Here is a 115,343-nt window from a genome sequence, read left to right as displayed (position 1 = left end):
CACGGGCGAGTGACCCTGATCGACTTCGAAGCCTTCTGCTACGACCATCCGGAGTGGGACCTGATGGTCACGGCGGTGGAGCATCACAGCCTTGGCTGGCAGACCGATGAACAGTACGCCGAGTTTGTGGCTGCCTATGGACGCGACCTGTACGACTGGCAGGGATACGAGACGTTGCGCGGCATCCAAGAGTTCGGCATGACCACGTGGCTGATGCAGAACGTTCAGGAAGACGAGGCAACGTCAGCCGAGTATCGCCGGCGCATTTCTGGGCTTCGCAACGAAGGTGCCCCACGCGACTGGCGTCCTTGGTAGCTTCCGCAGCATTGCGGATCCTTGGTCCAGCTCTGTCACACCTTTGAGCCGGATGAAGGAGGACCCTTGAACGAGATCCCGGGTTGCTTGCTTCCTGGAGCTGCGATTTAGTCAAGCGTACGAAGATTTGCTCACCAAGACCTTATCTTCAGTATCGTTCCAGACCTTCGCTTCTTACCGGGTTCGGTGTGGCCGTATCCGCATCTCAGACCCGCCCGGTATGTGGTGTCCCCGCAGAGCAAGACATGAGGCGGCGCGACTTGGAAAATCCCATAGAAGACCAGGGCTGCTCCGATAGGGATGGTTCTCTTCGGCGTCATCGGGTCTGGGGCGATTCTCTTTACGCTCTATACCGAGCGGAGAGTTCCGGCGGGTTCCCGGATAGGGCCAGGCTCCCTCTGCGGTGAGTTGTGCACGCGTCACACCAACGTCCTACCGCGCCGGCATTCCGTCCGTGGCCTGAAAGTCGGCTTTGATCACGACCGAAAACAGCCCCTAACGGATCGAACCTCAGAGGAAGCTCAGGTGAATCCCATGAAATAGTCAAATGATCTTTACTGGGGATTCGGCATGTGATCGGGTGATCACAAGACCTTCACCCAGCACCGCCTCTCCGTGCAGCGGCGAGGTTGACATGTGCATTACATAGGGGATCCCATGCGTCGCAGAATTGCCAACGTCACTCTCACCGCCCTTGTTATAGCAGCAGGATCTGTCATGGTCAGCGCGCCGACCGCCTCGGCCATCACCTACTGTGACAGTTCTGGCTACGCCGCCAGCAACGAGCCCATGCATCGGTGCAGCACGCTCGACAACGGCATCCTGGCCGTTAAGCAGGGTTCGAGCGGCATCGTCGGCACCGAGTACTACAAGTCCGGTGGATCTGCTATCTCCATCAAGCTTGGTTACTCGCGCTCGGGGACCAGCCACTACACCAGCGTCGGCTCCATCAGCTCAGGCCAGACGAGGCTCCGCACGTGGGCGCTGGGGGAAAACGCCTACTGCTCGAACATAATCGGCCTGATGAGCGCTGGCAGCACGTACCAGACGCCTACCTCGCACTGCTGAACCAGAGCCCCATAGGCCCCGCCCGTCAGGGCGGGGCCTTGCCCCCAGTCCCGCTCGCCTCGACCTGACCACGCAAGGAACCGCGCCGTGTTTTCCGCGACCTTCCAGCACCACATCGGCTATCTGGCCGTGTGTACATTCATCGGCCTTATTTGCGGCGGCACAGCGTGGACGCTCGCCCATAAACGGAGCAACCCTCACGGAGTATGGTGGTCCGGACTCGCCTTTGTTCTCACCGGCGTCCTCGGTGTCACTTTTATGGGCGGTGGCTCGGCCAGCGGCGCATGCGTCCTTAACCATGAGATCGCCGAGCCTTTCCGCACCACGCAAGGGTTGTGGGACCTTGCCATGATGGTGCCCGTCGGCGTATGTGCTCTCTTGGCCATACGTCGCCCGCTGCCAGTCCTATTCGGCGTCATCGCGCTGCCCCTGGCCATCGAGTTCACCCAGGCCACCGTCAATGGCCTAGGGCGCGTATGCGACAGTTCGGACGCCGAGATGAATATCATCGGAGGTTTGGTAGGGCTCGCAATCGTTGCGATTGTTCTCGCGAACCGCCACTCGCTCGCCTGGCAGGCGGGCATGAAGGGGACGTTGATCGCCTTCGCGGCGCTGCTCCTCCTCGGATCCGGATTCGCGCGCCCGATGCTCGACCTCACGAACGATGACGGCAGCAGCCTCGCCGACGCAGACTCCGGACAGAAGCGGGCCGTTGAGGCCGCCGTGAAAGAGGCATTCGGAGACCGTTACAAGATCGGGCAGCTGCATGAGCAGCCGTGTGGGGACTCCTCATGCACCAACATCATCTTCAACGTGCACAGCCGTGAAGAGGGACACGCCGAAGACTTCGGCACCGGCAGCCTTTCCTGGCCGGACAAGAAGCACCTGAACGTACAGCTGGAGAACAGCGATCGGCCTACCATCATGGGATACCCGGTGGAAGGCGTGAAAGCCCCGTCCAGCGATGCAGCAGCCTCTCGTATCACGAAGTCGTACGCCCAGCGAAAGTATCCGTGGGCGATGGACGCCACCATGATACAAACGGTCCCCGTAGGCGAGAACGCCGAACTTGGCTGGATCACGGCCTGGAGATGGGTTCACAACAACGTTCTGATGCCCAGGATGTTGGACGTCCAGATAGACAGGGTCGGGCGTGTATCTCAGGTTGACGTCACCCTTGGGCCGACCCGGGCAAGCTTTCCCAAGGTCAAACTCGACGCCGGTCAGGCCGAAAAGGCGGTAAACAAGGCGGTAGCGGTACAAATTCGCAACAATGGAAACACTGATGCAGAATTTCACGCTAAAGCAGTCACGGTAAAAGCGGTCGAGCGAGACGGAAACTGGCAGCCGAATTGGCTGGTGAACGTGGCGTGGCTCAGCACTGGAAAGGGTGAAGCTTCGCAGGAGGCGGCAGTGGTTGACATGTACCGCGTGAACGCTGTCACCGGCCAGGTATATGACAGCGGCGGGCACCTTCTGAAGACCAGCTGACCCCTAAGTCAAGGGACATCCCGGTTCGGAAAGAGGACGGGCGTAGTGCAGATGCGGCCTCAGTGATCATGTGAGTTCGAGCTGCAATTTTGCTAGTTGGTATCATTCTTCGTCTAGTCGCGAAAGTGCCTCGCGAACTTTCTCGTTGAAAGATGAGACGGCCGGGTTAGAGGCGTGAATGCTGACTTCCTTCTGAAAGTCATTTACGTAGCGCTGAAAGCGGGAGGACTGGAGAGATTCGCCGCCGTCGACTGCCAGACTCGCGGCGGTGACGGCGGCCTCCAGTTCTCCGTTCAGCAGCTGGCTCTGGGCCAGCACCATGCGGCAGAAACCGAGGGTGCGGGCGTATTTCGGATCAGTGCTGGCCACCGCTCGCTGGGCTTGCTCGACGGCCTCCCGGCGCATCTTGAGGTCGCGGTAGCAGTGGCAGAGTCGCAGTCACTCGTGAAGTGCGAGTACGTGTGGAAGCGCACGGACGACTGGATCAACTTCCCGTGGAGTGTTCTGCCGGTGGTGCGTAGGGCGGGGGAGCCGGTCGTTCCATCCGGGGAAGCGCTCTGAGCCGCGGGTTTCGCGCACTCTGTGGGTGAGGGCGGAGAGTGCGGGGGAGTCGGCCACAGATCGCCGGCGGCGACACGCTCTTCAGCCGTGGTGGAGGGGTCTCCGGAAATGCGCAGGGGGGCACCTGCGCAAGTCGCCGAGCAGCGAACCGCGTTGCACCTCGTCGCGCTGGTGCGAGCCGGGGTGAAGATCGAGAATGGCGTCCCGATGGAACGCCAGGGGGTTACCGCCTGCTGGTGCGTCGCCCGGACGTCGATCTTGCTGATTGCACGACGACAACCACTGTGGAGGCACAGCAGTGATAACCGTTGCCCTGGCCTACAACCCGGTCATGCTCGGTCTCCGGTTCATGCTCGAACTGGCTGCCCTGGGTTCGTTCGCGTTGTGGGCCTGGCGGACGACGGCGTCCCCGTGGCGCTGGATCCTGGTCGTCGCCGTACCCGTCGTCATCGGCTGGGCATGGGGGGCCTTCGCCGTCTCGGGCGACGAGGCGCGTTCCGGGGACACCGAGGTCGAGACTCCTGGACCGGTGCGGTTGGTGCTCGAACTCGCCGTCTTCCTCGGTGCCGTGGCTGCATTGCACACGGCTCACATGCGGCGCACCGCGATCTGGGGCCTGGCGATTCTGGTCCTCTTCCACGTCGCCTCGTACGACCGGATCTGGTGGCTCCTCACCCACTGAACGCGGGCTGAGCGTCCGGCGTCCCGTGATGTGGATGCCAGACCGGCCGAGGCACGCCTTCACTGCCCGGTAGTCGTAGCCGTCCCGCTTGAAGCCGGGGGCTTCCCCTACGCCCTCGATGTCGTCAGCGCAGTCGGCGGGCCCGGAGCACCACGTCGTCGTGGTGGTGCGCGCCGGCGCCGCCCTCGGGGGCCACCCGTGGCCGCCGCTCGTCCGCCTCCACGCACCAGTCGTCGTCGAGCAGAGCGGCGACCATCGAGGGCCAGACGTAGTCGGCGGGGTCGAAGCCGCTGTCGTGGGGCTGCTGCTCGTCCATCCCCGCGTGGTGGACGAGCAGCAGCACGCCGCCCGGCGCGACGGCCGCGAGCAGCGCCCGCTCGGCTGCGGCGCCGGGGGTGCGCAGCAGGGCCGGGTACTGCGCGGAGACCAGGTCGAAGGAGGCCGGCGGGAGCGCCGCTTCGGTGAGTTCGGCGTGCACCCAGCGAACGGTGACGCCGGCGTCCCGCGCGTGCCCCGCCGCCCGCTCCAGCGCGACGCCCGAGACCTCGAGCGCGGTCACGTCCCAGCCGCCGCGCGCGAGCCAGACGGCGTCCGCGCCCTCGCCGCAGCCGACGTCGAGCACCCGCCCGGGTGTGAGCCCGGCGACCTCGGCGACGAGGGCGCCGTTGGGCCGGCCGCTCCACAACTGGTGCCGGTCGGCGTACCGGTCGTCCCACTCCGCCCGCACGGCGGGGTCTCCGAGGTAGCCGTCGGCGGCCGCAAGGATGCCGGAGGGGATGTCGGACGCGGGGGGTCCTGCGATGTCGTCGGTCACGCGCCCACCGTCACTCATGGTGTCCCGGTCACGCGACTCCTGTTGCCGTTCCGGCAAAACGGCGTCCATGGGGAGCGGGGAACAGCACCCGGTGTCGTCGACGGCCGTCGGACGGGGTTCGACGGCGCGCGGCACATGGCACATGGCACATGGCACACGGCACACGGATGCTGCCCCCGGACCGCGGCGGCAGCGCGGGTCGTCCGGGCGGGCCGGGGGACGGTCAGAGGACGGTGTCGAACCTGGCGCCCTCGCCCGTGTAGAGGTCGGTCGTCAGCCGGCCGAGCGGCGCTGTGGCCGAGCCGGTCGAGCGGTAGACGTACGTGCCGTTCGGGCCGTGGGCGATCAGGTCGGGGCGGCCGTCGGCGTCGACGTCGCCGGCGGCGACGAGGTGCGCGAAGGCCTTCCAGCCGGAACCGATCCTGACCCGGGCGGTGAAGCCGCCCTTGCCGTTGCCCTGGTACATCCACAGGACGCCGGCGGTGTCACGGGCCACGAGGTCGCCGGCCGTGCTGCCCGCGATGTCGCCGACGGCGGTGATCCGGTCGTAGATCTGCCAGCCGCCGCCGAGCCGGACGCGGGCGGCGAAGGGGGCGGACGAGCTGCCGGTGTTCTTGTGGAGCCACAGGACGCCGGAGGCGTCGGCGGCGAGGAGGTCCGGTCGGCCGTCCCCGGTGAGGTCGCTGCCACCGGTGATCTTCTTGTAGGACTGCCAGCCGGCGCTGACCTTGACGCGCGTGGCGAAGCCGCCCCTGCCGTTGCCCTGGTACATCCACAGGACGCCGGCGGCGTCGCGCGCGACGAGGTCGCCCGTCGGGGTGCCGGCGATGTTCCCCACGGCCGCGATCTGGTTGTAGGCCTGCCAACCGCTGCCGACCCTCGTCCGCCTGGCCACGGTCACCCGGCCGTCCGACGACCAGTCGAAGAGGTCGTCCCGCCACAGCACGCCCGAGGCGTCCCGGGCGAGGACGTCCGTGGAGCCGTTGTCGGTGAAGTCGTGCGGGTCGGCCCGGCGCGAGACCTGGATGCTCCCCCGGGCGGTCGCCGGGGCGCCGACGCCGTCGGCCGGGGTGGCGGTGATCTGCCAGGTGTAGGCGCCGTTCGGGGCGCTGACGCCGTCCAGGAGGCCGTTCCAGACGAAGCCGAAGCGGCCGTCGGAGGCCGGCCGGGACAGGCGCTCGGTGAGCTTCCCGCCGGTGGCCGTGTGGGTGAGCGTGAGGTCCACGGTGGCGTTCGCGCGGGACAGCGTCCACTCCAGCGGGACCGTGGTGCCCGGCTTCTCCAGGCTCACCGCGGTGGGCACCGTCGACCCGGTCACCTCGACGGCCTTGAGCCGGCCCGTGTCCGCCACGAGGGTGAGGCCCGGCAGGCCGCCGTCGCCCTCCCGGACGCGGAACAGTCCGTCGGTGTCGGCCGTGGCGCCGCGCACGAGCAGGCTGCCGTCCGGCGCGTGGGCCACGCTGGAGAAGTGCTCCAGCAGGGTGTACGGCGCGGCCGTGGAGTCGGTGACGCTCCGGGCGTACAGCGGGCTCGGCGTCCCGTCGGCCGCCCTGCCCGGGGCCCCGTAGAGCAGGGTGTCCCTGGTGATGCCGGCGATGACGGCGCCGCTCAGGGAGCTGTCCAGGGCGAACCTGCGGTGGACGCGCGTTCCCTCCACGACGAGTTCGGTGGCGCCGGCCCGGTACTCGACCCATGCCTCGTAGTCGGCGGTGCGGGCGCCCGTGGAGGCCTGGGTCCACGGGGCGATGTTCGCCCTGCTGCCCGACTCGATCACCGCGTCGCCGTCGAGGGTCGTGCGCGTCTTCCAGTACTCGGTCCGGAAGGTCGACGAGCTGGGGAAGACCCGGTTGCTGCTCAGGACGATCAGCACGTCGCTCGTGGACGCGACGACCTTGAAGTCCGTGCTGTAGGGGTTGGCCGAGCGTTTCGTCTTCCGGGAGACGCCGTCGACGTGGGAGAGCTGCCACAGCTCCTGGTAGCCCCCGCTGCCGGTCGGAACCTTCACGAAGAGGCTGTCCCCGACCACTCCGACGAGTGTCGCGCCGGGGGCGAACTCGGTCGCGAGGTCGTAGGACGCGGACCAGGCCGCGCCTTCGCGCATGTCCCGCAGATGGACCGTGCCGCCGCCGTCGCCGGTCACGACGACGTCGGAGGCGCTGTCGTGACCCACGGCGCCCGTGCTGATCGGCAGCACCGAGCCGTCGGCGTACCTGTGCCACTCCAGAACCCTGCCTCCGGAGTCGTCCACCCGGGAGGTGAGGTAGCCGGTGTCGCCGGTGCTGACGACGTCGGCCCCGAGGGGCAGATCCGCCTCGCCGGCGGTGGTGGCGACGGCCCCGGTCGACGCGACGGGAGCGGTCGTCGCGGCGGGATCGGCCACGGCCGCGGGAGCGGCCGGCAGTCCGGCGCCGACCGTCACGGCGAGAACGGTGGCGACGCAGGCGCCGAGTCGGCGTCGGGCGGTGTGTACGGAAGCCAAGGAGGTCCCTCGTGACGAGCGGAGAGGTGCGCGCGGGTGCGCGTGCCGCTCGATCGGACCCGTGAAGAGGGAGAGGGGTTGTACGAGTTGCTCGTGGGTTCTCCGAGCCGTCTGCGGACTCGGGCCGTTCCGGGGGGCTTTGGGGGGAAGATCCTCCAAGCCCCCTGCGGACGGCCCTCAGGAGGCTCTCGGTGAGAGCCCGGTGACTCTCACCTCTTGTGCAGCGCCTTCACACCGTCCGGCTCGAAGTCGTAGACGTAGTCGTTGAGTCGCAGGCCGTCGACCGCGCCGGTCCACATGAAGTCACGTCCCTTGCCCACCGAGACCGTCAGGACGGTCGGCCTGGCGTTGCGCGACGTGAACGCGGCCTTGAGCGCGCTGAAGGTGCACGGGGTGGCGAGCGCGCAACCCGTCACGGCGCCCGCGTTGCCCGTGAGGAACCAGCCCCCGGTCGTCGTCGCGTCGAGGAACGGGCTCCAGCTGTTCACGGTCGGCGACGCCGCCGGCAGCCACACCAGAGAGGAGTAGTCGGAGGTGCTGTTCAGGTTCGGGTCGATCTCGATCCTGATGTTCGGCATGTTCGTCACTCCGCCGTACGAGATGTTCTCGCCGGTCTGGAAGACGTGGAATCCCGCTCGACGCAGGCTCAGCAGCGACTTTCCGTAGAAGTCCACCTCGTTGCCGAAGTCGACCTTCTCGACGACCGGCGGGTTCACTCCCGGAGCGGCGCCCACCACCTCGATGCCGAGACTGCCCCGGCCGTACGGCGGCCGTGCGGACGTGCCGGTCACGCCGAACGAGCCGTACGGCCCGTTGCGCAGCGCGGCGACGGGGGAGCCGATCGTGTTGCGGGTGATCACGCCCCAGTGGTCGGCGAGGGCGCGGCCGCCGTCGGTGCCGGCGACGGCGGTACCCGGAAGGATCATGGCGATGACGGCGACCAGCAGGGCGGCCATGAGCACCGGTCCCCGCCTCAGGCCAAAGCGAGCTTTCACGCGCACTCCCAGTAAGAGGTGGTAGGGAGCCGTCACGCTAACTGACTCTCTGTAGTCATTCTGGTGCGACATGCGGTTGATGTGACATTTGCACCCGTCCGGGATGCGTGGTCCGTCGCTCTCGGCTACGGTGCCGGGCGTGAAGCCGGGGGCGGGAAGCCGGGCGCGTGAAGCCGGGCGCGTGAAAGGGCCCCCGCCTTCTCGTCGGCGGGGGCCCTTTCACGTGACTGCCGGAGGCGTCGGGGTCCGTCCTAGAACGTGCCCAGCTTCACGATCGACAGCAGCGCGATCAGCTGGATCGACGACGCGCCGAGCGCCTTCGGCCACGGCAGGTCGTGGGAGCGGCTGACCATCATGGTCAGCAGGGCGCCGGCGGCCACCCACGTCGCCCAGCCGAGCAGCTGCACGAACGACGCGTCGCCGCCGAAGAACATCGCGACGACCAGCCGCGGTGCGTCAGTCAGGGACATGATCAGCATGGAGAGGCCGACGGTGGGCTGCCATGCGCCGTCACCGCCGAGCTGACGGGCCAGCGTGTGGGTGACCACGCCCAGCACGAACGAGCTCAGCACCATCGCGACGGCCGTCGTCAGGACGATCGGGATCGCGTTGGAGAGCGTCGCGTTTATGGCGTCCGAGCGGGCGCCGTCGAAGCCGAAGACCGCGAGCAGGCCGTAGAGGAACGTGACGACGAGGGCGGGGCCCCACATCGTGTAGTCCCGCATCTGGTGGAAGGTCTGCTGGGGGGCGAGGACGATGCCCTTCAGCAGCGCCTTCCAGTGCAGGCGCGGACCGACCGGGCCGGCGGGCGCCGCCCCGGCGTGGTAGGTGCCGCCCTGGTTGTACTGGTCGTACTGCTGGTGGTCGTCGATCGAGAAGGCCTGGGTGTGGCCCGGGTTGTTCGCGGCGTACGGGTCGTGCGGGACGCCGCCGTGTCCGCCGTGTCCGCCGTGTCCGCCCGGGGCGCCGTACGGCGCGTCACCGCCGAAGTACTCCGGCTCGTCGCCGCTCCGGCCGCCGTGGCCGCCGCCGTTCGCCTGCGGCCACTGGCCGCCGCCCGCGCCGCCGTACTGCGGGCGCTGCGGGTACGGCTGCTGGGCCGACGGGTAGCCGTAGGACGGCCCGGGGGGACCCGACGGCCCCGCGGGACCCGACGGCCCCGCGGGACCCGACGGCCCCGCGGGACCCGACGGTCCTGAGGGCCGCGACGGTCCCTGGGGCGCCTGCTGCCCGTACGGAGGGTGTTGCGGTCGCGTTTGCGGGGCTCGGTTGTCCCGGCCGCCGCGTCCGATCCTGAATCCAGCCACGTCTTCGAACGTACCTGCTCCCGCGGGGTGACGTGCCGGGGCCGCCGTTCGCGCACGGCTTTGCTGCCGACCTGTGACATCCCCTAAGGGGAGTAACGGGGCTGGAGTCGGTGGTTCTTCAGGGAGTGTCACGGGGTGTCGTAGGGGTGTGGACGCACGGCGGAGGGGAACGGCGACGCCCCCGCGTCCGGGTGGGACACGGGGGCGTCGGCAGGGCCGTCCGGGTTGCTCACCGGCCGGTTCACGGGCCGGTGCGCGGGTCACTTCACCGGCTGGGGCTCCGGCTCGCTCTCGGTCTCCGACTCGCCCGCCGGGGGCTCGTCGTCGACCGGCGTCTTGACCGACTCCAGGAGGAGCTGGGAGACGTCCACGACCTGGATGGACTCCTTGGCCTTGCCCTCGTTCTTCTTGCCGTTGACCGAGTCGGTCAGCATGACGAGGCAGAACGGGCAGGCGGTGGAGACGATGTCGGGGTTGAGGGAGAGGGCTTCGTCGACGCGCTCGTTGTTGATGCGCTTGCCGATCCGCTCCTCCATCCACATCCGTGCGCCGCCCGCGCCGCAGCAGAAGCCGCGCTCCTTGTGGCGGTGCATCTCCTCGTTGCGCAGACCCGGGACGCTCGCGATGATGTCGCGCGGCGGCGTGTAGATCTTGTTGTGCCGGCCCAGGTAGCAGGGGTCGTGGTACGTGATGATGCCCTCGACCGGGGTCACCGGGATCAGCTTGCCCTCGTCCACCAGGTGCTGGAGCAGCTGGGTGTGGTGGATGACCTCGTAGTCGCCGCCGAGCTGCGGGTACTCGTTGCCGATCGTGTTGAGGCAGTGCGGGCAGGTGGCGACGATCTTCTTCGCCGACTTCGGCTTGGCGGACTCCGGGACGACCTTGCCGTCGTCGTCCAGCTCCTCGCCGAACGCCATGTTCAGCGCCATGACGTTCTCCATGCCGAGCTCCTGGAAGAGGGGCTCGTTGCCGAGGCGGCGGGCGGAGTCACCGGTGCACTTCTCGTCGCCGCCCATGATCGCGAACTTGACGCCCGCGATGTGCAGCAGTTCGGCGAAGGCCTTCGTCGTCTTCTTGGCGCGGTCCTCGAGGGCGCCGGCGCAGCCGACCCAGTACAGGTACTCGACCTCGGTCAGGTCCTCGATGTCCTGGCCGACGACCGGCACCTCGAAGTCGACCTCCTTCAGCCACTCCAGGCGCTGCTTCTTGGCCAGGCCCCAGGGGTTGCCCTTCTTCTCCAGGTTCTTGAGCATCGTGCCCGCCTCGGACGGGAACGCGGACTCGATCATCACCTGGTAGCGGCGCATGTCGACGATGTGGTCGACGTGCTCGATGTCGACGGGGCACTGCTCGACGCAGGCGCCGCAGGTGGTGCAGGACCACAGGACGTCCGGGTCGATGACGCCGTTCTCCTCGGCGGTGCCGATGAGGGGCCGCTCGGCCTCGGCGAGAGCGGTCGCGGGGACGTCCTTGAGCTGCTCCTCGGAGGCCTTCTCCTCGCCCTCCATCGTCTTGCCGCCGCCGGCCAGCAGGTACGGGGCCTTGGCGTGCGCGTGGTCGCGCAGCGACATGATGAGGAGCTTGGGGGAGAGCGGCTTGCCGGTGTTCCAGGCGGGGCACTGCGACTGACAGCGGCCGCACTCGGTGCAGGTGGAGAAGTCCAGCAGGCCCTTCCAGGAGAACTGCTCGACCTGGGAGACGCCGAAGACGTCGTCGTCGCCGGGGTCGGTGAAGTCGATCGGCTTGCCGCCGGACGTCATCGGCTGCAGACCGCCGAGGGCCGTCCCGCCGGTCGCCTCGCGCTTGAACCAGATGTTCGGGAACGCCAGGAAGCGGTGCCAGGCCACGCCCATGTTGGTGTTGAGCGAGACCACGATCATCCAGATGAACGAGGTGCCGATCTTCACCATCGCGGTGAAGTAGACCAGCGTCTGGAGGGTGGGGACGCTCAGTCCCTTGAAGGCCAGCACCAGGGGGTACGAGGCGAAGTACGCGGCCTCGTAGTGGTCCACGTGGTGGATCGCGCCCTCGAGGCCGCGCAGGGTGTAGATGGCGAGGCCGATGGTGAGGATGACGTACTCGACGAAGTACGCCTGGCCCGCCTTGGAGCCCGCGAAGCGGGACTTGCGGCCCGGACGCGACGGCAGGTTCAGCAGGCGGATCACGATGAGCACGGCGATGCCGAGGATCGTCATCACGCCGATGAACTCGATGTACAGCTCGAACGGCAGGAACTCGCCGATCCAGGGGAGTGTCCAGTCGGCCTGGAACAGCTGGCCGAACGCCTGCGCCAGGGTCGGCGGCAGTGTCAGGAAGCCGATGGCGACGAACCAGTGGGCGAAGCCGACGATGCCCCAGCGGTTCATCCGCGTGTGGCCGAGGAACTCCCGTACCAGGGTCACGCTGCGCGCGTAGGGGTTGTCGGTCCGGGCGCCGGCCGGGACCGGCTGGCCCAGTTTGAAGTACCGGACGAACTGACCGATGGCGCGTGCGAGCAGCGCGACGCCGACCACGGTCAGGACCAGCGACACGATGATCGCGGCGAGTTGCATTCGGGGGCTCCTCGGGCCTGCGAGGGGACTTCGATCAGAGATTACTAAGCGGTAACTTATGCAGTCCGTCTGAGAGTACCCCTTATTCTGCGTCGCACTGTAGCGGGGGGCGGAGTGATCTGAGTCGCTGAGGGTTGCCTCAGAAACAAGGCGCAATCCGGCCGTGTTATTCGTACCAAATTGGTACATTTATGACTAATTTATATCCGTGCTCTACGGGATCGCTGCCGCCACCGCCGCCCTGCTCCTCGCCGCCGTCCTCGCCGCGCTGCTGCGCGTGCCCGCCCTGCGTCTCGGTCTGACCGACCGACGGCAGCGACAGCGGCGCGTGCCCCTGTCCGGCGGCGCCGCCGTCGTGCTCACCACCTGTGCCGTCGCGGCCGCCGGCGACCGGACGGGCGTCGCGCCCCTCGGGGACGGCATCGAGGTCCTGCTCGTCGCGGCCGGCGCCGTCGCCGCGCTCGGGCTGGTCGCGGACGTGTGCCGGCTCAAGACCCGCTTCCTGGTCGTCGGCACGGCCGTCGCGGCGACCTTCGTGGTGCCGTACGGGGAGATGTACGGGGACGCCGGGACGGTCGCCGGGGTGGTCTCCGCGGCGGTGGGCGTCGGCTGGATCACCTTCGTCGCCCTCGCCTTCCGGGCGCTCGACCACGCCGACGGCGTCGCCGGGACGGTCGGCGTGCTCACCGCGTTCGGGGTCGCCGCGTGTGTCGCCGTCGAGGTCATGGACGGTCTGGTGGTGCTGCTCAGCGTGCTCGCCGCCGCGCTGACCGGCTTCCTGATGCACAACTGGCCCCCCGCGCGTGTCGCCCTGGGGGCCTGCGGCTCGCTCTTCGCGGGCTTCCTGCTCGCCTCGGCCGCCGTCTTCGCCCGCGCGGGGCACGATCCGGTCGTCGGCGCCGGGGTGCTGTTCGCGCTCACCGCGGTCGGCGGAGCGGACGTCCTGCTGGTGGCGGTGTCGCGGCGGCTGGCCGGACGGCCCCTGCTGCGCGGCGCGCCGGACCATCTCGCCCACCGGCTGCGGCGGCTCGGGCTCACCGCCCAGGGCGCGGCCGTGCTCCTCGGTCTCGCGGCCTTCGGCGCGGTGCTCACGGGGGTGCTGGTGCACGCCGCGGTGGTCGACGTGCAGGCGGTGTCATGGGTCGCGGGCGGGGCACTCGTCGTCGTGCTCGGGCTGCTGCGGGTCCCGGTGTACGGGCCGCCACGCGCGCGTGGACGCCGGCTCCGGGGCGCCGGCCGCGCCCGGCGGACGCCGCAGGCCCGCGCCTCCCGGGAGGCGCGGCGCGCGCCCGTGTATGCGCCGCGGCGTCAATCCGAGGGCCGCGCACATCACCCGGAATCCGGTGAACGACGGGCGGGACGCGCTGTGTCGACGCAGGTCAACGGATCCTTGCGTGTAAGGAACGGATAAGAGTTGAGTGCGTTCGACTCAGGTCTGTTGACCGGGCGGTGAGCTTCGTGCACACTTGAGTCCGTTCCACTCAAGTCAGCTGGAGGAAGATCACCATGGCACGTGCGGTCGGCATCGACCTGGGCACAACCAACTCCGTCGTCAGCGTTCTGGAGGGCGGCGAGCCCACCGTCATCACCAACGCCGAGGGTGCCAGGACCACGCCGTCCGTCGTCGCCTTCGCGAAGAACGGTGAAGTCCTCGTCGGCGAGGTCGCGAAGCGGCAGGCGGTCACGAACGTGGACCGGACCATCCGCTCCGTGAAGCGCCACATGGGCACGGACTGGACGATCGAGCTCGACGGGAAGAACTTCAACCCGCAGCAGATGAGCGCCTTCATCCTGCAGAAGCTCAAGCGCGACGCGGAGGCCTACCTGGGCGAGAAGGTGGCCGACGCGGTCATCACCGTCCCGGCGTACTTCAACGACTCCGAGCGCCAGGCGACGAAGGAAGCCGGCGAGATCGCCGGTCTCAACGTCCTGCGCATCGTCAACGAGCCCACCGCGGCCGCGCTCGCGTACGGCCTCGACAAGGACGACCAGACGATCCTCGTCTTCGACCTCGGCGGCGGCACCTTCGACGTGTCCCTCCTGGAGATCGGTGACGGCGTCGTCGAGGTGAAGGCCACCAACGGCGACAACCACCTCGGCGGCGACGACTGGGACCAGCGTGTCGTCGACTACCTGGTGCAGCAGTTCAAGGCCGGCCACGGCGTGGACCTCGCCAAGGACAAGATGGCGCTGCAGCGTCTGCGCGAGGCCGCCGAGAAGGCGAAGATCGAGCTGTCCTCGTCCACCGAGACCTCGATCAACCTGCCCTACATCACGGCGTCCGCCGAGGGTCCGCTGCACCTGGACGAGAAGCTCACCCGCGCCCAGTTCCAGCAGCTGACGGCCGACCTTCTGGAGCGCTGCAAGACGCCGTTCCACAACGTCATCAAGGACGCCGGCATCAACCTCTCCGAGATCGACCACGTCGTTCTCGTCGGCGGTTCGACCCGGATGCCCGCCGTCGCCGAGCTCGTCAAGGAGCTGACCGGCGGTCAGGACGCCAACAAGGGCGTGAACCCGGACGAGGTCGTCGCCATCGGCGCCGCGCTCCAGGCCGGTGTCCTCAAGGGCGAGGTCAAGGACGTCCTGCTCCTCGACGTCACCCCGCTGTCCCTCGGCATCGAGACCAAGGGCGGCATCATGACCAAGCTGATCGAGCGCAACACCACGATCCCGACGAAGCGTTCGGAGATCTTCACCACGGCCGAGGACAACCAGCCGTCGGTGCAGATCCAGGTCTACCAGGGTGAGCGCGAGATCGCGGCCTACAACAAGAAGCTCGGCATGTTCGAGCTGACCGGTCTGCCGCCGGCGCCCCGCGGCGTCCCGCAGATCGAGGTCGCCTTCGACATCGACGCCAACGGCATCATGCACGTGACCGCGAAGGACCTCGGCACGGGCAAGGAGCAGAAGATGACGGTCACCGGCGGCTCCTCGCTGCCGAAGGACGAGGTCGACCGCATGCGCCAGGAGGCCGAGCAGTACGCGGACGAGGACCACCGCCGCCGCGAGGCCGCCGAGGCCCGCAACCAGGGCGAGCAGCTCGTCTACCAGACGGAGAAGTTCCTCAAGGACAACGAGGACAAGGTCCCCGGCGAGGTCAAGACCGAGGTCGAGGCCGCCGTCGAGGAGCTGAAGGCCGCGCTCAAGGGCGAGGACACCGCCGAGATCCGCACGGCCACCGAGAAGGTCGCCGCGGTCTCGCAGAAGGTCGGCCAGGCCATGTACGCCGACGCCCAGGCCGCGCCCGGCGCCGACGCCCCGCAGGGTGACGCCCCGAAGGCCGACGACGACGTCGTGGACGCCGAGATCGTGGACGACGAGCGCAAGGACGGTGCCGCGTGACGGAGGAGACCCCGGGCTTCGAGGAGAAGCCCGACGTCCCCTCCGGCGCCACCCCTGAAGACGCCGAGCCGAAGGCCGCCTCCTCGTCCGCTCCGGCGGACGGGGCGGCCCCGGCCGGGGACGCGAACCAGACAGCCGGTCTGGTGGCCCAGCTGGACCAGGTGCGCACCGCCCTCGGCGAGCGCACCGCCGATCTCCAGCGCCTCCAGGCCGAGTACCAGAACTACCGCCGCCGGGTCGAGCGCGACCGGATCGCGGTCAAGGAGATCGCCGTCGCGAACCTCCTGACCGAGCTCCTGCCCGTGCTCGACGACATCGGCCGCGCGCGGGAACACGGCGAGTTCGTCGGCGGCTTCAAGTCCGTGGGCGAATCGCTGGAGACCGTCGCGGCGAAGATGGGCCTGCAGCAGTTCGGCAAGGAGGGCGAGCCCTTCGACCCGACGATCCACGAAGCCCTGATGCACAGTTACGCACCCGACGTCACCGAGACGACGTGCGTGGCGATTCTGCAGCCGGGGTATCGGATCGGCGAGCGCACCATCCGCCCCGCGCGGGTGGCCGTCGCCGAACCGCAGCCCGGCGCGCAGGCGGCGAAGGGCGACGAGGCGGAGGCGGGCGACGACAAGGAGAGCGGTGGCCCGGACGAGGGCTGAGCTTGAACGGATGAGCAGGCGGAAGGAGGGACGTCGAGGATGAGCACCAAGGACTTCATCGAGAAGGACTTCTACAAGGTCCTCGGCGTCCCCAAGGACGCCACCGAGGCCGAGATCAAGAAGGCGTACCGGAAGCTCGCCCGCGAGTACCACCCGGACGCCAACAAGGGCAACGTCAAGGCGGAGGAGCGCTTCAAGGAGATCTCCGAGGCGAACGACGTCCTCGGCGACCCCAAGAAGCGCAAGGAGTACGACGAGGCACGCGCCCTCTTCGGCAACGGCGGCTTCCGTCCGGGCCCGGGCGCGGGCGGCTCCTTCAACTTCGACCTGGGCGACCTCTTCGGAGGCGGCGCCCAGGGCGGAGGCGCCCAGGGCGGCTTCGGCGGCGGCATCGGGGACGTGTTCGGCGGCCTGTTCAACCGCGGCGGCGCGGGCACGACCCGTACCCAGCCCCGGCGCGGCCAGGACATCGACACCGAGGTCACGCTCACGTTCACGGAGGCGATCGAGGGCGCGACCGTCCCGCTGCGGATGTCCTCGCAGTCCCCGTGCAAGGCGTGCTCGGGAACCGGCGACAAGAACGGCACACCGCGCGTGTGCCCGACCTGCGTCGGCACCGGCCAGGTGGCCCGGGGCTCGGGCGGCGGCTTCTCGCTGACCGACCCCTGCCCCGACTGCAAGGGCCGCGGCCTGATCGCCGAGCACCCCTGCCTGGACTGCAAGGGCAGCGGCCGTGCCAAGTCGTCGCGGACCATGCAGGTCCGCATCCCCGCGGGAGTGACGGACAACCAGCGCATCCGGCTGCGCGGCAAGGGCGCCCCGGGCGAGCGCGGCGGCCCGGCGGGCGACCTCTACGTGGTCGTCCACGTCGGCGCCCACCCGGTGTTCGGCCGCAAGGACGACAACCTGACGGTGACCGTGCCGGTGACGTTCACCGAGGCGGCCCTCGGCGGCGAGGTCAAGGTGCCCACGCTCGGCGGCCCGTCGCTGACCCTGAAACTCCCGCCCGGCACGCCCAACGGCCGCACCATGCGGGCGCGCGGCAAGGGCGCTGTCCGCAAGGACGGCACCCGCGGCGACCTGCTGGTCACCGTCGAGGTGAGTGTCCCGAAGGACCTGTCGGGGAAGGCTCGTGACGCACTGGAGGCGTATCGCGAGGCGACCGCGGGCGAGGATCCGCGGGCGGAGCTGTTCGAGGCCGCGAAGGGAGCTTGAGAGTGATGGACGGCCGTCGGCGTAACCCGTATGAACTGACTCAGGAGACCCCGGTCTACGTCATCTCGGTGGCGGCCCAGCTCTCCGGCCTGCACCCGCAGACCCTGCGTCAGTACGACCGTCTGGGCCTGGTCTCCCCCGACCGCACCGCCGGCCGGGGCCGCCGTTACTCGGCCCGCGACATCGAACTGCTGCGCACCGTCCAGCAGTTGTCGCAGGACGAGGGGATCAACCTCGCCGGCATCAAGCGGATCATCGAGCTGGAGAACCAGGTGGCCGCGCTCCAGGCCAGGGCCGCGGAGCTGGAGGCCGCGCTCGACGGCGCGGCGGCGGCCATGCAGCAGCGGGAGGCGGCGGTGCACGCCTCCTACCGGCGGGACCTGGTGCCGTACCAGGAGGTGCAGCAGACCAGCGCGCTGGTGGTCTGGCGTCCGAAGCGGCAGCATTCGACGCCCGACTGAGACGCACCGCCCGAACGAGGCACGGAACGGGGCCCGGAGGTTTTCCTCCGGGCCCCGTTCCGTGCGGCGGTCGGACCGCGGGGGTGTACGAGTCAGCCGGTCGCCGTCGGCCGGGCGGTCCGGGTCACCGGTGGGTTCCCGGCTGCTGTCCGGGCCAGTTCGCGGGCGGCCCCTGGGTCCAGTCGCCGCCACCGCCGGGCTGGTGCGGGTGCCCGTACGACGGCCACTGCGGCTGCTCGGGCTGCTGGGGCGCCGCGGGCTGGAAGCCGGGGGTGTAGGGCTGCGCGGGCGCGGCCGGATACGGCTGCTGCCCGGCGGGCGCGTACGGCTGCGGCGGCGCCGCGGGGTGGGCGGTGGGTGCATACGGGTGCTGCGGCGCGGCGGGGTAGGGGTGCTGCGGCGCGGGGTGGTGCGCCGGGATCTGCGTCGCGGGCGCCGGGTCGAACTGCGGGAGGGGCGCCGTGCTGACCCGGTCCAGCAGGACGATGTTGGGGTTGCAGTCGGCGGGGTGCACGAGCACGGCGCCGCCGGCCCGACGCTCCACCACCAGCAGACTGAACTCGGCGAGCGCCTGCAGCTGCGTCGGCTCCAGCACGTACTCGTAGACGCGCTGCCGTCCGGTCGCGAGGCTGGTGCTGTCGCTGTCGCCGGTGGTGCGGGTCGTGGACTCGTTGCTGGTGTGGGTGACGCTGGTGGAGGTGCCCGTCGTCGTGCTGTGGCTGCCGCCCGAGCTGGTGGAGGACGACGACGAGAACGGGTTGGATCCGCCCTGGTAGCTGGTGGAGCTGCTGCTGCCCCAGTTGCGTCCGCGGGTGACGGACTCGCTGTGGGTCGTCCCCCTGCTGACGGAGGAGCCGACCGTCTCGGCGACGGAGGTGTTGACGGTCCTGCCCTCGGTGTCGGTCAGCGAGTGCAGGACGAAGGAGTGCTCGCGGCCGATGAAGTCCGCAGCGACGTTGGCCTCCTGGTGGTTGCCGAGCTTCATGAAGGCGACGGTGCCGCCGCCGATCATCTGCTCGGCGGCGTCCCTCAGGTGCGGCTGCAGCAGGACGAGTGGGGACCCGCGGCGCTCGCAGACCTGCGCCAGCTGTTCCAGGTGGCGTCGCTGCAGGCCCTGCTCGCCCAGCGCCACGAGCACGGCCGGAGCGGTCTCCTGGAAGGAGGCCAGCCGCCGCGTCACGCTCTGCACGGCCAGGTCGGCCAGCAGTTCCGTGCTCGCCGAGCCCGCGCCGAAGTCCAGGGCGAGACAGGTGAGATAGCCGGGGCCGCGCCCCTCGCGGGCGGTGCCCAGCCGCTCCAGCGGGTGCACGAAGGAGACCAGGCGGAAGAGGCTGTCCCGCACCTGGTCCTTGTTCTTGTCGTTGAGCAGGTCGTCCGCGATCCGGTTGCGTTCGTCCCGGCCGAGGCAGGCGGTGTCGTCTGCCTCGCCCATCAGGACGCGCAGTCCCGCGCCCAGCCGGGCCACCGAGACGTCGTCGCCGAGGGCGCCGCACAGTTGGGTGAGGATGCGGGTGTCGACGGCGCGATCGGCGCGGCCCGCCTCGGGGCTGTCGCCGTGGACCGCCTCGACCAGCGCGTGCACCAGCTCGTGGGGGCCCAGCCCGCCGACGATGCTGCTCTCGGCCATCCGGCTGGGCAGCAGCTGGACGTCGACGGGCACTCCGGCGGCCTCGGCGAGGACGGACAGCTCCCGGCACACCAGGGCCTGCGTCAGATCGACGACGATCACCGGCCGGTCCTGGAGCGTGGAGGCCCCGAAGACGGTGAGGAAGCCCTCGCGGCCGCGCTGGCTGCCGCCGAAGACGTCCAGGCGCCGGATGTCGGCGCCGAGGGGCAGCGAACCCCACGCGTCCAGGCCGCGGACCCACTCCTCCTGCCCGCTCTCGTGGTGGTGCCGGCGCTGCTGCCACATCTGCCAGGAGGACTGGAAGTGCTGCTCCAGGGCGGCCTGTTGGGTGGTGAGGTGACCGGTGGCCGAGCTGAGCCGCTGGGCGGCGAGGGCCATCCGGGCGAGGGCGACGACGATCGCGACGACGCCGAGGACCGCCATGACGGGTCCGGCGAAGTAGCTCAGCACGAAGCAGGCCGCAGCGACACCGCCGCCGACCTTCAGGGCGGATCCGCGTCGTTCCTCGTGGTCGAGCCGTGCGGCGGTGGCCCGGTTCTCGTATCCGACCTCCACCTGCTGACGCCGGGGTTCCGGCTCGACGAACGGCCGGCGCAGCGACTCGGGGTCGCGGTGGACCCAGCCGAGACGCGGACCCGCGTCGAAGAGGCGCAGGTAGCGGCCGAGCTGTCCGGTCTCGGTGCTTTCGACAGTCATGCGTGAGGCTCCCGGCCTGTCAGGCGACGAAGGTCTCGAGCGCGCGGATGCGCTGGTGGAGCGGCGGATGCGAGGACATGAGCCGGGCGACGGGGCTCTCCTTGCGGGCGGCGTCGTCATGGCCCTCGGCCTGCCAGCCCGCGAACACGGAGATCAACAGGGGTCCGTACCCGAGCTGACCGGCGAACCGGTCCGCCCGCAGTTCGCCCTGCCGGCCGGCCCAGGCGAGCAGGAACGGGATCGCGTAGAGGACGACGGCGGGCGGGAAGGCGAGGAAGGTCGCGACGGCGAAGGCGCCGAAGACGACGACGAAGACGCCGGCCGCCAGGCAGGAGAGTTCGGCGGTGAAGAAGAACAGGAAGCGCGTCACGAACTTGACGACGGTCATGAACATCCGGACCGGCACGGCGTACCAGATGCCGAGCAGCAGGGCCCAGGAATGACCGCCGACGTGATGCCCCAGCTCGTGGGCGAGGACGGCCGCCAACTGCTGGGGCGGCTGCCGCATCGCGCCGCGCGTCACACCGACGATGTGCCCCGCGGCGGCGGAGGCGTTGAGCTCGTCCGTGTCCTCCAGCCACAGTGTGTACTGGCTGCCGTCGATCCCGGCGCGGCGCGTGACGTCGTCCCAGATCGGCTGGAGCGCGGCCAGTTCGGCGCCGGTGGGCGGCCGCATCTTGAACAGCAGCCTCGCGAGGCCGCGTTCGGTGGGCCGGTGGAACACCAGGGCGCCGGAGGCCAGCCAGGCGACCACGAGGACGACGTCCAGACCGCTGGGCAGAGCCTGGGAGATCAGCCACACCACCAGGAGACTGCCCAGGAAGAGCGGCACGTTGAGCAGCAGCCTGGCCACCGAGGTGGCGTCGGCGCTGCGGCGCACCTGCGGAACGCCGGGAGCGTTCGGCACCGGCGCGTACGGCTGCTGGGGATACGCCAACGGCGGTGCCTGGGACGGCGCCTGCTGCGGATGCTGCTGCGGCGCGAATGACTGCTGGGGTGCGAAGGGCTGCTGGGGTGCGAACGGATGCTGCTGCGACGCCGCGTGCGGGGGGTGCTGACCGTACGCGGGCGGCTGGGGCGTGAACTGGGGCGGCTGAGCCGTCGTGTGGTGCGGAGCCTGCTGGTACGGCGGCTGCTGGTACGGGGGTTGCTGCGGTGGCGCGGCCTGGTAGGGAGGCTGCTGGTACGGGGGTTGCTGCGGTGGCGCGGCCTGGTACGGCGGTTGCTGGTACGGCGGTTGCGGGTACGGCGGTTGCGGGTACGGAGGCTGCTGGTGGGGCGGCGCGGCCTGGTACGGCGCCTGCTGCGGCGGGACGGGAGGCGCGGGGGGACCCGGTGGGTAGGCCGGATCCTGCGGCGGACCGGACGGGGCGTCGGGATGCCCGGGGCCCCCGTACCCGTACGGGTTCTGGGGTTGGCGAGGGTCAACGGGATGGGTCATATGGGTTCGCCCTGAGGGAGATGGGCACCATGAAGGCGCTCACTTGTGGACAGGTGAGAAATGACCGTCCCGCGGACGGCAGAAGACATGCCTCTGATGATTGAACTCGCCCCCGTGGCCGCCGAAGCGGATGTCAGTCATTGATCAGCAGCCGACACATGGTGCACGAATCGACTTCCCAAGTCCACCTGGAATGAGGGGAAGTGACGTCACAGTTGCAAGGCTTGGCCGCGTTCACCGCTGCCTCTAGGGTGGTGCCGCAAGATCGACAACGGGGGAGACGTTGCCCAGAAGACCGCTCGCGCACGAGCCCGTCACCATTCCCCGGAGCGAACCCGCCGAGCAGCGGCGAGAACGCGCCGGACGCGCCGAACACCCCGCACCTGCCGGACGCGCGGGAAGTGCCGGACGGACCGAGCGGATATGACGGACCACGCACCGGGCGGCGGCACATGGCAGCGGTTCGCGAGCCTGGAGACCGCGCTGCTGCGCGAGGTCCCGCGGCAGCGGCCCTCCGAGGACCGGCCGTCCGGCGGTGAGGACGAGCTGCGCGCGCAGCGCCTCGCCGCCCTGGTCTCCGCCCATCACGCCCCGCACCCGCACGACCCGACGGGCGGCGCGGTGCTGGTCGGCTGGGCGCGGACGGCGGCCGACGGTCCGCTGGACGTCCTCGTCGGCGGCGCCGACCTGCTGGGCGGCCGCACGGACCCGGCCGACGGGACGGCGTCCCTGCTGAGGCTGCCCGCGGGCGCGCGTGGCGTGCGCCGGCCGGCGGGCACGGCGGCCGCCCTGATGACCGCCTTCCCCTGCTGGAGCGCGGTCGCCGGCGTGTCCGACGGACTGCTCGTCGACGACGAGCCGAGGCCGGTGGACACCGCGTCCGCCCGCCGGCGGCCCACCCTGGAGGACTGTCTCCTCGGGGTGTGGCAGGAGCCCTTCGCCTGGCTGGTGTTCGCCGAGCCGGTGCCGCCCGCGGAGCTCGGCGAACTCACCGGTGACGTGGCCGACGAACGGCGCAGGGCACAGGCCAAGGCGGAGAGCTCGCCCGAATACGCCATCGCCGCGGCCCGACTCGAGCGCCGCCACAAGGAGCTGGCCAAGGCGTCGGCCACCGGACTGTGGCGCATACGGCTGCTGGCCGGCGGCCGGACGCCCGAGGAGGCGACCCGGGTGGCGGCGCTGCTGTGCGCTTCGGCGGACCTGGAGGGTTTGCCGTACGCGCTGCGTCCGACCGGGCGGGTCGGCGACCTGGCCACCGCCCTCGGCGGGGCCCTCCCGGCCCCGGAGGAGTACCCCTGCCTCGCCGGTTCGGACCTGCTGGCGGCCCTGGCCCGGCCGCCGGCCCAGGAGATTCCCGGCGTACGGTTCGCCCTGCGCCCGGAGTTCGACGTCACCCCCGAGACCTCGGACCGTCCCGCGCCGCCCGGGGCGGCGCCCGTCCGGCTCGGCTCCGTGCTGGACCGCAACCGCAGTCCCGTCGGCGCCCTCGAACTGACCCGCTCCACCCTCAACCGGCACACGTTCGTGTGCGGGGCGACCGGCGGCGGCAAGTCGCAGACCGTACGCGGCCTCCTCGAGTCGGCGACGCACGCGGGCATCCCCTGGCTGGTGGTGGAACCGGCCAAGGCCGAGTACCGCTTCATGTCGGCGCGGCTCGGGGACGCCGCCGAGGTCGTGGTGGTCAAGCCGGGCGATCCGGAGTCCCTCCCGGCCGGTCTGAACCCCCTGGAGCCGTCCGCGTACACGAACGGCGAGCGCTTCCCGCTCCAGACGCACCTGGACATGGTGCGCTCCCTCTTCCTGGCCTCCTTCGACCCGCAGGAACCGTTCCCGCAGGTCCTGAGCGCCGCGCTGACCCGCTGCTACGAGGATCTGGGCTGGGACCTGACGCTCGGCGAGCCGACGTTCCCCGGCGCCGAACCGCGCTACCCGACCCTCGAGGACCTGGAGCACACGGCGCTGCGGGTCGTCGCGGACATCGGCTACGGCAAGGAGGTCGCCGACAACGTCCAGGGCTTCATCAGGATCCGCCTGGCGGGTCTGCGCCTCGGCACGACCGGCCGCTTCCTCGAGGGCGGCCGACCGCTCGACTTCGGCGAGCTGCTGAAGCGCAACGTGGTCTTCGAGATCGAGGACGTCGGCGACGACAAGGACAAGGCGTTCCTGATGGGCACGATCCTCATCAGGCTCGTCGAGTATCTGCGCATGGAACAGCGGGTCACCCGTCGGCTGAGCTTCCCGCTGCGCCACCTGACGGTCTTCGAGGAGGCGCACCGCCTGCTGCGCCGCGCCGAGGAGGGCGGCGCGAGCGCCCACGCCGTCGAGATGTTCGCGGGCCTGCTGGCGGAGATCCGGGCGTACGGCGAGGGGCTGGTCGTTGCCGACCAGATCCCGAGCAAGCTGCTGCCCGACGTCATCAAGAACACGGCGGCGAAGATCGTCCACCGGCTGCCCGCACAGGACGACCGGGAGGCGGTCGGCGCGACGATGAACATCACGCGGGCCCAGTCCGAGTACCTGGTCACGTTGCGGCCGGGCGAGGCGGCCGTCTTCACGGACGGCATGGACTATCCGCTGCTCGTGCGGATGCTGGACGGGACGGACCGCGAGGACGCGGGGGCGATCAGGCCGGCGTCGGCGGCGGGCATGACGGGTCCGCGCAGTCGCGCGTGCGCGCCCGACTGCTCGACGGCCCCGTGCACACTGCGCGACCTGCGCCGGGCCCAGCGGCTGACGGAACAGGCCGAACTGCGGGTCACGCTGTGGGCCGAGATGACGGTGGCGGCCCATCTGCTGGGCTGGACGACGCCGTTGCCGGGCGAGGCGATGCGGCGCGAACTGGAGCCGTACCGGGGCCGCCTGCTGGACTGCGCCATCGGCCAGGCCGTGGACGCGGCGGTGCACAGCCGGGCCGGCGCTCCTTCCCGCCCGGGCGCGCTCGCCGAGCATGTGGCGGCGGCGATGCGGGCCCAACTGGACGGGCTGGACCCGTGCCCGGTCGGCGAGCCCCGCTTCAAGGCGCGGAAGGGGACGCGGACGCGGGTGTACTACCACGGGCGTCACGAGCCGTCGGTGCTGGAGGGGATCGTGGGCTGCGCGGACACGTCGCAGGAGTGGCGCGGCCGGTTCGCGCGCACGCTGTCGTGCTTCGCACGCTCGATCCGACGGCCGGACACCGCCGAGAGCAGCACGGGGGACGGAAGTGAGTGAAATTCACGAAAGCGAACGTCCGGTGGCTCCGGATCTGCCTCCGGTTCTGCCTCCGGAGCAGACCGACGGCCCGCCGGGTTGGCGGGCGGAAGCGACGGGAGAGCCCGAGGAACCGAGGGGTGACGACTCCGCGGCGTCGCCGGACGCCCCCTCCCGAGACCTGAGCGACCGGCCGCAACAACCGGAACAACCCGAGCAGGCGGAGCAACCGGAGTCACCGGACGAGGCACCCGAAGCACTCGAAGCGCCGGAGGAACCCGAGGAGTCCGAGGCGCCGGAGGAACCGGGGGAACCGGGGGAACCGGGGGAACCGGGGGAACCGGGGGAACCGGGGGAACCGGGGGAACCGGGGGAACCGGGGGAGCCGGAGGAACTCGAAGCACCGGAGGAGCCGGAGGAGCCGGAGGAGCCCGAAGCGTCGGGGGCACCGGAGGAACTCGCGGAGTCCGAGGGCGCACGCGCTGAGAGTGCGGAGAGGGAACCGTCGGATGCCGACGGCGACGCGGAGGCGGACGGGCCCCGGACGACGGTGGACGAGGCCGGTCTCGCGGCTGCGGAGAGCAGCGCCCGCGACCGGGCCACCGGAGAACCCGATGAACTGTCCGGGGACGACGACGTCGACGTGCGGGCGGAGGAGCCGGCGGAAGAGCCGGCGGAGGCGAGCGAGACACCGGACGACGAGCCGGAGCAGCCGGAGCCGTTCGAGCCGGCGGACCCGGCAGACGCGGCGGAGCCGTCTGAGCAGCCGGAGCCATCTGACCCGGCGGACCCGGCGGAGCCCTCTGAGCTGCTGGAGTCGTCGGATTCGCCCGCGCCGGCGGACCCGGCAGACGCGGCGGAGCCGTCTGAGCAGCCGGAGCCATCTGACCCGGCGGACCCGGCGGACCCGGCGGACCCGGCGGACCCGGCGGACCCGGCGGAGCCCTCTGAGCTGCTGGAGTCGTCGGATTCGCCCGTGCCGGCGGACCCGGCGGAGCTGTCGGAGCCGTCGGACGAGGACGCCGCGCCGGACACGGTCGAGGAGGGCGAGGGGGCCGTCGGAGGCGAAGAGGCAGGCGAGGGATCGTCGGAAGAGCAGGCCGGTGAGGACGCAGAGGCCCAGGACGAGTCGGCCGGGGCGGCGGAGGGCGCGCCGGCGGACGAGGAGGCCGACCAGTCGTCGGGACGTGGCCTCATGGGGCGTTTCAAGGATGCCGTCGCCGCGGTGCGGGGCCCGGACAAGCCGACGGAGGTCCAGTCCGTCGTGGACCGGCCGGACTTCCACAACCCGCAGGCCCTGAACGCGCGTCCGGATCGGTACGGAAATCCGCTGGAACGCGAAGACGGCACGCGTGTCCCGCTGTTCGACGGTGCGCCGCGACGGGAGCAGACGCACCAGGGCAGTATCGGCGACTGCGGCATGATCTCCACCATGGGCGCCGTCGCCGGACATCTGCCGGACACCATTCGCGACGCCGTGCGGGAACGCGAGGACGGCGACTACGAGGTGACTCTTCACGAGACGAAATACGCGGCCTTGCGGGGTCGCTACGAGCCGACCGGGCGGCCCGTCCGGCTCACCGTCACCCCCGAACTGCCGGTGTTCTCGGAGGAACCCGGAAAGGCGGGGTTCGCGCGGACGGCCGAAGTGGGAGTGGCCTGGCCGGCGATTCTGGAGAAGGCGATCGCCGGCGTTGACCAGACATGGGACGACGAACGCCGGGCGAAGTGGGACCGGCAGCACTCCCAGGCGGATGCCGGCACCCGGGGGTATGTGCGACTGGACAACGGCAGTTACGGCAACGAGCGTGCCGAGGTGCTCACCCAGCTGACGGGCCGCCCCTCGTCCGTCGTGGAATTCCCCAGCGGATACGACATGCAGGGACGCAGCGCGGACCGTCAGCTGATCGAGGACATCCGGGGGAAACTCGCGGACAACTGCCCTGTTCTCGTGGGTACGGTGTCGACGAAGAGAAGCGAGGCGCCCCTGGCCAAGGACCTCATTTCGGGGCATGCCTACGAGGTGACCGAGGTGGACGACCGGGGCCACTTCCACCTGAGGAATCCACACAACATCAACCACCCCGAAGAACTGACGGTTTCCGAGTTCAAGAAATACATAAAGCCCAGCTATGTCACACTGGAGTGATGGTCATGTCCGAAGTCAGGCTCGTCCACGGAATTCCCGCGTTCGAGGACGGGATTCAATTCGGGGTCATTCATGTGGACGCCCGTCCCGGGGTGCCGCTGACGGTGCGGTTGGGAGTGGCTGCGGACGACGAGCGCAGGTACACCCTCGAAGTGGGTGACTCCTTCGCCGTCCGGGCCGAGAACTGGAAGGTCGACCGGGTGGAGAACCCCGGCAGCGACGACTGGTGCGTCGTCCTGAAGAAGACCGACTAGGCGGGTCGGGTCGCCGCGGGGGCCGGCGCCGACGCCGTCGAGGTCTCGGAGAGGTCCTCGTCGGCCCGCGGCCGCCCGCGTCGGCCCTGCGGTTCCTTGGCCCGCCCTTAGCCCGATTTGTCCGGTCAGACCTTTTCAGGGCCTCCGCTTCGTCTCCATGTGTCTTCACACCCTGAGCGGAGTGTGACGTTGCTCCTTCGTTAAGCGGTTCTGCTTGACGACGGCGGTCGCCGCCGCGTTGGCTTCTCAGATACCCGGGTCACCAATGCCGCACCCCGGTCCGCAACGCCCCGAACGCACCTGAAGTGAGCACCCGAAATGCGTCGTATCGCCATAGCCGTCGTCGCCTCCGCGATGTCCCTCTCACTTGCCGGGTGCGGGATGCTGGGGGCCTCGGAGAAGACCGGCAGTGCGACACCGACCCGGAGCAACGCGATCACGGTGGGCGTGCTGATGCCGGAGGAGACGAACACCCGGTACGCGGAGTTCGACTACCCGATCATCAAGAAGAAGGTCGCGGCTCTCACGGAGAACCAGGGCAGGACCGACTACGCGAACGCCGCCTCGGACGAGAAGACCCAGGACCGGCAGATGCAGAAGATGATTGACGACAAGGTCGACATCATTCTGCTGGACGCCGTCGACGCGAAGGCGATCGCGCCCATGGTGAAGAAGGCCAAGGAGGCGAACATCCCGGTCATCGCCTACGACCGCCTCGCCCAGGGCCCGATCGACGCGTACGTCTCCTTCGACAACGAGCTCGTCGGCGAGGTGCAGGGACGCAGCCTCGTCGAGGCCATCCCGAACGTCGACGTCTCCGACAAGATCGTCATGGTGAACGGCTCGCCCGCGGACCCGAACGCCGGCCAGTTCAAGGCGGGCGCGCTCAGCGAGATCAGCGGACGGGTCACGATCGCAAAGTCGTACGACACCGACAAGTGGAGCCCCGAGGTCGCCCAGGCCAGCATGACGAAGGCGATCGCGGCGATCGGCAAGTCCAACATCGCCGGCGTCTACTCCGCCAACGACGCCATGGCCGGCGGCATCATCAAGGCCCTGGAGGCGGCGGGCGTCAAGGACACCGACCTGCCCCCGATCACCGGTCAGGACGCCGAACTGCCCGCCGTGCAGCGGATCATCACCGGCGAGCAGTTCATGAGCGTCTACAAGCCCTACCCGGCGATGGCCGAGGCCGCCGCCGAGGCCGCCGTCGCCAAGGTCCAGGGACGTGACCTCCAGTTCGAGGCCCTCACCCGCGACACGGTCGACAGCCCGACCAACAAGGCCATTCCGGCCAAGCTGGTCACGGTGGTCGCGCTGACGAAGAAGAACATCCAGCAGACCGTCATCGCGGACGGCATCTACAAGGCATCCGACATCTGCACCGCCAAGTACAGGTCCGCCTGCGAGGCCCTCAACCTGATCTGAGCCTTCGGCCGACGCCCGCCCCTGCGGCTGCGGCGGGCCCTGGCGAAGACCCCGGCGAGAAGATCACCGGCCCGGCGCATACCGCGCCGGGCCGGTGCTCGCTTTCCCCCGTGGTTCCCCCGTGGTTCCCCCGTCCTCGCCCCCCTCGGGCTGCCCGGCCGGACTCCCCCGTGGCCCGGCCGGGTCGGTTGCGTCTCCCCCGTGTGCGGAGCACCCGGGGGGAAGCGGAATCAACGATGCACCGCAGCAGCCGTCCTGCACCACCGTCAGCTTGTTGCAACGTGAGGGGAGGAGGCTGGGAGAAAATCGCACAGACGGGTGGTTTTTCCAGCCTCGGACCGGAGGAGCCGTGTTGCGGACCTCGTCCGGGCCGCGCATAGTTGCGCTCCGGAAGCGGCGTACGGCGGGGGTGGGATGCGCGATGGCCAGGCACGGGGCGCAGGAGCATCCACACGGTGCCGACCGACTGTGCGAGGCCGGGGATCGCGTGTATTCCCGGGCCGTACGGCGCGGTCGGGTGGCACGCACCGACTCCGAGGCGGTTCCCTGCCTCCTGGAGCTGGCCCTCCTGCACCCGGACCCCGACGACATGGAGTGGCTGGTGCCGACCTCCCCGCAGGAGGTCATGACCCGTCTTCTGCGCGGAGTCTACGACGAGGTGAGCGCCAGTCAACGGCGGATGGGCTCGGCGGTCGCCGCCTTCGAGTGGTACGCCGGTCTGGGCGGTCCCGCGCGCGGCACGAGCGCCGGCGAGGGCACGGCCATCCGCGTCCTGGACGGAGCCTCACGCATCCAGGCCGCCCTCGACGCGGCGACCGAGGCGTGCACGACCGAGGTGCTCACCGTGCAGCCCGGCGGCATCCGGCGTGAGCACGAGCTGTCGGAGGGCCTGCACCGCGCGCTGGAGCTGCGTGGCCGCGGTGTGCGCATGCGGGACCTCTACAACCATGTCGCCCGGCACGGTCAGGGCCTGCTCAACTACCTGGAGCTGATGGGCGACACGGTCGAGGCGCGCACCCTGGACGAGGTCATCGACCGGCTGATCCTCTTCGACCGGACGGTCGCCTTCATCCCCGCCAACACCGACCGCACCATGGCCCTGGAGCTGCGCCACCCGGCCCTGATCTCCTACCTGGTGACGGTCTTCGAGCGGCTCTGGCGGCTGGGCGTCCCGCTGACCGCTCCGCTCCCCGACACCCGCATCGAGGGCATCTCGCACCGCGAGCAGTCCATCGCCGCGCTGCTGGCGGAGGGCCACCAGGACGCGGTGATCGCCGAGCGGCTCGGCATCAGCGTCCGCACCTGCCGGGCCCATATCGCCCGGCTCTCGGAGACCCTGGGCGCGGCGAGCCGGACCCAACTGGGCGTGCGCATAGCCCAGGTGGGCCTCGACCGTCCGTCGGGAGAGGGCGAAGGTGCGGCGGGGACGGGAGCGCCGGGCGGGGCGACGGAGAGCGCGAGCGCGCCGCACGGGCCGACGGAGACGGGCGGGCCGGGTGGAGGGGCGACGGAGAGCGCGAGCGCGCCGCACGGGCCGGCGGAGACGGGCGGGCCGGGTGGAGGGGCGACGGAGAGCGCGAGCGCGCCGCACGGGCCGACGGAGACGGGCGTGTCGGGCGGGGCGGCGGGGACGGGCGCCTCCGTCGGTGCTCCCGCGCCGGGATCCGGTTCTTCCGCGGCGCCCGCCCCGTCGTAGGCCACCGCTGCGGGCCGTCTCTTGAGCCGGCCACTGCTCCGGCCGCCTCACGGGCCGGCGCTCCGGCTATCGCTCCGGTTCCTCCTCCTGCTCGGGCGTCTGCGCGCGGCCGCGGCGCTGGTCCCGGTCGAGGATTCCCGACTGCCCGATGAGGTAGCCGAGTTGGGCGCGGCTCTCGCTGCCGAGGGTGGCGGCGAGCTTGGCGATGTGGACGCGCGCGGTGCGGATGTTCATGCCGAGGCGGTCGGCGATGACGGCGTCGGTGTGGCCCTCGACCAGAAGGGCCGCGATGGCCTGCTGCCGGGGTGTGACGCCGCCCCGGGACAGCCGGTGGACCGCCTGCGGGTACATCGGGAGGGCCAGCCGCCAGAGCCGGTCGAAGGTGGTGGTGAAGTAGGTCAGAAGGGCGGGGTGGCGGACTTCCATGGCCAGTCGGCCGTCCTCGCCGGCGGGGATGAAGGCGACCGTGCCGTCGATGACGATGAGGCGGTCGGTGACCTCGTCCAGGGTGCGCGCCTCCGCGTCCCCCCGGAGCTGCTCGTAGCGGGCCAGCACCAGCGGCTGGTGACGCTGGGTGTGCTGGTAGAGGGTGCGGATGCGGCAGCCCCGGTCGAGCAGGGCCTGGTCGCGGTCCATCGCGACGGGCTGGGCCCGCTCGCCGCGCGGGCCGCTGTAGTGGACGTGCGGCTGGATGCAGAGCACCTCGCTCGTCGCCTCGGCCATCGCCTCGGTGATGGCCTCGTTGATCCGCTCCGTGCCGCTGAGGATGCGCAGCGAGGCGGGGCCGGACGGCGCGGCGCTCTGTCCTTCGATGTGCATCATGGGCGCGAAGAGCGTCGACAGCCGTTCCTCACGGCGCCGTTCCTCGGCGATCCGGGCCTCCGAGGCGCGCAGCAGCCGGTGCAGGGCGACGGCCGGGGCCACCGGCTCGAGTTGGGCCAGGTCGTCCACGGTGGGGTGGAGCAGGCCGAGGGCGAGCAGGCACGGGGCCGCCGTCTCGGCCTCCTCGGTCTTGACGCGTCCGCAGCGCAGGGCCTGCTCGTAGAGCCGCGTGCCGGCGGCGCACAGGTCCTCCACGCCGTGGTCGGGGTGCGGCGGCGCGCTCACTGCGGTGCTCCCTGCGGTTCGTGGGCGCCGGACCGCCCGAGGGGCCGGCCGGCCGGGCGCCGGACGTACGGGCGCCGGCGGAGATACGGGCGCGGAGGGTGCGGACGCCGGGCGTGCGGACGCCGGGCGTGCGGGTCCCGGGCCGCCGCCGCGCACGGTTCCTCCGGGCCGTACCGGTGCTCCGGTGTCGTCATGCAAGACCTTCGTTTTTTCGGGCGGACGTCAGGGCTGCTGCTTGAGGATTCCCGACTGGGCGATGAGGAAGCCGAGTTGGGCGCGGCTGCCACTGCCCAGCGCGGTGGCGAGCTTGGCGATGTGGGCACGGCAGGTGCGTACGTTCATGCCCAGCCGGCGGGCGATCGCCTCGTCGACGTGCCCCTCGACCAGGAGCTTGGCGATGGAGTGCTGGATGTCCGTGATGCCGTCGGGCGCGGTCTCGTAGGGGGCGCCGGTGGCCAGCGGCACCGCGCGGCCCCACATGAACTCGAAGACCTTGATCAGGTAGCGGACGAGCCCGGGGTGCCGGAGCTCGAGGGCGACCTGGCCGTCGTCCCGGGTCGGGATGAAGGCCACGGTCTCGTCGCAGATGATCAGCCGTTCCACGAGTTCGTCGATGGTGCGGTACTCCACCTTGCCGTCGGTGAACTGCGAGACGTACGCCAGCGTCTCGGGGCTGTAGCGGGCCGTGTGCTGGTAGAGCGTCCGGATGCGGCATCCGCGTTCGATCAGCGGGCGGTCGCGTTCGAGCCCCTGGACGAGGGTGTGCTCGAGGCGGCGCCGGCTCGGCTGGACGGTGAGCATCTCGGTCTGGCACTGGGACGTGGCCAGGTCGAGCGCCGCGTTGATCCGGTCGACGCCCTCCAGCACCGTGATGGAGTGCGTGGTCGGCGTCGGCTGTGCGCTGAGGGTCATGAACGGCTCGAAAGCGTCGGCGAGTTCCACCGACAGCCGTCTGCGCTGCGTGATCTCGCGCTCGATCGGGTTGAGCAGCTGGGACAGGGCGATCGACGGGGGCACCGGACGGAGCCAGTTCGCGTCGTCGGGGTCCGCGTGGAGCAGGGCGAACTCCATCAGACACGGAGCAGGCTCCACGTCCGCACGGGCCACCCGGCCCGTCCGAAGAGCGTTCCCGTAGAGACGGCGACCTTCCTCGCACAGCTCAGTGGTCGCATGAGGATGTGTCGGCTTTGCCTCATTTTTCGTCAAATCTCCACCCCCCAGGGTCCTGAACGTGCAGGAACATGATGCATCGATTGTGTGGCCATGACGTGCCCGAATGGGCCATCGTCGTAGTCGACGGGGGAGAGGTGACCTTCAAATGAGGACGAAGCCGACTATGCATAAGAGAATGCTTCGCTCGGCGCTCGCCGCAGCCTTCTCCGCCGCCTTGGCCTTCGGAGCTCTGAGCGGCCTTGCGGGGACGACGGGCGACACGGCGGGCGACAGTACCTGGAGTCCGGGTGCCGGCACCGTCGTGACGGCCGGTGACAGCACCTGGGTCGCTCCGGCGGACAGCACGTGGGTCGCGCCCGCCGACAGCACCTGGGCCGCTCCGGCGGACAGCACCTGGACCGCGCCTGCCGACAGCACTTGGGTCGTCACGGCGGCGGCGCTGGGTGACAGTACGTGGATCACGCCTCGCGACAGCACGTGGGTCGCCGAGTCATGACCACGCCACCCGACGACCGCTCCTTCCGCCGCGAAATGGCCACCGCCTACCGCTCCGGCTGGCACTTCATCGATCTGGTCACCGCCATCCCCCACAGTGGTGACTCGTTGATGGTGACGGTGTTCGGCGAGCCGGTGGTGGTGACCCGCGACGAGGACGAGGACGTACGGGCCTACCGGTGCCTGCGCAAGCCCCGGGGGGCGCCGCAGCCCGTGCGGTGCGCCATCCGGTACGGAATGATCTTTGTGAATCTGGACCAGCGTGACCACAGGCTGGTGGAGCCCGAGGCTCTGCCCCTGAAGACCATCTCAGCCACCCCCCGCAGTGCCTGACGCGATTCCCCCGTCGTAAAAGATCGCTCAGGTGCTTCCCCCCCGCAGCGGCGTCACCGTGACCTGAACACGGTGACGCCGCTGCAGTTTCCGGGGATATTTCCGGTATACGCCCGCTTGAGCCTTGGCCGGAAATCGACGGGACGGGTTTCGGTCACCCGGCCACCGCAGCCTCATCGGCCCGGGCCGGGGCGACCCCGTCCGCCCCGGCCGGGTCAGCCGCGTCCCATCGCCCGGGTCAGCTCGATCTCGATCACCACACGCGTGGGGTTCGGCCTGGGCTCGCGCCCGTAGCGCTGCGCGTACCGGCGCTCCGCCTCCGCGACCCGCTCCCGGTCCGCGCGGACGAAGGCCAGACCCTCCAGCGTGGCCCAGCGCCGGCCCTCCATCTGGCACACCGCGACCCGCGCCCCGCCCGGCTCTGCTGCCAGGACGTTGCGCACCTTCCTGCTCGCCCCGTCGGCGATGACCCGGGCGAGGCGGTGCTCGGGGTCGTAGGTGACGCCGACCGGCACCACGTGCGGACTGCCGTCCGGACGCGACGTGGTCAGCGTGCACAGGTGTCGTTCGCGCCAGAAGGCGAGATAGGGCGCGTCCGGCGCGCCCGGGTCCCGGGGAGGTGTGGCCATGCCCGGAACCTACTGCCTCCCGGTTCCGCGGCGCACGCCAGGGGAACACGGGAGAACAGGAGAACACCTTGAGCGGAATAGACTCAACTTTGTGTACGCTGACTGAGTCAGTACCGGGAGAGCGCTGACGCAAGGAGGAGACAGCGAACGTGGACGCCGAGCTGACCAACCGGAGCCGGGACGCGATCAACGCGGCCAGCAGCAGGGCCGTGTCCGAAGGACACGCCGACCTCACCCCCGCCCATCTGCTCCTGGCCCTGCTCCAGGGCCAGGACAACGAGAACATCGTCGACCTGCTCGCGGCCGTCGACGCCGACCAGGCCGCCGTCCGGGCCGGGGCCGAGAAGGCGCTCGGCTCGCTGCCCAGTGTGGCCGGGTCCACCGTCGCACCCCCGCAGCCCAACCGCGACATGCTGGCCGTCGTCGCCGACGCGCAGAACCGCGCCCGCGACCTCGGTGACGAGTACCTGTCCACCGAACACCTGCTCCTCGGCATCGCCGCCAAGGGCGGCCCGGCCGCCGAGGTGCTCACCCGGCAGGGCGCGACCGCGAAGAAGCTCCAGGAGGCCTTCCGGAAGGCCCGCGGCGGACGCCGGGTGACCAGCGCCGACCCCGAGGGCCAGTACAAGGCCCTGGAGAAGTTCGGCACCGACTTCACCGCCGCCGCCCGCGAGGGCAAGCTCGACCCCGTCATCGGCCGGGACACCGAGATCCGGCGCGTCGTGCAGGTGCTGTCCCGCCGCACCAAGAACAACCCCGTCCTCATCGGCGAGCCCGGCGTCGGCAAGACCGCCGTCGTCGAGGGCCTCGCCCAGCGGATCGTCAAGGGCGACGTGCCCGAGTCCCTCAAGGACAAGCGGCTCGTCGCGCTCGACCTCGGCGCGATGGTCGCCGGCGCGAAGTACCGCGGCGAGTTCGAGGAACGGCTCAAGACCGTCCTCGCCGAGATCAAGAACTCCGACGGCCAGATCATCACCTTCATCGACGAGCTGCACACGGTCGTCGGCGCCGGCGCCGGCGGCGACTCCGCCATGGACGCCGGCAACATGCTCAAGCCGATGCTCGCCCGCGGCGAACTGCGCATGGTCGGCGCCACGACGCTCGACGAGTACCGCGAGCGGATCGAGAAGGACCCGGCACTGGAGCGCCGCTTCCAGCAGGTGCTGGTGGCCGAGCCGACCGTCGAGGACACCATCGCCATCCTGCGCGGACTCAAGGGCCGCTACGAGGCCCACCACAAGGTGCAGATCGCGGACGCGGCCCTGGTCGCCGCCGCCACCCTCTCCGACCGCTACATCACCTCCCGCTTCCTCCCCGACAAGGCCATCGACCTCGTCGACGAGGCCGCCTCCCGCCTCCGCATGGAGATCGACTCCTCCCCGGTCGAGATCGACGAGCTCCAGCGGTCCGTCGACCGGCTGAAAATGGAGGAGCTGGCCCTCAGCAAGGAGACCGACGCCGCATCCCGCGAGCGCCTGGAGAAGCTGCGCCGCGACCTCGCCGACCGCGAGGAGGAACTGCGCGGACTCACCGCACGCTGGGAGAAGGAGAAGCAGTCCCTCAACCGGGTCGGCGAGCTGAAGGAGAAGCTCGACGACCTGCGCGGCCAGGCCGAGCGCGCCCAGCGCGACGGCGACTTCGACACCGCCAGCAAGCTGCTGTACGGCGAGATCCCGGCCCTGGAACGCGACCTGGAGGCCGCGTCCGAGGCCGAGGAGGAGGCCGCCAAGGACACCATGGTCAAGGAGGAGGTCGGCTCGGACGACATCGCCGACGTCGTCGCCTCCTGGACCGGCATCCCGGCCGGCCGCCTCCTCGAGGGCGAGACGCAGAAACTGCTCCGCATGGAGGACGAGCTCGGCAAGCGGCTCATCGGCCAGGCGGAGGCGGTCCAGGCGGTCTCCGACGCCGTGCGGCGCTCCCGCGCGGGCATCGCCGACCCCGACCGCCCGACCGGCTCCTTCCTCTTCCTCGGCCCGACCGGCGTCGGCAAGACCGAGCTGGCCAAGGCCCTCGCCGACTTCCTCTTCGACGACGAGCGGGCCATGATCCGCATCGACATGTCGGAGTACGGCGAGAAGCACAGCGTCGCCCGCCTCGTCGGAGCGCCTCCCGGCTACATCGGCTACGAGGAGGGCGGCCAGCTCACCGAGGCGGTGCGCAGGCGCCCGTACAGCGTGGTCCTGCTCGACGAGGTGGAGAAGGCGCACCCGGAGGTCTTCGACGTCCTGCTCCAGGTCCTCGACGACGGCCGGCTCACCGACGGCCAGGGCCGCACGGTCGACTTCCGCAACACCATCCTGGTGCTGACGTCCAACCTGGGCAGCCAGTACCTCGTCGACCCGCTGTCCACCGAGGCGGAGAAGAAGGAACAGGTCCTCGAGGTCGTGCGGGCCTCCTTCAAGCCGGAGTTCCTCAACCGGCTCGACGACCTCGTCGTCTTCTCGGCCCTGAACAAGACCGAGCTCGGCCGGATCGCCCGCCTGCAGATCGACCGCCTGGCCAAGCGGCTCGCCGAGCGCCGCCTCACCCTGGAGGTCACCGACGCGGCCCTCGCCTGGCTCGCCGACGAGGGCAACGACCCCGCGTACGGCGCCCGCCCGCTGCGCCGCCTGGTCCAGACGGCCATCGGCGACCGGCTGGCCAAGGAGATCCTGGCGGGCGAGGTCAAGGACGGCGACACGGTCCGGGTCGACACCTTCGGCGAGGCCGAGGGCCTGATCGTGGGCCCCACGACGGGCAAGACGCTGTAGCGTCCCCGCCCGCCTCCCCCGCCCGTCTTCCCTCGCTCCCGCTCAGGTCATGTCGTGAACGCCGAGTACCGCACCCGCGCGGTCTCGGCGTTCTCGTACGTCACGTTCACGTTGACGTAGTAGGCCTCCACCCCCGGACGCTGGGTGACGTCGAGCTGGAAGCAGTAGTCCACGCCGGACCCGCAGGCCTCGGTGCCCGGGCCCCCCGGCCGTGGCGCCTCGGGGTAGGCGTCCGTCAGCCAGGCGCTCACGCCCCCGCGAGGCATGCGGAAGTCGGCCTGGTAATCGGTGTCCAACCAGGACTGCACCGTGCACTTCGCGTCCCGGACGTCCGTCGGCAGCTCGGCCCCGCCGAACGCCAGCGCCTGGGCGCAGGGCACGTCCTTCAGACGGGTCCCGTCCGTCTCCTCGTCGTCGGTCAGCACCCAGACGCCCACCAGCACCAGCAGGCCGACCACCACCAGCACCGGAAGAGCCAGGATCGCCGCCACCAGACCCCACCTGGTCCGGCCCGCGGGCCCCGGCCGCACGTCCGCCCCCGGCCGCTCGCCCGTATCGCTTCGCTCGTTCTTCTCCATGCGATCCCCCTCCATTCTTCACCGCCCCTTGGTACGACAGGCCGGATCATGTCAGCTCACGGCTGACAGCCCCGGCGGGGCTTGCCACCCCCCTCCCCGCATGGGGGAGGATGGCAGGATCCGTACGAAGGGAAAATCACGGTGAGCATCGACCCGTCCTCGATTCCGAACTTCGGGGGCCAGCCAGAGCCGGAGCCCCAGGGTGGACCGGCGGGCCCCGTCGTCCCGGATCAGGACCTCGTGAAGCAGCTCCTCGACCAGATGGAGCTGAAGTACGTCGTCGACGACGAGGGTGACCTCGCGGCGCCGTGGGAGGAGTTCCGTACGTACTTCATGTTCCGCGGCGAGGGTGACCAGGCGGTCTACTCGGTGCGGACGTTCTTCGACCGGGCCCACAAGATCGACGACAAGGTGCAGCTGCTCGAGTCGATCGACGACTGGAACCGCCGCACCCTGTGGCCGAAGGTCTACACCCACACCCACGACGACGGCACCGTCCGCCTCATCGGCGAGGCGCAGCTGCTGATCGGCGCCGGGGTCAACATCGAGCTGTTCGTCTCCTCGACGGTGAGCTGGGTGCGCGCGGCCATCGAGTTCGACAAGTGGCTCGTGGAGCAGCTGGGCCTGGAGTCGGCCGTCAACGAGGCCGGCGAGAAGCCCGAGGACGGCGCCGAGGGCGCCGAGTAGCACCGGCGACCTGCCTGTACGTCGACGGGCGTCCGTCCACACCCTGTGGACGGACGCCCGTTTCCGTTCGGGCAGCCCGAACAGGATCCCGAAGTCGACCGCCGCAGGCCGACTGATCTCCGTCGGTGCGCCGCGGGGCGGGAGATGCGGTCAGCCCGCTCGGGCGTCCCTCCGGCAGTACGCCCACAGTCCCACGGCCGTAAAGACCGCGGTGTACAGGAAGAACACTGCTACGGCGACCGACGTGGACAGGTGGGAGCCGACCAGTGCCCGTGCAAACGCCTTGTCCTCGCCCGAGACGGTCGACAGATCGGTGAGCATCGCTCGCCCCGCCGCGAACGGCAGCCAGTTCTTCGCGCCCTCCAGTCCCGGGACGTATCCGAGCAGCACGCCCGTGAGGCGCTCGCCGAGAAGCGGCCACAGGACCAGGAACAGCACTGAGGCGATACGGCTTCGCAGTACGGCGACCATGGCCATGCAGAGCAGCGCCCAGCAGCCCATCCACCCGACGAACCGTGCGGCAGGCGCGAGGATCTCTGTCCATCCAGGCTGGGGGGCACCGGCCACCGCCAGAGTCACCGCGCAGGAAAGCCCTCCCGTCAGGGCGCTGATGGCGGCCACACCGGAGCCGACGGCGAAGCCGACCGCACACTTTGCCGCATATGCGGTGCGACGCCCGTTCACAGCCAGCCAGGTTGTCCGTCCGGCGCCTGACAGGAGGTCGGTCGAGACCGGCCCGGTGCCCAACACCAGGACGAAGAAGCACAGGGCCGGGATCTGCGTCGCCAGCGGGGTCCACGCGATCGTGTCCGCCACGGTCGCGGAGCTGACCGCGCTTTGTCCGCGCAGGTCGAGCAGGACAGTGATCCCGGTCAGCAGACTCAGGACCGCCACCACGCCGAGCAAGATCCACGTCGAGCGCAGTTCGGCCAGATGCCGCCATTCGTACCGGCACGCCCTGCGAAACGCCTCGGTGGGCCTGACGGCAACCGGAGCCTTCAGTACGACAGATGTCACGAGATCCTGAACTCCTCTTCCGCTACGCCCAGATAGAAGTCCTCCAGAGACGGCCTTTCCTCTTGCAGCCAGTACAACGGCACCCCGCCTTCCATGGCGAGCGTGGCGATCCGTGCACGGTCCAGCCCCGTGACGGTCGCGCCCGGCCCGCCGGTGGGCGAGAGGTGACCACCGTGTTCTGCCAGCAGCCGGGTCAGTGCGGGTAGTTCCGGTGTCTCGATGATCACCACGCGCCGACCGGCCGCCCGGGCAAGCACCTCGGTCATGGGCGCGGCCGCCACGACGCGGCCGAGGCTCAGCACCACCGCCTGATCGGCCAACTGTTCCATCTCTCCCAGGAGGTGACTCGACACCAGCACCGCCCGCCCCTGCGCCGCCTGGGCACGCAGGAATTCCCGCAGCCAGCGGATCGAATGGGGATCGAGCCCGTTCGCGGGCTCGTCGAGGACCAGCACGGGCGGATCACCCAGCAGCGCCTGTGCGATGCCCGCGCGCTGGGCCATGCCCAGGGACAGTTCGGACAGCTTCAGCCGGCCGGCATCGACCAGCCCCACAGTCTCCAGCAGCTCGTCGACGCGTTCGTCCGGCACTGCTGATCCGGCCGCCACCATGCGCAAATGGGCGCGCAGGCGGTGCTGGGGGTGGCCCGCAACGCCTCCCAGTACCGCGCCGACGACAGTCCCGGGCGCGCCCCACTCGTGCAGCGGTCTGCCGAGAAACAGGGTTCGCCCTTCACCCTGCACGAGGCCCAGCATGAGCTGGATCGTCGTCGTCTTACCCGCTCCGTTGGCTCCGACGAAGCCGGTCACCTCACCAGCACGGAGGGTCAGTGAAACGTCATCCACGACCCGTTTGGCGCCGAACGAATGGCCGAGACTCCTGGCCTCGACGAGTGCGTCACCCTTCTTCACTGCGAAGATTCCTTCAAGCGGTCGGCCAACCGGCCGGTCGGTGGAGACTTTGACCGAAAAAGCAGCCGTACTCAGATTGCTGCGGTTCATGTACGCTTCTGTTGCGTCATCGCAAGGGGGAGGAAGCCCACGCGAGAGCCTGGACAGGCGTGGAAACCGAAAGGCCCTCCGGGCTTCTTCCCCCGATACGCTTCATTTGACTACGCGGCGAATATCGTGAATGTGTCGGCCCTGGTTCACTGCTGCATTCTCTGGCCTATTGCTGCACCAGAGAAATGAAATGCCAGACCAGAACCACGTGCACAAGAATGCACGTGCCTCGTGCCGCAGGCCTGCCCATCCCGTGGCGGAACACCGCTGCCCATCCAATGGCCACCAACGAGACAGCCAGGGCGAATATCCCCCACGAAATGATGGGCCATGGCGCGGAGGGGTCCGCGAGGAGTCTGATGGCAGTCAACGGCGCGAGGGCCAGAAGGGGTAGCGCCCACGTGCCTTCGGTGGCTGCGCGGGGGGACACGGTGTCGGTCATCCTTGATGCTCCATCGTTTCCTTGGTCTCGCGCTGGTGGGGTCCACCTGGGCGAACCCCACCGACGCCACTCACTCGCTCAGGCGGTCAGCCGGAGAGTGCAAGCGAAAGAGTCCCCTGATCAGCCGTCATCAGTGGAGAGCGTTGTAGATGTCCAGGAGCGTCAGGCCGGGAGTGATGGCCCTCAGCGGGGCCTTCTGCCACCAGGACAGGGCGTCGTACCACTCCTTGAACTTCGTGTACGTGCCGGCGATGGCCCTCGCGAAGCCGGCGACCCTGCTGAAGGCAGCCCTGATGGCGCTCCAGCTGATGCGGGCTTCTGCGCGCTCGCCACTGGCGATCGCGTTCAGCTCGGTCCGCTCGACGGCCGAGAGGTTGACGGCCAGCGGGCTCGCCAGCAGGGTACGCGCGGCCTGCTGGGCGTCGACCTGCTGCGTGACCGAGACGGTCTGAGGTGCGGCTGCACGGGCCTCGGAAGCCTGGGCCAGGCCGGCGGTACCGCCGAGAGCAACGGCGGTGACAGCCGAAACCGCCGCCATCCGCAGAGTATTGCGATTCATTCGAGTTACACCCTACCTTGCGTCGTCGCAAGGGGAAGGAAGCCCACATGGGCGACCTGCACAGGCGTGGAAACCGAAAGGTCCCCCCGGACTTCATTCCCCCGATTACAGAAATCTTCCGGACTCCGCACGGTCGATGAGGAGTCCGATGGTGCTCGGCAGTTCAACCTTCGAGTGCCTGGCACGCTTGCACGCTATCTGCAAATCGATCACTTGACCACACCATGGATCACTTGATCGTCATGGAATTGGCCAGTGGCAGGAGCGAGCTCGCACTCGTTCTCGTCGTCGGACCTGCGAAGATGTGCCTTGGGGCTCGCTTTACCTCCACAATACCTGGCTTGAATCAGCCTGCCCGTCGGTGGTGGCGGCGGACGCAATGCAGTCGTACGCCGTCCTCCGGGGTGAGGGAACCGAGGCGGAGGCTGTGGGCGGGCGCGCCGGCGCGGTCAGGAGGCGCCGTCCGAGGCGGGCTACGGCCTTGTCGAGGACGTCGGTCCGTTTGCAGAACGCGAATCGTACGAAGGGCGCCCCCTCGTCCTTGTGGTCGTAGAAGACCGCGTTCGGGACGGCGACGACGCCCGCGCGCTCCGGCAGCGAACGGCAGAAGGCGAAACCGTCGATGTCTCGGAGGGGACGGTCCCGTACGTCCAGGGACAGACCCGTACGCCCAGGAACGGAAGCGATTCTCTCCCGTCGCCGCCTTCTCGTGCCCACGTCCATTGGGTATGGACATGACATGTCTCTGTCCTCTTGAATGCCAGCACAAGATCGGCGCTGCCCCCGGCGCCTCTTATCTGCCCCCCGGGTGCCCGCCCCGCACGCGCCCCCAGGCATTTCTCCAGGAGACAGAAGACACTGATGAGTCGGATACGGCAGCACGTCCGAGGTTCCCGTCTCGCCGCCGCCGGCATCGCCGCCACCACCGCCACGCTGCTGGCCGCCGCACTCTCCCCGGCCGCCGACGCCGCCGACAGGCCGACGCGTGCCACCGCCCTCGACAACGCGGCGGCGGTCCTCGCCGACCGGGCCGCGGTCCTGGGCCTCACCTCCGCGCAGGACACCTCCGTGAGTGACGTGGTCGTGGACAAGGACGGCGCCCAGCACGTCCGGTACAACCGTACCTACCGCCAACTCCCCGTGCTCGGCGGCGACTTCGTCGTCCATCTGGCACCCGACGGAACGTACCGCGGCGCTGACCGGGCGGCGAGGGCGGCGATCTCGCTGCCGAGCACCACCCCCAAGGTGTCGGCCCCCAAGGCGGCCGACGTCGCCGTGAACGCCCTGCGCTCGGCCAGGCCCGGCGAGACGCTGAAGCAGGTGAAGGCCAGACCCCAACTCGTCGTCGACGCTCTGCACGGTGCCCCAAGACTGGCCTGGCGCACGAACGTCGCCGCCCTGGACGCGCTCGGCAACCCGGCCGCCCGCGAGGTGCTGTCCGACGCGCGCACCGGCGCCCAGCTCGACGCCTGGGACACCATGGAGACCGTCGCCGGCGACGGTCAGTCCCTGTACAGCGGCACCGTCCCGCTGGAGACGACCCTCTCGGGATCGACGTACCAGCTCAAGGACCCCACGCGCGGCGACACCTACACCGGTGACGCGGCCGACAAGACGGACGTGTGCGGCGGCGGCACGTGCAGCAGCCGTGTCCCCCTGACCCTCTTCACGGACGACGACGACCACTGGGGCACGGGCACGACCGCCGACCGCTCGACAGTCGCCCTCGACGCCCAGTACGGCAGCGCCATGACCTGGGACTACTACAAGGACGTCCACGGCCGCAACGGCATCGCCAACGACGGCAGGGGCTCCTACAACCGCGTCCACTACGGCAACAAACTCTCCAACGCGTATTGGACCGACGACTGCTTCTGCATGACGTACGGCGACGGTAACGGCGTCCACTTCGGGCCGATGGTCGGGCTGGACGTGGCCGCCCACGAGATGTCCCACGGTGTGACCTCGAGAACCGCCGGACTGGTCTACTCGGGCGAGTCCGGCGGTCTGAACGAGGCGACGTCCGACATCTTCGGAACACTGGTCGAGTTCTACGCGGCGAACCCGCAGGACCCCGGCGACTACCTGATCGGCGAGAAGGTCGTCCGCTCCGGCTTGGGGCGCGACGCCCTGCGCTACATGGACAAGCCCAGCAGGGACGGCGACTCCGCGGACTACTGGAGCGGTTCCCTCGCCAACCGCAGCGTCCACTTCTCGTCCGGCGTCGCCAACCACTTCGCCTACCTCCTCGCGGAGGGCAGCGGCACCAAGACCGTCAACGGGGTCACCTACAACTCCCCGACGTACAACGGCTTGACGGTCACGGGCATCGGCCGCGCCAAGCTCGGCGCGATCTGGTACCGCGCACTGACCGTCTACATGACGTCCACGACGAAGTACGCCGGCGCGCGGACGGCCACCCTGAACGCCGCCCGCGACCTCTACGGCGCGGGCAGCACGGAGTACGACACGGTCGCGGCGGCCTGGAGCGCGGTCAACGTGAACTGAGCGTCATCGTGACCCGGACGCGTCACACGGCCGCGCCGGTCCCGAATTCGGGACCGGCGCGGCCGTCGACTGGCGGGACCTCTCCAAGAGTTCTTGGACGGACACTTCCGAGCGCCGCGCGGCTGCCCACCGGGATCGCGCACGTCCTGGCGGACGGCCTCTCGCGATACGCGACAGAGGGCGGTCGGCGCACGGACGCACGGACGCACGGACGCACGGACGCACGGACGCACGGACGCACGGACGCACGGACGCACGGACGCACGGACGGGCGGGCGGGCCGTCCGGCGCGCCCCGCCGCAGCGCCCTCGGGCCGCGGGACGGTATCGACTAGCGCTCCGCCGCGGGTGCGCGAGCAGCGGCCCTCACGCACCCGCGGACCGGAATGGGCCGACCCCGCGGAGCGCTAAGGCTTCGGCAGGGTGCACCCGGCGGCGCTCAGGTTCAGCTGGTTGCCGGTCGTGAAGCAGGCCGGGATCTGGTAGGTCTGCGCTGCGTAGTTGATGCCCTTGCGGACGGTGACGTTGCCCCTCTCATCCACCTCGCATGGGTTGTCCAACGTGCAGGACGCCCCGTTCTCGTTGCCGGTGTTGTGGACGGCGACGACCTCACCGGTGGCCTGGTCGATCACCGGAGAGCCGGAGGTGCCGCCGATGGTCTGACAGGCGGAGGTGTAGCGGATCGAGTCCTTCCAGGTCCACTTGCCCTCCTTGAGGCGGTGCACGAACCCGTCGAGCTCGCAGTCGAGGAGCTTCTTCCAGGGGCCGGACGCCACGGTGATGGCGGTACCGGCGGTCGGGTGCGTGTCCCGCACGGTCAGCGGGGACACCCCGTACGAACTCTTGACAGCCGCGTAGGTGGTGGTGAGTTCGTAGACCGCCACGTCCGTGTCGGTCATCGTCCCGTACGCCAGCTTGGCAGCCTTCAGTGTGGCGACCTGGGCGCCTGAGGCGTCGAGCAGGCTGAACGGCCGGTTGGCCGCCCGGTTGGTGATGACCACTCCCGGGTCCATGAGGCTGCTGCAGTGGCCGTTGGAGAGCACCAGCGCCGGGTCGGTGTCCACGGAGTTCGGGAAGCGGACGAGCGAGCCGGAGCAGTTGCTGAGCGCCACGGTGCCGGAGAGGCTGACGGCCTTGAGCGTCGGATCGGGCGCCGCGACCGCGGGCGCCGTGCCCGCTCCGGCGACGGCCAGAGCGAAGAGCGCGGCAACGAGAGGCTTTCTCACGTGGGGGGTCCCCTCTTATGACAAGGCGACCGGAAACCTTCCGGCCACCCACTATTTTGTCATGCACATTGTTGATGTAGAGGTGCAAGAGATCATGGGTTGCCTTTCAGTTGCGAGGACAGCGCGGATATCAGCGGCATCGGTGACATCGACATCGACATCGGTGCGGCGGTCAGCCCGCGAATGCCTTGCGTAGCCGTTCCGTCGCGTCTGTCAGCACCTCGGTGCGCTTGCAGAACGCGAACCGCACGAACGGGGCGCCGGCCTCGCGGTGGTCGTAGAAGACTGCGTTCGGGATGGCGACGACGCCCGCGCGTTCGGGCAGGGCGCGGCAGAAGGTGAAGCCGTCCGTTTCGCCGAGGGGGCGGATGTCGGTGGTGATGAAGTAGGTGCCTGCGGGCTGGAACACCTTGAAGCCCGCCTCGCTCAGGCCCGCCGACAGCAGGTCCCGCTTCAGCCGCATGTCCTCACGGAACGACTCGAAGTACGTGTCCGGGAGGGCCAGGGCTTCCGCCACCGCGTACTGGAACGGCCCCGACGCCACGTACGTCAGGAACTGCTTCGCCGAGCGGACCGCCGCCACCAGCTCCGGCGTGGATGTGACCCAGCTCACTCCGTGTTCACGCACTCATTCGTATGCGGACCCACGGGGCTGCACCCCTGAGTGACGGTGAACCGTTGTGTACACATGGCACACTCGGTACCCTTGGGTGCATGACGCAGTCAATGCCCATAGAGTCCATCCGCGATGTCCGGGCACACTTGGCCGAGATCGTGGAGCGGGCCGACCGGGACGATGTGCCCACCGTCATCACCCGGCGCGGCAAGCAGGTCGCCGCCGTGGTGTCCATCGAGGTGCTGCGCAAATACCAGGAGTGGGAAGAGCGCGAGATCAACCGGATCATCGACGAGCGCATGACCAACCCGGCACCCGGCATCCCGATCGAGGACATCATGAGGGAGACGCTGGCGCGCAGTGAGTGAGTACCGCACCGTCTTCCGAGCCGAGGCTCAGGCCGAACTCCGCAAGGTCCCGCGAGACATGGCCCTCCGCATTCTGGCCAAGCTGACAGAGTTGGAGAGCGACCCGACGGGGTTCAACACCACGGCCCTCGTCTCCCAGCCCGACCGGCGCCGTCTACGGGTGGGCGACTACCGCGTGATCTACACGATCGACAACGGCGAGCTGGTGGTGTGGGTCGTACACGTCGGGCATCGCTCCACCGTCTACGACACCTGAGCGCTCCTGACATCGGGTCGGACTTGACGTCCGGGCGGCGGCGATGGCTGCGGCGGCTGCCGCCGTGGGCACCGCAGTCATGCGCCGCTGGGACGTGTGGAGGCGGGCGGTGCGGCGAGACCGGGGCGCCTCCGGCGCCAGTCCCTGGCGGGTGAGGTGCGGCAGACAATGGGGGATGCGTCGACCGGCCTCGTATGGCGGCGGTCAGCCCGCGAATGCCTTGCGTAGCCGTTCCGTCGCGTCTGTCAGCACCTCGGTGCGCTTGCAGAACGCGAACCGTACGAACGGGGCGCCCTCTTCGCGGTGGTCGTAGAAGACGGCGTTGGGGATGGCGACCACACCCGCGCGCTCGGGCAGGGCGCGGCAGAACGCGAAGCCGTCGCTCTCGCCGAGGGGGCGGATGTCGGTGGTGATGAAGTAGGTGCCGGCCGGGCGGAAGACCGAGAATCCGGCGTCCGCGAGCCCCGCCGCCAGCAGGTCCCGCTTGGCCTGCATGTCCGCGCGGAAGGCGTTGAAGTAGCTGTCGGGCAGGGCGAGCGCCTCGGCGACCGCGTACTGGAACGGCCCCGACGCCACGTACGTCAGGAACTGCTTCGCCGAGCGGACCGCCGCCACCAGCTCCGGCGTGGATGTGACCCAGCCGACCTTCCAGCCGGTGAAGGAGAACGTCTTGCCGGCCGAGCCGATCGTGACCGTGCGCTCGCGCATCCCGGGCAGCGTCGCCGCCGGCACGTGTGCGGCCTCGTCGAACACCAGGTGCTCGTACACCTCGTCCGTCACGACGAGCAGGTCCCGTTCCACGGCCAGCTCGGCGATCGCGGTCAGCTCCTCGCGGGTGAGGACCGTGCCGGTCGGGTTGTGCGGGGTGTTGACCAGCAGCAGCCGGGTGCGGTCGGTGACGGCGTCGCGCAGCTCGTCCAGGTCGAGGCGGAAGCGCGCCTGCTCGGCGTCGGGGCGCAGCGTCACCGGTACGCGCGTGGCGCCGGCCATCGCGATGCAGGCCGCGTAGGAGTCGTAGTACGGCTCCAGGGCGATCACCTCGTCGCCGGGCTCGAGCAGCGCGAGCAGGGTGGCGGCGATGGCCTCCGTGGCGCCCGCGGTGACCAGGACCTCCGTGTCCGGGTCGAAGGAGAGGCCGTATCGGCGGCGCTGGTGGTCGGCGATCGCCGTGCGCAGCTCGGGCACGCCCGGGCCCGGCGGGTACTGGTTGCCGCGACCGTCCCGCAGGGCCCGCACGGCCGCTTCCCTGACCTCCTCGGGGCCGTCCGTGTCGGGGAAGCCCTGGCCCAGGTTGATCGAGCCGGTCGCCGCCGCGAGGGCGGACATCTCGGCGAAGATCGTCGTCCCGAACTCGGCGAGACGGCGGTTGAGGAAAGGGCGCGCGGGAGAGGTCATGGCCGTCATCCTGCGCCGAAGCTCTGGAGTTCCTCAACATGGCTTCGCTGATGGGCACCTGCGCCGAGACTCGATGCCCGGCCTCTGAACAGGGAAGGAGCCGTCGTCGACTGTCGTCGTCTGTCATCGTTGAGTACCCCCGCACGGCCCAGAGACGGCCCGAGCGGGGGTGTCGCGGTGTGCTCCTCGATGCGAACTACGGGCGGAGCGGTTGCTGAGGTCTTCTCAGCTGGTCAGGTCGCTGATGACAGCCTTTGAGCGTCACCTACGGTCGGGGCCGTTGCTGTACTTCGTAGCTGTACCGGTGACTGCGAACCAGAGCGCGATGAACGCCGCTGCATCCGCGTACGCACCGACAACCTTGGTCCACGTCGGCGAAGCGAGCACGATCACGACAATGACCGTGATCACTGCGAGTCGCTGACGCGGGTTTGACACGCAGCGCTCGGCAAGGGGCAAACTCATGTCTGAGCCTCCGGGTTCAGTTGCCCACCTGCCGCTCGGCCTGCCAGCATGCGCGGTCAGGTGGGCTCCGTTGTGACCAGACCGATGCTAGCCGGCACTGAGCGTGCGTCCTGTGTGGTGCGATCACTCTCGGATAAGCCGTCCGCAGCCACGGACACCAGGCGTCATGAGAAGTGCAAGTAGAACTTGCATTCCCCAGAGTTACGTACCTCAGAGGCTACATACCAGCGAGTAACACCGCGCAGGGTGTTGGCTCGTTTTTGATCCTCCGCGTGCTCCGCGCGTCATAGCTGAGGCGTTGCTGTGGACGGCTCCGGAGGGGGTGAACGACACGGAGTGAGACGGGCGATCGGCGCACTGACCAGCAACTCTCACCACTGACAGAACGCTACGGCGGCATCGTCACCGGACTTGTAGCGCGGCCACCGTTGCCCCCTGGGATCCGTGGCTTCCACCTTGCGGACGGTGTCGATCAACTCTTGCGGTCCCCCGGCCCGAAGCGTCGCGAAGACTTCGGGCCAGGAGGACATCGCGTAGTCCGTCACGAGACAGGCCGCACCGTCGGACATCAGCGCGGCGGCGCGTACGTCTTCAGTGGGCACGCTGCCGGTCAGCGCGTGCTCTGCCGCTTCGGGGCCGGCGGCTGCGACCCAATATCCAGTTGCCGTGTTGCGAGTCTCCCTCTGCGCGGACACCAGGTTCCGCAGAGCCTCTTTGTGCCCTGCCGTATGGGTCTCGTGCCGAGCTACTTCGGCCTTCAGCTCGGGAAGGATCTGATCCACCCGGAGATCAGTGATCACCGAAATGCCCTGATGACCATCGAGCACGATGGGGGAGTCTGCCAAGACCAGGTGGTCTAGGTAACCGTCTCGCTGCCGCAAGATCGCAACCGTCGCCGAGGGCGTTCCAGGGTTGCCGAGGTCGCATTCAGGGTGAAGGGCCGCCACCCCTTTAAGGGCGTGCGCCAGGCCGGCCGTGAGCGACGTTTCCGAGTCGGCAAGCGCGGCGACAAGCTGACTGCCGAGGTTCCTCACGTACCACGGCACACCGTGTCGACATCCGGTGTCCAGGCCTGCAGTGCTGAGTCCGTCCAGTACCACGGCGAGAGCCGGCGTGCCCGCCACCCAATCCTCATTGGGAGCCGCTCCACCGGGTTGGGTGTCGATTGCGACGCGCATGCTCTCAGCCTTCATGTCGGTACAGCGGGGTGACGCGTCGACTCTCCAGCACCTCGAGCGTCTTCGGGTCGTAGCGGCATGAAATCAGGGTGGAGAAGCGGCGTGTACGTACCTCTTTGTAGAGCTCTGCCAGGTTGTTTTCCAGGAAGTGAACGACCCCGTTCGCGCCGATGGAGTGGATGCCAGCGATGTAGAGGAACGTCCCCTTACCGTCCAGTCGGGGGAGCCGTCCCAGGTATCCCACATCGCCGGCCGAGCCGTCCTCATCCTGCGGTGACCGGAACTCCTTGCCCGCCACCTGGTCGACCAGGTGCCACGCGTGATCCTTGGCAAACCGAAGGTTGTCGTCACCTTCGAGTACCTGCGCCACGATCGGGGACAGCCGGGGGCCGCAGATGACGACGTGGTTGTCCCGATTGAGGTTGACGATCCCGGTCGGTGGGATCACCTCGTACTGAGTCTCCAACTTCATGCCGCTGAGCAGCTTGCGCACGTGTTCGAAGTTGTTGAGGTCTTCCCTGGTGACTACCTCGCTGGGGTTCTGGTCGGGCCCCTTGCCTGCTTCGTACTTCCCCCCGAGCGACACCGTCACGAGGTCCGTGCCGAAGAAGGCGCGCTCTGGCGGCGGGCCGGCAGAGGCGAGCTGGCCCACGCGCCCCCGGCTGACGCCTAGTCGCTTCGCAATCTCGGCCTGCGTCATCCCGGATGCCTGAGCTTCTTCGATCGCTTCTCGGCGGACGCGCGACAGCTCGTTCACGTGGCTCTGATACCGCGCCATCAGGTCGATTGCTGCTTTGGCTCGGTCAACGGGGTCAGTGATCCCGGAGACCCGCTCCATGTCGTCGCGCACGTCTCTCCAATCGATCGCCTAGGGGGGCTACCGCACTCTATCGCCAGAGGGGGTTGCGCGCAGCCCTGAGTTTGCCTACGGTACCTATCAAGCGAGACCGCAACCCCCCCTAAGCAAGCCAGGGGAAGTGGCTTTCGGTTGCTTGACCTGCACAAACAGCGCCCGGAGGAAATCCCCTGCTGGTCGGGGGTGAGTACGAAGGCAGCGGTCGTTCCTTGAGAACTCAACAGCGTGCCTGGGAGGCCGTCCCTCCCCTGCCAGCAAGAGGACGGATGCGTGCGGGCTCGCCCGTATGCGACTGCACGACCAGCCTCCGCAGCACCGCTGCGGCCGGTTGCCTCCGCTGCACGTCTCGTACGTGCAGCGCTGAGGGGAGCCGCGAGTGCTTCATCCACTGCCGAGAGGAACCCATCATGGGCAAGATCACCGATCGGATGCGTCGTCAGGCCGACGACAACCGCGAAGCCGCTGTCTGGGTGCGCGCTCACGGACGTGAGCAGCGTGCGAAGCAGCTGGAGGACCGCGCGGACGAACTGGAGTCGGGCCGCGTCACCGACGTCACCGACCAGGTCAGCGCGCTCATCTCCTGGGGTCTGCGCCGCCGCTGACGGCGGACCCCTTTTCGACTCTGAACGGCGCGCGGTCCCCGGGTTGCCCCCCGGGGACCGCAGTCGGGCCGTTCCACCCTGTGAGAGGAACACGACCCAATGAAGCACATCGTCACTGTTCAGGAAGCTGTTACCGCGTTCGCCGACTTCATGGAGCCGACGGCCGCTGAGCTGGACGCGATCGAGCTGGAGTCCCCCGTCATCGCGGCGGAGGTCGACCTCCTCGACGCGCAGATCAAGACCCTCGACCGCCCCGCGAACGAGGTCGACGCCCGCCGCATCCGCCGAGCCCGCAATCGCGTGCTGGCCGCGCGGCGGGACCTGGTCAACCGCACGGCCGGCGTGATGCTGCCGGGCGGTGCCGCATGAGCACCCCGACGGAGAACGGCAAGCTGACCGCGGCGCACGCCGAGGTGAAGGCGGAGATCGCCCGGACGGACAGCAAGACCGGGCTGCTGCTGGCGTTCGTCGGCGCGGTCCTGGCCGGGACGTGGACAGTCGCCCGCGACCTGCCGCTGAACGTGGCCGCCTGTGTGGTGGGCGGTCTGGGGACGGCTCTGCTGGTCGGCGCGGCCGCTCTGCTGCTGCGGTCGGTGCGTCCGAACCTGCGCGGCCGGCACGGCTTCCCCCTGTGGGCCACCCTCACCCCGGACGAGATCACCGCCACCCTGAGCGGCCGGGACCTGGCCGCCGACGTCGCCGGACTGTCCCGTCTGGCGGTCGCCAAGTTCACGTGCCTGCGCCGCGCGGTCGACCTGACCTGCGCGGGCGGCGCGCTGCTCCTCCTCGCCGCGCTGCTCACGACGGGGGGTGCGGCGTGAACGCCAAGACCGCACGGCCGGCCGTCGCCATGACGGCCGTCTCCATGGTCCTCACCCTCGGCGTGGTGGTGATGTGGCTGGGCACGGCGATGCCGTGGCCGGTCGCCCTGGTCGTCGGCCTGGGCATCGACGGCGGATGGCTCGCCACCCTCGCCTACGAACGCCGCCTCGCCGCGCAGGGCGACCACAGCCACGCCGTGACGGCCGTCGGGTGGTGCTTCGGCCTGCTCGCCACCGGCGTCCTGGTCGCCCACGCCCTCACCGCCGAAGAGTCCACCGGCGCCTGGCTGGCCGTCGCCTGGCTGCCGGTCGCGGCCAAGGCCTTGTGGCTGGTGCACGGCATGTGGGAGCGCACCGCGCTCACCCCGGCCGCACTCGGCGCGATCCGGGGCATCCAGCAGGAAGCGCGGGACGAGGCGGCCGTGGCGCGTGCCCGACTGCGGGCCGACGCGTCCACCGAGGAGACCAGGCTGACGGCCGTGACGCAGGCCGGGGCACGCGTCGCCCGCGTCCAGGCCAAGACCGCCGCCACCCTCGCGGGGGCGTGGTCGACGCTGGAGACGGCCCGGCAGGGCGAGGACACCGGACGGGCCCTGACCAGCGTGACGAGCCCCGTCACGCCCGGCGTCACACCGGACGTCACACCCCGCTGGGAGCTCCCGGTATGGGGCCCGGTCGAGCAGGTGTCCGTGCTCGCGCTGGAGTCCGCTCCTGCGCTCACGGACGCGCAGCTTGACGCGCTGGTCGACGAGATCCGGCACAGCCAGACCCCGGCCCTGTCGTACCGGGAGATGGCGGTGCGCTTCCGGGCGGCCGGCCACTCCGCCTCCGAAGTCCGGCTGCGGGCGGCATGGAAACGGGTCGCCTGATGGGCGCGCTGCCGGTCTACCGGTGGCACCTGGCCCCGGACGGCTACGCCACCCGCCGCCAACTGAGGGCCCGCGACCTGCGGCCCGGCGGTCAGGGCGTGGCCGTTCAGCTCGAACGCCCCCGCCGACGGCGGCCGCCGCTGGTCGCCTACCTCTACCGCGTCGACCTGGCCAAGCCCGTGCGGCCGATGACGCCGGCGAAGTGGGCTGCGCTGGCCAAGGCCAACGCCGCCCGCCGCACGTGTCCGCAGTGCCGCACGGATGCGGGATACGTCATCCCGCCGTCGCTCGGCATGTGCGTTCCCTGCGCCTACCCCGAACCCGCCGAAGCCTTGAGGAGTGCCTGACATGGGCAAGCCCGACACCCGCAGCATCGACCGCGAGATCAGCAAGACGACCCGCAAGCTGGAGGCGGTCCGGCGGGGCGAGATGTGGCCGCTGACCAGCGCCGAACGCCGCGCCGTGATCGGCGCGCTCGCCGGCGGCTCCTACCGGGTGCTGCGCGGCAAGAGTGCCGGCCGCCAGGAGAGCCGGCTGGACAGCCTCTCCAGCTCGGTCGAGACCCGGCTGACCGCTGAGCTGACCGCGCTGCACATGGAGCGGGCGCGCATCGTGCGCGAGGCCGCCGCCGCGAAAGCCAAGCGGAAGTCGTCCGGCTGGTGGTGACACCCACCCGCCCCGCCTGAACCACCCCGCCGGGACGGCCTCGCCCTCGCCGTCCCGGCCGCTCACCCCTTCCCGCACGCCCTTCCTGCCCCGTCGTGGGGTGCTGAGGAGTCTTCCGCATGTCCGAGAACGTCGTTCACCTGCACAAGCACACCGACCCCCCGACCGTGACCACACTGACCGTGGTGCCCGACCCCGCCCCGCCGGCACCCGTCCCGCTGTGGGTGCGCTCCGGACGCGCCGTGAAGACGGCCGTCACCCACGAGAACACCCGCACCACCGCCCGCGCCGTCGCCCGGCACAGCCTCTACGTGGCCGGTGGGGCGAGGATCGTGGCCCGTCGCACGTGGGACGGGAAGACCGCCGCCCGCTACGAGCGGTTCATGCGGGCGGCGGAGGCCGCGGGGAACATGGACGCGGCCATGGAGTGGGAGGAGCGCGCGCAGCGCTTCCGCGACGCCCGCCACCGCCGCCGCATGGACCTGCTCCACTCCCCCCTCGACGCCGCCAAGGGCGTCGCCGTCGGCACCGGGATGGGCATAGGCGCACTCGTCGCCCTCGGCGTCGTCATGGCCATCGCGAACCACGACGTCACCGACGTCATCACCCCCATCGCCGCCGTCATCGAGTTCATCAACCTGCTCATCACCATCGTTCAGGTGGTGTGGGGCCCGCTGGTCTCCCTGGGCCCGTTCCTCGCGCTGCTCGCCCTGTGGGCCGTGGGCAGCAAGCAGCAGGCCGCCCCCGCATGGGCGATGCCCGCCACCGTCCGGAATGGCGAGGGCGAGCCGATCACCCCGTCCATCGTGGTCAAGGCCCTGCGCGACCTCGGAGTGTCCGCCCTGGCCAAGGCCATCAAGGAAATGGGCGACGCCGGCGCGTCCATGCTCGGCCCCATCCGCATCGCCGGATGCGGCGTCGAGGTCGACGTCACCCTCCCTTCCGGCGTGGCCACGAACGAAGTGCAGGCCAAGCGGCGCAAGTTGGCGGAGAACCTGTCCCGGCACGAGCACGAGGTGTTCATCACGATCCCGACCGCCGCGCGGACGGTACGGCTGTGGGTCGCCGACTCCGGCGCGCTCGACGAGCCGATCGGCCCGTCCCCGCTGGTCACCGACGACACCATGACCGCCGACTACGCCAAGGGCCGCGCCCCCTGGGGTCAGGACCTTCGCGGCGACGCAGCCGCACTGAGCCTGTATCAGCGGCACCTGCTCATCACGGGCCTGTCCAACCAGGGCAAGACCGTCGCCCTGCGCTCCCTCGCGCTGTGGGTGGCGCTGGACCGGTCGGTGCAGTTCCTCATGGGCGACCTCAAAGGCGTCGGCGACTGGGCCATGTTCGACGGCCTCGCCTCCACCCTCATCCAGGGCCCGACCGACGAGCACGTCATGCAGGTCACGGAAATGGTCGAGGGCGCAGTCAAGGAGATGAACCGCCGGATCCAGGCCCCGCCCGGCACCACGTTCCCGCCCCTGATCGTGGTGGTCGACGAAGCGCAGGTCGCGTTCATGTGCCCGGCCGTGGACGAGGACAAGCGGCCCTACGGCGGGTCCAAGGCCACCTCCCGGTACTTCATGGCCGTCCGCAAGATCCACAACCAGGGCCGGGCGGTGAACGTCCTGATGTGGCAGGGCACCCAGGACCCCACCGACCAGAACCTTCCCAAGCTGGTCCGCGAGGGCGCCCACACCCGCGCCTCCCTCGCGCTGGGCACCGAGCAGCAGGCCCGCATGGCGCTCGGCGACAAGGCCGTCGACGGCGGAGCCGCACCCAACATGCTCCGCCCCGGCCTGGACAAGGGAACGCTGGTCGTCGCCTCCGACGGCATCAAGGTCCCGGCCGGGCAGGCGTCCATCACGGTCCGCACGCACTACATCGACGACGCCGGCGCGACCGCCATCACCGACCGGGCCAAGGCCCTGCGCGACGGCGTCACCACCCTGCACGCCGTCGAACGCGGCGAGGAGCGTGACCCGCTCGGCGACATCCTCGCCGTCCTCGGAGACGCCTCCCGCGTGCTGACCGCCGACGTCCTCAAGCGCCTCACGACGCTGAACGCGGACGCCTACGGCCGGTGGACGCCCGGCGACCTCAAACGCGTGCTCGAGGACGCCGGCGCGGAGCCCTACAAGTCCGACGGCCGCATGGTCGTCGGACGCGACCGCGTCGCCCGCGCCCTCACCAACCAGGACGGCCAGGGTTCCGCTTCCGACGACGGATGACAGGGAGGCGACCCCGCCCCGGCCAGGGAGGCAGGGAGAACTCCCTGAAACCCTCCCTGCCCCGCCTCCCTCGCCCTGACCTGCATCGATGATCTGTCAGGGAGGCAGGGAGGCCCGCAGGTCAGCACCCCTGACACCCCCTCCAGACCGCCCCGGGCAGGGGGTGTGTCCGCCTCCCTCACCCAGCTCCGGAAGGGATTCCGCATGTACCCCGAGCACGCCTACAACCCGCCCGCCGTCCGGGCCGTCGCAGTCCACCAGCCCACCCCCCTCACCCCCGCCGTGCCGTATGCGGCACCCCTCGTTCCCGTCCAGCCCGGCATCCTGCCGACGGTCGCGAGCGTCGTCCTCCCGGACGGCCGCGTCGTCACCGGCTACGCCATCGAGCCCGCCAAGCCGGACCCGGCCGTCGCCAAGCCGGCCGTCTCGCGGACGGCGGTGAACGTCGTCCTCGGAGGCGTCGGGTTCCTCGCCGTGTGCGGCGGACTGCTGCTCCTGACCACGTTCATCGCCGCGCTCACCGCGCTCATCACCCAGCTCATCACGCTCGCCGCCGTCATCTTCGGCGGATGGATCGCCGTGCAGATCTTCAGCACGAACGGCCGCAAGGACGGGACCACGGTCAACATCCGCAAGGCCGTCATCAAGCGCAACCACTTCCACGTCTAAGGCTCAGCCCCGAGATCAGACCTCATGGCGTTCCGCAGGGATGAATGAACCTCTTTGTATGCCACACGGAGGTTTGCGTATTCCTCGCTGTCGCTCGTCGCGCCGTCCGCGACTGTAATGCAGATGTCGCGAAGCACACGGTGGTTGCTGTCCGCCGCAGCCACAATCCGTAACGGTGCCATTACCTCGATCTCGTACCGACGGCTGAGGCACCGCTCATACGCATCCCAGACCGCCTTCGCCCGTTCCACTGACGGCATGTCGGCCGCTCGTGCCAGGACACTGCATTCGTGACGCGTTCCGGATAGGACCGCCAGGTACGAGGCATACAGGACCCGCTTGTTCTCCGTGTTCTGGTCGCTCCTCTGCCTCTTCCACCGCCAGAACTCAAGCGCTCCTGCTGAAAGCGTGGCAATGCCACCTCCAGCGACAGTGCTGACCAGCGCAGTCCACTCCACTCGCCTCGCCCCCCGACGTCGGCGTTCGTGCAAACGAACCAACCGTGCAGGGGCGGCCCCTCTCGCCAAAGACAAGGCCGCCCCGTCCAACCAGCCAGCAACTGACCTGTTGGAGGTCTCCCAGCATGACGCAACCGACCAGCATCCGGCGAGCACTCGCCCCGCTCGCCCTGAACGGACCGATCCGGGTCCTGGACGCCTTCTCCTGCATCGGGGGTGGCACCGACGGCTACCGGCGCGCGTTCGGGAACTGCCACGTCACCGGCGTCGACATCCAGGCACAGCCGGACTACTGCGGCGACGCCTTCCACCAGGGCGACGCGGTCGAGTTCATCCGCGAGCACGGCCACGAATTCGACTTCATCCACGCCTCACCCCCCTGCCAGGGCGAGGGCGCGCCGACAAAGGGCACGAACGCCGCCCGCAACGCCGCGATCGGCCGCACCTACCCCCGGCTCATCGCCCCCACCCGGGCCGCACTCGATGCCACCGGACGCCCGTACGTCATCGAGAACGTGGCCGGCTCCGAGGTCCGCAAGGACGTCCGCCTGTGCGGGGAACAGTTCGGCCTGGCCGTGCTCATGCACCGCTACTTTGAGTTGGGCGGCTGGACGACCGCGCAGCCGGCGCACCCTCTCCATCGGGGCTACGTGCGCGGCTACCGGCACGGCGAATGGCGAGATGGCCCCTACGTCGCCGCCTACGGCAAGGGCGGCGGCAAGGCTACCGTCGCCGAGATCCGCGAGGCCAAGCGGATCGACTGGTCCACCGACCACCTTCGGCTCCGCGAGGCACTTCCGCCCGCCTACACCGAGTGGATCGGCCGCGCGTTCCTCGCCGCCCACATCCCCGCGCTGGAGGTGGCCGCGTGAGCACTCCGCCCCTGCTCGACACCGCGCTCACGCTCGCCACCCGCACCGTGCCCGTGCTGCCGTTGCGGGCCGGGAAGGTGCCGTTCGGCAACTGCCCGGACTGCGCCGCCAACGCATGCGGCGGCCGGCCGAACATGAAAGCCGCGGGCACCTGTCGGTGCCCCGGCGTCTGCCACGCGTGGGCCGCCGCCACCACCGACCCTCACATCCTCACCTCTCCGGCATGGGCGTCCGCGTGGCGCCGGGCCGCCGCCGTCGCCTACCACCCCGGCGGCGCCGGCGTGACCGTCGTCGACCTCGACGACGCGGCGGCCGTCGACTGGGCCCGCGCCACCCTGCCCGCGACCAGGACCGTGACCACCACCCGGGGCGAGCACTGGATCTACCGGGGCACCATGCCGTCATCGAACGCCGTCCGCCCCGGCGTCGACATCAAGTCCACGATGGCCTATGCCCGTTGGCGCGGTCCGGGGACCGGCTCCACAGTCGCTCTCCCGGACGCTGTGCGCGCCCTGGCCGTAAAGGAGCCGTCCACGGCCCGCAGAGCGCCACAGATGGCCACAGTGCCCCTGAGGGCCGGGCAGGGGGAGTGCCCCCACCGCACGACCGCCTATCTGGACCGTGGCATCTCCATGGCCGTGCAGCGCATCACCGAGGCGCGTAGCGCCGTCCACGCGACCGTGTACCGCACGTTCCTCGCCGTGCTGTCGACGCACGGCCGGTGCGGCTGCCTCACCGATGTCCACACCGCGCGGCTGTTCACCGCCGCCCAGGCCAAAGGCGAATCGGCCCGGCACTGCACCGATGCGTGGACCAACGCCCTGACCACGTTGGGACTGTGACCATGTCCGACGACGAGAAGAACCCCGCCCGCAAGGTCATCACCGACTACGCCCAAGAGCACTTCCGGTACTTCCGCACCGCCGACGGCACCGTGTACGCGCAGCGCAACGGCCACCCCGTCGCCCGTCCGATCCGCTCGCAGGGCACGACCGGCAGCCACCGCCAGGAACTGATGGTCGGACTGTTCAAGGACGGCATCGGCGTGTTCAACGGGACCGCCCTCAAGGAGGCACTCGACTTGATCGAAGCGCTCGCGCTCACCGAGGACGTACAGCCGGTGAACATCCGTGTGGCTCCCGGGTTCGACGGGGCGACGTGGCTGGACCTTGGCCGCGACGACGGGCAGTCCGTCCGCATCCACCCCACCGGCTGGGACATCACTGTCCCGGACCCGCGAGAGGTGTGCTGGCGGCGCACCCAACTCACCGGGGAACTCCCCCTGCCCGCCAAGGACACCGACGGCAAGGGCATCGATCTTCTGCTCAGGCTGTGCAACTTCGCCACCGCCGAAACCGAGTGCCTTGCCATCGCTTGGCTGATCGGCTGTCTGGGGCCGTCTGTACCGGTCCCTGCGCCGTTCCTCACCGGCCCGCAGGGCGCGGGCAAGTCCACCGGCGGCCGGATGCTCGTGCGGATCGTCGAGGGCATGAGCGGCGACCTGCGCCGTGCACCGAAGGATGAGGAGAACCTGATCGCGGCGGTGGCGGCCGGATGGGTCACCGCGCTGGACAACCTCTCCCACATGACGCCGGACCTGTCCGACGCGATGTGCTGCATCGTCACCGGGGCCGAGAGCGTCAAGCGGGCCCTGTTCACCGACGGGGACGTGTTCCGCGTCGGCTACCGCCGGCCCCTGCTCCTGACCGGTATCGACGTGGGGGTCATCCGGCCCGACCTCGCCGAACGGCTCCTGCCCCTGCGCCTCGAACGCCCTCGCGTCCGACGTACCGAGGCCGAACTGTGGGCCGAATACGCGGAAGTCCTGCCCGTCGTCCTCGGCTCCCTCCTCGACCTCACCGCGAAGGTCCGCGCGATGGAGGCGGAGACGCCCACCGATCTGCGGATGGCGGACTTCGCGCACCTGTGCGCGCAGCTCGATGCCGCGACCGGGCTCGGTGCGCTGCCCGCGTACCGGACGAGTCTGGACGACCTGAACGACGACGTGATCGAGGGCGACCTGTTGGCGCAGACCGTCCTTCTGCATGCCGACACCTTGGAGTCGGGCGGCGTGCAGCAGATGACGTCCACCGAGTGGTTGTCCTGCCTGAGCCGCCTCTACGCGGGTGAGGACTGCCGTCCCCTGCCCAAGGGGTGGCCGACCACCGGCAAAGTCCTCTCAGATCGGCTCAAGCGCCTGCAACCGACGCTGGCGGCTCGGGGCGTCCTCATCGACTCGGGCCGCACCAAAGCGGGCCGCTACCTCGAAATGACCCGCACGGTGGCCCTGACCCTGCCTTCATACGAGCAACAGCGGATGCACTGACCCCCGCGATTCGCCTGCCAAGGGACAAGCAAGAGGAGCACCGGTCCCGGGGGCGTGCTCCTCTTGCTTTGCGGTGCCTGCACTGTCCCAAGAGGTGCCGCGCAGCGGCTCCTTCTTCGCTCTGTAAGGCGCACCGAACTACCACAGACAGCCCCCTCTTTGTCCTAAGTAGGAAGACGCTGCGTCACCTGCGTCACCCGACCCGAAAAACGGCCCCTGACCTGCGCTGACAGTGATGACGCAGACGGCCGACTCTGCGTCATCCTGCGTCACCTGCGTCACCGGGTGACGCAGCCGATGACGCACGGGTGACGCAGCCCCGATCTGCAGCGTCACCAAAAACCGCAGGTCAGAGACCTAAGTGACGCAGATGACGCGGTGACGCAGAAATCCGGTCCTCGGACAGACACGCCTGAATCCGGACCCACCCGCGCACGGAGGACATGCGATGAGCGCTGCACGTGAACAACCGGACCCGCGCGCCACACTCCGTGGCGGGTTGCCGGACCGCTACCTCACTCCCGACGACATCGCCGAGATGTTCGAGGTGCCCAAAGAGACCGTCTACCAGTGGCGTCGCAAGCGCGTGGGACCGCCCGGATTCCGCATCGGCAAGTACATCCGTTACGACCCCGCCGACGTGCTTGCCCACGTCGCCGAACGCAAGAGCACCGAACAAAACGCTGCCTAACCCAACACCCACCGCAGACAGCAGGGAGAGCCGCGACCCGGCGGCTCTCCCTGCTGCGTGTTGAGAGGACCGCCGCCTCATGGCAGGCCACATCCAAGACCGTTGGTTCAAGACCGAGACGAACGCCGGCGGAAAGACCGTCCGCGTCAAGAGCGACCGCCACGGAAGTGGTCTGCGCTACCGGGCCCGATACATCGGTCCAGACGGCGCAGAGAAGTCCAAGAGCTTTCCCGACGGAAAGAAGCGACTCGCCGAGAAATGGTTGAGCGCCATTGAGACGGACATGACGCGCGGTCAGTACACCGATCCCAAGTCCGTGCGGATCACGTTCCGGCAGTACGCCGAGAAGTGGTTGGACAGCAAGACGTCCAGCCCGATGGCCCGGAAGGAGTTCGGCCGGCGCTTGCGGCTGCACGTCTACCCGGTGCTTGGCTCCCGGCCGATAGGGACCTTCCGGCCTGAGCACATCAGGGAGCTCCTCGCCGCGCTGGACGCGAAGCCCGGCGTAGGCCCTTCCTACACCCGGAACATCTTCGCGGACGTTCAGTCGGTCCTGTCTGCCGCTGTCGATGATGCGCTGCTGTCGCGCAACCCGTGCGGTGCACGGACCGTCCGGCGACCCAGGCCGGACGCGCATCGCGTGGTCCCATGGACGCTCGCCCAGGTGTTCGCCGTTCGAGCGGCCCTTCTGGAGCGGTACCGAGCGATGGTCGACGTCGGCGCCGGGTGCGGTCTACGACAGGGAGAGGTGTTCGGACTGGCTGAGGACGCCATCGACGTCGACGGGCGCACGCTTCACGTGGTCCGGCAGATCAAGCACGTCGAAGGGCACCCGGTGTTCGCTCTCCCCAAGGGCGGCAAGAAGCGGGACGTGCCGCTGCCCGACTCCCTGGCAGAAGCTCTCCGAGCCCACATGGACGCCTGCAAGCCGGTGGAGATCACGTTGCCCTGGGACGTGCCGGAAGGGCCGAAGGTGTCCGCCCGGCTACTCTTCACGGCGGAGCAAGGGGGCATGGTGTGGCGGAGCAACTTCAACGGCAAGGAGTGGAAGCCCGCCCTCGCGGACGCGGGCCTCATTCGCTCGGAAACGGATGAGAACGGCAAGTACGAGTCGGCGCGTGAGCACGGTATGCACGCCCTGCGGCACTTCTACGCCTCCGCGCTGCTGGACGCGGGCGAGAACATCAAGGCCGTCAGCGAGTACATGGGGCACGCCGACCCGGCGCTGACGCTCCGGGTGTACGCCCACCTGATGCCCGACAGCCGAGACCGCGCCCGTCGCGCCATCGACTCGGTGTTTCAGCGCATCTCTCAGGAAGACCACGGCCCACAGACGGCCCAGTAAGACTCAGACGGCCCCTGACCTGCCCTTCTGTGCAGGTCAGGGACCTTTTCCTCGCGAGAACCCTCTGAAGTTCCTCAACTCCGCTTTGGCCGTCGGCCGGGGCGGGCATCCCCCGTTCACGCGGCGCTCGGACGCCGCGCGAGGCGCCCACGGGGGGCCGCTTCGGGGGACAGGGAAGGAGGGTGACGCCATGTTCTTCGGCATCGTCCTGGCGGTGATCGTCATCGGGTTCGTGGTGGCCGTGGCGGCCAACGCGCGCAATCGCAGTACCGTGCGGTCCCGCGGCGGCGGCCGGTCGCGCGGCGGCTCCTCCAGCAGCTCCGGCAGCTGGTGGGCGGGCGGCGCGGCCGGCGGGAGCGGCGCCTCCTGCAGTTCCGGCGGTTCCGGCGGGCACCATGGCGGCCACCACGGGGGGCACTCGTGCGGCGGCTCGTCCTCGTCCTGCGGCGGAAGCTCGTCCTGCGGCGGCGGATCGTCCTGCGGCGGGGGCGGCGGATGCGGCGGAGGCAGCTGACACGGGGCAGCTGAGCTCCCCGCGGGGGGAGCCGCATCCGGACCGCGGGGCCCGGCCGACCACGGGCTCCGCGGTCACACCATGTGCCCGGGGCGGGCGCGAACGGCATGTGCCTGGCCCGCCTGGGCGTACGCCCTGGTTGAACAGTTGAGCTGTGGAGCCCCCCGAGGGATGGAAACCCCACGAAGTTGGGTAAAAACGCTGTGGCGGCACCACACTTCATGATTCCCTCTAAAGCACCGACGCAGCCCCTCGCACCCTTCGGACGTCCCGAGCGGACGACCTCCCCAGACCGGGCTGACCGGGGCGGTTCCCGGTGTCGACCGGGGTGCGCCGGACCTTTTCCTCCTTTTCTTTGCGTCTCCGCGGAGCCGATCCATGCTCACGACCCTGAACACCTCCTACACCGACACGCGCGCGGCCGATCTCGCCTGGGCCCTGGGGCGTGAACCGCTGCCCGCCCTCGCCACCCTCGACCTCGAACTGAGCGGCGCCAAGCTTCAGTTGAGACTGCTCGGTGCGTCGCACCAGGTGCTGCTGGAGGAGGAGCAGGCCAGTTGTTCGGAGACGGTGGCCTGTATCCCCGGCAGCAGCACCCCGCTCCCGCTGGGCGTCGCCAAGCGGGTCGGCGGCTGGGAGTACGAGTTCGCGGCGCGCGTCGAGGAGCTCTCGCCGGGCCAGTTCGCGGGCCGCGCGCAGGAGCTCCTGGCCCTCGTCTCCGAGCATCCGCACGGCCTGGTCGGCGTCTTCCCCGGCAGCCCGCACGCGTTCACCGCCCTGCTCGCCCAGCGCCACGAGGGCCATGTCCACTGGCGCACCTGGCACGCCTACCCGCAGGACGGGCAGCTGGTGGCGACGAGAACGCGGGTGGGTGTGCGCGTGCCGGTGTGCGCCGAGATCCCGTCCGGCGGGTGAGGCATGAACCGGTGAGCGTGGACCGGTGACGCGTGGACCGGTGACGCGTGAACTGGTGGCGCGCGAACCGGTGAGGCATGGACCGGTGGGGCGTATGCCGGCCGGCTGAGGACCGGTGGGGCGTGTGCCGGTGGGGCGAGGCCGGTGTGGCGAAGCCCCGGGGGCCGAGGGCGGTGGGACGTGACGGCGGCCGCGTCCGGCGGCGGCCCGTCCGGCGGTGACTCAAACGTGTGACCGCCCGGACGCCCCGAGTTTCACACGTGTGGGTGACGAAGGGTGGCCACGCCGTGACGTAACGTCGCAGTCGTGATCGAACCGTACGCACCGGCCCCGCCCGGAGCTCCGCCGCCCTGGAGGGGCCCCGCGCGGCTCCCCGTCCGGCCGGACACCGGGCGGCTGCTGGTCCTCGCGTGCGTCTTCGTCTGCGCGGCCTGCGGTCTCGTCTACGAACTCGAACTGGTCGCCCTGGCCTCCTACTTGATGGGCGACTCCGTCACCCAGGCCTCCGTCGTGCTGTCGGTCATGGTCTTCGCGATGGGGCTCGGCTCCCTCGTCGCCAAACGGCTGCGCCGGTTCGCGGCGGCCGGATTCGGCGTCCTGGAGGCGGCTCTCGCCCTGGTCGGAGGGTGCAGTGCCATGGCGCTGTACGCGGTGTTCGCCTGGACGGGCGACTGGGGCGGCCTGTGGGCCGACGGCTCCCGCATCCTCCTCGTGGCGTTCTCCCTCGCCATCGGCCTGCTCATCGGGGCCGAGGCGCCGCTCCTCATGGAGCTGATCCAGCGCATCCGGCGGCAGGACGCGGGCGGTGCGGTGGCGGACCTCTTCGCCGCGGACTACGTGGGCGCGCTGGTCGGCGGCCTCGCGTTCCCGTTCCTGCTCCTGCCGTTCCTCGGCCAGCTGACGAGCTCCCTGCTGGTGGGCGCGGTCAACGTGGTCGCCGGGGCCGCCCTCGTGCTGGGCCTGTTCCGGCGCGACCTGACCTGCCGGGCCCGCTGCCTCCTGCTCGTCGCCAACATCGCCGTCCTCGGCGTCCTCGCCTCCGCCGCCGTCCTCGTCGACGACTTCGAACGGGCGGCGAGGCAGGCGGTGTACGGGGGCGACGTGCGGGTGGCGGTGCAGACGGGCGTCCAGGAGATCGTGCTGACCGGCGGCGCCGACGGCCGCCCCCTCGACCTCTATCTGGACGGCCGCCTCCGTTTCGCCGGCCGTGACGAGCGCCGGTACCACGAGGCCCTCGTCCAGCCGGCGATGAGCGGCCCGCACGCGCGCGTGCTGATCCTCGGTGGCGGCGACGGTCTGGCCGCCCGAGAAGCCCTCGGCCGTCCCGGCGTGCGCCGCGTCGACGTCGTCGCGCCCGACCCCGGGCTGATCCGGCTGGCCCGCACCGACCCGGCCCTGTCGAGCCTCAACGACCACGCCTTCGGCGATCCGCGCGTCCGCGTGGCCGCCGGGGACTCCTTCCAGTGGCTGCGCGAGGCCCCTGCGGCCACGTACGACGTGGTCGTCGCGGATCTGCCCGATCCCGGCATCACGGCGAGCACCAAGCTCTACTCCCAGGAGTTCTATGGCCTCGCCCGCCGCGTCCTGGCCCCCGGCGGCCGCCTCGTGGTGCACGCCGGGCCGGTCGCGGGCCGGCCGCCGGTGTTCTGGACGGTCGAGGCGACGCTGCGCGCGGCCGGCCTGCACACCGCCCCCTACCGGGTGGCCGGCCGCGGCACCGGCCGTACCGGCGGCCCCGACCGCATCGCCGGCGACGACTCCCGGGCTCCCCGCGACTGGGGCTTCGTGCTGGCCGCCGCGGACGCCCGACCGCCGATGCGCCTCGACGCGCGCGAGCGCCCCCCGCGCACGCTGACCCAGGCGGCCCTGACCGCCGACGCCCGGGCGGCCGAGGCGCACCGGGTGGCCGGAGTGCCGGCCTCGACGCTGGTGCATCCGCGGTACTGAGGCGACGCCCCGGTGCGCGCCCCGGTGCGTCCCGGTGCGTGAGAAGCGCACGCTGCGACGAGGGGGAACGCACCCTGCGCGAAGCGGGAAGGCACCCGGCGGCGGAGGGTGAGCCCATCGGTCGCCGTAGGGGGTTCGGGGCGTCGATGCCGCTGGTGCGGGGCGTACCACCCGCCCGTCCCGGGGGAGGCCGAATCCGGTTTCGCCGGGTGCTTTCCCCTCCTGCGTGGGTAGGCTCGGGACTTATGGAGCAAGAGGTGTTCGTTCCGGTTCCGGCCGAGCGACTGAGGGCGGCCCTCGCCGATCCCGCGCAGGTGGCCCGTGCGGTTCCCGGGCTCCAGCAGGACGCGGGCACCGAGCCCGTCGCGGGCCGGCTGAAGGTGCGGATCGGCGGCCACACCATCACGTACCGGGGGACGGCACGCGTCTCTCCGCGCGAGAACGGCGGCTACGCCGTGGAGGGCGACGGGACGGAGGTCCGCGGCAGCGGGTCGGTGAAGCTGAGCCTCGTCCTTCATCTGCGGGAGGCCGACGCGGGCACCACAGTCCGCTTCGAGGGGACGGCCTCGGCGGACGGCCGGGTCACGGAACTGCCCTCCGAGGTGGTCGACTCGGCGGTGGCCAGGCTGCTCAACCGTTTCGCGGCGAACCTGGGAGTCTCGGCCGCACCGGACGAGCAGCCCGAATCCGGGACGAGCGACGGCACCGGCCGCCAGGACGACGTCCAAGACGACCACCAGGACGACGCCGATCCGGACGCCGATGCGCGAGACGCCGATGCGCGAGACGCCGACGGGCCCGACGACGTCGCCGATCCGGACGCCGCGGACGACGTCGACGAACCCGTCGTCCCCGCGGCGGTCTTCGAGACGGCTGAGCTCCCCTCGGAGCTCGAGGACCTGACGGGACCCGCACAGCCGCCCGCCGAGGCCGCGCACGCGCGCCGCACGATGATCGGCCGCAGCGCCGAGGAGGTCGACCACGCTCCGCCGCGCGGGCGCTACGCGCCGGTCCCCGCCCCGCAGACCGTCATGCCGAACAGCGCGCTGCGGTGGGCGGCGCCGGCGGCCGCGCTGGTCGTGGCGTCCGCGATCGTGGTCGGCAGGGCGCTGCGCCGACGCGGTTAGGCCGGGCCGGGCCGGTCCCGGTCGGGCGCACTGGGGTCGGTCCGGGCTCGTGGCCCGGGTCCGTGGACGGGCCCTGCTCCTCGGGCGGCCCCGGCCACCCCAGTAGGGTCGTCCCGTGAGTGACGAAGAGATCACGCTGACCGCGGGCGACGCGGAGGCGACCGTGCAGCCGGGCAACGGCGGCCGGGTCGGGGGGCTGCGCGTCGGCGGCCTCGAACTGCTGCGCCAGGGCGAGCGGTTCGGCTGCTTCCCGATGGTCCCCTGGTGCGGCCGCATCCGCGACGGCTACTTCCACAACGGCGCGACCGTCCACCGGATGCCGCTCAACGCCGCGCCGAACGCCATCCACGGCACTGCCCGCGACGGCGCCTGGAAGGTCGTCCGGCGCATGGCCGACGAGGTCGTGCTGACGTACGAACTGGTGGCGCCCTGGCCCTACCCCGGCCTGGTCACCCAGGTGTTCGCGCTGGCCGAGGACGCGCTGACGATCCGGATGTCCGTGGAGACCTACGACTCCTCCTTCCCGGCACAGATCGGCTGGCACCCCTGGTTCAACCGCAACCTGGGCGGCCAGGACGCCCAGGACGTGCGGGTCGCCTTCGACCCGGCCTGGCAGGAACAGCGCGGCGAGGACCATCTGCCGACCGGCGAGCGCGTCGCGCCGAAGCCGGGCCCCTGGGACGACTGCTTCGGCATGCCCGGCGGCGTCGACGTCACCCTCACCTGGCCCGGACAGCTGGAGCTGAAGGTGGGCAGCCCCGAGAAGTGGGTCGTCGTCTACGACGAGCAGGAGGCGGCGGTGTGCGTGGAGCCGCAGACCGGCCCGCCGAACGGACTGAACACCCTCCCGCGCCTGGTCACGCCCCTGGAGCCGCTCGAGGCCGCGATGACCTGGTCGTGGTCGCGGCTCTAAGCTGAGGGGCATGACGGACGTCAACGGAACAACGCCGCCCGGCGCACGCGGCGCGCTGCTGCAGCTGATCAAGGACAAGGCCGTGGTGCACGGCAAGGTCACCCTGTCGTCGGGGCTGGAGGCGGACTACTACGTCGACCTCCGCCGCGTCACCCTCGACGGGGAGGCCGCCCCGCTGGTCGGGCAGGTGCTGCTCGACCTCACCGCCGACCTCGACTTCGACGCGGTGGGCGGTCTGACCATGGGCGCCGACCCGGTGGCGGGCGCCATGCTGCACGCGGCCGCCGCCCGCGGCCGCAGGCTGGACGCCTTCGTCGTGCGCAAGGCGGCGAAGGCGCACGGGCTCCAGCGGCGCGTCGAGGGCCCGGAGATCAGGGGCCGCCGGGTCCTGGTCGTCGAGGACACCTCCACCACCGGCGGTTCGCCGCTGACCGCTGTGGAGGCCGTGCGCGAGGCGGGCGCCGAGGTGGTGGCGGTGGCGACCATCGTGGACCGGGCGACCGGAGCGGACGAGAAGATCCGCGCGGGTGCGGGCGTGCCGTACCTGTTCGCCTTCTCGAAGGACGAGCTCGGCCTGGACTGACCCGCCCCGCCCCACCCCGCCCAGGGGTCGTGCCCGACCCGCCCTGTGGACAGGGCCTGGACCATTCGCGCAGGTCTGGAAAGATGGGGACGACGACGACGTCGAACCCCAAGGTCTAGGTCAGGGCCGTAGTACGCAGATCGCCGACCGCACAGTCAAGGAGCGGACAGATGCCCATCGCAACCCCCGAGGTCTACAACGAGATGCTCGACCGGGCGAAGGCAGGCAGGTTCGCCTACCCGGCCATCAACGTCACCTCGACGCAGACCCTGCACGCGGCGCTGCGCGGCTTCGCGGAGGCGGAGAGCGACGGCATCATCCAGATCTCCACGGGCGGCGCCGAGTTCCTGGGCGGCCAGTACAGCAAGGAGATGGTCACGGGTTCCGTGGCCCTCGCCGAGTTCGCGCACATCGTCGCCGAGAAGTACCCGGTCACCGTCGCGCTGCACACGGACCACTGCCCGAAGGACAAGCTCGACGGGTACGTGCGTCCGCTGCTCGCGGTCTCCGAGGAGCGCGTGAAGGCGGGCCGCAACCCGCTGTTCCAGTCGCACATGTGGGACGGCTCCGCCGAGACCCTCGCCGACAACCTGGCCATCGCGCAGGAGCTGCTCGCCCGCGCCGCCGCCGCGAAGATCATCCTCGAGGTGGAGATCACCCCGACCGGCGGCGAGGAGGACGGCGTCTCGCACGAGATCAACGACTCCCTGTACACGACGGTCGACGACGCGGTGCGCACCGTCGAGGCGCTCGGTCTGGGCGAGAAGGGCCGCTACCTGCTGGCCGCGTCCTTCGGCAACGTCCACGGCGTGTACAAGCCCGGCAACGTCGTGCTCCGTCCCGACCTGCTCAAGGAGCTGAACGAGGGCGTCGCCGCGAAGTACGGCAAGCCGGCCGGCTCCCAGCCGTTCGACTTCGTCTTCCACGGCGGCTCCGGCTCCACCGCCGAGGAGATCGCGACCGCGCTGGACAACGGCGTCGTCAAGATGAACCTCGACACGGACACGCAGTACGCCTTCACGCGTCCGGTCGCCGACCACATGTTCAAGAACTACGACGGCGTCCTGAAGGTCGACGGCGAGGTCGGCTCCAAGAAGACCTACGACCCGCGCACCTGGGGCAAGCTGGCCGAGGCGGGCATGGCCGCGCGCGTCGTCGAGGCCACGCAGCACCTGCGCTCCGCGGGCCAGAAGATCAAGTAACCCCCGTGCGGTCCCCTCGGGGCCGCACGGACTCGCAGTGCACCGGGCCCGGCGTTCGTCAGCATGCTGTCTGACACGCCGGGCTCGCTGTATACCTGGGGGCATGCCCGACGTCCGGCTGGCCTCACCCCGCGGCAGATGGATCCTGCTCACCACCGTGCTCGGCTCCAGCATGGCCATGCTGGACTCGACCGTCGTCAACGTGGCGCTGCCCCGCATCGGCCGTGACCTGGACGCCGACCTCGCAGCCCTGCAGTGGACCGTCAACGCGTACATGGTGACGCTGGCCGGGCTGATCCTGCTCGGCGGCTCCCTCGGCGACCGTTACGGACGGCGCAAGGTGTTCGTGGTGGGGGTGGTGTGGTTCGCCGCTGCCTCGCTGCTGTGCGGGCTGGCCCCGAGCGCAGGCGTGCTGGTGGCCGCGCGGGCGCTGCAGGGCGTCGGCGGCGCCCTCCTCACCCCGGGCTCCCTCGCGCTCATCCAGGCCTCCTTCCACCCCGACGACCGGGGGCGGGCGGTGGGGCTGTGGTCGGGGTTCGGGGGCGTCGGCGCGGCCGTCGGGCCGTTCCTGGGCGGCTGGCTGGTGGACGGTCCGGGCTGGCGGTGGGTGTTCCTGCTGAACCTGCCGCTGGCCGCGGTGTGCGTGCCGGTGGCGCTGCGGCACGTCCCCGAGTCGCGGGACCGGCTCGCGCACGGTCGGTTCGACGTCCTCGGCGCGGTGCTCGGGGCGCTCGCCCTCGCACTGGTGACGTACGCGCTGATCGAGGCCCCCGGCGGTTCGGCGGCCGTCGTGGCGGCGGGCGTCGCCGGGGTGGCGGCCGGGGCGGCCTTCGTCGTCGTGGAGCGGCGGCGGCCGGACCCGATGATGCCGACGGACGTCTTCGCCTCACGCCAGTTCACCGCCGTCAACCTGGTCACGTTGTGCGTGTACGCGGCCTTCGGCGGCTTCTTCTTCCTCTCGGCGGTGCAGCTGCAGACGGTGGTGGGCTGGTCGGCCCTCGGCGCCGGCACGGCGCTGCTGCCGACGACCCTGCTGATGCTGCTGCTGTCCGCGCGCTCCGGCGAGCTGGCCGAGCGGATCGGGCCGCGTCTGCCGCTCACCGTCGGACCGCTGCTGTGCGCGGCCGGGATGCTGCTGATGCTGCGGGTCGGACCGGACGCCTCCTATGTCGGGGACGTGCTGCCCGCCGTGCTCGTCCTGGGCCTGGGCATGGTGATGCTGGTCGCCCCGCTGACCGCGACCGTCCTGGCCTCGGTGGACGTGAGCAGGGCCGGCCTGGCCAGCGGCGTCAACAACGCGGCGGCGCGGGCGGCGGGCCTGGTCGCGGTCGCCGCGCTGCCCCTGCTGACGGGCATGGGGCCGGAGACGTACCGCTCGGCGGACGCCTTCGACGCGGCGTTCGGGCGGGCGATGGTGATCTGCGCGGCGGCGCTGGCCGCGGGTTCGCTGACGGCGTTCCTCACCGTGCGGCGGCCGCCGCCGGACTGCCGCAGGCCGGAGTGCAGGACGCACGGCAGCGTCCTGGCCCCGCCGCTGGAGGGACAACGGGCGCGCAAGCGACTGGGGTAGGGGGCACCGGCGCGGCGCACGGGCGTCTGGCGCGGGGCGGGGAGTGGAGGAGACTGGAGCCATGTCGATTCACGAGAACCTCCTCGGGGGACCGCCCCCGACCCACCTGCCCGACGACCCCGAGCCGCGCGAGCTCCTCGCGAACGGGACGGCGCCCGCCGACGTCGCCGCGAAGTACCCGACGTCCTCGCTGGCCTGGGCCCGGCTCGCCGACGACGCGTTCGAGCGGGGCAGTGTGGTGGAGTCGTACGCGTACGCCCGTACGGGGTACCACCGCGGCCTCGACAGCCTGCGGCGCAGTGGCTGGAAGGGGCACGGACCGGTGCCCTGGGAGCACGAGCCGAACCGTGGCTTCCTGCGGGCCCTGCACGCCCTCGCGCGTGCGGCGCAGGCGATCGGCGAGCAGGAGGAGTACGAGCGCTGCTCGCAGTTCCTCAAGGACTCCTCCCCGACGGCCGCCCAGACCCTGGGCTAGACCCCGGGCCAGCCCCGGGCTGGACCCTGGGCTCGATCCCGGGCCGGGCCCCGGGCTGGATCCAGGACAGCCGCTCATCTGCGTGTTCGTCCGTGTGTTCGGACACGGCCCGTCCGGTGTGACCGGACGGGCCTTGCGTTTTCGGGATGCCATTGCGCACTATGTGGCCGTGGGGACCGGGGCCCCCGTGTCGGTAACGGCAGGGGCGGACCGCTACCCGGAGTACAACAGGAGACAGCGATGTCCCAGCAGGCTCAGCCCCACGAGGCTTCGGAGCCCGAGACCCCGCATCTCGACTTCGCCGGCACGACGCCGTACGAGGACTACGTCAAGGCGGACGTGCTCACCCACCTCCAGCACACCCTCTCCGACGACCCCGGAGAGATGGTCTTCCTGGTCACGACCCAGGTGATGGAGCTGTGGTTCACGGTCATCGTCCACGAGTGGGAGACCGCGGCGCAGGCGCTCCGCGAGGACCGGGTGCCGGTGGCGGTCGACGCGCTGAAGCGTTCGGTCCGTGAGCTGGAGGCGCTCAACGCGTCCTGGCGGCCGCTCGCCCAGCTGACCCCCGCGCAGTTCAACTCGTACCGCTCGGCGCTCGGCGAGGGCTCCGGCTTCCAGTCCGCGATGTACCGCCGCATGGAGTTCCTGCTCGGCGACAAGTCCGCGTCCATGCTGGTCCCGCACCGCGCCGCGCCGCGCGTGCACGCCGAGCTGGAGAAGGCGCTGCACGAGCCGAGCCTGTACGACGAGGTGCTGCGGCTGCTGGCCCGTCGCGGCCACGCGATCCCCGCCTCCGTCCTGGAGCGCGACGTCTCCGGGCGCTACGAGCCCTCCGCGGAGGTCGAGGCGGTGTGGACGGCCGTGTACGCGGGCGACGAGTCCGACGAGGTCGCCCGGCTGGGCGAGGCGCTGACGGACGTCGCCGAGCTGGTGTGGCGCTGGCGCAACGACCACCTCGTCGCCACCCGTCGCGCGATGGGCGCCAAGGCGGGCACCGGCGGCTCGGCCGGGGTGGCCTGGCTGGAGAAGCGCGCCCAGAAGAACGTCTTCCCCGAGCTGTGGACGGCGAGGTCCCATGTCTGACCTCGCAAGCACCGCACAGCAGCTGGATGCGGGCGACGAACTGGCCTTCAAGCGCGCCCAGTTCGTGCTCGACGACGGCGTCTACCTGGACGGCAACTCGCTGGGCGCGCTCCCGCGGTCCGTCCCCGGCCGGGTCGAGGACGTCGTGCGCCGCCAGTGGGGCGCGATGAAGATCCGTTCCTGGGACGAGAGCGGCTGGTGGACGGCGCCCGAGCGGATCGGCGACCGGATCGCCCCGCTGGTGGGGGCTGCGGCCGGACAGATCGTGGTCGGCGACTCGACGAGCGTCAACGTCCTCAAGGCGCTGGTGGGCGCGGTGCGCCTGGTGGACGACGCCCGCGACGAGATCCTCGTCGACGCCGCCACCTTCCCCACCGACGGCTACATCGCCGCGTCGGCGGCCCGGCTGACCGGCCGCACGCTGCGCCCGGTGCACCCGGGAGAGGTCCCGCAGGCGCTGTCCGGGCGGACGGCCGCCGTGTTGCTCAACCACGTCGACTACCGCACGGGCCGGCTGCACGACCTGCCCTCGCTCACCGCCGCCGTGCGCGCGGCGGGCGCGGTCTCGGTGTGGGACCTGTGCCACAGCGCGGGCGCACTGCCCGTCGGCCTCGACGAGCACGGTGTGGACCTCGCGGTCGGCTGCACCTACAAGTACCTGAACGGCGGCCCCGGTTCGCCGGCCTACCTGTACGTCCGACACGGTCTCCAGGACCGCTTCGACTCCCCGCTGCCCGGCTGGAACTCGCACGCCGAGCCCTTCGGGATGCGGGAGACGTACGAGCCGGCGGCGGGCGCAGCGCGCGGGCGCGTGGGCACCCCCGACATCCTGTCGATGCTCGCGCTGGAGGCCGCCCTCGAGGTCTGGGACGGCGTGTCGATCGCGGCGGTGCGCGCCAAGTCGCTGGCCCTGACGGACTTCTTCCTGGAGTGCGTCGCCGCCTACGTCCCCGAGGGGCGGGTCGAGTCGCTGACTCCGGTGCCTCACGAGGAGCGCGGCAGCCAGGTGGCGCTGCGCTGCGAGGACGCCGGGGACGTCATGAAGCGGCTGATCGAGCGCGGGGTCGTCGGCGACTTCCGCAGCCCGGACGTGCTCCGGTTCGGCTTCACCCCGCTGTACGTCGGGTTCGCGGACGTGGAGCGGGCGGCGCGGACGCTGGCGCGGGAACTGGGCTGACCCGGCGGAGGGCGGCGCTGCCCTGGCGGGGTGACTGCGCAGCCCTTCCAGGGCGACCGTGCCGCCCTGGCGGGGGAATTGAGCGGACCCGGCGGAGGAGGCGCGCTGCCACGGCGGAGAAGTCGCACTGACCTGGCCGTGTGACCCGGTCGGCTGAACCGGCCGGGTCTCCAGGGCGTACCTAGGGGTACGCCCTGGGGGTTTCCCGGCGGGCGGGCCTGCCGGGGTGACGGAACAGCAGAACCGTTTACCTCTCACCGTGCGTGACATCCGCGTGTCCGCGCACGTCACGGGCCTGATACCGTCCCGGCCAACGGCCGAATTCTCTCCTGGTCCGCCAAATCTTCTTCGCCGCTGAGAGGTTGGAGCATGCCGGACGACGTTGTCGCAGCCCGGGCCGCCGCCGAGGAGGCGTCGGCCTTCGCGCATCCGCCCGTCGAGCCCGACGTCACCGCGGCGTACGGCGACCACCCCGACCAGGTGATCGACTTCTACGTCCCGCGTACGGAGGCCGGCCCGGGCGGTCCGGTCCCGCTCGTCGTCGTGCTGCACGGCGGGGCCTGGCGGGCACCCTACGACCGGCGGCACATCACGCCGTTCGCGGGCTATCTGGCCCGGCGCGGCTTCGCGGTCGCCAACGTCGAGTACCGGCGCGGGGAGGGGAGTTCGGACCCGGGCGCGGCTCAGGTCGCCGGGCGCTGGCCCGAGACCTTCGACGACGTGGCCGCCGCCCTCGACGCGCTGCCCGCTCTCGCCCGGACGGCCGTGCCGCAGGCCGACGCGCGCCGTACGGTGCTGACCGGCCACTCGGCCGGCGGCCATCTCGCGCTGTGGGCGGCGGCCCGGCATCTGCTGCCCGCCGACGCGCCCTGGCGCACCGGCGACCCGACCTCGCTGCGGGGCGTCGTCGCACTGGCCCCGATCGCCGACTTCGAGGTCGCCGGGAAACTGGACGTGTGCGGTGGTGCGGCCCGCCAACTCCTGGGCGGCGACGAGCACTTCGAGGCGCGTCAGCCCTACGCCGACCCCGCGCTCCTGCTGCCCACGGGCGTCGCGACCGCGCTGGTGCAGGGTCGTGCCGACGAGGTCGTCCCGCAGGCGGTCGCCGAGGCCTACGCGGACGCGGCGGCGAAGGCGGGCGAGGTGGTGGGCCTGACCCTCCTCGAGGACGTCGGCCACTTCCCGCTGATCGACCCGGCGGCGGACGCGTGCGCGGTGGTGGCGGAGGAGATCGCCCAACTAGCTTGGTGAACAGGCGAGTTCAGCCAGTCGTGCGGCGGTGTGTACCCCGTAGGTGTCGTACCCGTAGTACCTGAGAGCTACGTCGCAAGACAGCTCCCGGGTGGGACGCGAACGACACGTCTCGATCCGTAACTTCCCATTCGGCAGGGCCCGATGACCGGGCGCATGGCGGGGGAGGGACGGGATGGCTGAGCTGGGTGCGGGCGGACGGCGGCGCGGAGGAGACCGGGACGGGGCGACGGCCCGGAGCGGCGTGACCGCGCCGGGCGGGGCGGCGGCCTCGGGCGGAGCGGCGGCCTCGGGTGCAACGGCCGGATCGGGTGCAACGGCCTGGGGGCGGCGCTGGGTCCGTGCCCTGCTGGCCATGCTCGTCACCGCCGCCGTGGTCGTCCCCCTCGTCGCCGCCGCGGCCCGGCCGCGCATCCCGGCACCGGCCCCGGCGGCCCTCCCCGTGGTGACGGCGGCGACGCTGGAGCGGACCTACGCCGCCCACCGGGCCAACGCCGCGCTGGCCTCCCGGATGGCCGCCGACCACGGCGACCGTCACCGTGCGGCCGCCGAGCGGGCGCTGTCCGCCCCGTCCCGCAGACTGCTCTCCTTCGACGGCCGCGGACCCGGCCGGGCGGTCGAGGTGTTCGGAGACCTCGCGCACGCCGACCGAGTCGCCGTCCTGGTGCCGGGCTCCGACACCTCCCTGGACACCTACGAACGCTTCCACGCCCAGGCGGCCGCCCTGCACGACCGACTCACCCGGCAGGCCGGGCAGGCAGGCCGGTCCGGGTCCGGGGGCGGCGGCCGGACGGCGGTGGTGGCCTGGCTCGGCTACACGACCCCCGGCACGGTCAGCGCCACCGTGCTCACCCCGGCCCGCGCCGAGGAGGCGGTCCCCGGCCTCCGGGCGTTCCTGACCGGGCTGGCCGCCGTCACCGGCCCGAACACCCGCGTCACCCTTCTGTGTCACTCGTACGGCACGGTCGTGTGCGGCCGCGCCGCCCCCCGTCTGGACGTGAGCGACCTCGTGCTGCTCGGCAGCCCCGGCACGGGCGCGGCCTCGGCCGCGGACCTGCACACCCGGGCGCGGGTCTGGGCGGCCCGCGGCGGCGACGACTGGGTGGCGGACGTCCCGCACGTCAGCGCCGACCTGTTCGGCACGACCGTCGGTTTCGGCGCCGACCCGCTGTCCCCGTCGTTCGGAGCACGCGTCTTCGCGGCCGGGCCGGGCGGCCACAGCGACTACTTCAGACCGGGCTCGGTCTCACTGGCCAACATCGCCCGGATCGTCCTCGGCGCGACCTCGGAGGTGACCCGTGCCTGACACCCAGCGGAAGCGGCGACCGGGGCCGGCCCTGCGGCGGGCCGCCGCCCGCATCGACGGCGCGACGCCCCCGCAGCGCGACCGGGCCGTGGACGCGCTGCGGGCCCTCGCCATCGTCGGCGTCGTCCTCGGCCACTGGCTGGTCACGGCGCTCGTCGCCGACGGCGGCTCCCTGCGCGCCGCCAGCCCCCTGGCCGCCATGCCGTGGCTCGCCCCGGTGTCGTGGACGTTCCAGACGCTCGCCGTGTTCTTCATGGTGGGCGGCCATGTGGCGACGAGGAGCCTCGCCTCCGCGCGGGCCCGGGGCGATGGCTACGGCACGTGGCTGAGGGCCCGTCTGGGCCGCCTGTTCGTCCCGGTCACCGCGGTGGCGGCGGTGTGGACGGTGGCGGCGGCCGGCCTCCTGCTGGGGGGCGCGTCCTTCGTCACTGTGCACACCGTGGTCAAGCTGGCGCTGTCACCGCTGTGGTTCCTGCTGGTCTTCGCCGTGCTGACGGCGGCGACCCCGCTGGTGACCCGGCTGAACCCGCTGTGGCCGCTGGCGGTCGTCCTCCATGTGGATCTGGTGCGCTTCGGCCTGGGCGGCCCTGCGTGGCTCGGCTGGGTGAACCTGGGGGTGGGCTGGCTGGTGCCGTACTCCCTGGGCGCGGCGTGGACCCGGGGCGAGCTGGAGCGCCCCCGAGCGGGCTGGACGCTGCTCGTCGGCGGGGCGGTGGCCGCGGCGGTGCTCGTGCGCTGGGCCGGCTATCCGGCGTCGATGGTGGGCGTGCCCGGCGCGGCGGTGTCCAACCTCAACCCGCCGACCCTGGCCGCCGTCGCCTTCGGCCTCGCCCAGTGCGGGCTCGCCCTGCTGCTGCGCGACCGGCTGCGCCGGGCCATGCGGCGGCCCGTGGCCTGGGCGGCGGTGGCCCTGGTCAACCTCTCCGCGATGACGGTGTTCCTCTGGCACCAGACGGCCATGATGGCGACGACCGCGACCGCCCTGACGGCGGGGCGTCTGCCCGGCCTGCACACGGTTCCCGACGGGCTGGACTGGGTCGCGGCCCGCCTGCTGTGGCTGCCGGTCTTCGCTCTGGCGCTGGTGGTGTGCTGGGCGGCGTTCCACGGACTGGAGCACGGGACCCGCCGTTCCCGGGGTCGCCGCTCCCGTGGCCGCCGTTCCACGGTGGTCCGCGTCCACCACCGCTCCCACCGGCCGGAACCGAAGGCGGCCCGCAGTGCCTAGGGTTGGGCCCGTGAACGGCAAAGGGAGCGACAGGGCACCGGTCCGCGCGGACCGTGGCGCCGCCTCGCCGTCGGCGCGCGGACGCCACCTCCGCAAGCTGCGGCTGCCCGGGATCGTGGTGGTGTGCTGGGCCGCGCTCGCCGTCGCCCTGGCCGCCACGGGCACCAGATGGGCCACTACCGCCTGGGCACGGAGCTGAGCGTGCTGGTCGGGTTCGCGCAGGGCGCGGCCGTCGTCCTCGCCCTGTGGCGGCCGGCGACGCCCTCCTCGCCCCGGTGATCACCCGCAAGCTGATCGCCGAGTTCTCCCGCCTCGACGACCGGCCGCGGGCCCCCTGAAGGAGCGGGTCGGTGATCTCACGGAGCGCGAGACGGAGGTGCTCGCCCTGATCGCTCAGGGCCTGTCGAACGCCGAGATCGCGCAGCACCTCGTCGTCGCCGAGCAGACCGTGAAGACGCACGTGGGCCGCATCCTGGTGAAACTGGGGCTGCGCGACCGCACCCAGGCGGCGGTGTTCGCGTACGAGTCGGGGCTGGTCAGGCCGGCCGGGTACTGAGGCGGCACCCGGCCCTCTCGGGCCCGTGTCGGCGGACGCCCGGACCCGTAGTACTTGAGAGGGATCCGCCGGAACCCCTCTCACTGGTGACGACCGCGCCCCTCGGTGCGCCTACCGTTTTCATCGTGACCGAGACGACGCAGACGCACAGCACGCCCCCCGGCGACCCGGACGACTCCTTCGAGGCCTACCGGCCGCGCAGCCCGGAGTTCCGGGCGGCGATGGACGCCCTGCGCGGCCTGCGACGAGACCTGTTCGACGACGCCTTCGCCTACCGCCCGCTGCCCCGCAAGGAGGAGGCCGGCCGGCTCGCCCGCAACTGGAAGGGCCGCAAGCGCGAGTACGCGGCCTGGTCGCGGCACACGGTGGTCGCGGCGGGCGGCGCGCTGGCCGCCCTGATCGCCTTCGCGGACGGCGGCGGGGGCCTGCTGGGCTTCCTGACCGGCCTGCTCGTCCTGGCGCCGGTGCTGATGACGCTGGTACGGCCGGTCGGGGCGTTCTGGCTGTCGCTGGCCTCGACATCGGCGGTCGCCCTGCTCGGCACGACGTACGGGAACTGGCCGTGGCTGCCCGGCAGCTACGTCTCCCACCTGGTGGTCCTCACGGTCGTGGCGATACGCACCCGGCCGCGCACGGCGGCGTGGATGTGGCTGCTCACGGCGATCTACGGATTCTTCGCCGAGACCCTCTTCAGCTGGGACCACTACGTCACGAACACCGCGTCCATGCTGGTCTTCTCCGCGATCCTGCTGCTCGCCGTCACCGTGTGGCACATCCGCCGGCAGGCCGAGCAGGAGGTCACGGCCCAGCAGACGGTGACCGCGCACGAACGGTCCCGGCGCACGCTTCTGGAGGAGCGCACCACGATCGCCCGTGAGCTGCACGACGTGGTCGCCCACCACATGTCGGTGGTCGCCATTCAGGCGGAGGCCGCCCCCTACCGGGTGGAGAACCCGCCGCCGGAGCTGGAGAAGGCCTTCGCGACCATCCGGGAGAACGCGGTGGCCGCGCTCACCGAGCTGCGCCGGGTGCTGGGCGTGGTCCGCGCCGAGGACTACGACGTCCCGGACGCCCCGCAGCCCACGCTCGCCGAGCTGGACGCGCTCATAGCCAATGTGCGGGAGGCCGGCCTGGAGGTGGAGAAGGCGGTCACGGGGGCGGTGCGCGAGCTGCCGCAGGGGGTGGAGCTGTCGGCGTACCGGATCGTCCAGGAGGCGCTGAGCAACACGCTCCGTCACGCGCCCGGCGCGAGCGCCCGGGTGGAGGTCGGGTACGTTCTGGGCGGGCTCGGTCTGCGGATCGTCAACGGCGCTCCGCCCAACCCGGCCCTGATCAAGCCCTCGCCCGGCGCCGGCCACGGCATCACGGGCATGCGGGAGCGGGTCACGATGCTGAACGGCGAGATGACGGCCGAGGCGACGCGCGAGGGAGGGTACGAGGTGACGGTGTTCCTGCCGGTGCCGGCGTCCACGGAGACCTCCGCCGCCGCGCCTTCTCGGGGCGAGGGTGGGGCATGACGATCCGGGTACTGATCGCCGACGACCAGATGATGGTCCGCGAGGGCTTCTCGGTCCTGCTGAACGCGATGCCGGACATCGAGGTGGTGGGCGAGGCGGTGAACGGCCGGGAGGCGGTGCACCGGGTCCGCGAGCTGGCCCCCGACGTGGTCCTGATGGACATCCGCATGCCGGAGTTGAACGGCATCGAGGCGACGCGGGAGATCGTCGCCGCCGACGGCTCGGCGAAGGTCCTCGTCCTGACCACCTTCGACCTGGACGAGTACGTCTACCAGGCGCTCCGCGCGGGAGCCTCCGGCTTCCTCCTGAAGGACGCCTCGGCCCGCCAGCTGGCGGACGGCGTGCGGGTGGTGGCGGCCGGCGAGGCGCTGCTCGCCCCTTCCGTCACCAGGCGTCTGATCACGGAGTTCTCCAAACTGTCGGACACCCCGGGGTCGGTCCGCGCGGCCCTCCAGGCGTCCTACGGCGACCTGACCGAACGGGAGACGGAGGTCCTGGTCCTCATCGCCCAGGGACTGTCGAACGCGGAGATCGCCGAGCGGCTGGTGGTGGCGGAGTCGACCATCAAGACGCACGTGAGCAGAATCCTGGTGAAGCTGGGCCTGCGGGACCGCACCCAGGCGGCGGTGTTCGCCTACGAGGCAAGACTGGTGACACCGGGATAGCCGACTCACCGACTCACCGGCTCACCGGCTCACCGGCCTCCGGTTCATCGGCCCACCGGCTCATAGGCCTCTGGCCGCCCGGCCCTCAGGTCCTCGGCCCCGCCTTCGCGGCTGCCCGGCCCACCGACCGCGACGGGCGGGCGGCACGGCTCGTCGATCATCGTCGATCTCCCCCGGCGGAGGAGCGCACGGTCAGGACCCCCTGGTCAGGACGCCGGTCCACGGGCTAGCGTCCGTCCATGGCAGCAGCTGACGACCTCTCGTTCGACCCCTGGGACCCCGCGTTCGTGGCGGACCCGTACCCGGCCTACGCCGAGCTGCGAGAGCGCGGGCGGGTGATCTACTACGAGCCCACCGGCCAGTGGCTCGTGCCGGGGCACGCCGACGTGTCGGCCCTGCTGCGGGACCGGCGGCTGGGGCGCACGTACCAGCACAGGTTCACGCACGAGGAGTTCGGGCGGACCGCGCCGCCCGCCGAGCAGGAGCCGTTCCACACGCTGAACGACCACGGGATGCTCGACCTGGAGCCGCCGGACCACACCCGGATCCGGCGGCTGGTGTCGAAGGCGTTCACCCCGCGCACGGTGGAGCGGCTGAAGCCGTACGTGCACAGGCTGGCCGGCGAGCTGGTGGACGGACTGGTGCGGGCGGGCGGCGGCGATCTGCTGAGCGACGTCGCCGAGCCGCTGCCGGTGGCCGTGATCGCGGAGATGCTGGGGATCCCGGAGGCGGACCGGGGGCCGTTGCGGCCCTGGTCGGCGGACATCTGCGGGATGTACGAGCTGAACCCGTCGGAGGAGACCGCGGCGAAGGCCGTGCGGGCTTCCGTCGAGTTCACCGCCTATCTGCGCGAGCTGATCGCCGAGCGGCGCAAGGAGCCGGGGGACGATCTCATCTCCGGGCTCATCGCGGCGCACGACGAGGGCGACCGGCTCACCGAGCAGGAGATGATCTCGACGGCGGTGCTGCTGCTGAACGCCGGTCACGAGGCGACCGTCAACGCCACCGTCAACGGATGGTGGGCGCTGTTCCGCAACCCCGGGCAGCTGGCCGCGCTGCGCGCCGACCCCTCGCTGGTGCCTTCCGCCGTCGAGGAGCTGATGCGGTACGACACCCCGCTGCAGCTGTTCGAGCGGTGGGTGCTGGACGACATCGAGATCGACGGGATCACCGTGCCGCGGGGGGCCGAGATCGCGATGCTCTTCGGGTCGGCGAACCACGATCCCGCGGTGTTCGCCGAGCCCGAACGGCTGGACCTCACCCGGGTCGACAACCCGCACATCTCCTTCAGCGCGGGCATCCACTACTGCATCGGCGCGCCGCTGGCCCGCATCGAGCTCGCCGCGTCGATGACGGCCCTGCTGGAACGGGCCCCGGGGCTGGCTCCGGCGGCGGAGCCGCGACGCAAGCCGAACTTCGTGATCCGGGGTCTGGAGGGCCTACCCGTCACCGTCTGACCTGCCGCGCGGCGCGAGCCCGCGGCGTCGGTCGCGTCGGTCGCGCCGGTCCTGCCGGTCGTGCAGCAGGCCGGCGACGACCGTGTAGGCGAGAACCGGCAGGGCGGCTCCCGCGAGGAACACGAGCGGGAGCTCGGTGAACAGCACGCTGAGATCCATGCTCTGCTGCTCGAAGCCGTTGCCCAGGTGGATCCGCGTGCGGTCCGAGGCGAGCCACAGGGAGACGGCCGTCAGCGCGCTCGCCACCGAGATCACGCACCCGCCGCACCCCACTGCCCTTCGCCCCATGCACAGGGGGACGCCGCAGCCTCCGTTCCGGTTCGCCGCCGCCGACCCGCCCACGGTGAACCACTGTGCCCCGCCCCGGCCCCAGCCCCGCCTCAGCCGTCGTAGCCGCCGTCCCGGCCACCGCCTCGGCCGGCCGCCGCCGCCCCTGCCTCCGCTGCGGCGCCGTCACTGTGGTGGACGGGTCAGGTGGTCAGGTCTCGACGTCGTAGTCCGGTCAGGCCGGCGGCGGTCAGGGCGAGCGCCGACAGCAGCAGGACCAGCACCGGCCCCCACTCCATCTCGCCGCCGGGCAGCTTCGGCAGGTGGGCGAAGGGCGAGAGGTCCAGGATCGCCGACGGCGCGTTCAGGGCCGGGCCGATCCAGCCGAGGAGCAGGATCGCGGCGGCCACGCCCCAGCCGGCCGGGGCCAGCCGCGGAGCCCATCCGTACAGGACGACTGTCAGGGCGCCGACCGTCCACACCGCGGGCAGCTGCACCAGGCAGGCGCCCAGGACCGGGAGGGTCTGCCTGCCGTAGCCCGCCGCGAAGCCGAGGCCGGCCAGGAGCATGATGAGGGCCGCGCCGCCGAAGGCGATCGCCAGATGCCCGGCGGCCCAGCGCAGCCGTCCCACCGCGTTCGCGAGCACGGGTTCCGCGCGGCCCGAGGTCTCCTCGCCGTGCAGCCGGAGCACGGACGCGACGACGAAGAGGGACGCGATCAGCCCGAGCATGCCGATCATCGAGGCGAGGAACGCGTTCGTCAGCCCGGACTGCCCGCCCATCCGCTCGATGATCTCGCGGGCCCTGTCGTTGTCGCCGACCAGGTCGGCGGCGCCCTCGGTCAGGCCGCCGTAGACGACGCCGGCGAGGAGGAAGCCGACGCTCCAGCCCAGGACCCCGCCCCGCTGCAGCCGCCAGGCCAGGGAGAAGGCGCTGCCGAGCCGTCCGGTGGGGGGTCCGGGGAGGGTCGGCAGGAAGCTCATGCCGACGTCCCGGCGGCCGGCCAGGCCGTAGGCCAGCGCGCCCTGTGCGAGGATCGCCGCCGCGAACAGGCCCAGCACCCACCACCGTTCGTCCGCGAAGGCCCGCAGGTTCTCCAGCCAGCCGAGCGGCGAGAGCCAGGTCAGCGGCGACGAGCCGTCGTCCGTCGCGGAGTCGCCCGCGGCCCGCAGGACGAAGGCCGCGCCGAGGGCCGCCGCCGTCAGTCCGCGCGCCAGCCGTGCGCTCTGCGTCAGCTGGGCGACGATCGCCGCGGTCGTCGCGAACAGCATGCCCGCCCCGGCCAGGCCGAGGCCGAACGCGACGGCGCCCGCCGCCCCTCGACCGGCGAGGCCCGCCGTCACCAGCAGACCCAGGGCGGCGTTGGCGACGGCAGCCGCGAGCAGGGCCGCCGTCAGGGAGGCGCGCCGCCCGACCATGCCGGAGGCGATCAGCTCCTGACGGCCGCTCTCCTCCTCGTCGCGGGTGTGCCGCACGACGACGAGCAGGCTCGTCACCGCGGCGAGGGCGGCGGCGTACACGCCGACCCGCCAGGCCGTCAGCGCGCCGATCGAGTCGTCGAAGACGGGGCCGATCAGGGCGCGGAGGGAGGAGTTGGCGTCCATCTGCCGCAGCAGGTCGGCCCGGGCGGCGGGGGTGTCGTACAGGCCCTCGAGGCTGGTGGGCATGGACAGCACCATCAGGGCGGTCACGGCGACCCAGACGGGGATCAGCAGCCGGTCGCGGCGGAGCGCGAAACGCAGCAGCGTTCCGGTGCCGGCGAGTTGGGGCGCGGCGAGGATCGTCACTGTGCGGTCTCCTGGTAGTGCCGCAGGAACAGTTCCTCGAGCGTCGGCGGAGTCGACGTCAGCGACCGTACGCCCGACGCGCTCAACGACTTCACCACGGCGTCGAGTCGGTCGGTGTCGACCTGGAGGCGGACCCGTCTGCCGTGCACCTCCAGGCCGTGCACGCCCGGCAGGTGCGCCAACCCGTCGGGGGCGCCCGCGAGTTCGGCGGTCACGCTGGTGCGGGTCAGATGACGCAGGTCGGCCAGCGAGCCGGTCTCCACCGTGCGGCCCTTGCGGATGATGCTGACGCGGTCGCACAGCTCCTCGACCTCGCTGAGGATGTGGGAGGACAGCAGGATCGTCCGGCCCCGGTCGCGTTCCTCCGTCACGCAGCGCTGGAAGACCTCCTCCATCAGGGGGTCCAGGCCGGACGTCGGCTCGTCCAGGATGAGGAGGTCGACGTCCGAGGCGAAGGCGGCGACCAGGGCGACCTTCTGGCGGTTGCCCTTCGAGTAGGTGCGGCCCTTCTTGGTGGGGTCCAGTTCGAAGCGGTCGATCAGCTCGGCGCGGCGGGCGGCGTCGAGGCCGCCGCCGCGCAGTCGTCCGTACAGGTCGATGACCTCGCCGCCGGAGAGGTTGCGCCACAGGGTCACGTCGCCGGGCACGTAGGCGATGCGCCGGTGCGCCTCGACCGCGTCCTTCCACGGGTCGCGGCCGAGGATCTGCGCGGCGCCCGAGTCGGCGCGCAGCAGGCCCAGCAGGACGCGGATGGCGGTGGACTTGCCGGCGCCGTTGGGGCCGAGGAAGCCGTGCACCTCCCCGGCCTCGACCTCCAGGTCGAGTCCGTCGAGCGCGTGGGTGCGGCCGAAGGACTTGTGCAGTCCGGACACCGTGATGGCCTTCGTCATGAGGCTGAACGTACGCTGCTTTCAGAAATTTGTGAAGTTAAGGAAATGCGTGAACCGTCGATAGGATGGGGGCATGACCGAAACAGACGCGGACGGGCGGGACGAGGAGGCCGTGTCCCGGTTCGTCGAGTCCTTCGCCGCGCAACTCGTCGAGGCCGGAATGCAGCGCATGCCCGCCCGGGTCTTCGCCGCGCTCCTCTCCTCCGACGAGGGCGCGATGACCTCCGCCGAACTGGGCGCGCAGCTGATGATCAGCCCTGCCGCCGTGTCCGGCGCGGTGCGCTACCTGGCCCAGCAGCACATGGTCTCCCGCGAGCGCGAGCCCGGTTCCCGGCGTGAGCGCTACCGCGTGCACAGCAACCAGTGGTACGAGGCGCTGACCAACCGCGAGACCGTGCTCAAGCGGTGGGAGGGGGCCCTGCGCGAGGGCGTCGAGAGTCTCGGCGGCGACACCGCCGCGGGACGCCGGATGTCCGAGACGCTCGCCTTCTTCGAGTTCGTCGACACCGAGATCGCCGCCATGATGGAGCGCTGGCGACTGCACCGCGAAGCGCTCTTCGGAGACGGCTAGAACTCCGGTCCGCGGGAGGCCCCGGCCTCCCGCCGCACCGTCGAGCCCTGCCCGACCCTCCCGGGAGCCCTCCGAACCCTCCGGAACCCGAGGGCTCCCAGGGCGTTCGGCTTACTGGGCCGTCGGCAGCATCAGGCCCAGTGCTCCCTCCCGCACGGTCCACGTCCGCCGTCGTACCGGGCCGGCGACCGCGGCGTCCGCCCGGTAGCGGAAGTCGGCCCCCGTGACGGTCACCGTCCGGCCGTACGTCTGCAGCGGCGCGGCCTCCGCGCCCACCGACGACGGCCGCACCACCACCTCGGCCGTTCCCGAGGCGCCGGGCGTCACCGACACCGCCTCCACCGGCTGGTCCAGGTCGACCAGGGTCGTCCCGTCCACCTCGACCCGCAGCCGCGCCGGGCCGGCCGGAAGCGGGTCGGCGACCGGCCGGGAGGGCCGGGAGGGCCGGATGGGGACGAGCGTGCGGACCAGCGACTGCAGCCAGGGCCGCGCCGAGGCGTCAGCCGACTGGGCGCCGCCGGTCGTCGGCAGCGCGGGGATCCGCAGCGCTCCCAGCACCACCCCGTCGCTGTCGTCGACCAGCAGGTCCAGCCGCCGCCCGACGCCGTCCAGGACGGCCCGCGCCGCCGCGACCGGGCTCGTGGGCACCCCCAGGGCGTGCGCGATGCTCAGGGAGCCGCCCACCGGCACCACCGACAGCACGCACTCGGCCAGGGCCCGCTGCCGGTGCAGCAGGGCCACCGCCCGGGCCAGCGCGCGGTCGTCACCGATGACCACCGGCCGCCGCGAACCCCGCCGTGCCAGCACCCGGGCGAATTCCTCCGGGCCCTCCGGCACACACACCTTCGTGCTGGCCGCACCCGCGCTGAGCACGTCTTTCGCGATCCGCACGGACTCACCGTCCGCGCGCCGGGAGACCGGATCGATGATCACCAGCAGCTGATCGGACGTCGCGAAAGTCGCCACCTCGGTCCTGCCTCGCTTCCTCGGGTAGCATCTTTGTGCAAGAGCCCCTTGCGCTATTGCGCCAGGGGCTTCGTCTATTCCGGGGCATCCGGGTCCGACAACGGGCGACCAACGACGGTCGCGGCGCTCGCGGTGAACGCGGTGGAACGATCCATCGCGTACGCCCCTGACCTTGGACATGCCCCACCCGGAAGGGGTGTACGCGCGTGCCCGCACTTGTGCTGCTCGGTGCTCAGTGGGGTGACGAAGGCAAGGGAAAGGCCACCGACCTGCTCGGTGGCTCGGTGGATTATGTGGTGCGTTACCAGGGTGGCAACAACGCCGGCCACACGGTCGTCGTGGGCGACCAGAAGTACGCACTCCACCTGCTCCCTTCCGGAATCCTGTCTCCCGGCTGTACGCCGGTCATCGGTAACGGTGTCGTCGTCGACCCGTCGGTCCTGCTCTCCGAGCTGAGCGGTCTGAACGAGCGCGGCGTCGACACGTCGAAGCTGCTGATCAGCGGCAACGCGCACATCATCACTCCGTACAACGTGACTGTCGACAAGGTGACCGAACGCTTCCTCGGAAAGCGCAAGATCGGCACCACCGGTCGCGGGATCGGTCCGACTTATGCCGACAAGATCAACCGGGTCGGCATCCGGGTCCAGGACCTGTACGACGAGTCCATCCTGATGCAGAAGGTGGAGGCGGCGCTCGACGCCAAGAACCAGCTGCTGACCAAGCTGTACAACCGTCGTGCGATCGCCGTCGACCAGGTCGTCGAGGAACTGCTCGGCTACGCGGAGAAGCTCGCTCCGTACGTCACCGACACGGTCCTCGTGCTCAACCAGGCGCTGGAGGACGACAAGGTCGTCCTCTTCGAGGGCGGTCAGGGCACCCTGCTCGACATCGACCACGGCACGTACCCCTTCGTCACCTCGTCCAACCCGACCGCGGGCGGCGCCTGCACCGGCGCCGGCGTGGGCCCGACGAAGATCAGCCGGGTCATCGGCATCCTGAAGGCCTACACGACCCGCGTCGGCGCGGGCCCCTTCCCGACCGAGCTCCTCGACGAGGACGGCGAGGCGCTGCGCCGCATCGGCGGCGAGCGGGGCGTGACCACCGGCCGCGACCGCCGCTGCGGCTGGTTCGACGCGGTCATCGCCCGCTACGCGACCCGCGTGAACGGCCTGACGGACTTCTTCCTGACCAAGCTCGACGTCCTCACCGGCTGGGAGCAGATCCCGGTCTGCGTGGCGTACGAGATCGACGGCAAGCGGGTCGAGGAACTGCCGTACTCGCAGAGCGACTTCCACCACGCGAAGCCGATCTACGAGACGCTCCCCGGCTGGTCCGAGGACATCACCAAGGCGAAGTCGTTCTCCGACCTGCCGAAGAACGCCCAGGCGTACGTGAAGGCGCTGGAGGAGATGTCCGGCGCCCCGATCTCCGCGATCGGCGTGGGTCCGGGCCGGGACGAGACGATCGAGATCAACTCGTTCATCTAGCCGCGGCGAAGAGGCGTCGGCCGCGGCGAAGAGCCGTGGGCCGAGGTGATGGCGCCGTCGGCGCCCGTGCGGAGTCGTCGGCCCCGGTGTGGTGCCGTCGGCCCCGTGCCGTCGGCGGTACGTCGGGCTTGGGCCGGTCTTGGACATCCTTGACCGGCCCATGGCCTGTTCGCGGTTACGCCCGTAACTGGCGGAAGCAAGCATCTACGCGGGTAGTTGCCCCTCCTTCCCCACCAGTTCCAGGAGCCCCGAATGCCCCTCAACCCGACGAACGACCCCATGAACCGCCGTGAGTTCGTGCGGAAGTCGGCCGTCACCGGAGCGGCCGTGGCCGTCGCCGGAGCGGTCGGTTCCGGTACCGCCGAGGCCTCCACCGGGCCGCACGGCCACGCGCCCGGGAAGGCGCCCCGCACCTGGTCCTTCTCCATCCTCGGCACGACCGACCTGCACAGCCACGTCTTCGACTGGGACTACTACACCGACGCCGCGTACACGGACAGCAAGGGCAACTCGGTCGGCGTCGCCCGGGTCGCCACCCTCGTGAAGCAGCAGCGCGAGGCTAAGGGGGAGGATCGCGTCCTGCTGGTCGACGCCGGCGACATCATCCAGGGCACCTCGCTGGCCTACTACTTCGCGCGCGTCGACCCGATCACGGGGGCCCACGGCAGGAAGGGGCCCGAGCACCCCATGGCCGTCGCCATGAACCACATGCGTTACGACGCGGCCGCGCTCGGCAACCACGAGTTCAACTACGGCATCGACGTGCTGCGCAGGTTCGAGAAGCAGTGCCGCTTCCCGCTGCTCGGCGCGAACGCCCTCGACGCGAAGACGCTGCGTCCGGCCTTCGCCCCGTACACGGTGAAGAAGATCCGCGTCCCCGGCGCCCCCGACATCAAGGTCGGCATCCTGGGCCTGACCAACCCCGGCATCGCGCTGTGGGACAAGGACAACGTCAGCGGCCGGATGGTGTTCCCGGGGCTGGTGGAGCAGGCGAAGAAGTACGTGCCGCGGCTGCGCGCGCTGGGCTGCGACGTCGTCTTCCTGACCGACCACTCCGGCCTCGACGGTTCCACCTCCTACGGTGACGCGCTCCCGTACGTCGAGAACGCCTCCAACCTCGTCGCCGAGCAGGTTCCCGGCATCGACGCGATCCTGGTCGGCCACACGCACGTCGAGGTGCCGTCGTACACGGTCAAGAACGCGGAGACCGGCGAGGACGTCCTGCTCTCAGAGCCCTACTGCTGGGGCTACCGGCTCAGCGTCTTCGACTTCGAACTCGAACTGCGCCACGGGCAGTGGAGGGTGACCGGGAAGACGGCCCGGACCCTCGACCCCAAGGGGGTCGACGAGGACCCGGAGATCAAGAGACTGCTCCGCGCCGACCACGACCTCGTCGTGAAGTACGTCAACACGCCGGTCGGCACCTGCACGGCCGACCTCTCGGCGGCGGAGTCCTGCTGGAAGGACGTCCCCATCATGGACTTCATCCACGAGGTCCAGACGAGCACGGTGGCCGCCGGACTGTCGGCCGCCGACGCCGCCCTGCCCCTGATCTCCGTGGCCGCGCCCTTCAGCCGCACCGCCGACATCCCGGCCGGCGACGTCACCATCCGCGACATCGCGGGGCTCTACATCTACGACAACACCCTGTACGGCAAGAAGCTCACGGGCGCCCAGCTCAGGGACTACCTGGAGTACGCGGCGAAGTACTACCACCAGGTGCCGGCGGGCACGGCGGTCGACACCGCGACCCTCACCAACGCCAACAGCTTCTGGGACTACATGTACGACACGGCGGCGGGCGTCTCGTACGACATCGACATCGCGCAGCCCGAGGGCTCCCGGATCAGGAACCTCACCCACAACGGCGCCGCGGTCGCCGACGACCAGGTCTTCGTCGTCGCCGTCAACAACTACCGCGCCAACGGCGGCAGCGGCTATCCGCACATCGCGGGGGCCGACATCGCCTACAGCTCCACCAACGAGATCCGGCAGCTGATGATCGACTACGTGACGGCCAAGGGGGCGTTGGACCCGGCCGACTTCGCCGTCGCCAACTGGAGGCTGACGCAGGCCGGAACGGCGGTCTTCTGACGGGACCACGACCGGACGGCACGGGGTGACCGCCGGCCCCGACCGTGACCGAGGTCGGGCGTCCGCCCGTCGGTGTCGGGCGGAACCGACACCGACGGGCGGACGCCTCGTCCCATGTCCTCCTCGCCGCTCCCCCCAGGGGCAGGTAGGGAGAAATGCCGCATACGGGACTACGCTGAGGGTGACATCCGTGTGGGCCGACCAGAGGAAGGTGACTGCGATGCGCGTGATGCTCAAGGCGTGCATGGACACGGAGAAGGCGAACGAGGCCATCCGCAGCGGGACCCTGGGGAAGCTGATCCAGGAGTCGATGGAACAGATCAAGCCCGAGGCGGCCTACTTCACCACCGACCACGGCAAGCGCACCGCCTACGTGTTCTTCGACATGCAGGACAGCGCTCAGATGCCCGTGCTCAGCGAACCGTTCTTCCTCAACCTCGGGGCCGAGGTCACCTATACCCCGGTGATGAACGCGGAGGACGTCGAGAGGGGCCTGTCCCAGCTCGGCCGTTGACCGACGGCCGGCTCAGCTGAAGACGATCATCGATCCCTGCGCCAGACTCCGAGTCGCCGCCGCGTGCAGCCCGAGCCAGACATGCCGCTCGCGGGCGAAGGGGCTGGGGTCGTACGGCGCCGGAACAGCCGGCTCCTCCAACTCGGTGGGGCCGGCGGGCGGCTGGGGGGCCGCCGGAGGATTGGCCGGATCGATGCCGATGGACGGGGCCACGAACTCCAGTTCCCGGAGCAGCGACTGCGCGGAGCCCAGGGGGCCGCCGCCCGCGAGGAGTTCGTCGTTCGACAGCGGCTGCGGGAAGTCCACGGGGACGTACGCGCCCGCGTGGTCGTAGTGCCAGACCAGGTGGGACTGCTGGGCCGTCGCCTGGAACATCTCCAGGAGCTGCTCGTAGTCGCCGCCCAGCTCGTCCACCGGCGTCACCGGCAGCTGGCACACCTGGAGCAGGTAGACACGGCGCAGGAAGTGCAGCGCGTCGTAGTCGAAGCCCGCGACCGGAGCGACCTCGCCGGACAGGCCCGGCATGTACTGGTACACGGGAACCGGCGGGAGTCCCGCCTCCGCCAGCACCTTGTTGTACTGGGCGAGTTCGTCCGCGAAGGGGTTGTCGGGGGTGTGGCACAACACGTCGACGAGCGGCACCAGCCACAGGTCACAGGCCAAAGAGAGCTCCTCACTCAGTACGTTGACCGGTCAGGGAAGACTAGTCGGTGCGGCACGCGTCAGCTCCCCTCGTGCAGATCCCATACCCACACTCCGGCCACCCGCCTCCCCGGCCGGCCGACCAGTTCGTCCACCGTCTCACGCAGCCGGTCCGCGTGCCGCCGAGGGGCCAGCACCAGCGCGCCCGCCCGCCAGTGGGCGAGGTCCTCGCGGGCCTCGGCGCGGGCCTGGGCGTCGACCACCGGGACCACGCCGGTCTGGCGCACGTCGCGCAGCAGACTCGCCGTGAAGCGCAGCGGGACGCCGTAGACGCCGGTGCGGTCGCCTTCTCCGTAGGGGCCGTTGAAGTAGCCGCCGGGCATCCGGAAGCCGAGACCGGACGCCGTCTGCCAGTGCAGGGCCTCGGCGTCCTCCGGTTCGGCGAGCGGCACCGGGACCAGCGTCTCGCCGGGCCGGACGTACGCCTTCCAGACGCCGTCCGCGAAGAACGCGGGTGTCTCGGCGCGCGGCTCGGACCTCAGCGGCGCGGGGACGAGGGGGAGCAGCGCGACACAGACGGCGAGCAGCCCCGCGTACTGCGTGCCGAGCCGGCGGGCTCGGGCCAGCCGCTCGACCGCCAGGGCGAGCAGCATGCCGAGCGCCGGGGCGCAGACCAGCGCGACCCGGCTCTCGATGACCGACTCGAAGAGCGGGAGGCCGGCCAGCGGGGCCCAGGGGCCGGGCACGGTGACGCCGGTGAGGGGCACCGCGATGCGCGGGCCGAGGGACAGCACCGCCGCGGCCACCGCCGTGCAGGCCAGCGCCTTGACCGCGGGCCGTCGCCAGAGCAGAGCGGTGATCGCGAACGCGAGCAGGACCAGCGGCCAGCCGTAGAAGGCGTTCTGCTCGGTGGGGTTGAGGGAGAGCGCGTCGGCCCGGCCGGCGTCGCCCGCGATCAGCGAGCGCCCGGCGAACGAGACGAGCGCGCGCAGGGAGTTGGCGACTCCGGGCGCGGAGCCGTGGTCGATGCTCGTGTAGCTCTGCGGCCCGGAGAACTGCCAGGCCAGCGGATAGAGGACGAGGGGCAGGCAGACGGCTGCGGCGATCGCGAGACCGTTCAGCAGCGGGCGGGCCGCCGTGCGGGCCACGTCGGGGCGGACGGCGCCGTAGGCCACGGCGAACAGGAGCATGCCCAGGGCGGCGAGCAGCAGCGACTCCTGGCCCAGGAAGAACTGGTAGGCCGCCATCAGGCCGAGGACGACCGCGTCGCGGACGGTCCGTTCCCCGGTCGTCAGCCGCAGGGCGCGCTCGATGATCGGCGGGATCATGAAGAGCACGACGAAGTTCGGATGGGCGTTGGCGTGGCTGACCATCGGCGGGGCGAACGCGGCCAGCGCGGCTCCGGCGAAGGCGGCCGCCCGCTGCGTCACGAGCCGCCGCAGGATCAGCCGGTACCAGGCGACGGCGGTGGCGGCCAGGCCGAGCGTCATCACCAGGCTGAGCGTGACCGCGGGCCCGAACAGCAGGGTCACGGGTGTGAGCGGCACCGACAGGCCCGGCATCGTCGTGTTGGCCATCAGGTTCACGCCGCCGGGGAAGCCCTGGAGGTCGGTGAAGAGGGGGTTGCGCAGGTGGGCGACGTTGTCGGCGGTCACCGCGAAGAACCACTCCCACTGGTTCTGGTCCTGGAGGGAGTCGGTGAGCAGGCGGTGCGCCGGGTCGAAGAAGCGGCCGGAGAAGAGCGTGACGGCCAGCGCGAGGAAGAGGACGGCGGCCAGGACGTCCGCGGGTCTCGGCGCGGGGAGGCGCAGCCGGACGAGGTCGCGCAGGAAGCGGAGGTAGTCCGCCGGGCGGACCTTCGAGCCGGGCTGGTGCGACCAGTGCACGGGCACCTCGGCGACCGGCCAGTCCGCCTGCCGGAAGTGGCGCAGCACCTCCACGTCGATGGCCCAGCCGTCGAGGCGGGAGGCGGCGAAGGCGGTGCGGGCCTTGTCGCCGTCGAAGAGCTTGAACCCGCACTGGGTGTCGTGGGTCCCGGGCAGCGTCGTCCGGCGTATGAGCAGGTTGCCGGCCGTGCCGAGGAGTTCGCGGATCCGGTGCTGGCGGCTGCCGAGGGTCGCGCCGGGGACGGCCCGCGAGCCGATCGCCGCCGCGTGTCCGTCGGTGAGCGCCTTCTCCAGTCGCGCCAACTCCTCGACGGGGGTGGCGAGGTCGGCGTCCGTGACCAGTACCCGGCGGCCCCGGCTGGCGGCGACGCCGATGCGCAGGGCGTGGCCCTTGCCCCGGCGGCCCGTGCCGGAGCCGGTGACGAGCCGGATGCGTGGGTCGCGGCGGACGGTGACGAGTTCGCGGGTGGCGTCGGTGGAGCCGTCGTCGGCGACCACGATCTCCCAGCTGCCCCAGTGGCTCCCGGGGGCGTCCAGGTGGCGGCTGACCGCGTCCAGGGTGGGGCCGAGCCGTCGCTCCTCGTTGTAGGCGGGGACGACGACGGACAGCGCGACGGCCGGGGCGGTCGACGGCGCGGTGGGGGCTTGCACGGCAGGGGCGTCCGCCCGGCTCATCCCGCGGCCAGCCGCTCGATCAGGGTGATGGACTCGTCGTTGTACGCGGCGAGCATCCTGCGGGCAGCGACGGTGTCGCGGCGGTACAGGGCGTCGATGAGTTCGGTGTGGCCGGACCATAGGAAGCCGCGCAGATCGCTCGCCCGGCGCAGGTGCTGCACCGTGCACACCCAGGACTGCACGCGCAGCCGGTGCAGGAAGTCGGCGAGGTAGGCGTTGCCGAAGAAGGCGCTCAGCTCGCGCCAGAAGCGCAGGTCGTAGCCGATGAGGACGGTGAGGTCGCCGGCCGCGGCGGCCCGGCTCGCCTCCTCGCCGCGGCGGCGCACCCCGGCGATGGCGGCCGCGGTCCGCGGGTCCTCGAAGTCCCGCTGGTCCTGGCGGCCCCCGTCGAGGGCGATGAACATGCCCTCGATGATCAGGTTGCGCGCCTCGATCATGCCGCGGTAGTCCTCGACGGAGTACTCGTGGACCCGGAAGCCCCGGTGCTGGTCGGCGTCGAGGAGGCCCTGTGCCGAGAGGTCGACGAGGGCCTCGCGGACGGGGGTCGCGGAGACGCCGTACTGCTCGGCGATCTCCTTCACCGTGAACTCCTGCCCGGGCTGCAGCCGTCCCGCCAGCACCTCGTCGCGAAGCGCGTCGGCGATCTGCTGGCGCAGGGTGCTGCGCGTCACGGCGCCGTTGCCGGTGCTGCCGGGCATGGTCGAGGCGTCTCCTCGTCGGGTGCGGAAAAGTGGCGTGCTCGTCGTTATGTACGAGCACGCCACCTTACGCGTTCGACGAAATCAAGCCCCTTCGAAAGCCCAGCCCCTACTCGGTGAACTCGTCGGCCGCCGAGAGCGCCGTGTCGAGGGCCGCGAGCCCTTCCTTGACCTCGGACTCGGAGACGTTGAGCGGCGGCACGAAATGCGTGCGGTTCATGTTCACGAACGGCCACACGCCGGCCTTCTTGGCCGCCGCGCCGAACGCGGCCATGGCCGCGTTCGCCTCGCCGGCCGCGTTGTACGGCACCAGCGGTTCGCGGGTCTCGCGGTTCTTCACCAGCTCGACCGCCCAGAACATGCCGACCCCGCGCACCTCGCCGACGCTCGGGTGCCGCTCGGCCAGCGCCCGCAGCCCCGGCTCGACGACGGAGGCGCCGAGGCGCTTCGCGTTCTCGACGACGCCCTCCTCGGCCATGACCTCGATCGTCGCGACGGCGGCCGCGCAGGCCAGCGGGTGCCCGGAGTACGTCAGACCGCCCGGGTAGGGCCGCTTGCCGAAGGTCTCCGCGACGGCGCCGGAGATCGCCACGCCGCCGAGCGGCACGTATCCGGAGTTCACGCCCTTGGCGAAGGTCATCAGGTCGGGCACGACGCCGGACAGGTCGGCCGCGAACCACTCGCCGGTGCGCCCGAACCCGGCCATGACCTCGTCGAGGACGAAGACGATCCCGTGCCGGTCGCAGATCTCGCGGACGCCCGCGAGGTAGCCGGGCGGCGGGACCATGATGCCGGCGGTGCCGGGGATCGTCTCGAGGATGATCGCGGCGATCGTCGCCGGGCCCTCGAAGGCGATCGTCGTCTCGAGGTGTTCGAGGGCGCGCGCGGTCTCCTGCTCCTCGGTCTCGGCGTAGAAGCGGGAGCGGTAGAGGAAGGGCGCCCAGAAGTGCACGACGCCGGCCGTCGCGGTGTCGGAGGCCCAGCGGCGCGGGTCACCGGTGAGGTTCACGGCCTGCTGGGTGCCGCCGTGGTAGGAGCGGTAGGCGGAGAGCACCTTGGCGCGTCCGGTGTGCAGCCGGGCCATGCGCACCGCGTGCTCGACGGCGTCGGCCCCGCCGTTGGTGAAGAAGATCTTGTCCAGGTCGCCGGGGGTCCGCTCGGCGATCAGCCGGGCCGCCTCGGAGCGGGCCTCGATCGCGAAGGCGGGCGCGAAGGTGGTCAGGCGTGCGGCCTGCTCCTGGATCGCGGCGACGACCTTCGGGTGCTGGTAGCCGATGTTCGTGTAGACGAGCCCGCTGGTGAGGTCGAGGTAGCGGTTGCCGTCGTAGTCCCAGAAGTACGACCCCTCGGCGCCGGCCACGGCGAGCGGGTCGATGAGCTCCTGGGCGGACCAGGAGTGGAAGACGTGCGCGCGGTCGGCCGCCTTGACGGCGGCGCCGGCCCGGGGGTCGGTCTGAGGGGTCATGTCAGTGAGCGTAAATGTCCGCGATGCGGAAGCGGTATCGGCGTCCTGTTCCGTGGGCGGGGCGATTCCGCGACAGGTTGTCGGGCGTGGGGGAGGGGTGAGGCGACGGCGGTGGCGGAGGACGGGCGGGAGCCGGACCGGAAGGTGTTGACAGCCTACTGTCGAAATGACAGTCTGCTGTCATGAACCTCGAGGACGGTCGAGGTCCGAGGCCTCAGGAGGAACCATGAGCGGCAAGCCCGTGCATCTCGCCGTGTACGACACGTTCGCCGACTGGGAGACGGGGTTCGCGACGGCGTACCTCGCCCGCGGCGGCCACCCGATCCGGACGGTCGGCGCGTCCGCGGAGACGCCGGCCGTCAGCGTCGGCGGCCTGCGGGTCCTGCCCGACCTGGCGCTGGACGACATACGGCCCGAGGACAGCTCCCTGCTGATCCTCCCGGGCGCCGACCTCTGGGACACCACCGACGACCTCGCGCCCTTCGCCCGCAAGGCACGGGAGTTCCTCGCCGCCGGCACCCCCGTCGCCGCGATCTGCGGAGCCACCGCCGGGCTCGCCCGCGAGGGTCTGCTCGACGAGCGCGACCACACGAGCGCGGTCTCCTTCTATCTGGCCGCCACCGGCTACCGCGGCGGCCACCGGTACACCGAGGCGGACGCGGTGACGGACGGCGACCTGGTCACCGCCGGCCCGACCGAGCCGGTCGCCTTCGCCCGCGAGATCCTGCGCCTCCTCGGCGTGTACGAGGGCGAGGTGCTGGACGCCTGGTACCGGCTCTTCCACGACTCCGACCCGCAGGCGTACGCCGTCCTGGAGAACGCGACGGCCGGCCGGTGAGCGCGCAGCGCCAGGAGCTGCTGAGCCGCAGCGCCCTCGGGGTCTTCCGGCTCAACGGCCAGTTCCTCGCCGTCGCGGAGGAGCTGGCCGGCCCGTCCGGGCTCTCCGCCGCCCGGTGGCAGGTGCTCGGCGCGGTCCTCGGCGACCCGCTGCCGGTCTCCGGCATCGCCCGCGCGATGGGCATCACCCGGCAGAGCGTGCAGCGGATCGCCGACCTGCTGGTCGAGCGCGGACTCGCCGAGTACCGACCCAACCCCGCCCACCGGCGCGCCAAGCTGCTCGCCCCCACCGAGGCGGGGCGGGCCGCGGTCGCCCGCATCGGGCCCGGGCACGCGGCCTTCGCCGACCGCCTGGCGCAGGCGTACGGGGAGAAGGAGCTCACCGAGGCCGTACACGTCCTGGAGCGCCTGTCCAAGGTGCTGGACGGACTGGAGCCGCCCGTTACGCAACCGTAGACATCGCACCGCACAACTCCCCGAACGGCCGGATTATTCTCGGCTGGATTGCACATGTCTCGATCACACATGTGCGGGAAAGGCGGCGCTGCGATGGAGAAGCTGGGCCAGGGGGACCCGCAGCGCATCGGCGGTTACCGGCTGCTCGCGCGGCTGGGCGCGGGCGGCATGGGACAGGTGTACCTCGCCCGCTCGGATCGCGGGCGGACGGTCGCCGTGAAGCTGGTCCGGCCGGAGCTGGCGGCGCGCGAGGAGTTCCGGGCGCGGTTCCGGCAGGAGGTGCGCAACGCGCAACGGGTCGGCGGGTTCTGGACCGCGCCCGTCCTCGACGCCGACACCGAGGCCGCCGTTCCCTGGGTCGCCACCGGCTATGTCGCCGGGCCGAGCCTCCAGCAGGTGGTGAGCCACGACCACGGTCCGCTGCCCGAACGGTCGGTGCGCATCCTCGCCGCCGGGCTCGCGCACGCGCTCACCAACATCCACGCCGCCGGCATCGTCCACCGCGACCTCAAGCCGTCCAACGTGATGGTCACCATCGAGGGGCCGCGCGTCATCGACTTCGGCGTCGCGCGGGCGCTGGAGAGCGTGAGCGGCGACAGCCGGCTGACCCAGACCGGCGCGGTGATCGGCTCGCCCGGATTCATGGCCCCCGAACAGCTGCGGGGCGCACCGGTCACGCCCGCCAGCGACGTCTTCTGCCTCGGTTCGGTCATCACCTACGCCGCCACCGGCGCCCTGCCGTTCGGCTCCGCCGACAGCGGCGTGCCCGCCCTGATGTTCCGCATCGCGGAGAACGAGCCCGACCTCGCGGGCGTCCCCGAGGGCATCGCCGACCTGGTCCGCGGCTGTCTGCGCAAGGACCCGGGAGCCCGCCCCTCCCTCGACCGCGTCCTGGAGCTCACCGGCGTCGACGACACCGTCTCCGACGGCCGCTCCCGCGACCCCTGGCTGCCCGGCGCCCTGGTCGCCCAGCTCGGCCGGCACGCCGTGCGGCTGCTGGAGGTGGAGGACCCGGAGGGCACGGACGCCTCGGCGGGCACCGCCCGGTGGAGCCCCACCGCTCCCTTCGAGGCCGCCCCGCAGCATTCCGGGCCGCGCGGCGACGCGCACGCGCCGGACCACCGGCCCACGCTGGTCGCGGGTCCCGGCGGCGTGCCGCAGCAGACGCATCCGTCCGGCGCGGGCCCCGCCCCGGCCCACCCGGCGTACGGCTTCCCCTCGCAGCATCCGCAGCAGGCCGCGCCCCCGGTCCCCGGGTACGGCCACCACCCGGCGCCGGGCGTGCCGGCCCCCTACAACCCGTACGCGGCGGACGCCGGGGGCACCCCTCCGTACGCCCCCTACGGAACGGACGAACCCGTCGGCCCCGAGGACCCGCCGGGCCGCAGCCGCCGCGCGACGGTCCTGCTGGTCCTGGTCGCCCTGGTGGTCGCGGTCGCCGCCGGCGGCTCGGTGTACGCGTTCATGAACGGCGACGGCGACAGCGCCGCTGGCCCGTCGCCCAGCCCCTCCGTCTCCCGCGCGGCGGGCTCCTCCGCGCCGCAGGACGGCCCGTCGTCGTCTCCCTCCGCGTCCCCGTCGCCGTCCGCGTCGCAGGACGGCGAGGTCCCTGCGGCCTACCTCGGCGACTGGACCGCCACGATCAAGAACGAGACCGGCACCAACAAGCGCCGGCTGACCATCTCGCAGGGCGAGGTGGGGGACGCGGTGCTCGCCCTCGCCGCCGACGGCGACTCCTACCACTGCGAGTTCAGCGCCACCCTCGCCGTGCGGCCCGGCGGCGACGGCCCGCTGCGGATCGGCCCCTCCAAGGTCACCGCGGGCAAACCCCTCTCCTCCTGCACCCCCGGCGCCGCCTCGGAGGTCACCCTCCTTCCCGACGGCAGCCTGCAGCGGGTCAACACCGGCACCGGGGAGAAACTGACGTACACGCGCGACTGAAAACCGCCACCGGGGTCAGCGGGGCTCCGGCGGGCGCTGGCGGGGCATGTTCGGCCGGGCGTTCGCTCCCGGCGGCGAGGGGAACCTGCCCGGGCCGCCGCCGGCGTCCACCCGTCCGCCGACGGCGACCGCCGTCTGGATGCCCAGCGGCGCGGGGCCGGCGCGGAACTCCACCATCCAGTCGGCCGTCTCCGCGCGCACCAGGTCGGTGACGTCGTCCGAGAAGCGGCGCAGCACCGCCAGGCACCGCTCCGCCGCCTCGCTCGCCGTGCCCTCGGCCGGGCCCAGCACCTCCCGGACGCTCTCCGAGGCCCAGTCGAACTGCAGCACCTGCAGCCTTCGCTGCACGGCCTGCGCGGTGGCCACGTCCCGCATCCAGCCCGAGGTCACCCCGAAGAACCGGTCCACCGTCAGGCACGCCACCGCCAGCAGCAGCGCCAGATACCCCCAGGGCGCGGCGCCGCCCGTCACCCGGGTCAGGTCCAGCAGCGGCAGTGCGGCCCCGCACACCGCCCCGGCGGCCGCGCCGGTGCGCAGGGCCCGTGCGCCCCGCCGCTTCCACACCCGGTCGGCGAGGTACCAGGCGGCGGTCTCCAGCGCCCCCCGCTCCACCCACCGGTACAGCTCCTCCAGCCGCTCGGCGGGCTCGCCCCAGTCCCCCAGGGGGAACGCCCGTCCGGTCAGGTCGCCCGGCCGCAGCCCGGCCGCACCGCCCTCGCCCCGCCCGTCCTGAGGCGGTCCTTCGGGCTGCATCTCCGGCTGCTGAGCCACCCGCACTCCCTCCCGATCCCGACTGATCCGACCGATCGACCGATCCGGCCGCTCACGATGTGTGACGCCCGCGACGTGCGAGATACCCGATGCTGATGCGCCGGACCTTTCCTACCTCCCAATGGGTGGCGAAGAGGAAGGTTTCGTCACTTTTACCCCTGGAAGTGGGCCTTGATCAGGTATAGGACTCACGCACAACTCACTCGAAAGAGTGCTGGGGCGACACCCGCACAGACCACGTAGGCTCGTGCCGAGCGGCAAGAAACCGTTCGCAGGTGTGCCCGACAGTCGTAGAACACAGGAGCTGATCGTGATTCCCGGTGGTGGCCAGCCCAACATGCAGCAGCTGCTCCAGCAGGCCCAGAAGATGCAGCAGGACCTGGCCCGCGCCCAGGAGGAGCTGGCGCACACGGAGGTCGACGGGCAGGCGGGCGGCGGACTGGTGAAGGCCACGGTGACCGGCTCCGGCGAGCTGCGCGGGCTGAAGATCGACCCGAAGGCGGTCGACCCCGAGGACACCGAGACCCTCGCCGACCTGATCGTCGCGGCCGTCCAGGCGGCCAACGAGAACGCGCAGACCCTGCAGCAGCAGAAGCTCGGCCCGCTGGCCCAGGGCCTGGGCGGCGGCAGCGGCATTCCGGGCCTGCCTTTCTAGGCCCGGTCCGCCTTACGCGGACCGGCCTCGGCCGACTACGGTACGTACCGCAAGGAACCCCAGGAAGGACGGCAGTCCGTTGTACGAAGGCGTGGTCCAGGACCTCATCGACGAGCTGGGGCGGCTGCCCGGCGTCGGTCCCAAGAGCGCGCAGCGGATCGCCTTCCACATCCTGCAGGCGGAGCCGACGGACGTACGGCGGCTCGCCCACGCCCTCCTGGAGGTCAAGGCGAAGGTCCGCTTCTGCGCGACCTGCGGCAACGTGGCGCAGGAGGAGCTGTGCGGCATCTGCCGCGACCCGCGCCGCGACCCGAGCTGCATCTGCGTCGTGGAGGAGCCGAAGGACGTCGTCGCGATCGAGCGCACGCGCGAGTTCCGCGGCAAGTACCACGTCCTGGGCGGCGCGATCAGCCCGATCGAGGGGGTCGGTCCCGACGACCTGCGGATAAGGGAACTCCTCGCGCGGCTGGCCGACGGCACGGTCACGGAGCTGATCCTCGCCACCGACCCGAACCTGGAGGGCGAGGCCACCGCCACGTACCTCGCCCGCATGATCAAGCCCATGGGCCTGAAGGTCACCCGCCTGGCCAGCGGCCTCCCGGTGGGTGGCGACCTGGAATACGCGGACGAGGTGACCCTCGGTCGCGCCTTCGAGGGGAGACGACTCCTAGATGTCTGACGCCACGCTGCACGCGACCGGCCCGAACCCGGACGACTTCGCGGTCCAGATCGCGGACCAGGTGGAGAGTTTCCTGGTGGCCGTCACCGAGGTGGCCAAGGGCGACGAACCGGGCTCGGCGGTCCCCTTCCTCCTCCTGGAGGTCTCCCAGCTCCTGCTGGCCGGCGGCCGTCTCGGCGCCCACGAGGACATCCTCCCCGACGAGCGCTACGAGCCCGACCCGGGCTTCGAGCCGGACGCCGACGAGCTCCGCGAGAACCTGGCCCGCCTGCTGGACCCGGTCGACGTCTACTCCGAGGTCTTCGACCCCTACGAGCCCCGCAAGGCCCCCGTGCCGGCCCGGATCTCCGACGACCTCGCCGACGTGATCGCCGACCTGCGCCACGGCATGGTCCACTACCGCGCGGGCCGCATCACCGAGGCCCTGTGGTGGTGGCAGTTCTCCTACTTCTCCAACTGGGGCTCCACGGCGTCGGCGACGCTGCGCGCCCTGCACTCGGTCCTCGCCCACATCCGCCTGGACCAGCCCCTGGAAGAGCTGGACGGCCTCGACACCGACCAGTCCCCCCTGGGCGACGAGACCCTGGAGTTCGAGGCGGGCCGCGTGATGGCCGAGGAGATCGGCGGACAGCTGGGCGTACGGCCCCGCGCCTAGGGCCTGCGACCGCGCTGTAGAGCCGCCCGACCCCGCGCTCCACGGCCCGCGGTCGGGCGGCCCTACGGGACGGGCGTGTCGGTCAGATGGGCACGGCCGTCCCCGTGACGCCGATCCCGCTGTCCCGTCCGCCGGGCACGAAGACCGTGAGAGTGCTCGGGCGGCCCATGTCGACGCCCTGGTGGATCGTCAGGGTCGCCGGCGGTGAGACGAGTCCGAGCTCGCGCAGACAGCCGCCGAGGGCGGCCGCCGCCGCGCCGGTGGCCGGGTCCTCGACGACCCCGCCCGGCGGGAACGGGTTGCGGGCGTGGAAGACGGTGGGGGACTCCCGCCACACCAGGTCGACGGTGGTCCAGTCCCGGCGTGCCATGAGGTCGGACAGGGCGGGCATGTCGTAGTCGAGGTCGGCCAGCCGGCCGCGGTCCGCCGCGGCGATGACCGGATGCCAGGCCCCGGCGTAGGCCACGCGCGGCGGCAGGGCCGGGTCGAGTTCGTCGGCGGACCAGCGCAGGGCCGCCAGCAGTGCCGTCAGATCGTCGTCGGCGAGGGGCTTCGTGCGCGGGGTGACGCTCACGAGGGTGGCCACCGTGGTGCCGTCGTCGGCCAGGGCCGTGGTGACGGGTACCGTCCCGACGCCTGTGTGCAGGACCAGCGAGCCCGTTCCGTGCCGCTCGGCGTGGGCGACCGCCGTGGCGATCGTCGCGTGGCCGCAGAACGGCACCTCGGCGAGCGGGCTGAAGTACCGGACGGCCAGACCGCCGTCGTCGGACGGCACGGCGAACGCCGTCTCGGAGTAGCCGACTTCGGCCGCCGTCGCCAGCATGGTCTTCTCGTCGATGCCGGTGGCGTCGAGCACCACGCCGGCGGGGTTGCCCCCGGCCGGGTCGGTGCTGAACGCGACATAGCGCAGAACCTCCATGGGGCGACCGTAGCGCTTCGTGGTGGGCGGCCGGGCGCCGTCCGAGAATTGGCAGGGTCTTGAACGTCCCCTGTACGGCGGCTGCACGGGCCCTAACCGGCCGGAAGCGAATCTTGAGTCATCCAACAGCGCCAAGCCGCACAGGAGTTGCGATGACCCGCAAGACCCGCATACGCGCCGCCCTCGTCACCGCCACCGCCGTCGTCACCGCGGCCACGGTGTCGGTCGGAGTCAGTGCGGCCGGCCCCGAGAAGCCCTCGAAGCCCAGCAAGAAGCAGATCGCCGCGCTGTTCGACGGCTGGAACGCCGCGCTGCAGACCCGTGACCCGGAGGTCGTGGCCGACCGCTACGCCAAGGACGCGGTCCTGCTGCCCACCCTGTCCAACAAGGTCCGCACCGACCACGCCGGCATCGTGGACTACATGGAGCACTTCCTCCAGAAGAAGCCGGTCGGCAAGAAGATCGAGACGCACATCAACGTCCTCGACGGCAACTCCGCCCTCGACAGCGGCGTGTACCAGTTCACCCTCACCGACCCCGCCACCGGCAAGAAGAAGGTCGTCGAGGCCCGCTACACCTACGAGTACGAGAAGCGCGGCGGCAAGTGGCTGATCGTCAACCACCACTCGTCGGCGATGCCCGAGAGCTGACCGCCCCCGATCACCCCGTCCGCTGTGCGGCCCGGAGGGTGAAGCGCACGCGCAGGCCGCCTCCGGGAGCGTCCTCGAGGCTCACCGTGCCGCCGTCGTCCGTCACCAGCTGTCTGACGACGGCGAGGCCGAGGCCGGAGCCGGCGCGCCCGGTGAGGCCCTGGCCGCGCCAGAAGCGGTCGAAGGCACGGGACTTCTCCGCGTCCGACATGCCCGGACCCTCGTCCGCCACGGACATGACCACGTCGCCCGCCCCGGACTCCAGCCGGACGGTGATCCTCCCGCCGTCCGGCGACACCTCCAGGGCGTTCGAGAGCACGTTGTCCAGCACCTGTTCCAGATGACCGGGGCTGGCCAGCACAGACGGCCGGCCGTCGACACCACTCCCCCTGAGCGCGATGGTGACTCCGCGCTCGTCGGCGGCCGGTCTCCACACCGTCAGCCGTTCGGCCACGATGTCCTTCAACGGCAGCGGCTCCGCCGCCGTCACCTTGGCCTCGGCGCGGGCCAGCACCAGCAGGCCGTTCACCAGCCGGCTCATGCGGACCACCTCCGCCGTGGCCTGCTCCACGTCCTCGCGGACGAATTCGTCGTCCACCCCGTCCGCGATGTTGTCCAGCGACAGCCGCAGCGCCGTGAGCGGGGTCCGCAGCTGGTGCGAGGCGTCCGCGACGAAGATGCGCTGCGAGGCGACCAGGGTGTCCAGGCGTTCCGCGCCCTGGTTGAGGGTCCGCGCCAGCGTCTGGGTCTCCGGCGGGCCCGTCACCGGGGAGCGCGCGGTGAGGTCGCCGTCGCTGAACCTGCTGGCCATCGCGTTGAGCGCGCGCAGCGGCGCGGTGATCCGGCGGGCGGCGTACGCGCCGATCGCGGCCGCCGCCCCGAGGACGAGGACGGCGAGCCCGGCGCGGAAGCCCCAGATGCTCCACAGCCGCCGGGTCATGTCCGAGGTGGAGTAGACGATCCGGACGGCCGCCTCGCCCTGCGCGGGCACGGTGACCGTCAGGTGCTCGCCCCAGATGAAGTCCGAGCCCCAGTCGGTCGTCGGCTTGTTCTCCCGCACGGCCCGGGTCAGCGCCGAACCCGCGGCGGGCGCCGGCAGGTCCGGGGCGCAGCTGCGCGTCGGGGTCACCTGGACGAGGCCGGGAGTCTTGCCGCGGTACGCCTCGGCCACCTCGGTCAGCGCCGTGCACGAGATGCGGTCGCCGTTGCCGAGCAGCAGCGCCATGGTGTCGGCCTCGCGCATGACGGACAGCTCGGTGTCGTCGCGCAGCTGCTTGGTGAGCGTGAAGGCGACCGGCACCGTGAACAGCAGGATGGCGACCGCGACCAGCAGGATGTAGCTGCGGATGAGCTGGCGGTTCATGCGGCCCCGGCGTCCTCGACGATCTCCAGCCGGAAGCCGACCCCGCGCACCGCCGCGATGGCCACGACCCCGGCGAACTTCCGTCGCAGGGCCGCCACGTGCACGTCCAGCGTCTTCGTCGGGCCGAACCAGTTCGCGTCCCAGACGGCTTCCATGATCTGTTCCCGCGACATCAGTGCGCCCGGCTCCTCGGTGAGGAAGGCGAGCAGGTCGTACTCCTTCGGCGCGAGCGCGATCTCCGCGCCGTCCACGTGGACGCGGGCCGCCTTGCGGTCGATCGTGAGGCGCGCTCCGTAGCGGTCGGCCGGGGCGCCGGCGGGACGCGGCTGCACGCGCCGCATCACCGCGCGTATCCGGGCGATGACCTCGCGCACCCCGAACGGCTTGGACACGTAGTCGTCGGCGCCCAGCTCAAGGCCGACCACCCGGTCCGTCTCGTCGCTGCGGGCGCTGATCACGATGATCGGCACGCCGCCGCGCTCGCGCAGCGCCCTGCAGACGTCGAGGCCGTCGGTGTCGGGCAGCCCCAGGTCCAGCAGGACCACGTCGTAGGGGCCGGGGTGGGAGAGGGCGGCGGCGCCGGTGCTCACCCAGTCGACCGCGAAGCCGTACCGCTTCAGTCCGCGTCGGAGTGACTCGGCGACCGGCTCGTCGTCTTCCACCAGGAGTACGTGCACGTTCGCACACTAGTCCTCCACGGTCCTTGAAACTTAATTCACTGCTATCACCGGCGCGGAAGTGGGCAGGGACCCCCAGAGCGCGCGGCCGGCATCTCACCATGCGGTACCCCGGAGGTGGATTTCGGGCGCTCGTTAGACTGAGCCGACCGCAGTACAAGGGCGTATGTGCGGAAAGAGACAAACTGAGCGAGGAGCGCACGTGGGCCTTGTCGTGCAGAAGTACGGAGGCTCCTCCGTAGCCGATGCCGAGGGCATCAAGCGCGTCGCCAAGCGGATCGTGGAAGCGAAGAAGAACGGCCACCAGGTGGTCGTCGTCGTTTCCGCGATGGGCGACACGACGGACGAGCTGATCGATCTCGCCGAGCAGGTGTCACCGATGCCCAGCGGCCGGGAATTCGACATGCTGCTGACCGCCGGAGAGCGGATCTCCATGGCCCTGCTGGCGATGGCGATCAAGAACCTGGGACACAGCGCCCAGTCGTTCACCGGCAGCCAGGCAGGCGTCATCACCGACTCGGTCCACAACAAAGCCCGGATCATCGACGTCACGCCGGGCCGTATCCGGACCGCGCTGGACGAGGGCAACATCGCGATCGTCGCCGGTTTCCAGGGCGTCAGCCAGGACAAGAAGGACATCACCACGCTCGGGCGCGGCGGGTCCGACACCACGGCCGTCGCCCTCGCCGCCGCGCTCGACGCCGAGGTCTGCGAGATCTACACCGACGTGGACGGCGTGTTCACCGCCGACCCGCGCGTGGTGAAGAAGGCGCGGAAGATCGACTGGATCGCGTTCGAGGACATGCTGGAGCTCGCGGCGTCCGGCTCCAAGGTGCTGCTCCACCGCTGTGTGGAGTACGCCCGCCGCTACAACATCCCGATCCACGTCCGCTCGTCCTTCAGCGGGCTGCAGGGCACGTGGGTCAGCAGTGAGCCGATCGAGCAAGGGGACAAGCCGGTGGAGCAGGCCATCATCTCCGGTGTCGCGCACGACACCTCCGAGGCCAAGGTCACGGTCGTCGGTGTGCCGGACAAGCCGGGCGAGGCCGCCGCGATCTTCCGGACGATCTCCGACGCCGAGATCAACATCGACATGATCGTGCAGAACGTGTCCGCGGCGGCCACCGGTCTGACGGACATCTCGTTCACCCTTCCCAAGGCCGAGGGCCGCAAGGCCATCGACGCCCTGGAGAAGAACAAGTCCGGCATCGGCTTCGACTCGCTGCGCTACGACGACCAGATCGGCAAGATCTCCCTGGTCGGCGCGGGGATGAAGACCAACCCGGGCGTCACGGCCGACTTCTTCAAGGCGCTGGCCGACGCGGGCGTCAACATCGAGCTCATCTCGACCTCCGAGATCCGCATCTCGGTCGTGACCCGCGCCGACGACGTCAACGAGGCCGTGCGCGCCGTGCACAGCGCCTTCGGGCTGGACTCCGACAGCGACGAGGCCGTCGTCTACGGGGGCACCGGGCGTTGATCTCGGCAACGCGCCGACCGACGCTCGCGGTCGTGGGGGCGACCGGTGCGGTCGGCACGGTCATGCTGCGGATCCTGTCCCAGCGGGCCGACGTCTGGGGTGAGATCAGACTCGTCGCCTCACCGCGCTCGGCCGGCCGCAAGCTGGCCGTGCGCGGCGAGGAGGCCGAGGTGCTGGCCCTGTCGGAGGAGGTCTTCGACGGGGTCGACGTCGCGATGTTCGACGTGCCCGACGAGGTCGCGGCGCAGTGGGCGCCCGTCGCCGCCGCCCGGGGCGTGGTCGTGGTGGACAACTCCGGCGCCTTCCGGATGGACCCGGAGGTGCCGCTGGTGGTGCCCGAGGTGAACGCGCACGCGGTGCGGGTCCGGCCGCGCGGCATCGTATCCAACCCCAACTGCACCACCCTGTCGATGATCGTCGCGCTGGGCGCGCTGCACGCCGAGTACGGGCTGCGCGAGCTGGTGGTGTCCTCGTACCAGGCGGTCAGCGGGGCCGGCCGGGCCGGGGTGGAGACCCTGCGGCAGCAGATCGCCATGGTCGCCGGCACCGAGCTCGGGACCCACCCCGGCGACGTGCGGCGGGCCGTCGGCGACCGCACCGGGCCGTTCCCCGAGCCGGTGGCGCTGAACGTCGTCCCGTGGGCGGGGTCGCTGCGCGCGGACGGCTGGTCCTCCGAGGAGATGAAGGTGCGGGACGAGACCCGCAAGATCCTCGGCCTGCCCAAGCTGCCGGTGGCCGTGACCTGCGTCCGCGTCCCGGTCGTCACCGGGCACTCCGTCACCGTCCACGCCCGCTTCCAGGACACGGTCACCGTCGAGGGCGCCCGCGAGATCATCGCGACGGCGCCCGGCGTGGTCCTCTTCGACAACCCGGCGGCGGGCGAGTTCCCCACCCCCGCCGACGTGGTCGGCACCGACCCCACCTGGGTGGGCCGGGTGCGGCGGGCCCTCGACGACCCGACGGCGCTGGAGCTGTTCGTGTGCGGGGACAACCTGCGCAAGGGGGCCGCGCTGAACACCGCCCAGATCGCGGAGCTGCTCGCGGCCGAGCTGTCCTGAGCCGGCGGCCCGAGGCGGCTGTTCTGGGGCGGCGGAGCCGGACGGCGACGCGGTGACGGACGGGGCCGCGCGCAATTGTAGGATCTTTCAATCAATGTGAGCCGGTCGACGGTCCGAACCACTTGTATCGGACACCTTGGGCATCCGAAGATTTTCTCCCCGCTCTCCGCAACCGTGCGCAGGGCGGGGAGCGTCTTTGCCGTCACCCTCAGGGGTGCGCAGACGTGTGAACGATCACAGCGTCCCGGGCGCGGGGGCAGCGCACGGGGACGCGGTGGTCCGGGCGTGGGGACGCCCGTTCCTATGGGACACAGGGGAAGAGCGGGACACATGAGACGGGTACGCGTGACCTTGGTCGACGCAAACGTGACGCCGGACGCGTACAACCCCTCAGGGGGGACGTGCGTCCAACTGGCGTGGCAGAGGTACTCGAACTCCCCTTGGCGCCCCGCGGCGCGGCCCTGCGGCCGCCGCTCGGCGTCCTCCGCCCGCGTGCGTCCGGCACGGCCGGCGGCCTGCCGGTGATCGCGCCCATGCCCGCAGCGCGGCCCACCCGCGTCCCCGGCCAGCGCGACGGCGTGGAAGAGGTCGAAGGCGCGGCGGCCGTCGGCACCACCGTCGACCACCTCACCGAGACCTACCGGGCGCACTACCGCTCGCTGCTCGGTCTCGCCGCGCTCCTCCTCGACGACACCGCCTCCTGCGAGGACGTCGTCCAGGAGGCCTTCATCCGCGTCCACTCCGCACGCAAACGCGTCCGGGAACCCGAGAAGACCCTCGCCTACCTGCGCCAGACGGTCGTCAACCTGTCCCGCTCCGCGCTGCGCCGCCGCATCCTCGGCCTGAAGCTGCTGTCCAAGCCGATGCCGGACATGGCCAGCGCGGAGGAGGGCGCCTACGACCAGCTCGAGCGCGACTCGCTGATCAAGGCGATGAAGGGCCTGCAGCGCCGGCAGCGCGAGGTCCTCGTGCTGCGCTACTTCGCGGACATGACGGAGGCGCAGGTCGCCGAGACCCTCGGCATATCCCTCGGCTCGGTCAAGGCGTACGGCTCACGCGGCATCGCCGCCCTGCGCATAGCCATGGAGGAGCCGGCGTGAGCGGGGAAGCCGAAGAGCGTGGCTCCCACGGGGGCCACGACGATCACGAGCGCGACGAGCCCCCCGCGCGGCGGCAGCCGACGACCTCGCCGCGCACACACGAGCCGAAGCCATCGCACGCTGGGAACTCAACCGTGAACCACCACCTCGACGACCAGGGCCCCGAAGGGCTCGACTCGGACGAGCTGGCACTGCGCCGGATGCTCCACGACGTCGTCCAGGAGATGGAGCCGCGCGACGGCGCCCTGGACCACCTGCGGCGGGCCGTCCCCGTCCGCCGGGCCCGCAAGCGACAGGCAGCCGTCGGCATGGCGGCCGCGGCCCTCTTCCTCGGCACCGCCGTCCCCGCCGTGCTCCACGTCTCGAACGCGGGCGGCTCCGACGCCAACCCTTCGATCGCCGGCCAGGCCTCACAGGCGCAGGGGGGCGTGGATCAGGGCAAGAACCCCGACGGCGGCTCCTCGGGCAAGGTCGGCGACTCCTCCGGCGGCACCGGTGAGCAGGGCAAGAACGGCGCCACCGACTCCGGCCAGGGCAAGGAGTCCGCGGGCGGCGCCGCCTCCAGCGGCACCGGGCCCGCCTCCTCGGCCCCGGCGACCGCGCCCCCCTGCACACCGGACCAGCTCGAGGGCGGCGCACCCGCCGTCGACGGCCCCGACGCGGCGGGCATCGTGTACGGAGCCTTCCGGGTGCAGAACTCCTCCGCCGCCGGGTGCAGCGTCCGCGGCGCCGTCGCCCTGTCGTTCGACGTCCAGGGCGCGGCCGACGCCGCCAGGATCACCGTGGTGGAGCACGCCTCCGGGGACGCGGCAGCCGGTCTGCCCGACCCCTCCCTGTACGTTCCGCAGCTCACCCTCGCACCCGGCTCCGCCTACGAGGTGAAGTTCGCCTGGGCGCCCTCTGATACCTGCCCCACCACGGGCGGCTCCGGCGGCGACAGCGGCGGCACGGCGTCCCCGTCGCCGACCCCGTCCGACCCCCCGGCCGGCACCACCGGCGAGACGACCTCCGGCACCGCGGCCCAGCTGTTCACCGAGGACGGCACGGCCGGCACCGCGGAAGGCAGCGTCGTCGTGTCCTACACGACCGGCGCCGGTGCGCCGACGCTCAAGGCGACGGTGCCGAACGCCTGCGCCGGGACGATCTACCGGACGGGCGTGCTCGCCTCGTCCTGAACCGCCGGCACGGCGACGTCCTCGGGGACGATCCCGAGGGCCGCGTCCCGGGCGGACTCCACCTCGCGGCGCAGCAGCCGGAACCACATGAACACCACGAACCCGGCGAAGACGAACCACTCGCCGGTGTAGCCCAGGTTCTGGAACGCCTTCAGGTCCAGTCCGCTGTTCGGGGCCGCGCTCACCGGCACCTTCGTCATCGGCGCGTCGGCCCGGTCGAGGGTGATCCAGGCGTCGTACAGGTCGTACGGCACCAGGTTGATCAGGGAAGCGGCGCTGATCGCGGCGGTCTGCCCGGCAGGAAGGCCGCCCCGGGCGCTCACCCCGTTGTCGCCGGGCTGCTCCGAGGCCTGCAGTGCGCCGGTGACGGTGACCTCGCCGGAGGGCGCGGCCGGGGCCTTCGCGGCGTCGGCGGCGCCGGGCAGCCAGCCGCGCACCACGGGCAGCGCCTTGCCGGCGTCGGTGCGCAGCAGGGTCAGCACGTAGAAACCGTTCCTGCCGTCCAGCTCCCGGCCCGGCACGAGCAGCTGGTCGCCGTAGCGTCCGCGGGCGGTGACCTGCCTGCCGGAGGTCTCCTGGTCCACGGGGAGCAGCTCGGCGAGCGGACGCGCCGCCTCCGTGCGGGCCGAGGCGGCCTGCGCCTTCGCCTCGCGATGGCCGTCCACCCGCGACTCGAACCGGCTCAGCTGCCACGACCCCATGAACAGGCAGAAGGGGATGGCCAGCAGCACGAAGACGTTGATCCCCCACCAGCGGGGCGTCAGCAGGAACCGGTACACGTCGTCCACGGTACGGGGCGCACGAGGGCCCACGCCGGGCGGGGGGTGAGGCCCGAGCGTGCGGACCGGGTGGGAAGTCGGTGGGAAGTCGTGCACAGGGTGCCGACCGTGGCGTCTCATTGCCCCCGCGGACGGGCAATATGGGGCCATGACTGAGAGCAACGGGTCCGACGCACCCGAGCCGTACCAGGAGACGCCGGACTGGGAGCAGCGGTTCCGCGCCGCGCGCGTCTCCCTGCCCGACTGGGCCGAGGACGCCCCCGACCACTCCCTCTTCGTGTCGAACGCGACCGGGACCTACGAGCTGTACGCCTGGGACCGCGCCACGGGCGACCAGCGTCAGGTGACGAACCGGGCCAACGGCACGACGGACGGCGTGCTCTCCCCGGACGGCGCCTGGATCTGGTGGTTCGACGACAAGGACGGCGACGAGTTCGGCGTCTGGCGCCGTCAGCGCTTCGAGGGCGGCGAGGACGAACTGGCCGCGCCGGGCCTGGACGCCTCCTACCCGGCCGGCCTGGCCCTCGGCCGTGACGGCCGCACGGCGGTGGTCGGCCGCTCCACGGACGAGGAGGGCACCACGATCCATGTCGCACGGGTCGGCGAGCCCCCCTTCGAGCTGTACCGCCACCGCGAGTCGGCGGGTGTCGGGGACCTCTCCCACGACGGCTCGCTGATCGCCGTCGAGCACACCGAGCACGGCGACGCGATGCACTCGGCGCTGCGCGTCCTGCGTCCGGACGGCACCACGGTCGCCGAGCTGGACGACACCCGGGGCGGGACCGAGGAGCTGGGTCTCGAGGTGCTGGGCTTCGCGCCGGTCGACGGCGACACCAGGCTGCTGATCGGCCACCAGCGCCGTGGCCGCTGGGAGCCCCTGGTCTGGGACGTGGCCACCGGGTCGGAGACGGATCTGGCCCTGGACCTGCCGGGCGACGTCAGCGCCGAGTGGTATCCCGACGGCTCGGGCCTGCTCGTCGCGCACAGCTTCGAGGCGCGCAGCGAGCTGTTCCGGTACGACCTGGCGGGCGCGCGGCTGGAGCGGATCCCGACCCCGCCCGGCACGGTCTCCGGGGCGACCGCCCGGCCGGACGGCAGCGTGGAGTACCTGTGGTCGTCGGCCGCGCAGCCGCCGGCGGTCCGCTCCACCGCCGGAGGCGTGGTGCTCGACCCGCCCGGGGCGAAGTCCCCGGGCTCGGTCCCGGTGACGGACGTGTGGGTGGAGGGCCCCGGCGGCCGCATCCACGCACTGGTCCAGAAGCCCGCGGGCGCCGACGGCCCGCTGCCCACCGTCTTCGACATCCACGGCGGCCCGACCTGGCACGACAGCGACGCCTTCGCGGCCGCGCCGGCCGCCTGGGTGGACCACGGCTACGCGGTCGTCCGCATCAACTACCGCGGCTCCACGGGATACGGCCGGGCCTGGACGGACGCCCTGAAGCACCGGGTGGGCCTGATCGAGCTGGAGGACATCGAGGCGGTGCGGGAGTGGGCGGTGGGCTCGGGCCTGTCCGACCCCTCCCGGCTGGTCCTCACCGGCGGGTCCTGGGGCGGCTACCTCACCCTGCTCGGTCTCGGGGTCCAGCCCGACGCGTGGACCGTGGGCATCGCGGCCGTCCCCGTCGCCGACTACGTCACGGCCTACCACGACGAGATGGAGGCCCTGAAGGCGATGGACCGCACGCTGTTGGGCGGCACCCCGGAGGAGGTCCCGGAGCGCTTCGAGGCCTCGTCCCCGCTGACGTACGTCGACAAGGTGCGGGCCCCCGTCTACATCTCGGCCGGGGTGAACGACCCCCGCTGCCCCATCCGCCAGATCGACAACTACGTCGAGCGCCTGAAGGCCCGCGGAGCGGTGCACGAGGTATACCGCTACGACGCCGGGCACGGCTCCCTGGTGGTGGACGAGCGCATCAAACAGGTACGCCTGGAACTGAATTTCGCAGAAAAACACCTGAGCTGACGGCACCCCGAGGGGCGGCCGAGGGGGGTCGGGGGCCTACCCCCCCGACCCCCCTCGCCGCCTACGCCGCACCAACTCCGCCAGCCCCCTCCGAGTCGCAGCCAGCACCACCCGATCCGCCGCCCGCAACACATACGTGTCCGGCAGATCCCACACCAGCCCCGACGCCCCGGCCTCCCCCGTCTCACCCACCCCACGCTGCCCACCCGCCCCACGCGCCCCGGCGTCCAGTGCCAGCACCCGCCAGTACCCCGCCCGGAACGCCTCCCCGACGGTCCTGCCCTCCAACTGCGCGTGCCCGCCGACGTCCAGCGCGGCGAACAGCAGCACCCGCCGCTCCACCGGGATCGCCCCCAGGATCTGGCGCCCCATCATGGCCCCCGCGAACGACGGCGCCGCGAGGTGCGACACGCTCCGGCTGCGGGTCAGCGCCTGCGGATGGGCGGCCCGCAGGGTGCGGTACACGGCGGTCGCGAAGTCGTCGTCGTACAGCCGCAGCACCACCCGCAGGTCGGGACGCAGCGACCGCGCGTACAGCGCGGCCTCCAGGTTCGTGGTGTCGGAGCTGGTGACCGCGAGCAGCGCGTGCGCCCGGTGGATCTTCGCGGCCTCCAGCACGCCCTCCTGGGTGACGTCCCCCAGCACCACCGGCACCCGCAGCCGCCGCGCGACCGCGAGCCCCCGCGCCTCGGGTCCGGCCTCGACGCACACCACCGGGATGTTCAGTTCCCGCAGTCGGACCAGCACCCGGGTGCCGATCTTCCCGAGGCCGAGCAGCACGACATGCCCGCCCAGTCCCCGGGGCGGCCGGCGCAGCGAGCCCGCGCCGCGGAAGGTCCCGAGCGCCTCCAGCACCGCCGCCAGCAGCACCGGCAGCAGCAGCAACCCCATCAGCCCGGACAGCAGCTGCAGGATCTGCCGCGCGGTGGACGCCCCGATCGCCGGGTCGTTGACGGCGAAGAGGTCCAGCAGCGTGAGGTACAGCGCGCCCAGCGGATGGATCCCGGTCACCAGCCACAGAGCCACCGCCAGCGCGAACACGCAGCCGACGAGACCGGCCAGAGACCACCGCAGCCGCCGGGAGAACAGCGAGGCGAACGGCGCCCGCACCCCGACCCCCCGCCCGGACGGCTGCGTCGGCCCCGCGGAGTAGGCGACCTGCTCCAGCACGACGGACCCCCGCCTGCCGGTCGCGGCCGCCTCCCGCACCGCGGCCGCGTCGGGCAGCAGCAGCGGGCCCTGGTCGCCGCTGGTCTCGGAACCGTCCGCGAAGGCCGGGTCGCCGCCGTTCGCGGACAGCAGCGCGAGCGTGGGACGGCCGGGCTCACCGGCCTCGCCGGGACCGGACGGCGGCCGCTCGACGGCCTGCAGCAGCAGCCCGTTCATCTGGACGACCTTGCTGGTGCCGACGACAGCGGTCGCGACGAGCGCGGGGGCGGCGGTGTCGGCGTCGGACAGCACGGTCGTCGACGCGTCGCCGCCGGTGTACCCCGGGTGCCCCGAGCGTCCGGCGTCCCCGGAGCCGGGGTCGGCCGCGGCGGCCAACGCGGCTGCCTGGTCGAGTAGTTCCTCGATGTGCTGTCCCAACCGCCGGTTGTAGAGCCGCAGGACGAGCCGCAGCCGGGGGTTCAGCCGGCGCGCGGTCAGGGCGGCCCGGATGTTGGTCTCGTCGTCGTCGTACACCAGCGCCAGGGCGGCGGCCCGCTCCACGCCCGCCTCGGCGAGCACCGCCTCGGTGGCCTCGACGGCCTCCAACGTCCGCTGCCCGCCGGCGGGTTCATCCGGCGTGACGGGTGCGACGGGTGCGACGGCTGTGCCGCCGGCCGCCGCCCGGTTGACGGCCGCGCTCACCACCCGGTCGAGTAACGCCGCCGACACCGCCCGGGCCCGCCCGACGACCGGCGGCCGCACCGTGCGTTCGGAGGGCGGCACCACGAGCGTGACCTGCTCCTCGTAGACGCCCCGCAGCTCGGCGGCGAGCCGGTGCGCCAGACCGTCGTCCCCGCACACCACCATGTGCGCGCCCGCGGCGCCCGGCCCCGGCGGCTGACCCTGATTCGGAAGGCTCCCCACGAGGGAGAAGACTGCCTCACCGGTACGCGGGGTTCCACGGAGCCGGTGAACACCAGGTGCCGAACATCCGTAGGAAAGGGGAGGGAATGCCAGAAACAGGCAGCAGGCGCGGGCCGGGAACCGGCGGCAGGGACATGCCGGGAACCGGAACCGGCGGCAGCGCGCACACGGAACCCGGAGGTGCCCGACCCGTGGCCATCGTCGAAGAGGCCCCGCCCACGGGCGAGCGCACCCCGCAGAGCCCCGAGGCCAAGCGCCTCACCTCACCCCTCGTCCTGACCATGCTGCTGCTCCTCATGGTGCTGCTGCAGAGCCCGATCCGTCGTGCGCTGTCCGCTCCGGTGATGCAGAGCTGGACGACGGTGTTCGTGGCGGTGGTGGTGCAGGCACTGCCGTTCCTGGTCCTGGGGGTGCTCCTGTCGGCGGCGATCGCGGTCTACGTGCCGCCCTCCTTCTTCGCCCGCGCCCTGCCGTCCCGGCCGGCGCTCGCCGTCCCGGTCGCCGGGATGGCGGGCGCGGTGCTGCCGGGCTGCGAGTGCGCCTCCGTCCCGGTGGCCGGCGCCCTCGTCCGCCGGGGTGTGACGCCGGCCGCGGCCCTCGCCTTCCTCCTCTCCGCCCCGGCGATCAACCCGATCGTGCTGACGGCGACGGCCGTGGCCTTCCCGCGCAACCCCGAGATGGTGCTGGCCCGTTTCGTCGCGAGCCTGGTCGCGGCCTGCACGATGGGCTGGCTGTGGCAGCGTCTCGGCCGCACCGACTGGCTGCGGCTGCCGGCCCACGCGCCGCACGAGGGGGAGACCAGGGGGGCCGCCTTCTGGGACTCGGTCCGGCACGACGTGATGCACGCGGGCGGCTTCCTGGTCGTGGGCGCGATGGCGGCGGCGACCCTGAAGGCCGTCGCCCCGCAGAGCTGGCTGCGCACCGCTGCGGACAACCCGGCGCTCGCCGTGCTGACCCTCGCCGTGCTGGCGGTGGTCCTCTCCATCTGCTCGGAGGCGGACGCGTTCGTCGCCGCGTCCCTCACCCAGTTCTCCCTCACGGCCAGACTCGCGTTCCTGGTGGTCGGCCCGATGATCGA

Annotated in this window: 99 protein-coding genes and 7 pseudogenes (2 of these 106 cut by a window edge); 70 read left to right on the top strand and 36 right to left on the bottom strand. The window is 71.3% G+C overall.

Annotated features, from left to right (window positions below; translation table 11 throughout):
- The 3 genes and pseudogenes from OHS82_RS20385 to OHS82_RS20375 form a co-directional block, all read left to right on the top strand.
- A pseudogene (locus tag OHS82_RS20385) lies at positions 1-315 on the top strand (phosphotransferase enzyme family protein) (it extends 601 nt beyond the left edge of the window).
- Between the two features lie 717 nt (positions 316-1,032).
- The gene (locus OHS82_RS20380; RefSeq protein ID WP_328434265.1) at positions 1,033-1,383 is read left to right on the top strand and encodes a hypothetical protein; all 351 of its coding nucleotides are present in this window, start codon (positions 1,033-1,035) and stop codon (positions 1,381-1,383) included.
- A gap of 87 nt (positions 1,384-1,470) precedes the next feature.
- Positions 1,471-2,874 carry a VanZ family protein gene (locus OHS82_RS20375; protein WP_328434264.1) on the top strand — a complete coding sequence of 468 codons (1,404 nt, stop codon included), beginning with the start codon at positions 1,471-1,473 and terminating at the stop codon, positions 2,872-2,874.
- 102 nt (positions 2,875-2,976) lie between these two features.
- Here the strand turns inward: OHS82_RS20375 and OHS82_RS20370 are convergent.
- Positions 2,977-3,306: pseudogene (locus OHS82_RS20370) on the bottom strand (sporulation protein); the annotation flags it as partial.
- Between OHS82_RS20370 and OHS82_RS20365 the strand changes: the two are divergent.
- A pseudogene (locus OHS82_RS20365) lies at positions 3,307-3,435 on the top strand (phosphoribosyltransferase); the annotation flags it as partial.
- Positions 3,436-3,733: 298 nt separating this feature from the next.
- Entirely contained in the window at positions 3,734-4,117 is a 384-nt protein-coding gene (locus OHS82_RS20360) for a YrdB family protein (RefSeq protein WP_242433106.1), read from the top strand.
- A 124-nt stretch (positions 4,118-4,241) separates the two neighbouring features.
- Here the strand turns inward: OHS82_RS20360 and OHS82_RS20355 are convergent, their stop codons facing one another.
- From OHS82_RS20355 to OHS82_RS20335, 5 genes are all read right to left on the bottom strand, one after another.
- On the bottom strand, positions 4,242-4,931 hold the full coding sequence (locus tag OHS82_RS20355; protein WP_057577956.1) for a class I SAM-dependent methyltransferase: 690 nt from the start codon (positions 4,929-4,931) through the stop codon (positions 4,242-4,244).
- 223 nt (positions 4,932-5,154) lie between these two features.
- On the bottom strand, positions 5,155-7,410 hold the full coding sequence (locus tag OHS82_RS20350) for a VCBS repeat-containing protein (protein WP_328434263.1): 2,256 nt from the start codon (positions 7,408-7,410) through the stop codon (positions 5,155-5,157).
- Positions 7,411-7,619: 209 nt separating this feature from the next.
- A complete protein-coding gene (locus OHS82_RS20345) occupies positions 7,620-8,366 on the bottom strand; it encodes a hypothetical protein (protein ID WP_328434262.1) in 747 nt (248 codons plus the stop codon).
- A 290-nt stretch (positions 8,367-8,656) separates the two neighbouring features.
- On the bottom strand, positions 8,657-9,712 hold the full coding sequence (locus tag OHS82_RS20340; RefSeq protein WP_328434261.1) for a Yip1 family protein: 1,056 nt from the start codon (positions 9,710-9,712) through the stop codon (positions 8,657-8,659).
- A 260-nt stretch (positions 9,713-9,972) separates the two neighbouring features.
- Positions 9,973-12,264, bottom strand: a complete 2,292-nt coding sequence (locus tag OHS82_RS20335) for a (Fe-S)-binding protein (protein WP_057577953.1) — start codon at positions 12,262-12,264, stop codon at positions 9,973-9,975.
- 208 nt (positions 12,265-12,472) lie between these two features.
- On the opposite strand from OHS82_RS20335, the gene OHS82_RS20330 reads away from it, so the two are divergent.
- The 5 genes from OHS82_RS20330 (at position 12,473) to OHS82_RS20310 (ending at position 17,938) form a co-directional block, all read left to right on the top strand.
- Positions 12,473-13,675 carry an MraY family glycosyltransferase gene (locus OHS82_RS20330; RefSeq protein WP_328434260.1) on the top strand — a complete coding sequence of 401 codons (1,203 nt, stop codon included), beginning with the start codon at positions 12,473-12,475 and terminating at the stop codon, positions 13,673-13,675.
- 95 nt (positions 13,676-13,770) lie between these two features.
- Positions 13,771-15,609 carry a molecular chaperone DnaK gene (gene dnaK / locus OHS82_RS20325; RefSeq protein WP_057577951.1) on the top strand — a complete coding sequence of 613 codons (1,839 nt, stop codon included), beginning with the start codon at positions 13,771-13,773 and terminating at the stop codon, positions 15,607-15,609.
- The gene (gene grpE, locus OHS82_RS20320; RefSeq protein WP_057577950.1) at positions 15,606-16,262 is read left to right on the top strand and encodes a nucleotide exchange factor GrpE; all 657 of its coding nucleotides are present in this window, start codon (positions 15,606-15,608) and stop codon (positions 16,260-16,262) included. The genes dnaK and grpE overlap by 4 nt, the downstream gene beginning before the upstream one ends.
- 39 nt (positions 16,263-16,301) lie before the next feature.
- Entirely contained in the window at positions 16,302-17,477 is a 1,176-nt protein-coding gene (gene dnaJ / locus OHS82_RS20315; RefSeq protein WP_057577949.1) for a molecular chaperone DnaJ, read from the top strand.
- Between the two features lie 5 nt (positions 17,478-17,482).
- Positions 17,483-17,938, top strand: coding sequence for a heat shock protein transcriptional repressor HspR (locus OHS82_RS20310; RefSeq protein ID WP_057578147.1), 456 nt, complete (start codon positions 17,483-17,485; stop codon positions 17,936-17,938).
- A 124-nt stretch (positions 17,939-18,062) separates the two neighbouring features.
- On the opposite strand, the gene OHS82_RS20305 is transcribed toward OHS82_RS20310, so the two are convergent.
- Both OHS82_RS20305 and OHS82_RS20300 read right to left on the bottom strand, forming a co-directional pair.
- Positions 18,063-20,261 carry a hypothetical protein gene (locus OHS82_RS20305; RefSeq protein WP_328434259.1) on the bottom strand — a complete coding sequence of 733 codons (2,199 nt, stop codon included), beginning with the start codon at positions 20,259-20,261 and terminating at the stop codon, positions 18,063-18,065.
- A 19-nt stretch (positions 20,262-20,280) separates the two neighbouring features.
- The gene (locus OHS82_RS20300; protein WP_079041185.1) at positions 20,281-21,702 is read right to left on the bottom strand and encodes a M48 family metalloprotease; all 1,422 of its coding nucleotides are present in this window, start codon (positions 21,700-21,702) and stop codon (positions 20,281-20,283) included.
- Positions 21,703-22,125: 423 nt separating this feature from the next.
- On the opposite strand from OHS82_RS20300, the gene OHS82_RS20295 reads away from it, so the two are divergent.
- From OHS82_RS20295 to OHS82_RS20275, 5 genes and pseudogenes are all read left to right on the top strand, one after another.
- Positions 22,126-24,912, top strand: a complete 2,787-nt coding sequence (locus OHS82_RS20295) for an ATP-binding protein (protein ID WP_328434258.1) — start codon at positions 22,126-22,128, stop codon at positions 24,910-24,912.
- Positions 24,913-25,441: 529 nt separating this feature from the next.
- The gene (locus tag OHS82_RS20290) at positions 25,442-27,040 is read left to right on the top strand and encodes a hypothetical protein (RefSeq protein ID WP_328434257.1); all 1,599 of its coding nucleotides are present in this window, start codon (positions 25,442-25,444) and stop codon (positions 27,038-27,040) included.
- 5 nt (positions 27,041-27,045) lie between these two features.
- Positions 27,046-27,294: a DUF6406 domain-containing protein gene (locus OHS82_RS20285; protein ID WP_157876335.1), complete on the top strand. Its 249-nt coding sequence runs from the start codon at positions 27,046-27,048 to the stop codon at positions 27,292-27,294.
- 318 nt (positions 27,295-27,612) lie between these two features.
- Positions 27,613-28,722 (top strand): sugar ABC transporter substrate-binding protein, encoded by a 1,110-nt coding sequence (locus OHS82_RS20280; RefSeq protein ID WP_328434256.1) that lies wholly within the window; start codon positions 27,613-27,615, stop codon positions 28,720-28,722.
- 421 nt (positions 28,723-29,143) lie between these two features.
- Positions 29,144-30,124, top strand: a pseudogene (locus tag OHS82_RS20275) (LuxR C-terminal-related transcriptional regulator); the annotation flags it as partial.
- Positions 30,125-30,484: 360 nt separating this feature from the next.
- Here OHS82_RS20275 and OHS82_RS20270 read toward each other — a convergent pair.
- The 3 genes from OHS82_RS20270 to OHS82_RS20260 all read right to left on the bottom strand — a co-directional run bounded on the left by OHS82_RS20270 (position 30,485) and on the right by OHS82_RS20260 (position 33,127).
- Positions 30,485-31,525, bottom strand: a complete 1,041-nt coding sequence (locus OHS82_RS20270) for a helix-turn-helix transcriptional regulator (RefSeq protein ID WP_057577942.1) — start codon at positions 31,523-31,525, stop codon at positions 30,485-30,487.
- A gap of 222 nt (positions 31,526-31,747) precedes the next feature.
- Positions 31,748-32,596: a hypothetical protein gene (locus OHS82_RS20265; protein WP_057577941.1), complete on the bottom strand. Its 849-nt coding sequence runs from the start codon at positions 32,594-32,596 to the stop codon at positions 31,748-31,750.
- Between the two features lie 243 nt (positions 32,597-32,839).
- Positions 32,840-33,127 carry a hypothetical protein gene (locus OHS82_RS20260; RefSeq protein WP_157876334.1) on the bottom strand — a complete coding sequence of 96 codons (288 nt, stop codon included), beginning with the start codon at positions 33,125-33,127 and terminating at the stop codon, positions 32,840-32,842.
- 63 nt (positions 33,128-33,190) lie between these two features.
- Here OHS82_RS20260 and OHS82_RS20255 point away from each other — a divergent pair, with 63 nt between their 5' ends.
- On the top strand, positions 33,191-33,526 hold the full coding sequence (locus OHS82_RS20255) for a hypothetical protein (RefSeq protein WP_057577939.1): 336 nt from the start codon (positions 33,191-33,193) through the stop codon (positions 33,524-33,526).
- A gap of 215 nt (positions 33,527-33,741) precedes the next feature.
- Here the strand turns inward: OHS82_RS20255 and OHS82_RS20250 are convergent, their stop codons facing one another.
- A complete protein-coding gene (locus OHS82_RS20250) occupies positions 33,742-34,155 on the bottom strand; it encodes a pyridoxamine 5'-phosphate oxidase family protein (RefSeq protein ID WP_328434255.1) in 414 nt (137 codons plus the stop codon).
- Positions 34,156-34,304: 149 nt separating this feature from the next.
- On the opposite strand from OHS82_RS20250, the gene clpB reads away from it, so the two are divergent.
- Positions 34,305-36,908, top strand: a complete 2,604-nt coding sequence (gene clpB / locus OHS82_RS20245) for an ATP-dependent chaperone ClpB (RefSeq protein WP_057577937.1) — start codon at positions 34,305-34,307, stop codon at positions 36,906-36,908.
- Between the two features lie 47 nt (positions 36,909-36,955).
- Here the strand turns inward: clpB and OHS82_RS20240 are convergent, their stop codons facing one another.
- Positions 36,956-37,486: a hypothetical protein gene (locus OHS82_RS20240; RefSeq protein ID WP_107105186.1), complete on the bottom strand. Its 531-nt coding sequence runs from the start codon at positions 37,484-37,486 to the stop codon at positions 36,956-36,958.
- A 141-nt stretch (positions 37,487-37,627) separates the two neighbouring features.
- On the opposite strand from OHS82_RS20240, the gene OHS82_RS20235 reads away from it, so the two are divergent.
- Positions 37,628-38,173, top strand: coding sequence for a YbjN domain-containing protein (locus OHS82_RS20235; RefSeq protein WP_057577936.1), 546 nt, complete (start codon positions 37,628-37,630; stop codon positions 38,171-38,173).
- Between the two features lie 150 nt (positions 38,174-38,323).
- Here the strand turns inward: OHS82_RS20235 and OHS82_RS20230 are convergent, their stop codons facing one another.
- The 4 genes and pseudogenes from OHS82_RS20230 to OHS82_RS20215 form a co-directional block, all read right to left on the bottom strand.
- Positions 38,324-39,190: a hypothetical protein gene (locus OHS82_RS20230; protein ID WP_328434254.1), complete on the bottom strand. Its 867-nt coding sequence runs from the start codon at positions 39,188-39,190 to the stop codon at positions 38,324-38,326.
- Positions 39,187-40,191 carry an ABC transporter ATP-binding protein gene (locus OHS82_RS20225; RefSeq protein ID WP_079041183.1) on the bottom strand — a complete coding sequence of 335 codons (1,005 nt, stop codon included), beginning with the start codon at positions 40,189-40,191 and terminating at the stop codon, positions 39,187-39,189. Before OHS82_RS20225 ends, OHS82_RS20230 begins: the two co-directional genes overlap by 4 nt.
- Before the next feature lie 572 nt (positions 40,192-40,763).
- Complete coding sequence (locus OHS82_RS20220; RefSeq protein WP_057577932.1) at positions 40,764-41,171, bottom strand: hypothetical protein; 408 nt, start codon at positions 41,169-41,171, stop codon at positions 40,764-40,766.
- A gap of 486 nt (positions 41,172-41,657) precedes the next feature.
- Positions 41,658-41,831 (bottom strand): annotated as a pseudogene (locus tag OHS82_RS20215) (aminotransferase); the annotation flags it as partial.
- Between the two features lie 222 nt (positions 41,832-42,053).
- Here OHS82_RS20215 and OHS82_RS20210 point away from each other — a divergent pair.
- Positions 42,054-43,700 carry a M4 family metallopeptidase gene (locus tag OHS82_RS20210; protein ID WP_057577930.1) on the top strand — a complete coding sequence of 549 codons (1,647 nt, stop codon included), beginning with the start codon at positions 42,054-42,056 and terminating at the stop codon, positions 43,698-43,700.
- 406 nt (positions 43,701-44,106) lie between these two features.
- On the opposite strand, the gene OHS82_RS20205 is transcribed toward OHS82_RS20210, so the two are convergent.
- Both OHS82_RS20205 and OHS82_RS20200 read right to left on the bottom strand, forming a co-directional pair.
- Positions 44,107-44,925, bottom strand: coding sequence for a S1 family peptidase (locus OHS82_RS20205; protein ID WP_057577929.1), 819 nt, complete (start codon positions 44,923-44,925; stop codon positions 44,107-44,109).
- Positions 44,926-45,097: 172 nt separating this feature from the next.
- Positions 45,098-45,538 (bottom strand): annotated as a pseudogene (locus tag OHS82_RS20200) (aminotransferase class I/II-fold pyridoxal phosphate-dependent enzyme); the annotation flags it as partial.
- Positions 45,539-45,639: 101 nt separating this feature from the next.
- On the opposite strand from OHS82_RS20200, the gene OHS82_RS20195 reads away from it, so the two are divergent.
- Positions 45,640-45,909: a type II toxin-antitoxin system Phd/YefM family antitoxin gene (locus OHS82_RS20195; RefSeq protein ID WP_057577928.1), complete on the top strand. Its 270-nt coding sequence runs from the start codon at positions 45,640-45,642 to the stop codon at positions 45,907-45,909.
- Positions 45,902-46,165: a type II toxin-antitoxin system RelE family toxin gene (locus OHS82_RS20190; RefSeq protein ID WP_005483716.1), complete on the top strand. Its 264-nt coding sequence runs from the start codon at positions 45,902-45,904 to the stop codon at positions 46,163-46,165. The genes OHS82_RS20195 and OHS82_RS20190 overlap by 8 nt, the downstream gene beginning before the upstream one ends.
- A gap of 204 nt (positions 46,166-46,369) precedes the next feature.
- Here OHS82_RS20190 and OHS82_RS20185 read toward each other — a convergent pair whose 3' ends face one another.
- The 3 genes from OHS82_RS20185 to OHS82_RS20175 all read right to left on the bottom strand — a co-directional run bounded on the left by OHS82_RS20185 (position 46,370) and on the right by OHS82_RS20175 (position 50,053).
- Complete coding sequence (locus OHS82_RS20185) at positions 46,370-47,569, bottom strand: pyridoxal phosphate-dependent aminotransferase (protein WP_057577927.1); 1,200 nt, start codon at positions 47,567-47,569, stop codon at positions 46,370-46,372.
- Between the two features lie 827 nt (positions 47,570-48,396).
- Positions 48,397-49,203: a protein phosphatase 2C domain-containing protein gene (locus OHS82_RS20180; protein WP_328434253.1), complete on the bottom strand. Its 807-nt coding sequence runs from the start codon at positions 49,201-49,203 to the stop codon at positions 48,397-48,399.
- Between the two features lie 4 nt (positions 49,204-49,207).
- Positions 49,208-50,053, bottom strand: coding sequence for a sigma-70 region 4 domain-containing protein (locus OHS82_RS20175; protein ID WP_328434252.1), 846 nt, complete (start codon positions 50,051-50,053; stop codon positions 49,208-49,210).
- 413 nt (positions 50,054-50,466) lie between these two features.
- Between OHS82_RS20175 and OHS82_RS20170 the strand changes: the two genes are divergently transcribed.
- The 32 genes and pseudogenes from OHS82_RS20170 (at position 50,467) to OHS82_RS20015 (ending at position 81,089) form a co-directional block, all read left to right on the top strand.
- On the top strand, positions 50,467-50,661 hold the full coding sequence (locus OHS82_RS20170) for a hypothetical protein (RefSeq protein WP_328434251.1): 195 nt from the start codon (positions 50,467-50,469) through the stop codon (positions 50,659-50,661).
- A gap of 99 nt (positions 50,662-50,760) precedes the next feature.
- Positions 50,761-51,030 carry a DUF6284 family protein gene (locus tag OHS82_RS20165; protein WP_328434250.1) on the top strand — a complete coding sequence of 90 codons (270 nt, stop codon included), beginning with the start codon at positions 50,761-50,763 and terminating at the stop codon, positions 51,028-51,030.
- On the top strand, positions 51,027-51,482 hold the full coding sequence (locus tag OHS82_RS20160) for a Pycsar system effector family protein (RefSeq protein WP_328434249.1): 456 nt from the start codon (positions 51,027-51,029) through the stop codon (positions 51,480-51,482). The genes OHS82_RS20165 and OHS82_RS20160 overlap by 4 nt, the downstream gene beginning before the upstream one ends.
- Entirely contained in the window at positions 51,479-52,351 is an 873-nt protein-coding gene (locus OHS82_RS20155) for a protein spdB (protein ID WP_328434248.1), read from the top strand. The genes OHS82_RS20160 and OHS82_RS20155 overlap by 4 nt, the downstream gene beginning before the upstream one ends.
- On the top strand, positions 52,351-52,698 hold the full coding sequence (locus tag OHS82_RS20150; protein ID WP_328434247.1) for an RRQRL motif-containing zinc-binding protein: 348 nt from the start codon (positions 52,351-52,353) through the stop codon (positions 52,696-52,698). Before OHS82_RS20155 ends, OHS82_RS20150 begins: the two co-directional genes overlap by 1 nt.
- A 1-nt stretch (position 52,699) precedes the next feature.
- Entirely contained in the window at positions 52,700-53,017 is a 318-nt protein-coding gene (locus tag OHS82_RS20145) for a hypothetical protein (protein ID WP_328434246.1), read from the top strand.
- A 119-nt stretch (positions 53,018-53,136) separates the two neighbouring features.
- On the top strand, positions 53,137-55,242 hold the full coding sequence (locus OHS82_RS20140) for an FtsK/SpoIIIE domain-containing protein (protein WP_328434245.1): 2,106 nt from the start codon (positions 53,137-53,139) through the stop codon (positions 55,240-55,242).
- A 204-nt stretch (positions 55,243-55,446) separates the two neighbouring features.
- Positions 55,447-55,911 (top strand): hypothetical protein, encoded by a 465-nt coding sequence (locus OHS82_RS20135; protein WP_328434244.1) that lies wholly within the window; start codon positions 55,447-55,449, stop codon positions 55,909-55,911.
- Positions 55,912-56,494: 583 nt separating this feature from the next.
- Positions 56,495-57,241: a DNA methylase gene (locus OHS82_RS20130; RefSeq protein WP_328434243.1), complete on the top strand. Its 747-nt coding sequence runs from the start codon at positions 56,495-56,497 to the stop codon at positions 57,239-57,241.
- The gene (locus OHS82_RS20125; protein ID WP_328434242.1) at positions 57,238-58,083 is read left to right on the top strand and encodes a DNA primase; all 846 of its coding nucleotides are present in this window, start codon (positions 57,238-57,240) and stop codon (positions 58,081-58,083) included. The genes OHS82_RS20130 and OHS82_RS20125 overlap by 4 nt, the downstream gene beginning before the upstream one ends.
- Positions 58,084-58,085: 2 nt before the next feature.
- Complete coding sequence (locus OHS82_RS20120; RefSeq protein WP_328436085.1) at positions 58,086-59,567, top strand: ATP-binding protein; 1,482 nt, start codon at positions 58,086-58,088, stop codon at positions 59,565-59,567.
- A gap of 448 nt (positions 59,568-60,015) precedes the next feature.
- Positions 60,016-60,258 (top strand): helix-turn-helix domain-containing protein, encoded by a 243-nt coding sequence (locus OHS82_RS20115; RefSeq protein WP_328434241.1) that lies wholly within the window; start codon positions 60,016-60,018, stop codon positions 60,256-60,258.
- Between the two features lie 79 nt (positions 60,259-60,337).
- Entirely contained in the window at positions 60,338-61,603 is a 1,266-nt protein-coding gene (locus OHS82_RS20110; protein ID WP_328434240.1) for a tyrosine-type recombinase/integrase, read from the top strand.
- 190 nt (positions 61,604-61,793) lie between these two features.
- Positions 61,794-62,117, top strand: coding sequence for a hypothetical protein (locus OHS82_RS20105; protein WP_057577913.1), 324 nt, complete (start codon positions 61,794-61,796; stop codon positions 62,115-62,117).
- A 378-nt stretch (positions 62,118-62,495) separates the two neighbouring features.
- A complete protein-coding gene (locus OHS82_RS20100) occupies positions 62,496-63,032 on the top strand; it encodes a DUF2617 family protein (RefSeq protein WP_057577912.1) in 537 nt (178 codons plus the stop codon).
- 306 nt (positions 63,033-63,338) lie between these two features.
- Complete coding sequence (locus OHS82_RS20095) at positions 63,339-64,979, top strand: polyamine aminopropyltransferase (RefSeq protein ID WP_057577911.1); 1,641 nt, start codon at positions 63,339-63,341, stop codon at positions 64,977-64,979.
- 245 nt (positions 64,980-65,224) lie between these two features.
- Positions 65,225-66,106 carry an SRPBCC domain-containing protein gene (locus OHS82_RS20090; protein WP_328434239.1) on the top strand — a complete coding sequence of 294 codons (882 nt, stop codon included), beginning with the start codon at positions 65,225-65,227 and terminating at the stop codon, positions 66,104-66,106.
- Between the two features lie 115 nt (positions 66,107-66,221).
- Positions 66,222-67,019: an aldose epimerase family protein gene (locus OHS82_RS20085; RefSeq protein WP_057577909.1), complete on the top strand. Its 798-nt coding sequence runs from the start codon at positions 66,222-66,224 to the stop codon at positions 67,017-67,019.
- A gap of 10 nt (positions 67,020-67,029) precedes the next feature.
- The gene (pyrE, locus tag OHS82_RS20080; protein WP_057577908.1) at positions 67,030-67,602 is read left to right on the top strand and encodes an orotate phosphoribosyltransferase; all 573 of its coding nucleotides are present in this window, start codon (positions 67,030-67,032) and stop codon (positions 67,600-67,602) included.
- A 170-nt stretch (positions 67,603-67,772) separates the two neighbouring features.
- Complete coding sequence (gene fbaA, locus OHS82_RS20075; protein ID WP_057577907.1) at positions 67,773-68,804, top strand: class II fructose-bisphosphate aldolase; 1,032 nt, start codon at positions 67,773-67,775, stop codon at positions 68,802-68,804.
- Between the two features lie 103 nt (positions 68,805-68,907).
- Positions 68,908-70,374 (top strand): MFS transporter, encoded by a 1,467-nt coding sequence (locus tag OHS82_RS20070; RefSeq protein WP_328434238.1) that lies wholly within the window; start codon positions 68,908-68,910, stop codon positions 70,372-70,374.
- Positions 70,375-70,435: 61 nt separating this feature from the next.
- Entirely contained in the window at positions 70,436-70,849 is a 414-nt protein-coding gene (locus tag OHS82_RS20065) for a DUF3151 domain-containing protein (protein ID WP_057577905.1), read from the top strand.
- 240 nt (positions 70,850-71,089) lie between these two features.
- Positions 71,090-71,935, top strand: coding sequence for a tryptophan 2,3-dioxygenase family protein (locus tag OHS82_RS20060; protein ID WP_328434237.1), 846 nt, complete (start codon positions 71,090-71,092; stop codon positions 71,933-71,935).
- The gene (kynU, locus tag OHS82_RS20055) at positions 71,928-73,112 is read left to right on the top strand and encodes a kynureninase (RefSeq protein WP_057577903.1); all 1,185 of its coding nucleotides are present in this window, start codon (positions 71,928-71,930) and stop codon (positions 73,110-73,112) included. The genes OHS82_RS20060 and kynU overlap by 8 nt, the downstream gene beginning before the upstream one ends.
- 369 nt (positions 73,113-73,481) lie before the next feature.
- Positions 73,482-74,363, top strand: a complete 882-nt coding sequence (locus OHS82_RS20050) for an alpha/beta hydrolase family protein (RefSeq protein ID WP_057577902.1) — start codon at positions 73,482-73,484, stop codon at positions 74,361-74,363.
- A gap of 355 nt (positions 74,364-74,718) precedes the next feature.
- The gene (locus tag OHS82_RS20045) at positions 74,719-75,669 is read left to right on the top strand and encodes an alpha/beta hydrolase (protein ID WP_328436084.1); all 951 of its coding nucleotides are present in this window, start codon (positions 74,719-74,721) and stop codon (positions 75,667-75,669) included.
- Entirely contained in the window at positions 75,662-76,894 is a 1,233-nt protein-coding gene (locus OHS82_RS20040; RefSeq protein WP_328434236.1) for an acyltransferase family protein, read from the top strand. Before OHS82_RS20045 ends, OHS82_RS20040 begins: the two co-directional genes overlap by 8 nt.
- Before the next feature lie 10 nt (positions 76,895-76,904).
- Positions 76,905-77,093, top strand: a complete 189-nt coding sequence (locus tag OHS82_RS20035) for a hypothetical protein (RefSeq protein ID WP_157876330.1) — start codon at positions 76,905-76,907, stop codon at positions 77,091-77,093.
- A gap of 40 nt (positions 77,094-77,133) precedes the next feature.
- Positions 77,134-77,450: pseudogene (locus OHS82_RS20030) on the top strand (response regulator transcription factor); the annotation flags it as partial.
- A gap of 125 nt (positions 77,451-77,575) precedes the next feature.
- Complete coding sequence (locus OHS82_RS20025) at positions 77,576-78,967, top strand: sensor histidine kinase (protein ID WP_107105198.1); 1,392 nt, start codon at positions 77,576-77,578, stop codon at positions 78,965-78,967.
- Positions 78,964-79,632 (top strand): response regulator, encoded by a 669-nt coding sequence (locus OHS82_RS20020; protein WP_057577899.1) that lies wholly within the window; start codon positions 78,964-78,966, stop codon positions 79,630-79,632. Before OHS82_RS20025 ends, OHS82_RS20020 begins: the two co-directional genes overlap by 4 nt.
- A gap of 239 nt (positions 79,633-79,871) precedes the next feature.
- The gene (locus tag OHS82_RS20015; RefSeq protein WP_057577898.1) at positions 79,872-81,089 is read left to right on the top strand and encodes a cytochrome P450; all 1,218 of its coding nucleotides are present in this window, start codon (positions 79,872-79,874) and stop codon (positions 81,087-81,089) included.
- Here OHS82_RS20015 and OHS82_RS20010 read toward each other — a convergent pair.
- From OHS82_RS20010 to OHS82_RS20000, 3 genes are all read right to left on the bottom strand, one after another.
- On the bottom strand, positions 81,072-81,344 hold the full coding sequence (locus OHS82_RS20010) for a hypothetical protein (RefSeq protein WP_199863754.1): 273 nt from the start codon (positions 81,342-81,344) through the stop codon (positions 81,072-81,074). The two genes, OHS82_RS20015 and OHS82_RS20010, sit on opposite strands and share 18 nt — an antisense overlap.
- Positions 81,345-81,559: 215 nt before the next feature.
- Positions 81,560-83,143: an ABC transporter permease gene (locus OHS82_RS20005; protein ID WP_107105185.1), complete on the bottom strand. Its 1,584-nt coding sequence runs from the start codon at positions 83,141-83,143 to the stop codon at positions 81,560-81,562.
- A complete protein-coding gene (locus tag OHS82_RS20000) occupies positions 83,140-84,033 on the bottom strand; it encodes an ABC transporter ATP-binding protein (RefSeq protein ID WP_328434235.1) in 894 nt (297 codons plus the stop codon). Before OHS82_RS20000 ends, OHS82_RS20005 begins: the two co-directional genes overlap by 4 nt.
- 73 nt (positions 84,034-84,106) lie before the next feature.
- Between OHS82_RS20000 and OHS82_RS19995 the strand changes: the two genes are divergently transcribed.
- Positions 84,107-84,604 (top strand): GbsR/MarR family transcriptional regulator, encoded by a 498-nt coding sequence (locus tag OHS82_RS19995; protein WP_266725144.1) that lies wholly within the window; start codon positions 84,107-84,109, stop codon positions 84,602-84,604.
- A 111-nt stretch (positions 84,605-84,715) separates the two neighbouring features.
- Here OHS82_RS19995 and OHS82_RS19990 read toward each other — a convergent pair whose 3' ends face one another.
- Positions 84,716-85,570 carry a diacylglycerol kinase gene (locus OHS82_RS19990; protein WP_328434234.1) on the bottom strand — a complete coding sequence of 285 codons (855 nt, stop codon included), beginning with the start codon at positions 85,568-85,570 and terminating at the stop codon, positions 84,716-84,718.
- A 206-nt stretch (positions 85,571-85,776) separates the two neighbouring features.
- Here OHS82_RS19990 and OHS82_RS19985 point away from each other — a divergent pair, with 206 nt between their 5' ends.
- From OHS82_RS19985 to OHS82_RS19975, 3 genes are all read left to right on the top strand, one after another.
- Positions 85,777-87,060: an adenylosuccinate synthase gene (locus OHS82_RS19985; RefSeq protein ID WP_057577894.1), complete on the top strand. Its 1,284-nt coding sequence runs from the start codon at positions 85,777-85,779 to the stop codon at positions 87,058-87,060.
- A gap of 252 nt (positions 87,061-87,312) precedes the next feature.
- Entirely contained in the window at positions 87,313-89,154 is a 1,842-nt protein-coding gene (locus tag OHS82_RS19980; protein ID WP_057577893.1) for a bifunctional metallophosphatase/5'-nucleotidase, read from the top strand.
- A gap of 220 nt (positions 89,155-89,374) precedes the next feature.
- Positions 89,375-89,668 carry a hypothetical protein gene (locus OHS82_RS19975; protein ID WP_057577892.1) on the top strand — a complete coding sequence of 98 codons (294 nt, stop codon included), beginning with the start codon at positions 89,375-89,377 and terminating at the stop codon, positions 89,666-89,668.
- Between the two features lie 12 nt (positions 89,669-89,680).
- Here OHS82_RS19975 and OHS82_RS19970 read toward each other — a convergent pair whose 3' ends face one another.
- From OHS82_RS19970 to OHS82_RS19955, 4 genes are all read right to left on the bottom strand, one after another.
- Positions 89,681-90,331: a hypothetical protein gene (locus tag OHS82_RS19970; protein ID WP_057577891.1), complete on the bottom strand. Its 651-nt coding sequence runs from the start codon at positions 90,329-90,331 to the stop codon at positions 89,681-89,683.
- Positions 90,332-90,390: 59 nt separating this feature from the next.
- Entirely contained in the window at positions 90,391-92,871 is a 2,481-nt protein-coding gene (locus OHS82_RS19965; protein WP_057577890.1) for a dolichyl-phosphate beta-glucosyltransferase, read from the bottom strand.
- Positions 92,868-93,569: a GntR family transcriptional regulator gene (locus tag OHS82_RS19960; RefSeq protein ID WP_057577889.1), complete on the bottom strand. Its 702-nt coding sequence runs from the start codon at positions 93,567-93,569 to the stop codon at positions 92,868-92,870. Before OHS82_RS19960 ends, OHS82_RS19965 begins: the two co-directional genes overlap by 4 nt.
- Before the next feature lie 109 nt (positions 93,570-93,678).
- Positions 93,679-95,034, bottom strand: a complete 1,356-nt coding sequence (locus OHS82_RS19955; RefSeq protein ID WP_057577888.1) for an aspartate aminotransferase family protein — start codon at positions 95,032-95,034, stop codon at positions 93,679-93,681.
- Positions 95,035-95,260: 226 nt separating this feature from the next.
- Between OHS82_RS19955 and OHS82_RS19950 the strand changes: the two genes are divergently transcribed.
- The 3 genes from OHS82_RS19950 (at position 95,261) to OHS82_RS19940 (ending at position 98,268) form a co-directional block, all read left to right on the top strand.
- On the top strand, positions 95,261-95,872 hold the full coding sequence (locus OHS82_RS19950) for a DJ-1/PfpI family protein (RefSeq protein ID WP_057577887.1): 612 nt from the start codon (positions 95,261-95,263) through the stop codon (positions 95,870-95,872).
- Positions 95,869-96,327: a MarR family winged helix-turn-helix transcriptional regulator gene (locus OHS82_RS19945; protein WP_057577886.1), complete on the top strand. Its 459-nt coding sequence runs from the start codon at positions 95,869-95,871 to the stop codon at positions 96,325-96,327. Before OHS82_RS19950 ends, OHS82_RS19945 begins: the two co-directional genes overlap by 4 nt.
- 93 nt (positions 96,328-96,420) lie before the next feature.
- A complete protein-coding gene (locus OHS82_RS19940) occupies positions 96,421-98,268 on the top strand; it encodes a serine/threonine-protein kinase (RefSeq protein ID WP_057577885.1) in 1,848 nt (615 codons plus the stop codon).
- A 15-nt stretch (positions 98,269-98,283) separates the two neighbouring features.
- Here OHS82_RS19940 and OHS82_RS19935 read toward each other — a convergent pair whose 3' ends face one another.
- Positions 98,284-99,021, bottom strand: a complete 738-nt coding sequence (locus OHS82_RS19935) for an SLATT domain-containing protein (RefSeq protein ID WP_057578140.1) — start codon at positions 99,019-99,021, stop codon at positions 98,284-98,286.
- A 328-nt stretch (positions 99,022-99,349) separates the two neighbouring features.
- On the opposite strand from OHS82_RS19935, the gene OHS82_RS19930 reads away from it, so the two are divergent.
- The 3 genes from OHS82_RS19930 (at position 99,350) to OHS82_RS19920 (ending at position 101,028) form a co-directional block, all read left to right on the top strand.
- Positions 99,350-99,694 (top strand): YbaB/EbfC family nucleoid-associated protein, encoded by a 345-nt coding sequence (locus OHS82_RS19930; RefSeq protein WP_057577884.1) that lies wholly within the window; start codon positions 99,350-99,352, stop codon positions 99,692-99,694.
- Between the two features lie 79 nt (positions 99,695-99,773).
- Positions 99,774-100,373 carry a recombination mediator RecR gene (recR, locus tag OHS82_RS19925; RefSeq protein ID WP_057577883.1) on the top strand — a complete coding sequence of 200 codons (600 nt, stop codon included), beginning with the start codon at positions 99,774-99,776 and terminating at the stop codon, positions 100,371-100,373.
- Positions 100,366-101,028, top strand: a complete 663-nt coding sequence (locus tag OHS82_RS19920) for a DUF5063 domain-containing protein (protein WP_057577882.1) — start codon at positions 100,366-100,368, stop codon at positions 101,026-101,028. The genes recR and OHS82_RS19920 overlap by 8 nt, the downstream gene beginning before the upstream one ends.
- Before the next feature lie 82 nt (positions 101,029-101,110).
- Here OHS82_RS19920 and OHS82_RS19915 read toward each other — a convergent pair whose 3' ends face one another.
- Positions 101,111-101,947 (bottom strand): PhzF family phenazine biosynthesis protein, encoded by an 837-nt coding sequence (locus OHS82_RS19915; RefSeq protein WP_057577881.1) that lies wholly within the window; start codon positions 101,945-101,947, stop codon positions 101,111-101,113.
- A 152-nt stretch (positions 101,948-102,099) separates the two neighbouring features.
- Here OHS82_RS19915 and OHS82_RS19910 point away from each other — a divergent pair, with 152 nt between their 5' ends.
- Positions 102,100-102,597: an SgcJ/EcaC family oxidoreductase gene (locus OHS82_RS19910; protein ID WP_328434233.1), complete on the top strand. Its 498-nt coding sequence runs from the start codon at positions 102,100-102,102 to the stop codon at positions 102,595-102,597.
- Positions 102,598-102,607: 10 nt separating this feature from the next.
- On the opposite strand, the gene OHS82_RS19905 is transcribed toward OHS82_RS19910, so the two are convergent.
- Positions 102,608-103,960 carry a sensor histidine kinase gene (locus tag OHS82_RS19905; RefSeq protein WP_328434232.1) on the bottom strand — a complete coding sequence of 451 codons (1,353 nt, stop codon included), beginning with the start codon at positions 103,958-103,960 and terminating at the stop codon, positions 102,608-102,610.
- The gene (locus OHS82_RS19900) at positions 103,957-104,637 is read right to left on the bottom strand and encodes a response regulator transcription factor (protein ID WP_057577878.1); all 681 of its coding nucleotides are present in this window, start codon (positions 104,635-104,637) and stop codon (positions 103,957-103,959) included. Before OHS82_RS19900 ends, OHS82_RS19905 begins: the two co-directional genes overlap by 4 nt.
- Before the next feature lie 202 nt (positions 104,638-104,839).
- Here OHS82_RS19900 and OHS82_RS19895 point away from each other — a divergent pair, with 202 nt between their 5' ends.
- The 4 genes from OHS82_RS19895 to OHS82_RS19880 all read left to right on the top strand — a co-directional run bounded on the left by OHS82_RS19895 (position 104,840) and on the right by OHS82_RS19880 (position 109,450).
- Complete coding sequence (locus OHS82_RS19895; RefSeq protein ID WP_057577877.1) at positions 104,840-106,117, top strand: aspartate kinase; 1,278 nt, start codon at positions 104,840-104,842, stop codon at positions 106,115-106,117.
- Positions 106,117-107,175: an aspartate-semialdehyde dehydrogenase gene (locus tag OHS82_RS19890; RefSeq protein WP_079041206.1), complete on the top strand. Its 1,059-nt coding sequence runs from the start codon at positions 106,117-106,119 to the stop codon at positions 107,173-107,175. Before OHS82_RS19895 ends, OHS82_RS19890 begins: the two co-directional genes overlap by 1 nt.
- 416 nt (positions 107,176-107,591) lie before the next feature.
- The gene (locus OHS82_RS19885; protein WP_079041178.1) at positions 107,592-108,275 is read left to right on the top strand and encodes a SigE family RNA polymerase sigma factor; all 684 of its coding nucleotides are present in this window, start codon (positions 107,592-107,594) and stop codon (positions 108,273-108,275) included.
- A gap of 134 nt (positions 108,276-108,409) precedes the next feature.
- Positions 108,410-109,450, top strand: a complete 1,041-nt coding sequence (locus tag OHS82_RS19880) for a hypothetical protein (protein ID WP_057577876.1) — start codon at positions 108,410-108,412, stop codon at positions 109,448-109,450.
- Here the strand turns inward: OHS82_RS19880 and OHS82_RS19875 are convergent.
- Complete coding sequence (locus tag OHS82_RS19875; RefSeq protein WP_199863753.1) at positions 109,420-110,229, bottom strand: SURF1 family protein; 810 nt, start codon at positions 110,227-110,229, stop codon at positions 109,420-109,422. The genes OHS82_RS19880 and OHS82_RS19875 overlap by 31 nt on opposite strands.
- A gap of 148 nt (positions 110,230-110,377) precedes the next feature.
- Here OHS82_RS19875 and OHS82_RS19870 point away from each other — a divergent pair, with 148 nt between their 5' ends.
- Positions 110,378-112,192 (top strand): S9 family peptidase, encoded by a 1,815-nt coding sequence (locus OHS82_RS19870; RefSeq protein ID WP_057577874.1) that lies wholly within the window; start codon positions 110,378-110,380, stop codon positions 112,190-112,192.
- A 36-nt stretch (positions 112,193-112,228) separates the two neighbouring features.
- Here OHS82_RS19870 and OHS82_RS19865 read toward each other — a convergent pair whose 3' ends face one another.
- Positions 112,229-114,208, bottom strand: coding sequence for an NAD-binding protein (locus tag OHS82_RS19865; protein WP_328436083.1), 1,980 nt, complete (start codon positions 114,206-114,208; stop codon positions 112,229-112,231).
- Positions 114,209-114,456: 248 nt separating this feature from the next.
- On the opposite strand from OHS82_RS19865, the gene OHS82_RS19860 reads away from it, so the two are divergent.
- Positions 114,457-115,343, top strand: the 5' portion of a protein-coding gene (locus OHS82_RS19860; RefSeq protein ID WP_057577872.1) for a permease. It continues 121 nt past the right edge of the window; only the first 887 of its 1,008 coding nucleotides appear in the window; the start codon lies at positions 114,457-114,459; its stop codon lies beyond the right edge, outside the window.

The organism is Streptomyces sp. NBC_00425, assembly GCF_036030735.1.
Classification (GTDB): Bacteria; Actinomycetota; Actinomycetes; order Streptomycetales; family Streptomycetaceae; genus Streptomyces.
Note: the sequence above shows the minus strand (reverse complement) of the source record. Positions and strands in the feature narration are given on the sequence as shown.

Bases quoted from the DNA above. Each gene is read 5' to 3' on its own strand.
- OHS82_RS20380 (WP_328434265.1), top strand. From the start codon at position 1,033: ATGGTCAGCGCGCCGACCGCCTCGGCCATCACCTACTGTGACAGTTCT.
- OHS82_RS20345 (WP_328434262.1), bottom strand. From the start codon at position 8,366: ATGGCCGCCCTGCTGGTCGCCGTCATCGCCATGATCCTTCCGGGTACC.
- OHS82_RS20335 (WP_057577953.1), bottom strand. From the start codon at position 12,264: ATGCAACTCGCCGCGATCATCGTGTCGCTGGTCCTGACCGTGGTCGGC.
- dnaK (WP_057577951.1), top strand. From the start codon at position 13,771: ATGGCACGTGCGGTCGGCATCGACCTGGGCACAACCAACTCCGTCGTC.
- dnaJ (WP_057577949.1), top strand. From the start codon at position 16,302: ATGAGCACCAAGGACTTCATCGAGAAGGACTTCTACAAGGTCCTCGGC.
- OHS82_RS20310 (WP_057578147.1), top strand. From the start codon at position 17,483: ATGGACGGCCGTCGGCGTAACCCGTATGAACTGACTCAGGAGACCCCG.
- OHS82_RS20305 (WP_328434259.1), bottom strand. From the start codon at position 20,261: ATGACTGTCGAAAGCACCGAGACCGGACAGCTCGGCCGCTACCTGCGC.
- OHS82_RS20300 (WP_079041185.1), bottom strand. From the start codon at position 21,702: ATGACCCATCCCGTTGACCCTCGCCAACCCCAGAACCCGTACGGGTAC.
- OHS82_RS20295 (WP_328434258.1), top strand. From the start codon at position 22,126: ATGACGGACCACGCACCGGGCGGCGGCACATGGCAGCGGTTCGCGAGC.
- OHS82_RS20285 (WP_157876335.1), top strand. From the start codon at position 27,046: ATGTCCGAAGTCAGGCTCGTCCACGGAATTCCCGCGTTCGAGGACGGG.
- OHS82_RS20280 (WP_328434256.1), top strand. From the start codon at position 27,613: ATGCGTCGTATCGCCATAGCCGTCGTCGCCTCCGCGATGTCCCTCTCA.
- OHS82_RS20265 (WP_057577941.1), bottom strand. From the start codon at position 32,596: ATGGAGTTCGCCCTGCTCCACGCGGACCCCGACGACGCGAACTGGCTC.
- OHS82_RS20255 (WP_057577939.1), top strand. From the start codon at position 33,191: ATGACCACGCCACCCGACGACCGCTCCTTCCGCCGCGAAATGGCCACC.
- OHS82_RS20250 (WP_328434255.1), bottom strand. From the start codon at position 34,155: ATGGCCACACCTCCCCGGGACCCGGGCGCGCCGGACGCGCCCTATCTC.
- OHS82_RS20240 (WP_107105186.1), bottom strand. From the start codon at position 37,486: ATGGAGAAGAACGAGCGAAGCGATACGGGCGAGCGGCCGGGGGCGGAC.
- OHS82_RS20225 (WP_079041183.1), bottom strand. From the start codon at position 40,191: ATGAACCGCAGCAATCTGAGTACGGCTGCTTTTTCGGTCAAAGTCTCC.
- OHS82_RS20220 (WP_057577932.1), bottom strand. From the start codon at position 41,171: ATGGCGGCGGTTTCGGCTGTCACCGCCGTTGCTCTCGGCGGTACCGCC.
- OHS82_RS20210 (WP_057577930.1), top strand. From the start codon at position 42,054: ATGAGTCGGATACGGCAGCACGTCCGAGGTTCCCGTCTCGCCGCCGCC.
- OHS82_RS20195 (WP_057577928.1), top strand. From the start codon at position 45,640: ATGACGCAGTCAATGCCCATAGAGTCCATCCGCGATGTCCGGGCACAC.
- OHS82_RS20185 (WP_057577927.1), bottom strand. From the start codon at position 47,569: ATGACGGCCATGACCTCTCCCGCGCGCCCTTTCCTCAACCGCCGTCTC.
- OHS82_RS20180 (WP_328434253.1), bottom strand. From the start codon at position 49,203: ATGCGCGTCGCAATCGACACCCAACCCGGTGGAGCGGCTCCCAATGAG.
- OHS82_RS20170 (WP_328434251.1), top strand. From the start codon at position 50,467: ATGGGCAAGATCACCGATCGGATGCGTCGTCAGGCCGACGACAACCGC.
- OHS82_RS20165 (WP_328434250.1), top strand. From the start codon at position 50,761: ATGAAGCACATCGTCACTGTTCAGGAAGCTGTTACCGCGTTCGCCGAC.
- OHS82_RS20160 (WP_328434249.1), top strand. From the start codon at position 51,027: ATGAGCACCCCGACGGAGAACGGCAAGCTGACCGCGGCGCACGCCGAG.
- OHS82_RS20150 (WP_328434247.1), top strand. From the start codon at position 52,351: ATGGGCGCGCTGCCGGTCTACCGGTGGCACCTGGCCCCGGACGGCTAC.
- OHS82_RS20145 (WP_328434246.1), top strand. From the start codon at position 52,700: ATGGGCAAGCCCGACACCCGCAGCATCGACCGCGAGATCAGCAAGACG.
- OHS82_RS20140 (WP_328434245.1), top strand. From the start codon at position 53,137: ATGTCCGAGAACGTCGTTCACCTGCACAAGCACACCGACCCCCCGACC.
- OHS82_RS20135 (WP_328434244.1), top strand. From the start codon at position 55,447: ATGTACCCCGAGCACGCCTACAACCCGCCCGCCGTCCGGGCCGTCGCA.
- OHS82_RS20130 (WP_328434243.1), top strand. From the start codon at position 56,495: ATGACGCAACCGACCAGCATCCGGCGAGCACTCGCCCCGCTCGCCCTG.
- OHS82_RS20120 (WP_328436085.1), top strand. From the start codon at position 58,086: ATGTCCGACGACGAGAAGAACCCCGCCCGCAAGGTCATCACCGACTAC.
- OHS82_RS20115 (WP_328434241.1), top strand. From the start codon at position 60,016: ATGAGCGCTGCACGTGAACAACCGGACCCGCGCGCCACACTCCGTGGC.
- OHS82_RS20110 (WP_328434240.1), top strand. From the start codon at position 60,338: ATGGCAGGCCACATCCAAGACCGTTGGTTCAAGACCGAGACGAACGCC.
- OHS82_RS20105 (WP_057577913.1), top strand. From the start codon at position 61,794: ATGTTCTTCGGCATCGTCCTGGCGGTGATCGTCATCGGGTTCGTGGTG.
- OHS82_RS20100 (WP_057577912.1), top strand. From the start codon at position 62,496: ATGCTCACGACCCTGAACACCTCCTACACCGACACGCGCGCGGCCGAT.
- OHS82_RS20090 (WP_328434239.1), top strand. From the start codon at position 65,225: ATGGAGCAAGAGGTGTTCGTTCCGGTTCCGGCCGAGCGACTGAGGGCG.
- pyrE (WP_057577908.1), top strand. From the start codon at position 67,030: ATGACGGACGTCAACGGAACAACGCCGCCCGGCGCACGCGGCGCGCTG.
- fbaA (WP_057577907.1), top strand. From the start codon at position 67,773: ATGCCCATCGCAACCCCCGAGGTCTACAACGAGATGCTCGACCGGGCG.
- OHS82_RS20070 (WP_328434238.1), top strand. From the start codon at position 68,908: ATGCCCGACGTCCGGCTGGCCTCACCCCGCGGCAGATGGATCCTGCTC.
- OHS82_RS20065 (WP_057577905.1), top strand. From the start codon at position 70,436: ATGTCGATTCACGAGAACCTCCTCGGGGGACCGCCCCCGACCCACCTG.
- OHS82_RS20060 (WP_328434237.1), top strand. From the start codon at position 71,090: ATGTCCCAGCAGGCTCAGCCCCACGAGGCTTCGGAGCCCGAGACCCCG.
- kynU (WP_057577903.1), top strand. From the start codon at position 71,928: ATGTCTGACCTCGCAAGCACCGCACAGCAGCTGGATGCGGGCGACGAA.
- OHS82_RS20050 (WP_057577902.1), top strand. From the start codon at position 73,482: ATGCCGGACGACGTTGTCGCAGCCCGGGCCGCCGCCGAGGAGGCGTCG.
- OHS82_RS20045 (WP_328436084.1), top strand. From the start codon at position 74,719: ATGCTCGTCACCGCCGCCGTGGTCGTCCCCCTCGTCGCCGCCGCGGCC.
- OHS82_RS20020 (WP_057577899.1), top strand. From the start codon at position 78,964: ATGACGATCCGGGTACTGATCGCCGACGACCAGATGATGGTCCGCGAG.
- OHS82_RS20015 (WP_057577898.1), top strand. From the start codon at position 79,872: ATGGCAGCAGCTGACGACCTCTCGTTCGACCCCTGGGACCCCGCGTTC.
- OHS82_RS20000 (WP_328434235.1), bottom strand. From the start codon at position 84,033: ATGACGAAGGCCATCACGGTGTCCGGACTGCACAAGTCCTTCGGCCGC.
- OHS82_RS19995 (WP_266725144.1), top strand. From the start codon at position 84,107: ATGACCGAAACAGACGCGGACGGGCGGGACGAGGAGGCCGTGTCCCGG.
- OHS82_RS19980 (WP_057577893.1), top strand. From the start codon at position 87,313: ATGCCCCTCAACCCGACGAACGACCCCATGAACCGCCGTGAGTTCGTG.
- OHS82_RS19975 (WP_057577892.1), top strand. From the start codon at position 89,375: ATGCGCGTGATGCTCAAGGCGTGCATGGACACGGAGAAGGCGAACGAG.
- OHS82_RS19965 (WP_057577890.1), bottom strand. From the start codon at position 92,871: ATGAGCCGGGCGGACGCCCCTGCCGTGCAAGCCCCCACCGCGCCGTCG.
- OHS82_RS19960 (WP_057577889.1), bottom strand. From the start codon at position 93,569: ATGCCCGGCAGCACCGGCAACGGCGCCGTGACGCGCAGCACCCTGCGC.
- OHS82_RS19955 (WP_057577888.1), bottom strand. From the start codon at position 95,034: ATGACCCCTCAGACCGACCCCCGGGCCGGCGCCGCCGTCAAGGCGGCC.
- OHS82_RS19950 (WP_057577887.1), top strand. From the start codon at position 95,261: ATGAGCGGCAAGCCCGTGCATCTCGCCGTGTACGACACGTTCGCCGAC.
- OHS82_RS19940 (WP_057577885.1), top strand. From the start codon at position 96,421: ATGGAGAAGCTGGGCCAGGGGGACCCGCAGCGCATCGGCGGTTACCGG.
- OHS82_RS19935 (WP_057578140.1), bottom strand. From the start codon at position 99,021: ATGCAGCCCGAAGGACCGCCTCAGGACGGGCGGGGCGAGGGCGGTGCG.
- OHS82_RS19920 (WP_057577882.1), top strand. From the start codon at position 100,366: ATGTCTGACGCCACGCTGCACGCGACCGGCCCGAACCCGGACGACTTC.
- OHS82_RS19915 (WP_057577881.1), bottom strand. From the start codon at position 101,947: ATGGAGGTTCTGCGCTATGTCGCGTTCAGCACCGACCCGGCCGGGGGC.
- OHS82_RS19910 (WP_328434233.1), top strand. From the start codon at position 102,100: ATGACCCGCAAGACCCGCATACGCGCCGCCCTCGTCACCGCCACCGCC.
- OHS82_RS19905 (WP_328434232.1), bottom strand. From the start codon at position 103,960: ATGAACCGCCAGCTCATCCGCAGCTACATCCTGCTGGTCGCGGTCGCC.
- OHS82_RS19870 (WP_057577874.1), top strand. From the start codon at position 110,378: ATGACTGAGAGCAACGGGTCCGACGCACCCGAGCCGTACCAGGAGACG.
- OHS82_RS19865 (WP_328436083.1), bottom strand. From the start codon at position 114,208: ATGGTGGTGTGCGGGGACGACGGTCTGGCGCACCGGCTCGCCGCCGAG.